This window comes from Paenibacillus sp. MER TA 81-3, from assembly GCF_023713585.1.
GTDB classification, from domain to species: domain Bacteria; phylum Bacillota; class Bacilli; order Paenibacillales; family Paenibacillaceae; genus Paenibacillus_B; species Paenibacillus_B profundus.
In genome coordinates this window covers 345529-458605 of the sequence record NZ_JAMAWB010000002.1, presented here as the reverse complement: position 1 = coordinate 458605, position 113077 = coordinate 345529, and the positions used below count along the sequence as shown (strand labels likewise).

General features: G+C 45.8%; 102 protein-coding genes, 11 pseudogenes, 1 CRISPR repeat array, 2 riboswitches and 1 other annotated feature (1 of these 117 cut by a window edge). Of the genes and pseudogenes, 83 read left to right on the top strand and 30 right to left on the bottom strand.

Annotated elements, in window-relative coordinates; genetic code table 11:
• Positions 1-132 precede the first annotated feature (132 nt).
• From M3650_RS04510 to M3650_RS04475, 10 genes are all read left to right on the top strand, one after another.
• On the top strand, positions 133-420 hold the full coding sequence (locus M3650_RS04510; RefSeq protein WP_251572725.1) for a DUF6933 domain-containing protein: 288 nt from the start codon (positions 133-135) through the stop codon (positions 418-420).
• 181 nt (positions 421-601) lie between these two features.
• Positions 602-1120 (top strand): hypothetical protein, encoded by a 519-nt coding sequence (locus M3650_RS04505; RefSeq protein WP_251572723.1) that lies wholly within the window; start codon positions 602-604, stop codon positions 1118-1120.
• 248 nt (positions 1121-1368) lie between these two features.
• Positions 1369-1863 carry a hypothetical protein gene (locus M3650_RS04500; RefSeq protein ID WP_251572721.1) on the top strand — a complete coding sequence of 165 codons (495 nt, stop codon included), beginning with the start codon at positions 1369-1371 and terminating at the stop codon, positions 1861-1863.
• 223 nt (positions 1864-2086) lie between these two features.
• Entirely contained in the window at positions 2087-2539 is a 453-nt protein-coding gene (locus M3650_RS04495; protein WP_251572719.1) for a GNAT family N-acetyltransferase, read from the top strand.
• Positions 2540-2815: 276 nt separating this feature from the next.
• Positions 2816-3265, top strand: coding sequence for a GNAT family N-acetyltransferase (locus tag M3650_RS04490; RefSeq protein ID WP_251572717.1), 450 nt, complete (start codon positions 2816-2818; stop codon positions 3263-3265).
• A 657-nt stretch (positions 3266-3922) separates the two neighbouring features.
• Positions 3923-4048: a hypothetical protein gene (locus M3650_RS31790; protein WP_285848292.1), complete on the top strand. Its 126-nt coding sequence runs from the start codon at positions 3923-3925 to the stop codon at positions 4046-4048.
• The gene (locus M3650_RS32505; protein ID WP_369011091.1) at positions 3994-4116 is read left to right on the top strand and encodes a hypothetical protein; all 123 of its coding nucleotides are present in this window, start codon (positions 3994-3996) and stop codon (positions 4114-4116) included. The genes M3650_RS31790 and M3650_RS32505 overlap by 55 nt, the downstream gene beginning before the upstream one ends.
• A gap of 443 nt (positions 4117-4559) precedes the next feature.
• Positions 4560-5180: a formylglycine-generating enzyme family protein gene (locus tag M3650_RS04485; RefSeq protein WP_251572772.1), complete on the top strand. Its 621-nt coding sequence runs from the start codon at positions 4560-4562 to the stop codon at positions 5178-5180.
• A 127-nt stretch (positions 5181-5307) separates the two neighbouring features.
• Positions 5308-5892, top strand: a complete 585-nt coding sequence (locus tag M3650_RS04480) for a GNAT family N-acetyltransferase (RefSeq protein ID WP_251572715.1) — start codon at positions 5308-5310, stop codon at positions 5890-5892.
• Positions 5893-6053: 161 nt separating this feature from the next.
• Complete coding sequence (locus M3650_RS04475; RefSeq protein WP_251572770.1) at positions 6054-6347, top strand: RNA polymerase alpha subunit C-terminal domain-containing protein; 294 nt, start codon at positions 6054-6056, stop codon at positions 6345-6347.
• On the opposite strand, the gene M3650_RS04470 is transcribed toward M3650_RS04475, so the two are convergent.
• Complete coding sequence (locus tag M3650_RS04470; protein ID WP_311295021.1) at positions 6337-6720, bottom strand: S41 family peptidase; 384 nt, start codon at positions 6718-6720, stop codon at positions 6337-6339. The genes M3650_RS04475 and M3650_RS04470 overlap by 11 nt on opposite strands.
• 625 nt (positions 6721-7345) lie before the next feature.
• Between M3650_RS04470 and M3650_RS32500 the strand changes: the two are divergent.
• The 9 genes and pseudogenes from M3650_RS32500 to M3650_RS04420 form a co-directional block, all read left to right on the top strand.
• Positions 7346-7480 (top strand): annotated as a pseudogene (locus tag M3650_RS32500) (ADP-ribosylglycohydrolase family protein); the annotation flags it as partial.
• Between the two features lie 56 nt (positions 7481-7536).
• Positions 7537-8262 carry a hypothetical protein gene (locus M3650_RS04465; protein WP_251572711.1) on the top strand — a complete coding sequence of 242 codons (726 nt, stop codon included), beginning with the start codon at positions 7537-7539 and terminating at the stop codon, positions 8260-8262.
• Positions 8263-10064: 1802 nt separating this feature from the next.
• Complete coding sequence (locus M3650_RS04455; protein WP_251572709.1) at positions 10065-11585, top strand: malate:quinone oxidoreductase; 1521 nt, start codon at positions 10065-10067, stop codon at positions 11583-11585.
• 349 nt (positions 11586-11934) lie between these two features.
• Positions 11935-12450, top strand: coding sequence for a hypothetical protein (locus M3650_RS04450; protein WP_251572768.1), 516 nt, complete (start codon positions 11935-11937; stop codon positions 12448-12450).
• Positions 12451-13620: 1170 nt separating this feature from the next.
• Complete coding sequence (locus M3650_RS04440; protein ID WP_251572706.1) at positions 13621-13773, top strand: hypothetical protein; 153 nt, start codon at positions 13621-13623, stop codon at positions 13771-13773.
• Positions 13774-13936: 163 nt separating this feature from the next.
• A complete protein-coding gene (locus tag M3650_RS04435; RefSeq protein ID WP_251572704.1) occupies positions 13937-14443 on the top strand; it encodes a DinB family protein in 507 nt (168 codons plus the stop codon).
• Positions 14444-14693: 250 nt separating this feature from the next.
• Positions 14694-14990 (top strand): hypothetical protein, encoded by a 297-nt coding sequence (locus M3650_RS04430; RefSeq protein ID WP_251572702.1) that lies wholly within the window; start codon positions 14694-14696, stop codon positions 14988-14990.
• 48 nt (positions 14991-15038) lie between these two features.
• Positions 15039-15395 (top strand): winged helix-turn-helix transcriptional regulator, encoded by a 357-nt coding sequence (locus M3650_RS04425; RefSeq protein WP_019419138.1) that lies wholly within the window; start codon positions 15039-15041, stop codon positions 15393-15395.
• A gap of 106 nt (positions 15396-15501) precedes the next feature.
• Positions 15502-15705: a pyridoxamine 5'-phosphate oxidase family protein gene (locus M3650_RS04420; RefSeq protein WP_251572700.1), complete on the top strand. Its 204-nt coding sequence runs from the start codon at positions 15502-15504 to the stop codon at positions 15703-15705.
• A gap of 224 nt (positions 15706-15929) precedes the next feature.
• On the opposite strand, the gene M3650_RS04415 is transcribed toward M3650_RS04420, so the two are convergent.
• Positions 15930-16865, bottom strand: a complete 936-nt coding sequence (locus M3650_RS04415; protein WP_251572698.1) for an aldo/keto reductase — start codon at positions 16863-16865, stop codon at positions 15930-15932.
• Between the two features lie 341 nt (positions 16866-17206).
• On the opposite strand from M3650_RS04415, the gene M3650_RS04410 reads away from it, so the two are divergent.
• The gene (locus M3650_RS04410; RefSeq protein ID WP_251572696.1) at positions 17207-19330 is read left to right on the top strand and encodes a TerD family protein; all 2124 of its coding nucleotides are present in this window, start codon (positions 17207-17209) and stop codon (positions 19328-19330) included.
• A 430-nt stretch (positions 19331-19760) separates the two neighbouring features.
• Positions 19761-20396: a CRISPR direct-repeat array (repeat unit 32 nt; unit sequence GTCGCATCCTACACGGATGCGTGGATTGAAAT).
• A gap of 75 nt (positions 20397-20471) precedes the next feature.
• On the opposite strand, the pseudogene M3650_RS33095 reads toward M3650_RS04410, so the two are convergent.
• A pseudogene (locus M3650_RS33095) lies at positions 20472-21801 on the bottom strand (ISNCY family transposase).
• 584 nt (positions 21802-22385) lie between these two features.
• On the opposite strand from M3650_RS33095, the gene bluB reads away from it, so the two are divergent.
• Positions 22386-23027, top strand: a complete 642-nt coding sequence (gene bluB, locus M3650_RS04390; RefSeq protein ID WP_019418913.1) for a 5,6-dimethylbenzimidazole synthase — start codon at positions 22386-22388, stop codon at positions 23025-23027.
• Between the two features lie 213 nt (positions 23028-23240).
• Here the strand turns inward: bluB and M3650_RS04385 are convergent, their stop codons facing one another.
• From M3650_RS04385 to M3650_RS04365, 3 genes and pseudogenes are all read right to left on the bottom strand, one after another.
• Positions 23241-23546 (bottom strand): RHS repeat domain-containing protein, encoded by a 306-nt coding sequence (locus tag M3650_RS04385; protein WP_251572689.1) that lies wholly within the window; start codon positions 23544-23546, stop codon positions 23241-23243.
• Between the two features lie 309 nt (positions 23547-23855).
• Positions 23856-25077: pseudogene (locus M3650_RS33090) on the bottom strand (transposase family protein).
• A 279-nt stretch (positions 25078-25356) separates the two neighbouring features.
• Positions 25357-26487 (bottom strand): DUF4261 domain-containing protein, encoded by a 1131-nt coding sequence (locus M3650_RS04365; RefSeq protein WP_251572681.1) that lies wholly within the window; start codon positions 26485-26487, stop codon positions 25357-25359.
• Between the two features lie 370 nt (positions 26488-26857).
• Here M3650_RS04365 and M3650_RS04360 point away from each other — a divergent pair, with 370 nt between their 5' ends.
• The 20 genes from M3650_RS04360 to M3650_RS04265 all read left to right on the top strand — a co-directional run bounded on the left by M3650_RS04360 (position 26858) and on the right by M3650_RS04265 (position 44841).
• Positions 26858-27022 (top strand): hypothetical protein, encoded by a 165-nt coding sequence (locus tag M3650_RS04360; RefSeq protein ID WP_251572679.1) that lies wholly within the window; start codon positions 26858-26860, stop codon positions 27020-27022.
• Entirely contained in the window at positions 27015-27935 is a 921-nt protein-coding gene (locus M3650_RS04355; RefSeq protein ID WP_251572677.1) for a methyl-accepting chemotaxis protein, read from the top strand. Before M3650_RS04360 ends, M3650_RS04355 begins: the two co-directional genes overlap by 8 nt.
• Positions 27936-28125: 190 nt before the next feature.
• A riboswitch (cobalamin riboswitch) is annotated at positions 28126-28297 on the top strand.
• Between the two features lie 175 nt (positions 28298-28472).
• A complete protein-coding gene (locus M3650_RS04350) occupies positions 28473-29105 on the top strand; it encodes a cobalt-precorrin-8 methylmutase (protein WP_251572675.1) in 633 nt (210 codons plus the stop codon).
• 14 nt (positions 29106-29119) lie between these two features.
• Positions 29120-30241 carry a cobalt-precorrin-5B (C(1))-methyltransferase CbiD gene (gene cbiD / locus M3650_RS04345; protein ID WP_251572673.1) on the top strand — a complete coding sequence of 374 codons (1122 nt, stop codon included), beginning with the start codon at positions 29120-29122 and terminating at the stop codon, positions 30239-30241.
• Positions 30238-30843, top strand: a complete 606-nt coding sequence (locus tag M3650_RS04340; RefSeq protein ID WP_251572671.1) for a cobalt-precorrin-7 (C(5))-methyltransferase — start codon at positions 30238-30240, stop codon at positions 30841-30843. The genes cbiD and M3650_RS04340 overlap by 4 nt, the downstream gene beginning before the upstream one ends.
• Complete coding sequence (locus M3650_RS04335; RefSeq protein WP_251572669.1) at positions 30833-31408, top strand: decarboxylating cobalt-precorrin-6B (C(15))-methyltransferase; 576 nt, start codon at positions 30833-30835, stop codon at positions 31406-31408. The genes M3650_RS04340 and M3650_RS04335 overlap by 11 nt, the downstream gene beginning before the upstream one ends.
• Positions 31405-32154 (top strand): cobalt-precorrin-4 methyltransferase, encoded by a 750-nt coding sequence (locus M3650_RS04330; RefSeq protein ID WP_251572667.1) that lies wholly within the window; start codon positions 31405-31407, stop codon positions 32152-32154. Before M3650_RS04335 ends, M3650_RS04330 begins: the two co-directional genes overlap by 4 nt.
• Positions 32141-33202 (top strand): cobalt-precorrin 5A hydrolase, encoded by a 1062-nt coding sequence (locus tag M3650_RS04325; RefSeq protein ID WP_251572665.1) that lies wholly within the window; start codon positions 32141-32143, stop codon positions 33200-33202. The genes M3650_RS04330 and M3650_RS04325 overlap by 14 nt, the downstream gene beginning before the upstream one ends.
• On the top strand, positions 33199-33924 hold the full coding sequence (cobJ, locus tag M3650_RS04320) for a precorrin-3B C(17)-methyltransferase (RefSeq protein ID WP_251572663.1): 726 nt from the start codon (positions 33199-33201) through the stop codon (positions 33922-33924). Before M3650_RS04325 ends, cobJ begins: the two co-directional genes overlap by 4 nt.
• Positions 33921-34655 (top strand): precorrin-6A reductase, encoded by a 735-nt coding sequence (cobK, locus tag M3650_RS04315; RefSeq protein ID WP_251572661.1) that lies wholly within the window; start codon positions 33921-33923, stop codon positions 34653-34655. Before cobJ ends, cobK begins: the two co-directional genes overlap by 4 nt.
• 18 nt (positions 34656-34673) lie before the next feature.
• Positions 34674-36173, top strand: a complete 1500-nt coding sequence (cobA, locus tag M3650_RS04310; protein WP_251572659.1) for a uroporphyrinogen-III C-methyltransferase — start codon at positions 34674-34676, stop codon at positions 36171-36173.
• Entirely contained in the window at positions 36170-36958 is a 789-nt protein-coding gene (locus M3650_RS04305; protein WP_251572657.1) for a sirohydrochlorin cobaltochelatase, read from the top strand. The genes cobA and M3650_RS04305 overlap by 4 nt, the downstream gene beginning before the upstream one ends.
• Positions 36951-37655, top strand: coding sequence for a cobalt-factor II C(20)-methyltransferase (locus M3650_RS04300; protein ID WP_251572655.1), 705 nt, complete (start codon positions 36951-36953; stop codon positions 37653-37655). Before M3650_RS04305 ends, M3650_RS04300 begins: the two co-directional genes overlap by 8 nt.
• Positions 37656-37764: 109 nt before the next feature.
• Positions 37765-38841 (top strand): FecCD family ABC transporter permease, encoded by a 1077-nt coding sequence (locus tag M3650_RS04295; protein ID WP_251572653.1) that lies wholly within the window; start codon positions 37765-37767, stop codon positions 38839-38841.
• Positions 38838-39617: an ABC transporter ATP-binding protein gene (locus M3650_RS04290; protein WP_251572651.1), complete on the top strand. Its 780-nt coding sequence runs from the start codon at positions 38838-38840 to the stop codon at positions 39615-39617. Before M3650_RS04295 ends, M3650_RS04290 begins: the two co-directional genes overlap by 4 nt.
• Positions 39618-39639: 22 nt before the next feature.
• Positions 39640-40713 carry a methyltransferase domain-containing protein gene (locus M3650_RS04285; RefSeq protein ID WP_251572649.1) on the top strand — a complete coding sequence of 358 codons (1074 nt, stop codon included), beginning with the start codon at positions 39640-39642 and terminating at the stop codon, positions 40711-40713.
• Positions 40714-40747: 34 nt separating this feature from the next.
• Positions 40748-41764: an ABC transporter substrate-binding protein gene (locus M3650_RS04280; RefSeq protein ID WP_251572647.1), complete on the top strand. Its 1017-nt coding sequence runs from the start codon at positions 40748-40750 to the stop codon at positions 41762-41764.
• Between the two features lie 28 nt (positions 41765-41792).
• Positions 41793-42155 carry a (2Fe-2S) ferredoxin domain-containing protein gene (locus tag M3650_RS04275; protein WP_251572645.1) on the top strand — a complete coding sequence of 121 codons (363 nt, stop codon included), beginning with the start codon at positions 41793-41795 and terminating at the stop codon, positions 42153-42155.
• 644 nt (positions 42156-42799) lie between these two features.
• Entirely contained in the window at positions 42800-43189 is a 390-nt protein-coding gene (locus M3650_RS04270) for a hypothetical protein (RefSeq protein ID WP_251572643.1), read from the top strand.
• 260 nt (positions 43190-43449) lie between these two features.
• Positions 43450-44841, top strand: coding sequence for a TraB/GumN family protein (locus tag M3650_RS04265; RefSeq protein WP_251572641.1), 1392 nt, complete (start codon positions 43450-43452; stop codon positions 44839-44841).
• Positions 44842-44893: 52 nt separating this feature from the next.
• On the opposite strand, the gene M3650_RS04260 is transcribed toward M3650_RS04265, so the two are convergent.
• Positions 44894-45058: a hypothetical protein gene (locus M3650_RS04260; protein ID WP_251572639.1), complete on the bottom strand. Its 165-nt coding sequence runs from the start codon at positions 45056-45058 to the stop codon at positions 44894-44896.
• Positions 45059-45153: 95 nt separating this feature from the next.
• Between M3650_RS04260 and M3650_RS04255 the strand changes: the two genes are divergently transcribed.
• The 3 genes from M3650_RS04255 to M3650_RS04245 all read left to right on the top strand — a co-directional run bounded on the left by M3650_RS04255 (position 45154) and on the right by M3650_RS04245 (position 49346).
• Positions 45154-47157, top strand: coding sequence for an AraC family transcriptional regulator (locus M3650_RS04255; RefSeq protein WP_251572637.1), 2004 nt, complete (start codon positions 45154-45156; stop codon positions 47155-47157).
• 146 nt (positions 47158-47303) lie between these two features.
• Positions 47304-47711, top strand: a complete 408-nt coding sequence (locus tag M3650_RS04250) for a hypothetical protein (protein ID WP_251572634.1) — start codon at positions 47304-47306, stop codon at positions 47709-47711.
• A 213-nt stretch (positions 47712-47924) separates the two neighbouring features.
• Complete coding sequence (locus M3650_RS04245; protein ID WP_251572632.1) at positions 47925-49346, top strand: copper amine oxidase N-terminal domain-containing protein; 1422 nt, start codon at positions 47925-47927, stop codon at positions 49344-49346.
• A 106-nt stretch (positions 49347-49452) separates the two neighbouring features.
• Here M3650_RS04245 and M3650_RS04240 read toward each other — a convergent pair whose 3' ends face one another.
• The 5 genes from M3650_RS04240 to M3650_RS04220 are packed head-to-tail and all read right to left on the bottom strand — an operon-like array spanning position 49453 to position 53605.
• A complete protein-coding gene (locus tag M3650_RS04240) occupies positions 49453-50667 on the bottom strand; it encodes a M24 family metallopeptidase (RefSeq protein WP_251572630.1) in 1215 nt (404 codons plus the stop codon).
• 27 nt (positions 50668-50694) lie between these two features.
• Positions 50695-51453, bottom strand: a complete 759-nt coding sequence (locus M3650_RS04235) for an amino acid ABC transporter ATP-binding protein (protein WP_251572628.1) — start codon at positions 51451-51453, stop codon at positions 50695-50697.
• A gap of 15 nt (positions 51454-51468) precedes the next feature.
• A complete protein-coding gene (locus M3650_RS04230) occupies positions 51469-52113 on the bottom strand; it encodes an amino acid ABC transporter permease (protein ID WP_251572626.1) in 645 nt (214 codons plus the stop codon).
• 27 nt (positions 52114-52140) lie between these two features.
• Positions 52141-52965 (bottom strand): transporter substrate-binding domain-containing protein, encoded by an 825-nt coding sequence (locus M3650_RS04225; RefSeq protein ID WP_251572624.1) that lies wholly within the window; start codon positions 52963-52965, stop codon positions 52141-52143.
• Between the two features lie 58 nt (positions 52966-53023).
• On the bottom strand, positions 53024-53605 hold the full coding sequence (locus tag M3650_RS04220) for a TetR/AcrR family transcriptional regulator (RefSeq protein ID WP_251572622.1): 582 nt from the start codon (positions 53603-53605) through the stop codon (positions 53024-53026).
• A gap of 514 nt (positions 53606-54119) precedes the next feature.
• Here M3650_RS04220 and M3650_RS04215 point away from each other — a divergent pair.
• The 4 genes and pseudogenes from M3650_RS04215 to M3650_RS04200 form a co-directional block, all read left to right on the top strand.
• Positions 54120-54848 (top strand): SMI1/KNR4 family protein, encoded by a 729-nt coding sequence (locus tag M3650_RS04215; RefSeq protein WP_251572620.1) that lies wholly within the window; start codon positions 54120-54122, stop codon positions 54846-54848.
• Between the two features lie 34 nt (positions 54849-54882).
• A complete protein-coding gene (locus M3650_RS04210; protein ID WP_251572618.1) occupies positions 54883-55329 on the top strand; it encodes an Imm63 family immunity protein in 447 nt (148 codons plus the stop codon).
• 48 nt (positions 55330-55377) lie between these two features.
• Complete coding sequence (locus tag M3650_RS04205; RefSeq protein ID WP_251572615.1) at positions 55378-55782, top strand: hypothetical protein; 405 nt, start codon at positions 55378-55380, stop codon at positions 55780-55782.
• 10 nt (positions 55783-55792) lie between these two features.
• Positions 55793-56074, top strand: a pseudogene (locus M3650_RS04200) (SMI1/KNR4 family protein); the annotation flags it as partial.
• Between the two features lie 275 nt (positions 56075-56349).
• Here the strand turns inward: M3650_RS04200 and M3650_RS04195 are convergent.
• Together M3650_RS04195 and M3650_RS32495 are read right to left on the bottom strand one after the other, a co-directional pair.
• Positions 56350-56478: pseudogene (locus M3650_RS04195) on the bottom strand (N-acetyltransferase); the annotation flags it as partial.
• Positions 56460-57203: a serine hydrolase domain-containing protein gene (locus M3650_RS32495; protein ID WP_369011085.1), complete on the bottom strand. Its 744-nt coding sequence runs from the start codon at positions 57201-57203 to the stop codon at positions 56460-56462. The gene M3650_RS32495 and the pseudogene M3650_RS04195, both read right to left, overlap by 19 nt.
• Before the next feature lie 140 nt (positions 57204-57343).
• On the opposite strand from M3650_RS32495, the pseudogene M3650_RS04190 reads away from it, so the two are divergent.
• A pseudogene (locus tag M3650_RS04190) lies at positions 57344-57670 on the top strand (antibiotic biosynthesis monooxygenase family protein).
• 333 nt (positions 57671-58003) lie between these two features.
• Here the strand turns inward: M3650_RS04190 and M3650_RS04185 are convergent.
• Together M3650_RS04185 and M3650_RS04180 are read right to left on the bottom strand one after the other, a co-directional pair.
• Positions 58004-58465, bottom strand: a complete 462-nt coding sequence (locus M3650_RS04185; protein WP_369011090.1) for a M48 family metallopeptidase — start codon at positions 58463-58465, stop codon at positions 58004-58006.
• Positions 58456-58707, bottom strand: a complete 252-nt coding sequence (locus M3650_RS04180) for a hypothetical protein (protein ID WP_251572611.1) — start codon at positions 58705-58707, stop codon at positions 58456-58458. Before M3650_RS04180 ends, M3650_RS04185 begins: the two co-directional genes overlap by 10 nt.
• A gap of 307 nt (positions 58708-59014) precedes the next feature.
• Here M3650_RS04180 and M3650_RS04175 point away from each other — a divergent pair, with 307 nt between their 5' ends.
• Together M3650_RS04175 and M3650_RS04170 are read left to right on the top strand one after the other, a co-directional pair.
• Positions 59015-62032, top strand: a complete 3018-nt coding sequence (locus M3650_RS04175) for a KAP family P-loop NTPase fold protein (RefSeq protein ID WP_251572609.1) — start codon at positions 59015-59017, stop codon at positions 62030-62032.
• Between the two features lie 114 nt (positions 62033-62146).
• Positions 62147-63307, top strand: coding sequence for a DUF6348 family protein (locus M3650_RS04170; protein WP_251572607.1), 1161 nt, complete (start codon positions 62147-62149; stop codon positions 63305-63307).
• Positions 63308-63518: 211 nt separating this feature from the next.
• On the opposite strand, the gene M3650_RS04165 is transcribed toward M3650_RS04170, so the two are convergent.
• Entirely contained in the window at positions 63519-64295 is a 777-nt protein-coding gene (locus M3650_RS04165; RefSeq protein ID WP_251572605.1) for a Cof-type HAD-IIB family hydrolase, read from the bottom strand.
• A 165-nt stretch (positions 64296-64460) separates the two neighbouring features.
• Here M3650_RS04165 and M3650_RS04160 point away from each other — a divergent pair, with 165 nt between their 5' ends.
• Together M3650_RS04160 and M3650_RS32230 are read left to right on the top strand one after the other, a co-directional pair.
• Positions 64461-66380, top strand: a complete 1920-nt coding sequence (locus M3650_RS04160; RefSeq protein WP_251572603.1) for a hypothetical protein — start codon at positions 64461-64463, stop codon at positions 66378-66380.
• 256 nt (positions 66381-66636) lie between these two features.
• Positions 66637-69375, top strand: a complete 2739-nt coding sequence (locus tag M3650_RS32230; protein WP_251572601.1) for a WD40 repeat domain-containing protein — start codon at positions 66637-66639, stop codon at positions 69373-69375.
• 361 nt (positions 69376-69736) lie between these two features.
• On the opposite strand, the gene M3650_RS04150 is transcribed toward M3650_RS32230, so the two are convergent.
• Both M3650_RS04150 and M3650_RS04145 read right to left on the bottom strand, forming a co-directional pair.
• Positions 69737-70315 carry a hypothetical protein gene (locus tag M3650_RS04150; RefSeq protein WP_251572599.1) on the bottom strand — a complete coding sequence of 193 codons (579 nt, stop codon included), beginning with the start codon at positions 70313-70315 and terminating at the stop codon, positions 69737-69739.
• A 447-nt stretch (positions 70316-70762) separates the two neighbouring features.
• Positions 70763-71845: pseudogene (locus tag M3650_RS04145) on the bottom strand (IS256 family transposase); the annotation flags it as partial.
• Positions 71846-72173: 328 nt separating this feature from the next.
• Between M3650_RS04145 and M3650_RS04140 the strand changes: the two are divergent.
• From M3650_RS04140 to M3650_RS04125, 4 genes are all read left to right on the top strand, one after another.
• Positions 72174-72794 (top strand): hypothetical protein, encoded by a 621-nt coding sequence (locus M3650_RS04140; protein ID WP_251572597.1) that lies wholly within the window; start codon positions 72174-72176, stop codon positions 72792-72794.
• Between the two features lie 756 nt (positions 72795-73550).
• A complete protein-coding gene (locus tag M3650_RS04135; RefSeq protein ID WP_251572595.1) occupies positions 73551-73790 on the top strand; it encodes a hypothetical protein in 240 nt (79 codons plus the stop codon).
• Positions 73791-74134: 344 nt separating this feature from the next.
• Positions 74135-74683: a hypothetical protein gene (locus M3650_RS04130; RefSeq protein ID WP_251572593.1), complete on the top strand. Its 549-nt coding sequence runs from the start codon at positions 74135-74137 to the stop codon at positions 74681-74683.
• Positions 74684-74756: 73 nt separating this feature from the next.
• Positions 74757-75230, top strand: coding sequence for a hypothetical protein (locus tag M3650_RS04125; protein ID WP_251572591.1), 474 nt, complete (start codon positions 74757-74759; stop codon positions 75228-75230).
• Positions 75231-75279: 49 nt separating this feature from the next.
• On the opposite strand, the pseudogene M3650_RS04120 reads toward M3650_RS04125, so the two are convergent.
• Positions 75280-76419: pseudogene (locus M3650_RS04120) on the bottom strand (IS256 family transposase).
• Between the two features lie 67 nt (positions 76420-76486).
• Here M3650_RS04120 and M3650_RS04115 point away from each other — a divergent pair.
• The 6 genes from M3650_RS04115 to M3650_RS04090 all read left to right on the top strand — a co-directional run bounded on the left by M3650_RS04115 (position 76487) and on the right by M3650_RS04090 (position 82319).
• Positions 76487-77302, top strand: a complete 816-nt coding sequence (locus tag M3650_RS04115) for a MerR family transcriptional regulator (RefSeq protein WP_251572589.1) — start codon at positions 76487-76489, stop codon at positions 77300-77302.
• 58 nt (positions 77303-77360) lie between these two features.
• Complete coding sequence (locus M3650_RS04110) at positions 77361-78116, top strand: SDR family NAD(P)-dependent oxidoreductase (RefSeq protein ID WP_251572587.1); 756 nt, start codon at positions 77361-77363, stop codon at positions 78114-78116.
• A 455-nt stretch (positions 78117-78571) separates the two neighbouring features.
• Entirely contained in the window at positions 78572-78826 is a 255-nt protein-coding gene (locus M3650_RS04105) for a hypothetical protein (protein WP_251572585.1), read from the top strand.
• Between the two features lie 373 nt (positions 78827-79199).
• Positions 79200-80240 (top strand): ABC transporter substrate-binding protein, encoded by a 1041-nt coding sequence (locus M3650_RS04100; RefSeq protein ID WP_251572583.1) that lies wholly within the window; start codon positions 79200-79202, stop codon positions 80238-80240.
• 40 nt (positions 80241-80280) lie between these two features.
• The gene (locus M3650_RS04095) at positions 80281-81300 is read left to right on the top strand and encodes a FecCD family ABC transporter permease (protein ID WP_251572581.1); all 1020 of its coding nucleotides are present in this window, start codon (positions 80281-80283) and stop codon (positions 81298-81300) included.
• Positions 81297-82319, top strand: a complete 1023-nt coding sequence (locus M3650_RS04090; protein ID WP_251572579.1) for a FecCD family ABC transporter permease — start codon at positions 81297-81299, stop codon at positions 82317-82319. The genes M3650_RS04095 and M3650_RS04090 overlap by 4 nt, the downstream gene beginning before the upstream one ends.
• 236 nt (positions 82320-82555) lie before the next feature.
• On the opposite strand, the pseudogene M3650_RS32490 reads toward M3650_RS04090, so the two are convergent.
• Positions 82556-82732 (bottom strand): annotated as a pseudogene (locus tag M3650_RS32490) (substrate-binding domain-containing protein); the annotation flags it as partial.
• Positions 82733-82852: 120 nt separating this feature from the next.
• Positions 82853-84235: a dihydrolipoyl dehydrogenase gene (lpdA, locus tag M3650_RS04085; protein ID WP_251572577.1), complete on the bottom strand. Its 1383-nt coding sequence runs from the start codon at positions 84233-84235 to the stop codon at positions 82853-82855.
• A gap of 407 nt (positions 84236-84642) precedes the next feature.
• Here lpdA and M3650_RS04080 point away from each other — a divergent pair, with 407 nt between their 5' ends.
• The 5 genes and pseudogenes from M3650_RS04080 (at position 84643) to aspS (ending at position 90186) form a co-directional block, all read left to right on the top strand.
• Positions 84643-85212 carry a TetR/AcrR family transcriptional regulator gene (locus M3650_RS04080; RefSeq protein ID WP_251572575.1) on the top strand — a complete coding sequence of 190 codons (570 nt, stop codon included), beginning with the start codon at positions 84643-84645 and terminating at the stop codon, positions 85210-85212.
• A 395-nt stretch (positions 85213-85607) separates the two neighbouring features.
• Positions 85608-86045 (top strand): PaaI family thioesterase, encoded by a 438-nt coding sequence (locus tag M3650_RS04075; RefSeq protein ID WP_251572572.1) that lies wholly within the window; start codon positions 85608-85610, stop codon positions 86043-86045.
• 16 nt (positions 86046-86061) lie between these two features.
• Positions 86062-86193: pseudogene (locus M3650_RS04070) on the top strand (GNAT family N-acetyltransferase); the annotation flags it as partial.
• A 205-nt stretch (positions 86194-86398) separates the two neighbouring features.
• On the top strand, positions 86399-88429 hold the full coding sequence (locus M3650_RS04065) for an AraC family transcriptional regulator (RefSeq protein WP_251572570.1): 2031 nt from the start codon (positions 86399-86401) through the stop codon (positions 88427-88429).
• A 109-nt stretch (positions 88430-88538) separates the two neighbouring features.
• Positions 88539-88759 (top strand) — a binding site (T-box leader).
• A gap of 113 nt (positions 88760-88872) precedes the next feature.
• Positions 88873-90186 (top strand): aspartate--tRNA(Asn) ligase, encoded by a 1314-nt coding sequence (gene aspS, locus M3650_RS04060; RefSeq protein WP_251572568.1) that lies wholly within the window; start codon positions 88873-88875, stop codon positions 90184-90186.
• Positions 90187-90764: 578 nt separating this feature from the next.
• On the opposite strand, the gene M3650_RS04055 is transcribed toward aspS, so the two are convergent.
• The 7 genes and pseudogenes from M3650_RS04055 to M3650_RS04025 all read right to left on the bottom strand — a co-directional run.
• Entirely contained in the window at positions 90765-92855 is a 2091-nt protein-coding gene (locus M3650_RS04055) for a serine hydrolase domain-containing protein (RefSeq protein ID WP_251572766.1), read from the bottom strand.
• Between the two features lie 159 nt (positions 92856-93014).
• The gene (locus M3650_RS04050) at positions 93015-93995 is read right to left on the bottom strand and encodes an alpha/beta fold hydrolase (protein WP_251572566.1); all 981 of its coding nucleotides are present in this window, start codon (positions 93993-93995) and stop codon (positions 93015-93017) included.
• Positions 93996-94059: 64 nt separating this feature from the next.
• Entirely contained in the window at positions 94060-95040 is a 981-nt protein-coding gene (locus tag M3650_RS04045) for an alpha/beta hydrolase (RefSeq protein WP_251572564.1), read from the bottom strand.
• Between the two features lie 157 nt (positions 95041-95197).
• Positions 95198-96223: an alpha/beta fold hydrolase gene (locus M3650_RS04040; protein ID WP_483311723.1), complete on the bottom strand. Its 1026-nt coding sequence runs from the start codon at positions 96221-96223 to the stop codon at positions 95198-95200.
• Between the two features lie 213 nt (positions 96224-96436).
• On the bottom strand, positions 96437-97804 hold the full coding sequence (locus M3650_RS04035; protein ID WP_251572562.1) for a sensor histidine kinase: 1368 nt from the start codon (positions 97802-97804) through the stop codon (positions 96437-96439).
• Positions 97801-98475, bottom strand: coding sequence for a response regulator transcription factor (locus M3650_RS04030; protein ID WP_251572560.1), 675 nt, complete (start codon positions 98473-98475; stop codon positions 97801-97803). The genes M3650_RS04035 and M3650_RS04030 overlap by 4 nt, the downstream gene beginning before the upstream one ends.
• Positions 98476-99016: 541 nt before the next feature.
• Positions 99017-99192: pseudogene (locus M3650_RS04025) on the bottom strand (transposase); the annotation flags it as partial.
• Positions 99193-99539: 347 nt separating this feature from the next.
• Here M3650_RS04025 and M3650_RS04020 point away from each other — a divergent pair.
• The 8 genes from M3650_RS04020 (at position 99540) to M3650_RS03985 (ending at position 105433) form a co-directional block, all read left to right on the top strand.
• On the top strand, positions 99540-99761 hold the full coding sequence (locus M3650_RS04020; RefSeq protein WP_251572762.1) for a hypothetical protein: 222 nt from the start codon (positions 99540-99542) through the stop codon (positions 99759-99761).
• A gap of 12 nt (positions 99762-99773) precedes the next feature.
• Entirely contained in the window at positions 99774-99953 is a 180-nt protein-coding gene (locus M3650_RS04015) for a hypothetical protein (protein ID WP_251572558.1), read from the top strand.
• 112 nt (positions 99954-100065) lie between these two features.
• On the top strand, positions 100066-102423 hold the full coding sequence (locus M3650_RS04010) for a xanthine dehydrogenase family protein molybdopterin-binding subunit (RefSeq protein WP_251572556.1): 2358 nt from the start codon (positions 100066-100068) through the stop codon (positions 102421-102423).
• Entirely contained in the window at positions 102410-103243 is an 834-nt protein-coding gene (locus tag M3650_RS04005; RefSeq protein WP_251572555.1) for an FAD binding domain-containing protein, read from the top strand. The genes M3650_RS04010 and M3650_RS04005 overlap by 14 nt, the downstream gene beginning before the upstream one ends.
• Positions 103244-103246: 3 nt before the next feature.
• Positions 103247-103747: a (2Fe-2S)-binding protein gene (locus M3650_RS04000; protein WP_019420774.1), complete on the top strand. Its 501-nt coding sequence runs from the start codon at positions 103247-103249 to the stop codon at positions 103745-103747.
• Between the two features lie 12 nt (positions 103748-103759).
• On the top strand, positions 103760-104506 hold the full coding sequence (locus tag M3650_RS32225) for an XdhC family protein (RefSeq protein WP_251572552.1): 747 nt from the start codon (positions 103760-103762) through the stop codon (positions 104504-104506).
• Complete coding sequence (locus M3650_RS03990) at positions 104389-104808, top strand: XdhC family protein (RefSeq protein ID WP_251572760.1); 420 nt, start codon at positions 104389-104391, stop codon at positions 104806-104808. Before M3650_RS32225 ends, M3650_RS03990 begins: the two co-directional genes overlap by 118 nt.
• Complete coding sequence (locus tag M3650_RS03985) at positions 104795-105433, top strand: nucleotidyltransferase family protein (protein ID WP_251572550.1); 639 nt, start codon at positions 104795-104797, stop codon at positions 105431-105433. The genes M3650_RS03990 and M3650_RS03985 overlap by 14 nt, the downstream gene beginning before the upstream one ends.
• On the opposite strand, the gene M3650_RS03980 is transcribed toward M3650_RS03985, so the two are convergent.
• A complete protein-coding gene (locus M3650_RS03980; protein WP_251572548.1) occupies positions 105391-106407 on the bottom strand; it encodes an FUSC family protein in 1017 nt (338 codons plus the stop codon). The two genes, M3650_RS03985 and M3650_RS03980, sit on opposite strands and share 43 nt — an antisense overlap.
• A 432-nt stretch (positions 106408-106839) precedes the next feature.
• A riboswitch (adenosylcobalamin (AdoCbl) riboswitch) is annotated at positions 106840-106991 on the top strand.
• A gap of 136 nt (positions 106992-107127) precedes the next feature.
• On the opposite strand from M3650_RS03980, the gene M3650_RS31775 reads away from it, so the two are divergent.
• The 7 genes from M3650_RS31775 to eutA all read left to right on the top strand — a co-directional run.
• Positions 107128-107253 (top strand): hypothetical protein, encoded by a 126-nt coding sequence (locus tag M3650_RS31775; RefSeq protein WP_285848288.1) that lies wholly within the window; start codon positions 107128-107130, stop codon positions 107251-107253.
• Between the two features lie 129 nt (positions 107254-107382).
• Positions 107383-108525: a 1-propanol dehydrogenase PduQ gene (locus M3650_RS03975; RefSeq protein WP_251572546.1), complete on the top strand. Its 1143-nt coding sequence runs from the start codon at positions 107383-107385 to the stop codon at positions 108523-108525.
• Positions 108526-108718: 193 nt separating this feature from the next.
• Entirely contained in the window at positions 108719-109075 is a 357-nt protein-coding gene (locus M3650_RS03970) for a BMC domain-containing protein (RefSeq protein WP_026010996.1), read from the top strand.
• Positions 109076-109085: 10 nt separating this feature from the next.
• Positions 109086-109517, top strand: a complete 432-nt coding sequence (locus M3650_RS03965) for a EutP/PduV family microcompartment system protein (protein ID WP_019420781.1) — start codon at positions 109086-109088, stop codon at positions 109515-109517.
• 71 nt (positions 109518-109588) lie between these two features.
• Positions 109589-110161 (top strand): ANTAR domain-containing response regulator, encoded by a 573-nt coding sequence (locus M3650_RS03960; RefSeq protein ID WP_019420782.1) that lies wholly within the window; start codon positions 109589-109591, stop codon positions 110159-110161.
• On the top strand, positions 110154-111578 hold the full coding sequence (locus tag M3650_RS03955) for a sensor histidine kinase (protein WP_251572544.1): 1425 nt from the start codon (positions 110154-110156) through the stop codon (positions 111576-111578). The genes M3650_RS03960 and M3650_RS03955 overlap by 8 nt, the downstream gene beginning before the upstream one ends.
• A gap of 134 nt (positions 111579-111712) precedes the next feature.
• A protein-coding gene (eutA, locus tag M3650_RS03950) for an ethanolamine ammonia-lyase reactivating factor EutA (RefSeq protein WP_251572758.1) crosses the window boundary here: on the top strand, positions 111713-113077 show its 5' portion. 66 nt of this gene lie beyond the right edge of the window; only the first 1365 of its 1431 coding nucleotides appear in the window; it begins with the start codon at positions 111713-111715; the stop codon falls past the right edge of the window.

The window sequence follows — 113077 nt, the reverse complement described above, 5'->3', positions numbered from 1 at the left end:
ATCACACAGTCGCCGAAATCCGCAAAAATGTTCAGCAGTTTATGGACGAGATCATGAAATATCCCTTGTCCATCATCGATCGTCTTTGTGTTAGATTCTAAGTGATTCAATAATTCAACTTATATAGTCAAATTGCAAGAGAAATTTATATCAGAACTGAAAGAATATTTACTGTTAGAGGGAGTGAGGAGAAGTTTAGTCAATAAATATTTATTTGAAGCAGGGGAAGTATGCATAGGCAAAACAAATGTTAAGAGTGTTCTTGGAACCATGACTGAAATGTCACTCTATTGTAGAAATGCAGAGTTTGATCATACGCTTGATCTGAGTGCTTGGTTAAACTCGATGATATATAAACCAATTGATTATGAAGAACCTATTAAAGTATTCAAGAAAACCCTGGAAAGAAAATATTCATAAAGCTTACTGAATGTATCTCAGGAAGGCACTGGCATCACATAACACCGTATCTACGCTGCGGGCCTTTCGCCCCTTGGTTCGCAAGAAGAGGTAAGCGGAGAAGTTGAGTCAGGGTTCGTAGATACAAGAACGTAATTTGAAATTCTTGCATTAAATGAGTGCCAGTACAAAGGAGAGGGAAATGAAAAAAATCATCTTACTTTTATTAGGTATTATAATTATTTCTAATGTCATTTGGAGTTATTTATATTTTAAGGATATTAAACCACTAAACACTGGTGTTCAAGTTTACAATCTTAATGGTATGGGGGAAATTTGGGACGTAAAAAATTACAAAATAATAGTCTCTCCAAGTAAAATTCTACGAGGACATGGGAAATTAGTTTACAAGGGAGATCCAAAGAATATTGAGAATAGCACCTATTACAAGTATGAAATCAAAGAAATAAATAGTGGTGGAAATTACGAGACAGTTTATGTAAATGAAGCAAGTTCAAAGGATGGACCAGTAGCTATTCTAAACAATCTAAATGATATAGGTTCTGTTACAGGTGAGTATTCCTATGATGAACTAAAGAAGGATAAACAAAACTATAAAAATACTACTTTAACAATTACATGGAATGATAGTGAAGGAGAACTTCATTCCGAAACAGTTGCCCTTGATCTTGATAGTGAAATCACCCTAAATGATGATTAATGCATAGTTATCTCGAGGAAGGCAAGAACTTCACATAACACCGTATTCACGCGGCAGTGGTCAAGCCCCCTTGGTCTGTCAGATGATAATCGGAGAAGGGTATCAGCAGACAACCCTGCGAGGCTAAGTCTGATGGACCCATTCGCTTGCGCTCCTTTTAAGCCTCTCGGTATCGTGAATACAAAAACGGTATAGGAAATATCCGCAAAAACTAGGCCTTCAGGCCAAAGCAATGAAAGGGATTAAGAATGAAAAGATATATTGAATTTTCTGTTTATCTACCGTTCTTTGTGTTGATAGATGACACAGATGAGGAGCTATTAGGAGCTTCTAATCTAGAAGAATTGATGAAGGAACTTAATATTAGCTTAAATATTACGGAATTATATAATGTGTATTTATCATACGGTAATGGACCCTATAGAGCTGGTAAGGGAGACGTATTTGTTTTTTTTAAGAATAATGATATGGATAGTTTTATACTTATAGATTTATTTAACGACTTCACTGATCAACATAACATGGTGAAGTTAGGAGTACGATGCGAAACTATACAAGAAAAGCAAATAAGGGATATACTTTTTGATTTACACTCAAAAACTGATATTAAAAGTAAAATAAAAGAGAGTTATGATGATTTTCTGAAGTTAGAGATAATCAAAGCAGATTATCCAAAAGAAATTCAATATGGGAGTCAAAAATACATTAAAAAAATATATTATAACATTACAAAGACACTATGAAAGTAGTTCAAGAAGGCAGATACTTCATATAACACCATATCTACGTTTTGGGCTTTGCCCTTGGTTCACATGAAGTTGTATGCAGAGAGAGGATTCAGTGAACAACCCTGCGAGGCTAAGTCCATTGGACACGATCGCTGGCGCTCCCTTAAGCCCCTCGGGTTCGTAGATACAACAACGTTATCTGCAATTACCAATAGAACATTAGAAAGAAGGCGATCTCGTGGAAGTTTTATTAAAGGACATAGACGAAACAAACTGGCTAGAATGTATTTTTCTAACGACTGATCCTGATAAAAATCATTACCTTGTAGAGAAATTTGTAGCTTCAAATGCAGTTTCGATTGCACAATCAAAGATAGAAAAAGGATGGATAACAAAAGCAATTTATAGTAAAGATACAATGGTGGGATTTACAATGTATGGATATTCAGAGGAGGATAATTGTTTTGAATTATGCCGTATTATGATTGACTATAAATTTCAACGTCAAGGTTTCGGTAGAAAGGCACTAAGTCTAATCATTAAAGAGATGAGTAAGAACAAGGAATGTTCAGAAATATATTTATCGTTTGATCCAGAAAACCATTCTGCAAAAAAACTATATGGAGAATTTGGATTTGAAAATACAGGTAAAATCGTAGACGACGAAGTTCTTTATTGCTTGAAATTATAAAGATACATGTAGGTGAATTCGAGATGCCGGTAACTACAGATAACAAAACATTCATGCATCGGACCCTGACGGTTCCTCGGTCCGCAGAGGCATTTCGGGGAAGTGAATTCAGCGGACACCCCTGCACCGACTAAGAGCGGTCGCGCCCGGGCCATTGGCGCTTAAGTCGGTGAGGGTTCGTGAATGCAAGAACGTTAGACGAAACCTGTGCAAGATAAAATAATCAAAAACAAAAAAGATAATTTAATATAAATCACATTAATGGAGGTGTATCAAATGTTGATACTAGAACGAGCAATAAAAAATGATGCACAAAAACTTGCTGAAATACAAAAGGCCAGCTTTGATGAAGAATCAAAACATTTCAATAATAACGAAATCGGTGGTCCACTAGGATATGATTCCGTAGGTTGGCAAGAAGAGATGATGCAAAATTGTAAATATTTCAAGGTGCTCTTTAATGGAGAAATAATAGGGGGGGGTTTGATATTTATAGAAAGCAATCAAGTACATAATCTAGGAAGAATTTTTATTGATCCAAACTTTCAGAATCAAGGAATCGGTATGAAAGTAATGAAAGAAATCGAAATAAGCTTTCCGGATAGCACTAAATGGTGGCTTGATACTCCTAGCTGGAGTGTCAAGAATCATCATTTCTATACAAAGTGCGGGTTCACCAAAGTTAGAGAAGAAGATGACCTATACATTTTTGAGAAGACTTTATAGACTTATTCTTTTATGGCGTTTTCCAGGGATGGCACAGTAATCGTCTAACATTATTCACGCTGCGAGACCTGACGGTCCCTTGGTCTGCATGAGGTTTTTAGGAGAAGCGGATCAGCAACCCTGCGAGGCTAAGTCCATCGGATCCCGGCGTGAACCGCCTTAAGCCTCTCGGGCTCGTAGATACAAGAACGTTATCTCAAATCCACGCGGTCAATATTATTGAGGTGAAGAGCTCTGAAGGAAAAAACAAAAGTAAACGCATATTACAGTCTGTTCGGAGATTCTTTTGATTTAGATGAAGTAACCAATCAGCTGGGAATTAAACCTACAATATAGCTTATAGCTTTACAGGTGGAAAAACCCTGGAAACTCACACATATTGAATTTGAATGCCAAGATCAAGCTTGGCATTTGTACATCGACTTCGAGCGAGGAACCATACTCGCCTGTCCCTTGTGCGGATCTGCTTATAAGGCATATGATACCGAGAAGAAGCAATGGAGACACCTCGACTTTTGGAATTAGAAAACCTTCATGCATGCCAGATTACCACGAGTAAAATGCAGATCGTGCAACAAGGTGACGCAAGTGCCAGTAAAATGAGCTCGGGCGCTGTCTTATTTTACATGGCTTTTTGAAGCATGGGCGATGCGATTGATGGCAGTGATGCCAGTCAATGCAGCAGCCCGTGAGGAATGTCCAACGGGCTACTCGAAGGAATTAACGGTCTGGTTCAAGCTGCTAAACGGCGATCTAGAGGTTACCGAAATGTTGAAAATTTGATCTCGATGGTTTACATGACGGCCAATAAACTCCGGCTTCCGATGCTCGGAGCAATCCGAGCACAATAACCCTTACCGCCTTGAAACCCTACTTCAGAACTTGGTACAGCGGTCAAGTGTTTTTTTGAGGGCTGTACCAAGTTCTGAAATTCTCTTAACGGCGGAAGGGTTATGAAACTAGCAACTGTGCTTTTACCCATCCAGTAGAGCGAAGAGCAGGATAGATTCATTAGTTCCTATTAAGACAGAGATAAAATAATGCTTAGCTTGGAAACTCCAAAATTTCACCCTACTTTTTTGATGGTTTATATATCACAAAAAAATGCGATTCGTCCCCTATTTGGAATCAACATTGAAAAGAGATGATACCCATTCATAACGCCTGGTTGCTATCGTGCTGGTCTTGTTGATCATCATCGGGTGTAATACATCTGATACCTATTCCGACCATACAGTTAGTAAATATCATTTATCGTTAGGAACAGATTGAGTAATGAAGGGATTATTAGTAGATCAAGCAAATTCCAACGTGGAAAAAAAGAAAATGGAAAACTGAAATAAGACCGTTTCTTCTTGCACGGTATCCCGTAACTATGGGTCTATACGATGCTGTTACAAATCAAACACCTCATTCTTTTGTCGGAGATCAAAAACCGGTCGTGAATATTTCTTGGAATGAAGCAATTTCTTTTTGTAATCTACTCTCACAGAGAGCTGGACTGAAAGAGTGTTATTCGATAAGTAATGATGGCGAAAGCATGATTTGTGATTGGGAGTCAAACGGCTATCGACTTCCTACAGAAGCTGAGTGGCAATATGCATGTAAAGCAGGGACTACTGGCTATAGATACGGAGAGCTTGATAAGATTACCTGGTACAATGAGAATTCAGAAGGCCAAGTCCATGAAGTGGGAAGAAAGGAACCCAATGCATGGGGGCTGTATGATATGTTAGGGAATGTTTGGGAGTGGTGTTGGGATATTTATGATGAACAAGTGTACGGTTCCTATCGAATTTTTCGAGGAGGCAGCTGGGCTGAAGAGGCCAGGGGGTGCGGGGCGTCGTGTCGTCGACGCAGCCATCCGACATTTAGCATAGATGACCTTGGTTTCCGTCTTGCCAAATCTTTTTAACGGTCAGCTACACTATCACTCGGTTCGCAGAGGCATTTCAAGGAAGTGGAATCAACGAACAACCCTGCGAGGCTAAATGGTGAAGCCACTTTTCAAATCTCGTAAATTACTCTTTGGGGGAATAGAAATGAAAGAAATAGACTATACCAATTATTTTTGGCAAGACGAAGAGATTAGATTGCGTGCAACCCAGCCCGAAGATTGGGAGGGATATTATTATAATCGATTTGATTCGACGGCTCGTCGTTTATTAGAATGTGCGGTTGAACTGCCACCGACGATTGCAGAAGCAAAGAAATTCGTTGAGACATTTTCAGATTTTTCATCAGGCACCGGACGAATTATGTTTACTATTGAAAATGTAAAAGGTGAAAACGTAGGAGGAATAAATTTAAATAGCATTGATGAAAAGAATGGTACATTCAGTATAGGTATACAAATTGATCAGGATCATCGAGGTAAAGGTTACGGTACAAGAGCTGTAAGAATGTTATTAAGATACGCCTTTTACGAGCGACGTCTTAATAAATTCAATGATTATGTACTCGAAGGAAACGAAGCCTCTGCAACCATGATGAGGAAGCTTGGCTGTATCCAAGAAGGAGTTCGACGTAAGGTAATATACACAAAGGGGCAGTATCTTGACCTAATCCTTTTTGGTTTAACCAAGGATGAATTTATAGAGAATGAGAAACGAACAATAACTGTATAAGTAGTAGGATCCAGCAGACATCTCTGCACTGGTTAAGTCCGTCGAACTCGGCACAAGCGCATTAAGCCAGTGAGAGTTCGTGAATTCAACAACGTTAGTCGTAGCGTAACCTAGACCACCGTACATACGAACTAATTCTTAAGGAAGGATGACAATTGAAAATGGGAACTTCAAGCAAAAATACAAGAACTTGCAACAAAGGACACCAATACTTTAAAAGTAGCGATTGCCCAACCTGCCCGATCTGCGAGCAAGAACGCAAACCCGACACAGGATTTCTTTCACTTCTCTCGGCACCAGCTAGACGAGCATTGGAACAAAATGGAATAACCTCTCTGGAAAAGCTCTCAACGTATAGTGAAAAAGAGATCTTGCAATTTCACGGTATGGGACCAGCATCTTTACCTAAACTTAGGGCTTCTTTGCAAGAAAAAGGATTATCATTTAAAAACTAACATATAAAACGAGAGGCAGTCCTTCCCCGGAGCTTATCGTTTGGCTGTTGATTAAAATAGCTATTTTTCCGTCATACGAAGGTTTTGTCGGGATGATCTTACGAGTTTCGTTATGGTTAATCTCAAATTTCTTCGTAAATTTATTATAGTAACTTGTAACCTCGTAAAATCGTTCTTCCTTTACGAAATATCCAGCTATGTTAGCGACTAGTTGGTCATAACCGCCTTTATTGTCGCGCAGATCAATAATTAAGCCTTTCACATGGTTATCTTGGAACTGCTGCAATTTTTCTTCGAGGATTTTTTCGGGGCTTGATAAGACGGACATCGGAAAGTAGTGTGTTTTTAAATAACCATAGCCGTTGTTTAATATGTCACCTTCGATCGCCTCACCTCCTGTGGATGCCCTTATTAATGTTTGGAAGTTATCGTCGTATGCTTGAAGAGTAGCTTTCTTCGCTATCCCTATGCGCTCTATGATAATAACAAAAAGATAATAGATAAGATCTTCTATGCAGAGTATTGCATGAAAGATGAAGATGGTGAGTTTGGGGACTACATAAGCTTTTGGAAAAGGTTATGAACATAGAATTAATCTATATGACCTAACTATTGGAAATATGGGGTATAATCATTTTACTTATGAAGGTGAGGGTATCCGTGAAACAACTGATATTGTAGGCAATCAACAAGCCACGGTGATGGAGGTAAAGATAAAGGGGAGTTAAAAGAGCTGCAACCTGATTTACATAGAATGCTGAACGCACCGACAAGGATGAAAAAGAAGAAGAATTAGATGGTATACGAATAGAATTACTTGAAAGGGTTGGAAGTTGATCGAAAAGGCAAGGAGATTGGATAACATAACATTCATGACGCAGGGTGATGGCTCTATTCGGACGTCTCAATTACTTGGAGGAGACATTGGCATGGATAAAGTACAGGCTGGAATACTTGGTCTTTGCGTAGGGGATGCACTTTGAGTACCTGCCGAATTTCGGTCTAGGAAAGCTCTTATTGCAGAGCCTATAGTAGAGATGATCGGATATGGCTCTCATGGCCAGCCTCCTGGTACATGGTCAGACGATAGTTCATTAACTTTTTGTTTAATGCGAAAGCATTATAGAATGTGAGACGTTATGTGAAAGGCCTGTAAATTTAAAAACCAAATAAAACATCAATTCATGAAGTGACTAGGGAAATTAAATTAAAAGTAGGTAATGTTATGGAATTTGATAATTTAACTTTTATATGTAGTGCATGTAAACAAGTACCGGAAAAAAACTTGAATGATAAAAAAGGTTTTGAAATGGTTGCGTATGAAGATGTTATGGAATGGTCAAATTTTTCGCAAGATGTACCAGATCTGAGTATTAGGAATTGGGAAAGGACTTCAATCCCCCCAATAGCTGGTGAGATGAAAAAAGTACAAGTGCATTTTCCTTTTAATATGTCAGTTGGAGAAAAGTTTTGGACTTTGTTCAGACCTGCTCTATCAAGTTTTAACGGATGGGAGGAACATCCAAATGAAATAGATTCATCAGCAATTATTAAGTGCAGTTTTGAAAGTATTATTTCTAAAAATGAAGAAAGAGCTTGGATAAATATTAAGATCGAAGAAGTAATACGCTTAGAAATGATCACTGATAAATTCACACAAAAGGACGGAGAAGGATATTTAGGATATTTTAAATTTTTTGGAAAACCATATATGACTGAATATAACGATTGGATTTTATTTCAAGCTAGTGCACAAGGGGATTTAGGAGTGTGGGCATTAGTGAAAAAATTTAAATGTAAGAGTATTATGGTTGCATATGGTGAGTGGGAATTCCATTCAGACAGAGTATATTGCGGAAACATATTGCTGCCAGAGAATGAGATAAATGAATTAATTGAGCTTTCAGAAACATAAGGTGTTTAATTCAATAAATTCAGAGTGTCCTCAGGAGTTAGGGGAAGAGAGTAATGGGGAATTTTCGCAGATGTCAGGCCCATCACATAACACCGTATTCACGTTGCAGGGCTTTCGCCCCCTTGTCTGCAGAGGCTTTTCGAGGTGAGGTGAACTCAGAGACAACCCTCACCACCTAAGCGCGGTCGCGCCCGGGCCGTTGGCCCTTAAGTCGGTGAGGGTTCGTGAATACAGAGAACGTTATACGAAAGGGATGCAGACTGAAACAACATCATAAAATCTTGAAAACTAATATCCATAATGAATAAGAACACTTGTGCGCAGGTGAAAGAAAAGGTAAATTCTTGCACTTTTAACTTATATCGATAACAACAAGAAGAAGTAAAAAACCCACCCTAAGATTGCAAGCCGAAGGTGGGTTTTCGTTCCCAACTGACTAAGAAGGAAAAACCATCCAAGCCAATTGTATGGACCAAGTGTTAGCGCACTTAGTCTTTATTACTTATATAATACCAGAAGGAAATGTATGTATCAAAGTGAGAGATGAATTTCTGAGAAAATAAAAACATGAAAAAAGAATCAAGAAGAGAATACATTGTTGGCAACACAGAGAAGGCATCCCCATCATCTAACACCGTATCTACGCTACGGACTACGCCCTTGGTTCGCAAGATGTGGTAAGCAGAGAAGTCAAGTTAGCGAACAACCCTGCGAGGCGAAGTCCGTCGCACCCGGCGCGGAGCGCCTTAAGCCTCACAGGCTCGTAGATACAAGAACGTTATACGACAGGGTCAAATATGTAATAAGAGCCTCAAAGGCTCTTATTACTAAGCAATATGTACTTCGTTAAAAAGATGTAAGGCATCTTTAAACCCCTGTAGATATATTTTACTTTCCAGAATAGCTTGTAATGAGATTTAAGCGTTTTCATAGAGGAATGAAGTATGTTGGAGGTTATCAGGTAAAAATTCTCGAATTTATTGAAGTACTGTTCAGACTCGCCTGAAAATTGTACGCAATCAGAATTCATCTTCTTTAGGTCATTGAACATAGACTCTAATCTGGTGATTTGTTAGAATATATTCCTAAACCTAAAGAAGATAAGTAACCTAAAAGAATATCAGTGATGAGTTGGAATGTGTCCATGTAAGGCGGGGTAGAAATGGCATCATCTTTATCAGAACTTTTTAGAGATAGTTTAAAGTTTTGCGGGGCGAACAGCCTTCGATGGATATGCGGTGTAACGTGTCACAAGTGACGGCAGAGGCTTTATTTAGTATCTATACATCTATGTTGAAAATCAGTACTAACAAATGGATATTTTTATGATATGATAATATTAATCCTCAAATGGACTGACGGCACCCCAGATTTATCAGCAAATGAGGAGATTCAATCGCTTTTTGAATCTATAATTTAACAAAGGGGTCTAGATTAGATATTCCTTTCCTCTGAGAACATTTGATTTCTGCTCTCAGGCTGATTTTTGCTGTTAAGATTGCTGTTTTTAAGTCGTTGGTGAGAAAAGCATATTGGGGATGATCGCTAATCCAAAATTGGTGGTACCACGTTGTTATTACGTAGAGCATTTTTCATGTCCAAAAAAAGCAGTACAGCGCAACTAAGGAGCTCGCAGGGCGGCTATTCACTGGAAACGGCAAACCAAAGCCACAACCCTTGCAAGTAGTTGGGTTAAGGTCTTGGTTTTTGTGTATTCCTGGGGTTATGTTGACGATTGAGCCAAGCAGACAGGAGCGTCTATATCTTTTCTTCAAATACATTAGCATGTAAGGACGGTAAAAATGATCAACAGACAAACTAAAACAGACGTTATCTTAATTGGTGCCGGAATTATGAGTGCGACTTTGGGGACAATGCTGAAAGAATTAGCACCGAACTGGGAAATTACAGTGTTTGAGAAGCTTGGAAATGCAGGAGAGGAAAGCTCTAACGAATGGAATAATGCGGGAACGGGGCATGCTGCACTGTGCGAGCTTAACTATACCGTCGAAAAACCGGACGGATCCATAGATATTAGCAAAGCTATAAAAATTAATGAACAGTTTCAGGTTTCAAAGCAGTTTTGGGCTTATCTGGTAAGCAGCAATCTGATCCGTAATCCGCAGGACTTTATTATGCCATTGCCTCATATGAGTTTAGTACAAGGGGAAAATAATGTAGCGTTTTTGAAAAAACGTTTTGAAGCGCTATCAAACAATCCTCTGTTTCAGGGAATGGAATTTTGCGATGACCCGGCAAAGCTGATGGAATGGATTCCGCTTATTATGAAAGGCCGGACATTGAATGAGCCTATAGCGGCAACGAAAATCGACTCTGGAACGGACGTCAACTTTGGTGCTTTAACGCGACTATTGCTTGATCACCTAAAGAGTAAAGACGTTGATATCAAATTCAAACATAGTGTTGATTATATAAAACGTACTAGCGACGGCTCGTGGGAATTGAAAGTGCGGAATATCGATAGCGGTGCCGTCGAGCGCCATACTGCAAAGTTCGTCTTTATTGGAGGCGGGGGAGGAAGCCTGCATTTGCTGCAAAAATCCGGTATTCCTGAAGGAAAAGGGATCGGAGGCTTTCCGGTAAGCGGACTATTTATGGTGTGTAACAATCCAGATATTGTAGAGCTGCATCATGCAAAAGTATACGGCAAAGCTCCGGTTGGTGCTCCTCCAATGTCTGTTCCGCATCTTGATACAAGATATATTGACAACAAAAAATCGTTGCTTTTTGGACCGTTTGCCGGCTTCTCACCAAGGTTTTTAAAAACAGGTTCCATGTTTGATTTGGTAACTTCCGTAAAAACGCATAATCTCGTAACGATGTTGGCGGCAGGCGCAAAAAACGTTCCATTGACAAGGTACCTGATCCAGCAAGTCACGTTATCGAAAGAAAAGCGCATGAAAGATTTACGGGAGTTTGTCCCGAACGCCAAGAGCGAGGATTGGGATTTGGTGGTGGCGGGCCAACGTGTGCAAGTTATCAAAGATACAGCTCACGGCGGCAAAGGAACGCTTCAATTTGGTACGGAAGTTATTAGTGCCGCTGACGGCTCGATAGCTGCATTGCTTGGTGCTTCTCCGGGCGCTTCTACCGCCGTTCACGTTATGCTGAAGGTAATCAAACAATGCTTCCCGCAGCATCTAAAAGCGTGGGAACCGAAAATTAAAGAAATGATTCCTTCTTATGGCATGTCGCTAGTGGAAAACCCAGAGCTTATCCACGAAATCCATGCTTTAACAGCGCGGATGCTTGGTCTAAACGACAGTGAACTGCAATCCGTCATGCAGACAGTACAAAAATAATAATGAGTTAAGCGGCCTTCGTCCTGAATTTCATGGGACTGAGGCCGTTTAGCTATGCTTGCATCTTTCGTAACACGGGAAACGATAGTAAAAAAATTAATGATGATTTTAATATTTTCAAGAAAAGCACTGACATCCTATAACATCGTATCTACACTGCGGGCTTCGCCCTTGGTTCGCAAAGAGTAGTAAGCAAGGGAGATGAATCAGCGAACAACCCTGCGAGGCTAAGTCGGTCGGACCCGGCGCTTCGCGCCTTAAGCCTCTCGGATTCGTAGATACAAGAACGTTATCTGCAATTGCATTGCAAGATCAATAAAATGAAAAGGAGGAACATTTCTTGACCACAATGTTCACAAAAGCAGTTGGAATAGGTTTTATTGTTTTATCAGCACTAAGACTAACACCAATTATAAATGCGACTGGGAAGTGGTTGTTATATGTCTCGATTGCAGCGTTATTCCTAATATTATCTGACTTATTAGAGTTCATTATCGAAGGCATAGTAGAAAAGAAAGGGATTAAGTTGAATAAATCATTAAAAGTCCTACGTTTAATTTTTCTTGCGGGTGCAGTGATAGCTATAATCGTTTTACCTAATTTAAAAATCAATATTCCTGTAAAAGAAGTTAATGCATTGAGTGACGCCATCACGTTAGTTAGCTTAGGTATTGCAATAACATTAATTGGGTTCAAGAAAGAAAGAGTACAAATCTCATTATTTAATAAAACTAATACCATAAGAAATGAGGTAAGGGAGTTTATAAATTCAATTGAAGGACAGAGCATTGTTGATGAACGGATAAGCAAACTATCGCTACAAGATACACAACTGATTAGAGAGCTGAATGAGGATTCAAAGTAGAGGCAACAGCAGATAACACCGTATTCACGCGTCGGGGCTATCGCCCCTGATCTGCGTTCACATATTTCATCTTCGCTCTGCTCCTTATATAAATACTGATGAAGGAAGCAAAGTCCAAGCTATCAGCAGCAGCATAAGATGCGATGTCTGGGCGGTAGCGAATCCTCCAGCTCTATGCAAACAACCGCCATTGTTCATAGTTCAGACTTTGCATAGAGCATCCGGTAAACCTTCCTCGATAATTCATGAGTTCCTCCTTCTTCTAGGTCACATGATTACTTCGATCTATATTTCTTCGTCTGCGCCTCTCATATTCCTTCTTTCTCTCATAAAGACGCCTCAACTCTCTTGAACTCTAATACCGTATTCACGCTGCGGGGGGCTTTCGCCCCTTGGCAATCAAATGTATAATCATGGAAGAGGACTCAGACAACACACGACCCGGCCTAAGAGAGGAGCTATCTAAGGGCCGGGTCGCGTCGTGAATAAGGGAAACCAGCCTCTTAATTATTCAAAGGTAGGGAAAATCATGAGAATAATTAGATTTCGGGGAAAAAGTTTCGTTATTTGCTCATCTTTCAACCATGTCGGAAGAGGGTCCACGAGACTCTCCAGTTTGGTTTCATTGGGAAAGAGAGCGGATATGGATTATTGGAATTACTTCGACAGATAGTTTTCCAAAGAGAATACAGAAAAATCCAAAATGTGCAATTGGAATTGTTGATTTTGATCTTTATCGTGGACTTGTTTTACACATGCGGGATTTAGAGGTCATGCAGAGGTTAAATCATTTGATAATGAGCTAGCATATCGATTACTGTCACGATATTTAGGTCCACATGAAGAACGATGGATCCGAGATTTGGGAATTTAGATGACAGCAATGTATTGATATGTTTTAGGCCAGAAACCGTCGTAATCCGAGATCACTCATACGTTCCAGCAAAAGAAATGAAATAGTTAATTTGAATGGTTATTCGAAGAACTAGGAAATCAGCGCAAAGCATAAATATCCATATGCTTATATCAGACATCGAACGGAATAGTGTGAACAGGTAGTGATCAACGATGTATGAACACGTTATATAAAAGTCCCGTACACAATATATATAATAGGGATACGTTGGATAAAAACCAGTACACAGAATAGTATGAGAGTGGAGGGCAATGATGCTCGAAATACAACCAATTCCGTATAAGGATAAGCCAGTGCTGCAGAACTTATTACAACTATATCGATACGACTCGAGCGAGTTTGATGGTCATGATAAATATTTGGATCATCAGCGGACAGATGAATACCGGCATCCTTTTTTGAATTAGTGACGAAGGGGAAATACCTAGAAGAGCATGTACAAGATGACCGGTGGCGGGGACCCGTTCAATGTTTTCAGAATGATAGTCATACGTGTTAATGATGTGGACGTCGTGAACACAAGGACGTTATCGAAAAGATCCGTAAAAAATGAAAGAAAGGGAGTTGTCCATGGAACTTAAAGAAATCAATCAAAAATTAAAAGAAACAAGAGACGAATTACTTGGAATTGTTAATGCATTGAATAGAGATCAATTAAGCAAGCGTAAAGAACTAAACAGTTGGACTATTAGTCAGGTATGTCAACACTTAATCAAGACAGAAGAATTATATGTCATGGCAATAAAGAAAGGATTAAAGAGTACAGAAGATTCGTTAATCGAGAATAAACCACAATTGGAATTTTTAATAGATAGAAGCAATAAGATAGAAGCTCCTGACATTGCTAAACCGGACGATGAATCTTTAGAAGGTAAAGAAATAATTGAAAAATTAAATCATTCAAGAGAGAAGTTAAACGAAGTATTAAAAACTGTAGAAGACCCATCACTGCTAAGTAGAAGACATTTGATACACCCAGTTTTTAAAGAGATGTTATTAATTGAATGGGTTAGATCACTGTACTTGCATGAACAAAGACATATTAAACAAATTATTGAAATTAAAGATGGAATTTAAGTAAGGAAATTGCATGTTAGTTGATGTCATTCGTCATCTGAATCAATCGCTTAAGCTAGCAATAGAGCTGTACAAGATTTCGGTTAAATGAACATCTCCTGTGCCATATTGCATAAACCAAGCTTGAAGGAAAGCGGGAAATGATATGGGGATAGCATGTAAATTGAAATGCGGACATTGCACGTACCGCAGTAATGTGTTTTTAGGTATCGGGTTTAGTTATTGTTATATAAGTTCGCTCTTGCCGGTAATGAAGAAGGAAGATGATCGGCAGCGGGCCGCCTCATTTATCCATGAAGACAGTGCGGTACATACCGCTTGCGATGTGATCTATGTGTGCGAGCAGTGCGGCTATCTTCATAATGACTTGTACTTGAAGATTCGCTCGGATACCGATCAGTTTGAACTGTGTCATGTCTGCCCCCGGTGCGCGGAGCCGCTGACGTCTGAACCGCTGGAAGAACTGTACCCGGAAGCAACGGTACTGGCCTGTCCCGAATGCCGGAAAGAGAAGCTAGAGATTGAGGCTTACATGGATTGGGACTAGTTGAGTTGATGAGTTTGACACAGATTCATATGTTGGGAGCGGGTCGGGATGAAGTTAAGAACGGAATATACCTGTCCACTAGAACTGACGCATGATGTGACGAAGGGAAAATGGAAGCCCATTATTTTATGGCAGCTCGGCAAAAATCCGATGTCGCTCTCCCAATTGGAAAAGGACATCCAAGGAATTACGCAGAAGATGCTGCTTGAGCATATTAAGGAACTGTCGGATGCGCACATGGTATACAAGAAGACGTTTGAGGGCTATCCGCTCAAAGTGGAATACGGCTTGACGGATCGTGGCAAAAAGATGCTTGAGGCGATTGTGATTATGCAGGATATCGGGATCGACTTGATGAAGGAGCACGGGATGACGGATGTGCTGGCAGCAAAGGGGTTTATATAGGCTAGCGCATTAAAGAATACCCACAAAAAAGTGCGTAATTTACTTCTGATTCGCAGGACATTAATCTATGTATCAAATCATAGATGCGATAAGGAGTGAATGAAACATGAATGATGTGGAAAAACGTGTGAACCATTTGGTAGATGCTCAAGGGTTTTCGATAGTCAGCTCGGTGGATGAGGAAGGCTTTCCCAACACGAAGGCGATGCTGCCCCCGCGGAAAAGAGAGGGTATCAAGCACTTCTATTTTACAACGTATACCTCCTCCGTGAAAGTGAAGCATATATTAATACAAACACTCTCTAACTAGTAGTTTAAATTCAATTTAAATTAAAAATCTCCTCTAGACCCACAATAAGTATGACCTGCATTTGTGACTCCTATAGAAAAATATCCATGGAGATGATAGTTGGTTGTGGAGAGACAGGCGACTGATGAGAGCAGAGCCGCTGCGGAACCTGTTCCATACACGAGAGGCTGCCTATCGTCATTTTTCACTGACTTGTGGGGCAGCCCTCGGATCTCAATATGCTATTACGCTTTGAAAATCTGATCAATCCGCTCGATTTCCTCCGAAGTCAGCCGGACGGACAAGGTCTTCAGGTTGTTCAGCACCTGCTCCGGCCGCTTGGCGCCCGGGATGAGGACGTCAATAGCGTCCCGGGTCCAATACCAGGCCAGCACGACATGCGCTACTTCGGCCTGCTTCGCTTCCGCTATGTGCCGGACTTGCTCCACCTTCTCCAGATTCGCGGCGAACGCCTCGCCCTGGAACATCGGGTTGCGGGCGCGTCCGTCCGAGAACTGCGAATCCTTCGTATACTTGCCGCCCAGCAAACCTGACGCCAGAGGGAAGTAAGGGATGAACGAAATGCTGTTCTCCGCCGCATAAGGAAGAAGATCACGCTCTTTGTCGCGTTGGATCAGGTTGTATTCGTCCTGGATGACGTCGACGTAGCCGTCCTTGTTCGCTTCCCGCAATTGCTCGATGGTGAAGTTGGATACGCCGATAGCCCGAATTTTCCCCTCGTCCTTCAGCTTCTTCAACGCGCCCACGGCCTCGTCCTTCGGCGTCCGTTCGTCTGGAAAGTGAATGTAGAACAAGTCAATATAGTCGGTCTGCATACGCCGCAGGCTGCTCTCGACGGCGGCCGTCAGGAAGGCGGGAGAGTTGTCGAGCTCCACTTTGCCGTCCACGAACTTGTGCGCCCCTTTGGTGGCGATCACGATGTCCGATCGGTTGCTCCTCTCCTTGATCACTTCACCGATAAGCTTCTCGGAGTGCTCCGGCCCGTAGATGAACGCCGTGTCCAGAAAGTCGATGCCCTGATCGAAGGCCGTACGGACGACCTCCTTGCCTGTCTCATCGTTCAAGTTCGGGTGAATGTTATGTCCCCCGACCGCGTTGGCGCCAAGCCCAATCGGATTCACCCATAAGTCCGTCTTGCCGATGCGCGTCTTCTCCGTCATTCCCCTTCACTCCTTTGTTCAATGTGCCTATAAGTATAGCAGTTGCGGAGTGCCCCTGGCAAACAAAGGAAAAACGTATACATGCATCATTTTGCCAAGTTCGCCATACTTGCGCCCTGTTCGTGTGGTGTTAAAGATGCGAAGATAGTAACCAAGTGGCCGAGCGGGCATTGGCTTGAGCGGCGCTCCCATCTTCCGGCTATTGCTAACCTTCCTTCTACGTCCCTTACCATGGTTTTAGGGTAGCAGCTTTCCGGAAGATAGCGGACTGCAGTCGCCAGGCTATCGTCTTTCTTCCTTCTACAACAACTTGGGTTATTAGAGGGGCGGCTTTCCTGGCGATGCAGTTCAATGAAAAGGGGTATGCCATTATGCAGAACGACATTTATTTGCGCAGAAGCCGAAAAGTAATCGTGGTCCCGGAACAATCCAAGCTTCCGGACGCGCAGTTGGCGACGGCAATGAAAAATATAGCAGCACTCGGCTTCACCTGCTCTCCAGCACTGCTTGCGGCTCTTCGCACACTACCGGAGGTTTCGTTTATCAGGTGGTACAAAGCATTGATCCATAGCTTGAAAAAGCTTGTTGGCGCACATGTTCCATATCGGCCGATGTATCCGAATTTCCCGCAGCAAGTCATGGAAACCAGCGATGCCGAGTTATATTTGAATGCATGGTTTCATTATGTGACGAATAAAGTGCCGGAGATGGAGCCGATCGATCGGGAGATATTGCAGAGTAAGGTGAAGCTGGACATGATCGAACTCGGCAGCGAGGAGGGCTTCTTCCAGTTAATGCGTCAGCTGATGGAAGCTAATACTTCCATCTCGGACACGGACAAAAAGGATCTGGCTTGGGTCATTGAGCATGACCATGACATTGACGCTTTATTGCCGGATGCGATCCGGCATAAGGAGCAGGTTGGTTTTATCGTTGCTACATTGCTGCGTAGCGGCAAAGCGGACGTGACTCGCATTCAACGCTATGTGAAGACCGCGACAGATGTGCTGCGTCTAGCGGTTGCCTGGTCGGATGGCGATGTCAGCCTGGCGGCGAATACGCCATTTCGCAAGTTTACACGTGCAGAGCGGCGGTTGCTGCTTGGCTTGCTGGAGCAATGCCCGAATCCAATCGAAGATATGCTGCGTTATCGCGACCGATGGGTGCGTCTTGGCGAGATTTTGCATCCTTCGGAATACAAGAGCCGTTATCCGCTAAGCCAGGAAGCGTTCGATGTGCTGCGCAACGACCGGCCCTATGCGACATTCGGTCATCGTGTCGAGGAGGCGCTGCGCTATTTCGATACCGATCAGGCCGTGGAGCAGCTATTGGAGCGGCCGGGTGAATTTGCCCGGCGATTGGATCATTTGCTGCGCCTGGAAGGAGCGGAGGCGTCCTGGATTGCATCGTTTTTTGAATCGGTAGCGGATCGGGTGGCGACAGCGGTCTTGCTGCAGGTGATGACGCATTTCAAGTATCGCCAGTATTCCAATGAACTGCGGCTGTTTTTCCCGAAAGGCAATGTGGCCAAAGCGTTCTCCTTGCCAGATACGCGGCCTCCCATTGCGTCGGATGCATGCGCTGCTGTAGTGGAGATTTGTGAGCAGACGCTGCTCGCCCGCTTCGCCAAGTTGCCTGGTCTCGGGAATGTATATCTCGATGCCCAATTACAGAACTATATGGTGCCCTTCTCCCAGCGTTCCGCAAGCAAGGCCCTGCGTACGCTCGTGCGCGGCAGCAAGCTAGCCATGCCGGAAGGGGATACGATTCGTTTTTTCCTGTGGTGGAAAGAAGGAGTGGCAGACGGAAAGTCGACAGGCCGTACCGATATTGATCTCTCTGCCGGCTTGTACGATGACGTCTGGAATTACAAGGAGCATATCTCGTATACGAACTTGCGCTCTGCGCGCTACAAGGCGGCGCATAGCGGCGATATCGTAGCTGCCCCGCATGGCGCATGCGAATTCATCGACATCGATATCCCCTCTGTCATCAAGTACGGCGGACGATATATTGTTGCCTCGCTGCATTCGTTCACGGGACAAGTGTATAGCGATTTGCCGGAATGCTTCGCTGGCTGGATGATGCGTCAGCATCCGAATTCGGGGGAAGTGTTCGATCCTGCAACCGTAGTAGATCGGATTGACTTGACGGCCAACACGCAGATAGCCATTCCAGCTATACTGGATTTGGCGGAGCGCACCGTGATTTGGTGCGATCTTGCTTTGACCCGTAATCCGAATTTCTATAACAATGTGGAAGGACATCAGACTGGAGTTGTCGCCATGGGCAAAGCGATGACAACGACAGCCAAGCCCAGTCTGTATGATTTATTTCGACTGCACGCGCTGGCGCGCGGACAGCTTGTAGAGCGGGAAGAGGAGGCGCAGACGGTATTTGCCCTTCAGCGCGGGGTCACTCCGTTCGATATGGAGGAGATTATGTCGTCGTTCCTGTCTTCGTAGGGGGCAGCAGCGGTTTGTGTGTAATATCTTCGGAGATGCGGGAAACGGTCGGAGAGATTAGGGGCAGTCCCGTTCCTCTCCTTTCTATCATTTACTCCTATTTGTGAAAGTCAGCTTCCTGATTTGGATTTTTGTGAGGCCAGATAACTTAAAAATATTTGCTTGTGATATACTGAGAAAGACATGAAGACGCGCTTGGTGCAAACGAGGGAGTATAAAAAAATGGAATAAAAATGCTGAAAACGGCCAGGTGCGAATGTGCAGCTCACATGAAATCCCGGGGGGATTCGCACCAATTCTCTTGAAATATTATCCAAAAAAGTTGGTGAAAATGGATTTGTTGAAACTTATTTCAATCTAGTTTTCCCATTTCCTATGAAGTTTTCAGTAAGAAATGATTGTTTTGTTATATCTTGTGCTATTTTTCGCTGTCGCATCCTACACGGATGCGTGGATTGAAATCGTAAAATACTGCAAAGAAACTGCAAAAATACTGCGTCGCATCCTACACGGATGCGTGGATTGAAATCGGTGTAGCGTTCGGTTTGTGCCATATGTTGTCCGTCGCATCCTACACGGATGCGTGGATTGAAATTCCCGTGATTTCAAACGCGTCGATAAGGTTTCCAGTCGCATCCTACACGGATGCGTGGATTGAAATGAGTAGTACGCGGACATCCCCGTCACAATCAACACCGGTCGCATCCTACACGGATGCGTGGATTGAAATGCTGAATCTGTGCTTGGGCGGAAACTGAACACATCGTCGCATCCTACACGGATGCGTGGATTGAAATGAAAATGAAGGCTTTGGGATGTTGAGTCCAATTCTAGTCGCATCCTACACGGATGCGTGGATTGAAATGGGAATCGAGAAGATTGAATCTCTATTGGCCGCGATGTCGCATCCTACACGGATGCGTGGATTGAAATATCGCTCGGTGATGTCCGTTTAACTCGATGCCATGGTCGCATCCTACACGGATGCGTGGATTGAAATCTTACTGTATACAGGGCTTTTGTCGTTAACAGGGGTCGCATCCCACACGGATGCGTGGATTGAAATCCACTGTCAATCGTCTGTGAAAATGTCACTTTAACTGTGCTATGAAAATGTCATTTGTGTGATCAGAGGTCAGCCTTACCAGGTGACCTCTGCATAGCTATTATGTTGTGAGTACATTGCATCTTGGAATGCACTGTTATTTGTGGTACGCTTAGTTTTGGTTTTAGTTGTATCATACGTGGTTTTCCACGGATGATTCTGGGCGGGTTTGCGTGGCGACGCAGAACTCGCCTTTTTTGATCCAGACGTCCTGCGCTGTGGCTTCTGAGTTTCTTTCAGTGCCCAGGGCTGGCCTTGGTGCCACAATAATACGTCCCCTGATAACGTCTCCCGCACTTCAACCGTCGTTTCTGCATCTAGACGAAGGGAAGCAGGCTGGGCAAGGGTATAGCACTTTCCGTTGTACGAGAGGGTGTTTCCGGTCCCGAGTTGCCGATAATTGCGAAGCGTGAACACATGATTTAAATCGATAGACGGATCAAGCTTCAGGTAAGCCGAAACGGTCATTTTAGGCTCTATGGCAAATTTGTGATTGTGCTTCTGCAATAGGCTAGGCAGAGCCGCGTTCGCCTCTTCCAGCGTCTTGATGCCAAGAAGCCGCAGTTCGATCACCAAGCGATCCTGAAACGTTTGCCAGAGACGTTCCACCCGTCCCTTGGCTTGCGGTGTAATTGCCTTGATGTGCTCAATATGAAAGTCAGCCATCGCTTGCCGAAGTGGGAGAGCGGTTTGGTCTCCCCAGCGAGCTCTTGCTCGAGCGTCAGCTTTTCGTTAGGCGACCGGAAAATCGTATGCCGATCACTGTAAAGCCCAAGGGGAATCCCGTATTTTTCTATCCCTTGCTGCATGACAAGGGAATAGGCCTCCCGGCATTCGTTCGGACGAAAGACGGCACCGACAACCGTACCTTGTTGCATCGTCAATCGCAGCATGCAGCGTAAAGGACGGAGCCCGATCCTCCAACCATGCATAAGGAGTTGCGTCAATCTGCCACAGCATGCCGGCTTGCGGTTTGCGTTCGCGTGGCGGATGGGCTTTACTGCGGCGCCGTTGCTTGGCCTGCTTAAGCCCGCTAGTTAGAAGGATGCGCCTTACGCTGGAAGCACTCAGTGTCAGCGATTCATGCTCCTCAAGAAGCTCTGCGAAGTGACAGCAATTGCTCCCGTAATACTTGGCTGTGTACAGCTCAATGACTCGTTCCTTCACTTCATTGGGTAGGGCGTGTCCGTTTCCCCCGATTCTTGTGTATAAGTTCTTGTGCCCCTTTTCCGGATTGGTATTTCTTCTGTGATCGAATGACTTGGCGTTCTGATAAACCAAGCGCTGCCGCTCCCTCCCTATTGGTCATCCGCCCATCTATGATTTTCTCCACAACGAGTACCTTCTTCATTTCTGCTTTCGTCAATGTCATTATCTCCTGTCCCATAGTGACATATCTCAGAACAGTTATAGGGTGACATTATCACAGAAGAACAACAGAGGGCGCGATCACACAGTTAAAATGTTACTAAAAGAAGTACCGGTTCATTTACATCGAAATGTTACCGAAGGGAAGTGTGATGAAAATGTCCATGAAAACACGATGTGAAGTGATTCATCCCCAGGTTACCTGCCCTTCGTTCTCCGAAGGCCAGACCGACGGTCATCAAGCGATAGCCAGTTGCCTAATTTCGCGCACAACCGCCCATGATTGCCTGCGATTGGAATGAAACACGTCCGGGGCGCTAGAAATCGATTTGGTCGAACACAACGGCGAATCGTCGCTCGACTCAAACGTAGAATGAAAAATAAGTGGAAAATTGATCTAATTTGTCGGATATGTGGAATCTATGATATCCTAAAGGGTGAACGGATCGAGGAGTAGATAATTCGAGATGATACCGATTTCAAAACAACGTAGAGAAAGAAAAAATCCACATTATCCACATTATCAAAGAATAGCTACAATGGATGATGGAGACACGACACAGAATGAAAGAGGCGCATCACATGTTTAATGAGATCGAAAAAGAAGCAGTTTATAATGTCATTCATAAAAGAAGAGACATTCGGAATTTTCTTCCGAATCCTGTACCTAAAGAGATTATCGACCGAATTTTACAAGCGGCACACCATGCACCCTCTGTAGGATTTATGCAGCCATGGAATTTCATTATAGTGGATTCTATGGAAGTCAAAGAGAGATTAGCTTGGGCTACAGAAAAAGAAAGACGAGCTTTGGCGATTCATTACGAAGAAGAGCGCGCTACCCAATTTTTAAGTTTAAAAATTGCAGGAATTAAAGAGGCGCCCTTAACGATCTGTGTCACCTGTGATCCAACAAGCGGGGGCTCGCATGTACTAGGACGAAATTCGATTCCGGAGACGGATATTCTTTCTACAGCATGTGCAATCCAAAATATGTGGTTAGCGGCGTGTGTAGAAGGTTTAGCCATGGGATGGGTAAGTTTTTACAAAAAAAATGATGTTCGAGATATTTTGCAAATACCTCCGCACATTGACCCTGTTGCTTTAATTTCCATTGGATATACGGACGACTACCCTTCTGCTCCCATTTTAGAACAAGTGAAGTGGGAAAAACGAAAATCTCTTGAAAATCTAATATTTCATAATAAATGGGGAGAACAATAAGCGAATGGATTGTAACAAGCTATAGTTATTTAGCTTGTTACTTCTCATCGGCTTTGGTCTGGGCAATTTTGAACATATTACGGTACGAGCAAGGGAAGCGGAAAATTTGACTTAGCCGCTCGATTCATTCGTCACTGGGGGGTAGGGGGGATTGCCGCCCTAAAGGTCTTAAATTTATTGAAAAACAACATGAAACAAGAACACTTTTTACTGTCAGTTAAAGAGAGCAGGTAGTACTCGAATGATTTCTCCCTCATACGCATCCTCATTTATAAACCGCCCAATCTCCGCCTTATAATACCGCGCTTGCGCAAAGTACAGCCCGTTCTCCTCATACGGATAGTCCGTATAGGCGAAGTTCACGGCTCGACCAACTTGCGGCTGTGTTAGCAGTAGGCCAAATTCATCGTAGCTGTACGTCTCCGTCAGTTTGCCTTTCGGATCCTGAATCCCAATAATGCTCCCCAGATGATCACAGGAATAGCCCCCGCCCTCTCTGTTGCTGTGCTTCTTGTGCAAACGATCCAGGCAGAAGCTGTACTTTCCTACAGCTTCTGCCCCTCGTATACCGCTAACACATCATTGTACGCCGGGGGCAGGTGAATTACAAAGTCGTACGTTTTCCCGGCTGTTTTGCTCTGAGCGCGCGCCTAAGCCGTCATAGCGGTACTCAGATATTTTTTTCCATCCTCTACGACCTTTTATTGGATAATCAACAGGATTTCCGGGCATTTCCGGGATGAAAAATGAGTAGCAGTTCCCCTGCTAATTCCTTTAATTTTCCCACTTTAAGGAGCAAAGATCACGGATTCAGGTTACTATTTTCTCCTATGTGATGGTAAGACCAGTGGAATTGTTCATTATTCGCCGGGTATTGGTACGCTTATTTTTAGTGGTATCATACGTGGTTTTCCACGGATGATTCTGGGCGGGTTTGCGTGGCGACGCAGAACTCGCCTTTTTTGATCCAGACGTCCTGCGCTGTGGCTTCTGAGTTTCTTTCAGTGCCCAGGGTTGGCCTTGGTGCCACAATAATACGTCCCCTGTTAACGTCTCCCGCACTTCAACCGTCGTTTTTGCATCTAGACGAAGGGAAGCAGGCTGGGTAAGGGTATAGCACTTTCCGTTGTACGAGAGGGTGTTTCCGGTCCCGAGTTGCCGATAATTGCGAAGCGTGAACACATGATTTAAATCGATAGACGGATCAAGCTTCAGGTAAGCCGAAACGGTCATTTTAGGCTCTATGGCAAATTTGTGATTGTGCTTCTGCAATAGGCTGGGCAGAGCCGCGTTCGCCTCTTCCAGCGTCTGATGCCAAGAAGCCGCAGTTCGATCACCAAGCGATCCTGAAACGTTTGCCAGAGACGTTCCACCCGTCCCTTGGCTTGCGGTGTAATTGCCTTGATGTGCTCAATATGCAAGTCAGCCATCGCTTGCCGAAGTGGGAGAGCGGTTTGGTCTCCCCAGCGAGCTCTTGCTCGAGCGTCAGCTTTTCGTTAGGCGACCGGAAAATCGTATGCCGATCACTGTAAAACCCAAGGGGAATCCCGTATTTTTCTATCCCTTGCTGCATGACAAGGGAATAGGCCTCCCGGCATTCGTTCGGACGAAAGACGGCACCGACAACCGTACCTGTTGCATCGTCAATCGCAGCATGCAGCGTAAAGGACGGAGCCCGATCCTCCTGCGGCGCCGTTGCTTGGCCTGCTTAAGCCCGCTAGTTAGAAGGATGCGCCTTACGCTGGAGGCACTCAGTGTCAGCGATTCATGCTCCTCAAGAAGCTCTGCGAAGTGACAGCAATTGCTCCCGTAATACTTGGCTGTGTACAGCTCAATGACTCGTTCCTTCACTTCATTGGGTAGGGCGTGTCCGTTTCCCCCGATTCTTGTGTATAAGTTCTTGTGCCCCTTTTCCGGATTGGTATTTCTTCTGTAATCGAATGACTTGGCGTTCTGATAAACCAAGCGCTGCCGCTCCCTCCCTATTGGTCATCCGCCCATCTATGATTTTCTCCACAACGAGTACCTTCTTCATTTCTGCTTTCGTCAATGTCATTATCTCCTGTCCCATAGTGACATTATCTCAGAACAGTTATAGGGTGACATTATCACAGAAGAACAACAGTGGATTGAAATCCACTTGACTATTTGATACTATATGTGATAATATATCGCATCCTACACGGATGCGTGGATTGAAATATCAGCACGGGATGTGTCGCATCTAACGCAGTTGAGTGCATTGAAAAAATTACAAGACTGAATAAGTTGCAGCCGTCGGAGCACGACAAAGAGCAGGAAGCATAACGCTTCACTGCTCTTTTATGTATCAAAATTCGACTTTAAGACTGTCTCCGTTAACATATACGCCCTTAGAACGGGTAATCGGCAGCTTCTGTTCAGCCGTGAAGCCAATCGTTTCGCCATCTCGTAAAGTGATGTCCTGCTCTACGACATAAGCGGAAATATCAATCAGGAAGTTGCGCAGCTCGGCAGGGGCTGCCTGACTGTCGAGCACTTCGAATTCGTCCTTGCCGAAATGCTCCAGCCCGACCGTATATCCGTTCGTCCCTGCTTCCGTTCTGACCAGGCCGAAATGTACCAGATTTAATAAAGGATACTCGTCACCAGACTTCATCATCTCGGCCAGCTCCACAAATAGTTCAGGCTGAAAGACGGTGCCGGATGAATAGAGCCCGATTGCATTCGGGAGCTTCAAGCAGCTGGCCGCCAGCTTGGTATACAGCCTTCCGCTGTCGAGCGGGGAGGCGGAGCGGGTAAATGCAGCCAATATGATTTGAGCCACATGCGTTTTGGTGATCTCCGCGGCCTCCTGCCAGAGGTAGTTCCCTTGCGCGTAATGTTCGGCCTCGCCGTCCGGTATGGGAGCATCTACAAAGCTTACGGCCAAGGTGAAGCCCTCCACCTCAAAAACCAGGATTCCCTCCTTTTCTTCCTCGGAGTTCTGACCTTCTCCCTCTGTTGGTGAACAGGAGATGTTCCAGTCCTGGAGCAGGTTCTCCTTGATCTGATCGAGATCGCACTCCGAAGAGTTCAGCAGAACGAAACCGTTAAAAATGCCAGATGATTCCTTTTCAGGCTCTGCAGCATCATTTTGCGCTTGTTCCGCCTCCAAAGCGGCCGCTTGCTTCATCCAATACTCGCGGATCATTTCGACCGTCGCAATCGCTTCCTGCTCCGCAGTAGCTGGATCATAGGGCTGCATCTCACTGAACACATGGCCGCAATGCTCCGTGTCAGACGGAGTTTCATAGCCGCCGCAGACGCCGAGGAGCCATTTTCCGAGCATTATCTTCTTATACTTGAATATGTAGTAGTGCATGTTGTGCAGATCAAATTCCCCTGCGATCTCAATCTTGCTAGGTTTCCGACCGAGTTCATGTTCATCAGCCAGCCATTCTATCATGGATTGCATTGCCGCCTGTTGTTGGGCTATCATTACATCTCTCCTCTCCCTTACCATAATATTGTAATGTGTCGGCGCCATCTTTTAAAGTAAACAGTTTGTACGTTCGTTGCGCTCTACCACTCTTTTTGAACAAAGGAGCGAAGTAACTCAACAAAGAGTTTTTTGCTGGACAACAGGAAGCGGTATGACGTATCGTTCGTCTGCCATGCAGGCGAGATTTTTTGTTTCAAAGGTGGTGAGATCTATGTTATATAATAAAAAAGTCCTGAAGCATATTGAACATCAGCTTAGAAAATGGGATGAAAGTAATACCAATTCATAAAGATAGAGGATTATTTACATAAAAATTGGTAGATCTTATTCGCAGTATGTCCACATGACACAAGCTGATCATTCAACAATGTGCAAAGATCGAGGTGCCGGACTGAGGCTTAGCCATCAGCCAGCGGCTGCGCCATCTCATGGGCAGGGATACAGAGGTCGTAATCGAACCGGGGGCAAGCAGGTATGGATGGCACGCCTGCTGCAATGGCATGAAAAAAGGGAGATGTGCATGAATGAATAGTGGCATGAGGCAGAAAAGTACACAAGTGCTGGAGGAGAAAGCGGTGCTGGCCGCATTGGAGCAGTCGCTCGCCATGATCGAGTTTAACATCCAGGGTGAAGTTCTTTGGGCGAACAATCTATTTGCTCAGACGATGGGGTATACGGCGTCAGAACTTGTCGGCAAGCACCATCGGATGTTTTGCACGCAACAGTTTGTCGGCAGTTCGGAGTATGATACGTTTTGGGAGAATTTGCGGAACGGTATAAAATTTCAACAGAAAATCGCCCGGGTAGCGAAAAATGGGGACCTGGTGTGGCTTGAAGCAACGTATATGCCGGTTCTGGATGATACCGGCCACACAGTGGCTGTCTTGAAGGTGGCGACCGACATCACGCCAAGGGAAAACGCCGCCTCCCGAATGAAGGACGAGCTGCGGCTGATGGCGGAAGAGTTGCTGAAGCGGACGGAAGAAGGCGTGGAGCGCAACCAGCAGGTTGCGGCAGCCATTCAGCGCGCGGTGACTGACAGTGAAGATAACTTAACCCTCCTGCGGCAATTGGAAGATGAATACAAGTCCATCAAAGGAATTGTTCAGATGATCCAGGATTTTGCCTCACAAACCCACCTGCTGGGCCTGAACGCGGCGATTGAGGCAGCCCATGCCGGGGAGCATGGCCTAGGGTTTCAGGTGGTTGCCGCCGAGGTACGGAAGCTGGCGGAGCATGTCCAAGAGGCGGCCAAGGAAGTCCAAGCCGCCATCGAGGGAATCGCCGATAAGGTAGGACATGTCGGCGGGGGGACGAAGAGCTCCCGGGACGCAATCGTCGAATGTCAGCATCAAATTAGGCAAGCCACTGAGGAATTTGCCGAAATCGGTAAAGCAGCGGGTAATCTGGATGCGCAGGCGAAAACATTGAGTTTTATGATGTAACGAGGGCTGGACATTCATATCACAAAGAAATCAAAAAGAGCGTTTTAGCCCATCAGCAGGCTTGAAACGCTCTTTTTGTTGTCTTGCAAATTCACGTGCAATGAGTTCTGTCACAGGCGGCATCGTATCAACCAAGCTATGATTCATCTTAGAGAGATTCACGCAATTAAAGTGAAAAAAATTCAACCTGATAAAAATTGAATAGAAAACTGAGCGGAGATCAGGGAAAGAGGTGCGATTCCTCTACAGGCCCTAGCTACTGTGAAGCGGACGAAATCCCATTGATGTCACTGGAACCATTTCCGGGAAGGCGGGAAAGTAGAATGATGCCAAGTCAGGAGACCTCCTCTGTTCAGCCTTGCAACAACTTCTAAGGGAACAGTTGTCTATTGCAGAGAACCCAGGCACAAGTGTGTTCATTTCATAAACACACTTGGATACTGCCTTTTCTTCGTATGGACACGAGACCTTTAGGTTTCGTGTTTTTTTGTTCCCTTTTTAGAGGCTGTAAGTTAACTCGGGAAAGGAGAGGGAAAGATGGATTACATCAAAAATCCTAAGAAGATTGAAGAAAAAAGCTTTGAAATCATACAGGATATCATTAAGGAAACAAGACCTGAATATGCATTCCGCAATAGGGAAGAGGAACTGGTCATCAAGCGGGCGATTCATACGACGGCGGATTTTGACTATTTGGATAATCTCGTTTTTACGCATGATGCTTTGACGAAAATACGCGAAACGATCCGGCAGGGAGGCATCATTTTTACCGATACGAATATGGCCCTGAGCGGCATGAATAAAAAGCTGCTGGAGCAATACGGCTGCCGCTACCGCTGCTACGTCAATGAGCCGGAAACGGCGGAGGTTGCCCAACAGCAAGGCATCACCCGCTCCATGGCAGGGATTCAGCTTGCTGCCAGAGAAGAAGGGCGGAAATTGTTTGTCATCGGCAATGCGCCTACCGCCGTCTATCAAATTCTGGAGATGGCGGCTGCCGGTGAGTTGGACGTTGAGGCTGTCGTCGGCGTGCCTGTTGGGTTTGTCGGGGCGGCCGAATCGAAAGAAGCGCTCTATGAAAGCGACATTCCGGCGGTCGTTGCCCGGGGGCGGAAGGGCGGAAGCAATCTGGCTGCGGCCATCATGAACGCCGTGCTGTACGCGATGTAAGAAGAGGTGGCCCGATGGCAGACTACGTGTATTATGAGGGGAAAAAATTGCGCAAAGGCTATACGACAGGCACTTGCGCGGCTGCTGCGGCCAAAGCGGCTGCGGCCATGGTGATCAAGCAGGAGAAAATAGCCGAAGTTACGATAATCACGCCGAACGGAACATGCTTGCAGCTTCCGGTGGACAAGCAGCAATTCGATCGGCATACGGCAACGTCCGCCGTTCAAAAAGACGGCGGCGATGATATCGATGCGACGCATGGAATGTGGATTTTTGCGCAGGTCACCTTGAACGCCAGCGGGGACATCAGAATCGACGGCGGGCAGGGCGTCGGGCGTGTGACGCAAAAGGGCATTGCGGTCCCGGTCGGGGAAGCGGCCATCAATCCGGTACCGCGCCAAATGATTACTGCGGCCGTACGGGAAGAGATCGGCCCTGAACGAGGGGCGGATATCATCATTTTCGCGCCGGAAGGCGAAGAGCGCGCGGAGCGCACCATGAACAGCCGCCTGGGGATTATCGGCGGGATTTCCATTTTGGGAACGACCGGAATCGTAACTCCGATGTCCGAGGAGGGGTGGAAGCAGTCGCTGTCCATCGAACTCGAAATGAAAAAAGCGCAGGGCTTCCGGAAAATCATTCTGGTTCCCGGGAATTACGGGGAGCGCTTCGTGGAAGAGCAGCTTGGCATTGACGGCAAATATGTGGTCTCCATGAGTAATTTCGTCGGCTACATGCTCAAAGAAACACAGCGCCTCGCGTTTGAACACGTGCTGATGGTAGGCCATTTAGGCAAATTAATTAAAGTGTCCGCCGGTATTTTCACAACGCACAGCAAAGATGCCGATGCCCGGGCAGAAATTTTGGTGGCGAATCTGGCGCTTGCCGGCGCGCCCCTTCTCTTGCTCCAGCGAATTGCGGCCTGCACGACGACGGAAGCCGCCGGAGAAATTATGGTCGCGGAAGGGTATAGCGAGGTTTTTCAGACCATTACGGACAAAGTGAAGCAACGGGCAGAAGCGTTTTTGAAATACAGCAAACCGATTGTGGATATCGACGTCATCACGTTTTCAACCGAACGGGGAATGCTGGCTTCCACTTGCGACATCTCAACCATCAGGGAGGCATGGCGATGATTCATATTGTCGGAATTGGCCCGGGAAGCCCGGAGCTGATGACAGGTGCGGGCGCTTTACTCATACAGAAGGCAGACGTGATTGTCGGCTCGAAGCGACAGTTGGGCGAAATCCCGCAGGACAACCCGGCCGAACGCAAGCTTCTGCCCGCGCAGCTCTCGGAGCTGGAAGCATTTTTGGTAGAGAGGATCGGCCAGGACATCGTGCTGCTTGCTTCCGGAGACCCGTTAATATATGGCATCGGAAATTGGGCGCTGCAGAAGTTCCCGCCGGAACAGCTTCAAATTGTACCCGGGATCAGCTCCATCCAATATTTGTGCAGCCGCTGCGGCATTGCCATGAATGACCTGTACATGACGAGCAGTCACGGAAAACAGCCTGATTTCGACTTTCTGCTCGCGCACCCGAAAGTGGCGATGGTCACGGACAGCAAGCTTGGACCGGCGGAAATCGCCCAGGAAATTCTGCGGCGGAAGCTGCACAAAACGCTCATTATCGGAGAAAACCTCAGCTATCCTGAGGAACGGATTCACCGGCTGAAGCCGGAGCAGGTTGTGGCTCAATATGATATGAATGTGGTGGTGATTTTGGATGAGGGATGAAGCTTTTATTCGCGGCAAGACACCGATGACCAAGGCGGAGGTCCGTGCCGTATCCATCGACAAATTAGCTTTGGACGAGACAAGCCGCCGTTTTCTCGACGTCGGAGCCGGCACGGGCAGCATAGCGCTTCAGGTTGCGAAGATGTTTCCCCGTGTGGCGGTAACCGCGATCGAACGGAACGAAGAGGCGTTGTCACTAATCGAACAGAACCGGCGGCAGCTGGCGCTTGACAATGTGGAGATTATGGCGGCAAAGGCTCCCGTCCCGCTGGACAATACCGTGTTTGACGCTATTTTTGTCGGCGGCAGCGGGGGGCAATTAACGGAGATCATCGATTGGTGCCATGCCTTGCTGCAGCCGGGCGGCCAGCTTGTGCTCAATTTCATCTTGATGGAAAATGCCCTCGAAGCGGCAGCCTATCTCGAAAAAGGGCCCTGGAACGAAGTCGAGATCATGCAAATGCAGGTGTCGAAGTGGCATGAACTTGGACAAGGGCATTATTTTAAGCCCCAAAATCCGACCTTTATTATCGCTTGCCAAAAAGAGAGGAGCGGGACAGCATGACGAAAGTGCATTTTGTCGGGGCGGGGCCTGGAGATAAAGAACTCATTACATTGCGAGGATACAACCTCCTAAAAGAGGCGGATGTCGTCATTTATGCCGGTTCGCTGGTGAACCCGGATTTGCTGGAGTACTGCAAAGAAGGCTGCGAAATCTACAACAGCGCTATGATGGATTTGACGGAGATTATCGATTGTATGGAACAAGGCGTCAAGGCCGGGAAGCAAGTCGTCCGCCTCCAGACCGGTGACTTTTCGATCTACGGTTCGATTCGGGAGCAAATCGAGGAAATGAAAAAACGGGATATTCCGTTCACCTGCACGCCTGGGGTAAGTTCATTCCTCGGGGCCGCTTCGCAGCTCGGTGTCGAGTATACCGTGCCGGAAGTGAGCCAAAGTGTAATTATTACGCGCATGGAAGGCAGAACGCCGGTTCCGGAGAGGGAATCGCTGCGATCCTTTGCCGCGCACCGCACCTCGATGGTTATCTTCCTGTCGGTGCAAGCTGTCGAGAACGTGGTGGCAGAGCTTGTGGCAGGCGGTTATTCGGAGGATACGCCGGCGGCCGTCATCTATAAAGCGACCTGGGCGGATGAAAAACAAGTAACGGGAACCCTGCGGGATATTGCCGACAAAGTAAAGGAACAGGGCATCACGAAAACGGCGCTTATTATGGTAGGGGATTTTCTGGGCGAGACCTATTATTATTCCAAGCTGTACGACAAGGATTTCTCGCATGAGTACAGATAAGAACACCGCCATCATTGCGGTCACGGAACACGGCAAAGCGCTTGCAGCCACGATCAAGGAGGTGCTGGCGGCAGATTGCTTTGTTCCAGCGAAGCTGCAATCCGAAGGATTTGCTGCACTTCAACCGGATTTTGCAACCGGGATGCGTCTTCTTTTCCAGCAATATGATGCTCTTGTCTGCATTATGGCTGCTGGAATTGCCGTCAGGACGCTGGCTCCCGTCATCTCGGACAAGCTGTATGATCCGGCGGTGGTCGTGATGGATGAAAAAGGACATCATGCCATCAGTCTATTGTCGGGACATGTGGGCGGAGCCAATGAATTGAGCCGGAAGCTGGCGGATCTTACGGGGGCGGCAGCCGTTATTACAACGGCAACGGACGTTCAGAAGGTGGCGGCGCTCGATATAATCGTGCCGTCCGTGCCTGCATGGATACCGGACTTTCGCGAGAACTGCAAGCGAATCAACGGTCTGTTGGCTGCCGGGAAAACAGTGGGCTTATATGAGGAGGTGCCGGTAGAGATAGACCGGCGGGGATTCACATCGGTCACGAATCCGCATGAGCTTCCGGAACAGACAGAAGCATTGGTGTGGATCACGCATCGGCAACGTCTGCCGGAATTGAACGTACACACGCTGAAGATGGTTCCGCAGACACGCGTGCTTGGAGTCGGATGCCGTAAACAAACAGAGCCTGAACAGATGATGCAGGCGTTTACTGAATTTTGCATTCAGCATGATACCGATCCGCATTCCTTTTCCGCCATCGCCAGTATCGATATCAAAAAGAATGAACCGGCGATCAAGCAATTAGCGGAAAAATTGAATTGTCCCTTCATCACGTATACGGCAGCTCAGTTGCGAGAAGTCGCGGACAAATATCCGGTATCCGAGTTCGTCAGACAGACCGTGCAGGTTGGCAACGTAGCGCTATCCGCGGCCGATCTGGCCAGCGGGGGCCGGGTACTGACACCAAGGTTCGCCGCATGCGGGATCACAATGGCCATGGGAGAGAGAACGAAAATGAGCAATGGGGTGATGGCATGATTTATGTAGTAGGAATTGGGCCAGGCGAGAGAGACATGATGACCGGAGAGGCGCTCGCAGCCATTCAAAAAGCGGATGTGATCGTGGGATACATTACGTATATACGGCTGATTCAAGAACTTATCCAGGATAAAGAAGTGGTCAAAACGGGGATGCGGAAGGAAATCGACCGCTGTCAGGAAGCCGTCGATATTGCGAAAACAGGAAAGACCGTGGCGGTCGTATCCAGCGGAGATGCCGGGATTTACGGCATGGCCGGCCTGATTCTCGAGATTCTGGATAAAGAAAAAGAATCGATCGAAGTCGAGATCGTGGCTGGCGTCACGGCGAGCATCGGCGCGGCGGCAAGACTGGGAGCGCCCCTGATGCATGATTTTTGCCATATCAGCTTAAGTGATTTGATGACGCCTTGGGAAGTCATCGAGAAACGGGTGAAGCTGGCGGCGGAAGCTGATTTTGTCGTCTGCTTCTACAATCCGAGAAGCAAGGGCCGGGCGAATCATCTGAAGCATGCTCTGGAATTGATGATGGCCTATAAATCGCCTTCCACTCCTGTCGGCATCGTGAAGGATGTCGGCCGCAAAGAAGAAAGAAAAATCGTGACGACGATGGCGGACATCGACTATGAAGAGGTGGATATGACGACGATGGTTATCGTCGGCAATAAGGAAACCTATGTTTCCGGCGGCCGAATGGTCACGCCACGTGGTTATTCTCTATGATCCTGATTTTCGGCGGGACCTCGGATAGTCTGGATATTTGCGATTGGCTGCATGCCCGCGGGCGGGATTATATCGTTTCCGTGGCGACCGAATATGGCGAACAACTGGCGAAGCAGCATGCCGAACATGTCATCTGCCAGCGGCTGGATGAAGCCGGCATGTGCCGGGTGATGCAAGAGAAGACGGTCTCTCTGGTCATCGATGCGACCCATCCGTTCGCTGTGGAAGTGTCCGGGAATGCAATGAACGCAGCCGATAGCATGAATATTCCTTATGTTCGCTATGAAAGGTCGTCCGGAGAGGCAGACCATCTTCATCTCGTCCGTGACATTGATGAAGCATGCCGCGCCGCATCGGCGTTGGGCGATCGGATTTTTCTGACGACCGGAAGCAAAAACTTGCCGGAGTATGTGGCAAAGCTCCACGGAAAGCATGTGATCGCGAGAGTGCTGCCTGTGGCGGAAGTGATAGCTGCCTGTGAACAGCTCGGTTTGCTGGCCGACCAGATTATCGCGATGAAAGGACCGTTTTCCCAAGCATTGAATCAAGAGCTTTTTCGACAAGCCGGCGCGGAAGTGATGATTACGAAGGAAAGCGGGGCCAAGGGCGGCTTTGCCGAGAAAATAGCCGCTTGCCAAGAGCTCGGCATTCCTTGCGTCGTCATTCGGCGGCCGGCGCTGCCTTATCCGAATGTCATTACAGACATCGATGAACTTGAGAAATATGTGTGAAAGAAAGGGGGAAAACCGATGAGCGGCAAGGTTGTTCTTGTCGGAGCCGGACCCGGCGAAGCCGGTCTGTTAACCGTGAAAGCCTTGGAGTTCTTACGACAGGCAGATGTTATCGTCTATGATCGCCTGGTGGATCCAGTGCTACTGCAGGAGCGCAAACAAGACTGCGAGCTGATTTACGTGGGCAAAGAGCCTTCTCACCATCCGATTCCGCAAGCGGAAATCGAGCAAATTCTCGTGAAGCAGGCCAAACGGAACAAATTAGTCATTCGCTTAAAAAGCGGCGATCCTTATGTGTTCGGGCGCGGAGGGGAGGAAGGCGAAGCCCTGCATGCCGCAGGCATTCCCTTTGAAGTCGTCCCCGGCGTCACATCGGCTATCGGAGGGTTGGCCTATGCCGGCATCCCGGTGACGCACCGGGATTTTGCCTCCAGCTTCCATGTCATTACCGGACATTTGAAGGAAGGCAGCGATCAGCTCGATTGGACAAGTTTAGCCCGGCTGGAGGGCACGCTGATCTTTCTGATGGGGATGACCCAGCTTCCCGCGATCTGCACGAACTTAATCCAGCATGGACGCCGCCCCGACACGGCAGCAGCCGTTGTCGAATGGGCATCAAGATCCCGCCAGCGGACCGTTACCGGAGATTTAACGACGATTTGCGGCAAGGTGGCGGAAGAAAAAATCGGGGCGCCAGGGTTGATCGTCGTCGGCGATGTGGTCAAGCTGCGGGACAAATTGAACTTTTTCGAGAGAGCACCGCTGTTCCGGAAGCAGATTCTCCTTCCGCGCGCGCGTGCCGGGCGAAGCGATCTGGCCGCCAAAATTACGGCGTTAGGCGGAGAGGTTACCCTTTATCCCGGTATTCGGATGGAAAAACTTCATAAGCCGGCTCAAATGAACGCGATCATGGCATCATTGCCAGAGTATGAAGAAATACTGTTTACTTCTGCGGAGGCCGTATCCTTGTTCATCGAGGCCTTGCTGGAGTCCGGGAAGGATAACCGCGCGCTGAGCGGGAGCCGGTTGACGGCGATTGGGAAGCAGACGAAGGAGAAGCTGCGTGAATATGGGCTTGCCGCTGACATCCTCGTGACGAGACGTTCGGCGGACATCATTCGTCAAGCCTGCACCGGGAATTGGCGGCAAGGGACGAAGGTGTTGCTGGCCGGAAGCGAGAAGCATACGGCGCAGTTGGCCGATGAACTGGATGGAGATGCTGAGTTCGCTGCTTTGCCGCTATATCGGGAAGCATTGGTAGCGGAGCGGCCTTTTGACTTGAACAGGTATGATATCGTCTGCTTTTCCAGTTCCGCTTCGGTAGAGCATCTGCTCTCTGTGTTGAGCCCGGAAGAAGAAGCCTTGCTCCGCTCGATGAAATTGCTGTCCATCGGCCCGATGACCAGCCGGACGATACGCGAGAAGGGGCTCAAGGTATATCGCGAGGCGGAAGAGGCGCTGCCGGATTCGCTTATTGAGTTGCTTTTAGAAGAAGCCGGGGAGGTTATACCGACATGAAACAAGCGATACTGGTCGTCAGCTTCGGAACAAGCTATCCGGAGACGCGTGCCAAAACCATCGAAGCCTGTGAAAATAAGATCAGGGAAACGTTTCCCGATTACGATGTGTTCCGAGCATTTACATCCAACAAAATTAGAAAAAAACTAGCGGAGCGCGATGGCCTTCATATTGATGCGCCTGCGCAGGCGCTCGAAAAATTGAAAGCGGCCGGTTACGCCAAGGTCATTATCCAATCCCTGCATCTCATTAACGGCGAGGAGTTCGAAAAAATCGTATCTCAGGCTCTGCCATACCGGGAGCAATTCGCTCAATTGCTGATCAGCAAGCCTTTGCTGGACAGCTATGAAGATTACGGCAAAGCGATTCAAGCCGTCAAAGCGCAATCGCCGAGCCTGGCCGGGGATGAAGCGCTGGTGCTGATGGGACATGGCTCGGAGCATCATGCATTCAGCGCATACGCCTGTCTCGACCATATGCTTGCCGACGAGCCCATTTATATGGGCACCGTGGAAGGCTATCCCCCGCTGGAACGTGTCATTGAACAACTCAAGGCAGCGAGTGTCCGGAAGGTCCATTTGATGCCGTTCATGCTTGTGGCCGGGGACCATGCGATCCATGATATGGCATCGGACGAAGGGGACTCATGGAAGTCGCAATTGATGCAGCAAGGATTCGAAGCAGCCGCTTATTTGCAGGGACTTGGCGAGAACCCTCACATTCAGACCCAGTTTATCGAGCATATCCGAACGGCGATAGAGAAGGAGATGGTAGCGCATGGCTAAGTTTTATGGCATCGGGACAGGTCCGGGAGATAGCGAGCTATTGACGATGAAAGCCGTTCATACTTTGGAGAAGCTGGATGTGCTCTATACGCCTGAAGCGAAAAAAGGCGGAGCCAGCCTTGCACTGAAGATCGTTTCTCCTTATTTGCCGGAGAGTCTGACGGTGAAGCAGCGCCATTTTCCAATGACTTACAATCAGGAGGAAAAGGAGCAGGCATGGGAACGCATCGCTGCGGAGATTAAAGCGGATGTTTTGTCGGGCAAGAATGCCGGATTTATTACGCTGGGAGATCCGATGATATATAGCACGTACAGCTACTTGCTGGAGCTGCTGCGGGCGGAGATAGAGACGGAGACGATTGTGGGGATTTCCTCGTTCTCCTATATGGCCTCGCGTGTCAGCTGGCCGCTTGTTATGGATGAGGAATCGCTGGCGGTCATTCCGGTCACTTCCGGGGAGGATGCGCTTCATCAGGCGCTGACCGGCTTTGACACGATTGTATTGATGAAGGCAGCGAGTAATATGCCGCTGGTGCTCCGGCTTCTGGAGCAGCACCAATTGCTGGAGAAGGCGGTGCTTGTCAGCGATGCATCCATGGCTTCCGAAAAGATTACGTACGGGTTGAACCAGCTTCATGGTGATGAAAAGCTTTCCTATTTCTCCACGATTATTGTGAAAACTGATAAACTTCGTTAAGGGTAATGATTACGAATAAAATCGAAGTAAGCGATAGTCACCGGAATCGGCGCAGGATCGGTGTGATAAATCTTAATAATTACACATAAATAACGATGAAGGTTGTGAAATGATGAAAGAACCGGCAGACTTCCGCCGCCGCTCCTTCTTTTTTACGGCCATTCTATTGGCGCTGACGGCGGGGCTCGTCTTATCGATTACAGTTGCAGTGATGTTGGGGCCTGTGCCGATCGCGCCGGCAACGGTCTGGAAAATTGCCTTCTCCCATATGCCGGGATTCAATGGATGGATCGAGGAGACGTGGGACACGGGACAGGGGCATATCATCTGGGATATTCGTTTTCCGCGCGTGCTGCTTGGCGTCGTCGTCGGAGCGGGGCTGTCCGTTGCCGGTGCCGCCATTCAAGCGCTTATGCGCAATTCTTTGGCTGACCCGTACATACTCGGCGTGTCGTCGGGGGCGTCTGCGGCGGCCACGCTTGTTATTCTGTTCGGCGCGTTCCGCTTCTTCGGCCAATATGCGCTTTCCTTATCCGCCTTTCTCGGTTCGCTTGCCGTGATGGCCATCGTTATGGTTCTGGCTCGCGTGGGGGGCAGGATGGCAACGAACCGGCTTTTATTGTCGGGAATCGCGGTTTCCATGATGATGTCGGCCCTCACCAATTTGATCGTGACGATGGCGCCTCGCGAAGAAGGTATTCGCTCAGCGATGTATTGGATGATGGGAAGCCTGACGGGGGCTAAGTGGGAGTATTTGACGCTCCCGGCCTTGATCGTGATTGCCGGAACGATCTTTTTGCTTGTTCAGTACCGGGCGCTGAACGCCTTGCTGATGGGGGAGGAGGCGGCGCTTACACTTGGCGTCAATCTCCGTGCCTTCCGCAAATGGCTGGTCGTTGTGGTCGCCCTGTTGACGGGAACGATTGTGTCCGTGAGCGGCGCGATCGGCTTTGTCGGCTTGATGATACCCCATATCGTGCGGCTCATGGTCGGTTCGGATCATCGCCGTGTTCTCCCGGTAAGCCTATTGCTGGGGGCCATCTTCATCGTATGGGCCGATGTGTTGGCGCGGCTTGTGCTGGCGCCCGAGGAATTGCCGATCGGCATTGTCACCGCTTTATGCGGAGGTCCTTTCTTTATATGGCTGTTACGGCGGAACTCATATTCTTTTGGAGGCGGAAAATGAACGTCGAAGTGAAAGACCTGTCGTTCAGTATACAGGATAAACGATTGATTGAATCGATATGCTTGGATGTGCGGGAAGGCGAGATGGTCGGCTTGATCGGTCCGAACGGCAGCGGGAAATCGACGCTGCTTAAAAATATTTACCGTGTGCTGGAGCCCGATTCGGGCGAGATACTGCTGAACGGACAACGTGTCTCTCGGTTGCCGCAAAAGGAATTGGCCAGACAGTTGGCGGTGGTCGGCCAGGAGTCGTCCACCGCGTTTGATTTTACAGTCCGCGACATCGTGATAATGGGACGCAGTCCGCATAAGAGAATGTTCGAAGCGGATTCGATGGAGGATTACGAGATTGTGGAGCAGGCGCTGACGCGCGTCGGCTTGCTGCATGCCGCGGGCAGCAGCTTCTCCGACTTGTCCGGTGGAGAAAAGCAGCGCGTGCTGATTGCGAGGGCGCTGGCGCAGCAAGCCCGCGTTCTGATCTTGGACGAACCGACCAACCATCTGGATATCCGGTATCAGCTGCAGATGATGGATCTGATAAAGGCGTTGAAGCTGACCTGTCTCGCCGCGCTGCACGATTTGAACATCGCAGCTTGCTACTGCGATCGCATCTATGTGCTGCAAGAAGGCCGGATGGCGGCTTCCGGAAGCCCTGAGCAAGTGATGCGGCCAGATCTGCTGTACGACGTGTTCGGGGTTAGGACGGAGATTGCAATCCATCCGTTGACGGGGAAACCGTCGATTACGTTTTTACCGGACATGATCGCCAGCTTATGACAAAGGAAGGGAGGCGAAGCCGATGGCGATGACCCGATGCAGCTACTGCCAATTCATGTATGACGAGTGGTATGGCGATACGCGCAACGGCGTCCCTGCAGGCATCCCGCTCGAGGACTTGGCCGGTACGCTATGCTCCCGCTGCGGTATGCAGGGCATGCGGCATGAATGGCAGCCGAGTCCGAAGTACGAGGGGCAGGAGGCGGAATATTATGACGAGTTTGCCGGAAAAGCGGGGATTGCGTTCTACAGACATTGGCTGGAGCAAGCGGCAGAACCGCCGAGCGTGCTGGAGCTTGGCGTCGGCACCGGACGCCTGGCGGTCGAGCTGGCCGGCCGGGCTGCCTGCTACTGCGGCATCGATTGGAGTCCCCTGATGATTAAGGCTGCGGATTCAAAGCGCAAGCGCATGTTCAAAGAAGAAGCGGAGCAGCGGCTGCAACTGGTGGAAGAGGACGTTCTCACGTTCCGCGCTGCCGACACCTATACCCATGTACTGTGCCCGGAAGGGTTATTGCAGCATTTTACGCAGATGGAGGAGCATATTGCTCTGCTGCGCAATATTCATCGCTCGTTGCAGGCAGGAGGCTGGATCACCGTAGATCTGCTCCTGCCTCCAGGCGGCGCCGCTTGGCTGACGCTGGAGCGCAAGCGCGTACAGCCGCATAAGCTCGTTCATCGCCGGATCGACGGGGCAACCTCATTGTCCCGGCAGATCTTTCATAGCACGATCGCTTACGAGACTTATATCGACGGTGCCATGGAATCCCGGTACTTGGTTGAACGCGAATATGCGCTGATGACGTCCAAAGAAGCCGTGCTGCTGCTCGCTTCGGAAGGATTTGAAGTGACCCGGATCATCCAGAATTACGGCTTGTCCACGCCGTGGCGAACAGCGCTTCCACCGGGGGTCAACGACAGAGGGATCGATCCGGATGCCGGAGAGACGATAGAGGAGGCGATCGCGGCAGGGAAGTGTGTGCATCCGCATCGTGAGAATGCATGGGTGGACGGCGGATATCCGCTGCGCGGCGTGCTGCCGGATCTATCGCCCGATGCCTCGGCAACGATGACGTTGATTGCCCGGAAGAAATGACAGATGACGAACGAATAGACGGAGGAAGGATTATATGAATCGGAGAACGTTCACCAATAGGTTTCTACTGCTAGGGATGACCATGATGCTCGTACTGATGTCGGCATGTGACAGTCCGGAACAGCCAGATGCGAAGCGCCAGGCGCAAGCTCAGCAGCCGGCGACGCAAATGTCCGAGAGCAGACCGGTGGAGCTTGAAAATATGGGGGAGAAGCTGAGCTTCCCGGACGCGCCGAAGCGGGTAGTCACGCTGAACCAGCATGCGACCGAAGTGATGCTGGCGCTTGGTCTGGAAGAATCGATGGTAGGAACGGCTTATCTCGACGACAGCATCCTGCCCGAATTCAAGGAGAAATACGACAAGATTCCGGTTCTCGCGGACAAATATCCATCGAAAGAAGTGTTCTTGTCGGTATCTCCCGATTTCGCCTATGCGGGATGGAAGAGCGCATTTGGAGAGAAAGCGCTTGGCTCGCGGGCGGATCTTGCCGATCAGGGCGTGCTGACTTATGTGCAGGAATCATCTAACAAGGCAGCGCCGACGCTGGAGGATGTGTATCAGGACATCTTGAATATCGGGCGCATCTTCCGGGTGGAAGACAAAGCCGAAGCGGTCGTGAACGACATCCGCAAGAAGCTGGAAGACATTCAGGCGCAAATCGGCAGCGTGAGCGAGCCGCTTAACGTATTCGTTTTCGATAGCGGGGAAGACAAGGCGTTTACGGCAGCCAATACGTATTTGACCAGCTTAATTGCCAAGGTTGGCGGTAAAAACATTTTCGACGATATCGATAAAGGATGGGCCGAGGTCAGTTGGGAGGAAGTGGTGAACCGCGACCCGGATGTCATTGTCATTGTCGATTATGGCGACACGACGGCCGAACAGAAGCAAGAGCTGCTCTTGAACAAAGCGCCGCTTGCCGATGTGAAGGCGATTAAAGACAAGCGATTTATTGTGCTGCCGCTCTCGGCGGCTGCGGAGGGCATTCGCGCGCCGATAGCTTTACAGACGCTCGCTGCCGGCTTGTATCCGGATAAAGTGCAGCCATAAAAAGCAACAGGGGGGAAGGAGAACATTCATGGCAACATGGAATTTGGAGGAGACCCGCCATCATCTGCTGATATGCAACGGCGGCAGCTGCATGAAGCAGCAGGCCGATGAAGTGACGCAAGCGATCCGGGATGAAATTTCGGCGCTTGGAGCGAAAAAACAGATTCATACGACACGCACCCGCTGCAATGGTCGCTGTACGGACGCTTGTGTCGTCATCGCCTATCCGGAAGGGGTCTGGTATAAGGAGATGTCTCCGGAGCGGGGAAGGGAACTGGTGCGCAAGCAGTTGGCAGGCGAGCGGCTGGAGGAGCAAATGGTCTATTCGTATGATCGCCGCTTCATCGCTACCGGCCTCTCTGTGGATGGAAAAGAAAAAGCACCGAGCTAGTAGCCATTGCAATGGCCGAGTCGGATCCATCTTAGGCAATGTTCAGGACGTTGCCGTTTTTATGGGGGATCATGACACATGCCTGTCATAGTCCGCCTCCACAAGCCCAGGAGCAGCTCCTGGGCTGCCGTTATATATATGGAAATCATGCGGCCACCGGCATCGGCTCAGTCGATCATGCGGTTGATCTCGTCCACGATCAGTTGTGATTCGCTGAACATGACGAGGTGGCCGGAATGAGCAGCCTCGATCCATCGTCCGTTGGCCAAGGCAACTCCCCCGGAAGGCCTGCTTACTTTCTTTTATGCGGTCGAGGCGATATATGAGGATGAAGAATTCTATAACAACCCTGCAACGTGCAGCGTTATTTATTCTACTCTTGAGCGGTTGAGCGAATTGCGACGCACATTCACCCGTCGGGCTAGCTGCGAGCGCCGCGGCTCGTTCCAACAGGTCTGAATGACCTATGTAATGCCGCTCTTTTTATATTGATTCTATTGAGGGACTTGTCAGACGAGGCGAATTCCGTCTATGAACCTATAAAAATAAATTAAAGATTTACAATATATTATATTTTTGCTATATTAAAGAATGTAGTTATCCATATATTTCATAAAATACAAATATTTAAGGAGTGATATAAAGTGAAGAAGTTTCTGATCTCCCTGTCAGTGTTGGCCGCTCTCGCTGCGGCTTCGCCGGCGTATGCTTCTCCTGCCCCTGTTCCTGTTGTCTCTGCCGAACCCGTGGTTCAAGAAGGACAGCAATTCATCAAGTACTATTCGCTGCGGCCGAATGAACTCAGTCCATGGGAAGGGGTTTATCTGAAGAAAGGCCAGCAACTAACTATTTATGCTCAAGGCAGCTACAGCTACTATTCGGTGTATGATTCAAGCTATCATCTCGGCGCTTTTTTCAATAGCAACGTAGGAAGAATTTTCACTGCGACAGAAGACGGCTATCTTTATATTCAATTTGCCGCCTCATCTTCGTATACGATGAATTACTTCACGGTTACATACAAGATCAGCTGATAGAAGACTAGAGGATGGTTAGGCTGCATGAAGCAACGTGCAGTTTGCCGCCAATGACCAGAAGGTGAGTCAGGGATGCCCTGATTCACCTTTTATGTGCGCCCAGCATGGTTGGCATCGCTACGGTGGCTGCCCGGAATGGGCAAGTGCGATGGATTTATTTCTGCAAGGATTTCAGGATAATCTTCCTTTTATAAGCTGAATAAGATATAATCGTTGGGGCTTATTTGTACATAAATCCTGTTGAGAGGGGAATATGGGTGAAGACTAGCAAATGGAATATGTTTAAGCGCCGCGTGGCCAGCGGTTTGGCAGTCTTGATCGCCATGCTCGGATTCGTCATACCGGCGCAAGCGAACGAAGGACCTGCGGCCGTTCCACAAATCAGTTCGTGGTCGATGAAAGTTCTGAATGAAGGGGAGAAGTACGGCATTTTCCCGCTTACGTGGTACTATGACGGTACTTTTAAACAGCCGATCACGCAAGATAAGTTCCAATATCTGATCGAAGCGACTTCAGCCAAATTGGATGCGCTCGAATTAAAGAAAAAAGGGAAAGCCGTTGTACCGACTGGAATAAAGGAAATTACGAGAGAAACGGTAGTGAATGCTGTGTACGGCGTGTTGGCCCAGTATGAATTGCCTGAATCGCTAGAAATGGATAAGTACGAGCCAATCACGTTCTTGCAGAAGAAAGGCATTGTCAACGGAACGGACAAAGGGCTTGAGCTTGATAAGCCGAGCACGGTGGAGCAAGCGGCTGTAATCGCAAGTCGTCTTGTTGAATACACGTATGACGCTGTGGGAGGCGGAGCGAAGGGGCTTCTCTGGAAAGCAACGAAAGGGCAAAATACGCTCTACCTGTTAGGTTCGATTCACTTGGGTATTCCTGACATGTATCCCATGCAAAAAAATGTAAGAGATGCATTTCAGCAGTCCGATACATTATGGGTAGAAGTGAATTTGCAAGGCAACAAAGATATGGTGTATTTTCTTGAGTCGATGGCGTACAGCGACGGCACGGCATTGAAAGATCATGTCTCAAAAGAAACGTACGAAAAGCTGCATAAGGTTCTGGAGCAACTGAAATTGCCTAAGGGTACCTTTGACGCTTTCAAGCCTTGGGCAATCTCGAACAATCTCGTGCTGTCCAATATGACAGGTTCTTCTGAAGAAATGGCTCAGGCAGCAGCATTAGGCGTTGATATGTACTTTACGAGTACGGCATTGTTAACTGGAAAGCCGATTCATGAGTTAGAAGGACTCAAGTTCCAAGCTGAACTCTTCAACAATGTGCCGGTTACAGTGCAAGAAAAAGAATTAAACGAAGCGTTGGATCAAATCCTGACGCCGACAGGCAAGCCTGATGATGCGCTTGAGCAGTTTAAGCAATGGCAGCAGCTATGGACCAAAGCTGAACTGGAGCAATTCACTCAATCCTTCACGGGTTCGGAGGAAATGGTGAAGAGCGATTCAGTCCAAAGATTGTTCGGGGAACGGGACAAAAATATGACGAAGAAGCTGATGGAACTATTGGATAAAGAAGGTTCTTCCACCCACTTTGTTGTCGTCGGAGCAGGGCACTTCGTTATCAAAGATATGATTATCGATCAGTTAGAAGCAAAAGGTTACGACGTTCAGTTCGTAAAATAAAATAATACGACCATGAGAGGCTAATCCGCACGTTATGAACAATGACGCAGGGTTAGCCTTTCTGATTCGTACAACGCACAGAAAGGGACGAATGCCGCATGCCAAGCAAGATCGTGAGTGAGACGCTCGATTGTTCGCCCATACGTATCGTGATGAAGTTGCTGGATTGGTGCTGATCGATGACCGGCCCGAAGATGATGCCGGGAGGTAGCGCCAATATTTATTGATAATGATAACTATTATCAACTATAATAAAAATGGTTGCCCAATTGATGTACAGGCGGATCAAGACTGCCGAGGAGTTGATTGAACATGATGCGGTTACGCGAACAGCTTGTACTGTGGAATCAGGCATCCATTAAGGTGATGGATATTCGTCATATCACAATGAGAGCAAACGAGGAACTTCGCTCATATCCATTGCCAGCCAGCAGTTTCTTTTATACCGTGAACGGCAGCGCGAACATACAGCTGGATGACGTGATGCACCAGGCCAACCCATTTTATATCGTACATGGCGGAAAAGGCTGCTGCGTAGACATTTTTCCGACGGAAGAGGCTTTCGAATACTATCTTCTATACTATAAAGCGTCAATTTCGCCTCGTGTCCACCAGAGATTCGGCAAGATGCTGGAGCGAAGCAATCCATTTCTTATCCAGTATGGATTTGCGCCGGATCATCCTATTTCATTGCTGCGCAGTGTACAGCTCATGCATAAGGAGTGGGAGGAGAACGGGGAGCTGGAACAGTTCCACGTAAAGGCGCTGTTCCATCAATTTGTATACGAGCTGTTATGGCAAATTCACAGCCAGCATATACCGACACGAAAGGCTGATGTGGTGGCACAAGCAATCCAATATGTGCATAGGCATTATGCTGACCTCATTACGATGGAGAAGCTTGCAGCAATGTTGGACACCAGTCCGCGCCATCTATCCAGGTTGTTCAAGCAGCATACTGGCAGCAGCCCCGTGGATTACGTCATTCAGATTCGCATGGACAAGGCGAGGGAACTGCTCCTTTCAACAGGAGCGAACTTGCAGGAGATCGCAGAGAGTGTCGGGTATTCAGACAGTTATTATTTTGCGAAAATGTTCAAAAAACACGTGGGAGTCGCGCCAATCCGTTATCGCACGGAGAACAGAGGAAAGTCATGTCCGAATGTGCCATCGGCTGTGGCTCGATATGACATTGTGCAGCAGACAAGCCGCTATTATAGTGAATATGAGAATCATTATCATTATAAAACAGGGGGAAACCTATCTATGCATGACAGTCGAACATCTTCTGTGGCGGTCACTCTATTGCTCTGCCTTACTCTATTGCTTAGCGCTTGCTCGACAGGAACGACAGGGAGCACATCCTTGAACGGAAGCGCACAGTCTACACAAGCAGCATCGAATCACACTTCGGAAACACCAGTTGCCGGCAACGCAGATAACAAGCAATCAACAGGGACAGCAGAACAGCCCAAAACCAAAATTGTGTCCACCGTCAAAGGCGATGTAGAAGTGCCGGTTAATCCGAAGCGGGTTGTCGTCTTATATTTGCTTGGTGATGTGCTTGCTTTTGGCGTGGATCCTGTGGGTATCTCAGACGTGTATAAAGGGGCAGCATTTGAAAGTGAATTGGCAGGCATTCAATCATTGGGTGAATGGTTCCAGCCAAGTCCCGAGGCAGTGCTTGCGCTTAACCCAGACTTAATTATCGTTCCTTCCGAAGAAACCTATGCAATGCTCAATCAGATTGCGCCTACGGTTTATTTGCCCTATGAGCAAATGTCTTTAGAAGAACGATTGAAGAAGCTCGGAGAAGCCTTGGGCAAGGAAGGCGGGCAGTCACAGGCTTTGCTGGATAACTTCTACGCAAAGGTGGCACAGAGTAAGCAGAAGCTGAAGGAAGCCGGCATATTGGACAAGACGGTATCCATTATGGAAGGCGGCGCGGGCAACATGGCTGTCATCTCCAGCAAGCAATATGGTCGTGGGTCACAGATAATATATGAATACTTGGGGATGAAGGCTCCGGCAATTGTTCAGAAGGAAATAGACAAGAACGGTGAGAAACCAGCGACTGTGCTTCCTGCCTCTATGGAAGTATTGCATGGATTTTCCGGAGATTACATATTCCGCTCCGCGTATGAAGGAATGGAGGATCTTTCCGACAATAAAATTTGGAACAGCATACCGGCTGTGAAGGAAGGCCGACTTATCGACATAAGCTTCGGACTGTCCTACTATAATGACATTTATTCATTAGATAAGCAGCTAGATTACATTGTGAACAGTTTGCTGGAATCTGCTAAGGCTAAATAACAATCTAATCGGATATCGAGAGTAGGGCATCTGTCTTGCGCAGGTGCCCTTCACGCATTGCTGGCATATCGCAGGAGAAGAATGCGTGGAGAATTGAAATTTGGATGCGAGAGAGGAGATGATGCGTTGAACGTCAATGAACATATATGGCTATGGAACCTGCGTCGATTCATGTGCTTGACGTCCGCCATGTCATGATGGAACTTGGGGAGCAACTGCTGTCCTATCGCCTGCCGGCGAGTGCTTTCTTGTATGCGACGAAAGGAAGCGCGCAAGTATGGCTGGATGATGTTGTACATATGACGGAGCACTTTCATGTCTTTCATGGAGGCAAGGGGACATGTGTGGATATTGCCGCCGGAGAGAACTTTGAATATTACTTAATTCTATACAACGCAATGGTTCCTGTGATTGGCGGACGCGACATTGTACAGCTGCTGGAGAATGAGAGGCCATTTGATATCCAATATGAGTTCCCACCTCAGTACCCACTTGCCTTGCACGATTCGATCAGTCTGATGAATCAGGAATGGAAGCAGATGTTCAAGAGATAGGTCGCTTTTTTATTTTATTGATGAATATCGAATGGATACTCAGCACAAATAAATCGTTCTATTTTGTTATGAATAAGTGGATATGGGAATTTCTGCATGGAGTATCGGCTTATCGTAGCGGATAATGGGTACGGTTAAACCGATTAGCAAGGAGTCAGGCATATACATAAAAAGGAGAGGATATCCATCCGACATCGTTCTTTCATTGCAGGCTTGCTATTATGTTTGCTGTTCATTCCTATTTCATCATCAGCAGATGCCAGTGGGTTCGATGTACAGAAGCATTACTTAGACATTGCTTATTCCTTTAATGATGAGGGGTACACATTCAAGGCCAAGACGACTACCGTCGACTATACGACGGGACGGATGACAACCAAGGAAGAAGTCATCCCGGAACTGGCAGAGTGGGCCAAGCCAGGACACTTCTATGAGCTGCGGACAGATATAGAGAAAAAACCAGGCACGTATTTGATGTACGGGGTATTATACGAGCGTGACCAGCCAGATACGGAGCGGGTGTTGTTCTCTTATCAGTTTCAGACGCATGAATTTCGGGTGATTAAGCATCTAAAGAGCGGAGAAGGGACCTGGCTGCAACCGTTCATTAGTCAAGGCGTGTATGAAATTGTCCATCAGGATGAGAATGCATCGATCTATTCGCTTGCAACCGGAAAATATATAAATAAAGCTGTTGGAACTGTATCTGTATATAGTGGAGAGTTCTTGTACCTGCCGACCGTACAGTATGGCGATCTGCTTTTCTACGATAACAATCAAAAAAGTTACATACACCTAAGAACGGATGGTAAGCTCATTAAGTTGGAGCGGCCGAAACCTACGGATGAAAATGTTCAATATTCAAGGAAGGTTGGCAAGTCTACTTATCGCAGATATAAGAAAGGCTCCCAAGTCCGAGTGGAACTAGTTGCTCCTAGCGGTAAGGTAACGGTTCTCAACACGGTAAATCTGAACATTCGCAATAGCTGGCAATGGACTTACGAGATGTTCTCCCCGCAAGGGAAGTATGTAACCACGTATAAGATATTGAGCAAAGAATCTTCCCGCTTGGAAGTATTCGATACCGATACGGGCAAAAAAATAAACAGTATGGTATTTCAGACGCGGGCACGATTTTCAGATTCTTATTTGTATTGGCGGCGAACAGGCAGTGATCATATTGTGCAAAGCTCGATGAGTGCAGATTATTATTTTAATTTGAAAAATGGGGTCTACGTTCGGGAATCGAACAGCGGCACAAGCTCTAACTGGACATATTCCTCGTTTCCAGATTCCTTGATGGTAGAGGAAGATCCGATTGCGATCAAGTACAAAGACCAATTCGTCCAGTATACGGGACAAGGAACCTTTGTCAGTAAGAACAGTCAGGAATATGTGCCGGTGCGGACGTTAATGAAGACATTGGCAGGTACGGTAACGTCGAAGAATGGAGTGACGACGCTATCGTTCAATAAGAAAGAGCTTGCTTTGGACAAGAGTAAAATAATTACGTGGGATAGTCAAACCTATTATCCGCTCCGTGATATTACCAAGGCTTTTGGCTTGCAGATGAAATTTCGCAATTCACGAGCCAATTATGTCGCTAACGGATATCCGGAAATTGAAATCTACTAGCCTTCAGCTAGTGGAGGTTGATCGGCTCCCAAAAAGGTCAGAAGGACAGCGCTTTGCCGTCTTTCTGACTTTTTCAACAGACATTATTGGCAGCATAGCAGGGGAGCTACAGCGAGATCAGATTCCGGGACAGCTTGTTCAGCCGCTCGCAGCCGTTGTCCGTGATTACCACCATATCTTCGATCATGATCGAGCCAATACCGTGGCCGTAGTACGGCGTCTCCAGACAGATGACCATGCCCGGGAGAAAGACGGTATTCTCCGAAGGACTCAGGAACGGGGCTTCCTCGGCCGCGAGGCTTAGTCCTGCGCTGTGCCCCAGATGGCCCCGGTTGTAATTCGGGAGACCTGAGCGGCGGATCAAAGGCATCACTTCGTCGAACGCGCGCTTCATCGGCAGGCCTGGTTCGATTAGCTCCAGCAGCCGATCGTGTCCGGCCCGCAGCGCGCCGTAGATGCGCTTCACCGTGTCCGAAGGAGAGCCGAGCACGAAGGTCCGAGCAATATCTGAACCGTATCCGGCCACATCGACGCCGACATCGAATTTGATCAAGTCGCCTGGCTGACCCGGACGCGTATCGAAAATATGCGCAGGGGCGAAATGCGCGCCGACGGAAATCATGTGGAAGCGGGATGACGATCCGTCCGCATGAGTCAGCAAAGCGAGCCGGAAATGGTCGGCAATCTCGGCGGCCGAGCTGCCAGTCCGGATTCCTTTTATCGTTTCGGTGATGCCGATTTCGGCGTAAGCGCAGCTCTTGCGCAGTTGCTCGATTTCCCAATGCGTCTTGCGTGCGCGCAGCTCGGTCAGTATCGCGCTCGCTTCCGTCAGCTCAAGATCCGGTACAGCTTCGCGCAACGCATTCACGGCAGGATATCGCATGGAGCTCAGCTCCACAGCTGCCTTGCCGCTGCTAATTCCGTTTTCAGCCAGCACCTGCCGCAGGAGCCCGAACATCTCCTGCACTTGATGGTTTACAGGCCGCCGCCCCTCGTACTTGGCTCCGCTCAGCCCAAGCGGATCGTCTACGTCGACCCAGGTCGGATACGTTCGAAGCTCGCATTGGGGCAAATCTTCCGGTACGCCCGCGGCCTCAAACTCATTCATAATGATGACTGTCCGGCGGGTCGGGTCGCGAAACATAACAGCCAGCGCAACTTCGCTCATGCGCAATGTATACATGAACGTGCTGGGGTGGCCGGACAAGTAGTAGAAATTTTCGCAGCTTGATGCCACAAGAGCTTCTACATTTTCCTTCTCCATGATCGCTCGCGCCCGTGCCGCGACATTCTTCAAATGCTCTGCTTTGCCGTGAACCACACTGTCAACTCCTTCGAATCTTTCTCGTTATTCCGTTTCCGGTTCGCTCGCGAGCTGCCGCAAAAACTTGCGGGCCCGCTCCGTCTGCGGCTGAACGAAAAATTGGTCAGGCGAACCTTCTTCCTGGATTTTTCCGTCGCTCATAAAAATAATCCGATTCGCCACTTCCCGAGCAAACTTCATCTCGTGGGTGACGACGATCATCGTCATACCTTCCGTGGCAAGCTGCTTCATGACCGACAGCACTTCTCCCGTCAGTTCGGGATCCAGTGCGGATGTTGGCTCGTCGAACAGCATGATTTGCGGCTGCATGGCGAGAGCCCGGGCAATGGCTACCCGCTGCTGCTGGCCGCCAGACAGCCGGGAAGGATATTCATTCTTTTTGTTTAACAGTCCCACTTTGGCGAGCAGAGACTCTCCGGTTTCGACGGCCTGTGCTTTGCTATTCTTTTTTACAATCGTGGGGGCCATAATGACGTTCTCCAAGGCGGTCATATGCGGAAACAAATTAAACGACTGGAACACCATGCCGGTTAACGTCCGAATGTGCCGTACCGCTTCCTTCTTAGCGGATGCGTCCATCGAGGCGTTCCATGTTGCATCGCCTACCCGGATCGATCCAGCGTCAGGAACCTCCAGTCCATTCAAGCAGCGCAGCAGCGTGCTTTTTCCTGAACCGCTCGGTCCGGCCAAAACCACGATTTCTCCGGAACGAATATGCAGATCGATATCGCGGAACACGACCAGATCGCCGAAGCTTTTGCCAAGTTTGTTTACCTCAATCATGTCATTCACACGCCCTTAATATGCTTTTGACAACCGCGTTTCGATACGGTTCAGAATCGAAGAGAAGAACACGCTCATCATCCAGTACATGAGCGCAATGGCCACATAAAAAGGCATGGCGACATAATATTGCGCAATTAGCAGTTGCGCGGAGCGCAGCAGCTCGGTAACGGTAACGACGGACACGAGCGACGTCTCCTTCAGCATTCCGATAAACGTATTGCCGAGCGGCGGAATCGCCACGCGGGCCGCCTGCGGCAGCACAACCCGCCGCATCGTCTGCCACGGCGTCAATCCTAGGGATAGAGCGGCTTCCGTCTGCCCATTGGACACGGATAATATCGCGCCGCGGAACGTTTCGGACAAGTATGCGCTGATGTTGATACTAAGTGAAATAAAGGCCGCAGTGAGCGGCCCAAGCGTAATCCCGAAATCGGGCAGTCCGTAATAAATAATGAAGATTTGCACTAGGATCGGTGTTCCCCGAATGATGGAAACGTAACCTTTGGCCAAATTACGGACGAACCCATTTCCTTTCAAGCGGGCAATGGCGACGATCATCCCGATGAGGAGTCCGAAGAACATGGAAACGATGGTGATCAAGAGTGTGTAGTACGCACCCGTCAATAGAAATTGAAAGTTTTGTGTAACGAGTTCCATTTCCTGTACCCTCCCGGTTCGTATGAATTAAAAGTTCGGATCCACGCCAAACCATTTTTGGAAAATCTCTTTAAATGTGCCGTCGGATTTCATCTCGGTGAGCGCTTTATTGATTGCATCGAGAAGCTCCGGATTGTTTTTGCGGATCGCGATTCCGGCGAAATCCTCTTTGATCGGCTCTCCGACCGCCTTGACGTCGAAGTGATTTTTCTCGATCAGCGGCTTGATGGCGAATACGTTATTAATGGTCGCGTCGATGCGGCCGACGTTCAAATCTTGCAGGGACGTGATGACATCGTTATACGTGGCGACTTCGAACGTACCGACTTTCGGCATCGCGACGTCACGCAAATATTTCTCATCGTTCGTGCCGAGCCCGACGCCAATCTTTTTGTCTTTGAAATCTTCAAGTTTCTCGATCGTCGTATTATCGCTTTTGACGAGGACATTCACGGCGTTTTTCACGTAAGGCGTCGAGAAATCCATCTTTTGCTTGCGATCCTCTGTAATCGTTACTTGGCTGACAAGCGCATCGTATTTATCCTTCTGCAGTCCTTCGATTAGCCCGGAGAATTCGCCGGTGATGAACTCCACTTCCACGCCGAGGCGTTTCGCCACTGCTTTAGCGACATCCGCATCGAAGCCGTCGACCTCGTGCTTGTCGTTTAGGAAGTTGTACGGGGCATAGGTGCCCATGAGCCCAACTCTGATTTTTCCGGCCTTCTTGATTTGCTCGAGCGCATTTGCGGCGTTCGCATCTTGGGCCGCCTTGCTTCCGCATGCAGCGAGTGCGATAGATAGAACAGTGAGCAGCAAAGCGGCTTTGACGAATTTTTGCAGTTTGACAGACATGATGATAGCCTCCATTATTGTACGACCTCTTATGGGGTCTTCATATAAGTAAAATGGGTTATCCGAGCAACCCCCGGAATTCGAACTTAGCGGTTTCTTCGGCTATTTCAGATGGGGAATAGACGGACTTATAATCAACCTCGTGCATCGGTCCGAACAACCATTTGGATAGCACGCCCGTAATTAAGCAGACAAGGATGCTGGCCCGAAGAGACAGATCATTCGTATGGGGAAGCATCCCTAGCTCCATAGCCCGCTGAATGTTGTTCTTGAACGCTCCTTCGAACGCAATCCACGTTTGCGAGACAGCTTCCCGCACTGGAGGGTCGGCACCCTGGCCTTTCATGAGCAGCAAAGCCATCAGATCCCGGTCCCGGTCGGCGAATGTGAACAAATCCGTGAGCAGCCGTGCGGACGAACTGACCATATCGTCTACCGTGCCTGCATGCTTGCGGTAGCCTTGCTCAATCACCTTAATCAGTTTCTCTTTTCCGTCTTCGATTAATTCCAGCACGAGCTGTTCTTTGCTTTGAAAATACCAGTAGAACGTTCCTTGCGACACTCCTGCGGCTTTGACCACATCGGATATTTTAGTGCTGTGATATCCCTTGCAGGCAAATATCTTCAGAGCGGCGCCCATCAGTTGATGACGGCGATCCTGATCTTGCTTTGGTGCGGCAGCCAGCTTCCATCGCCCCTCTCACTTAACTGACGAGTCAGTTAATGATAATTCCGATGGGATTACTATATTTTAAAGTTATCTTTGTGTCAAGCTATATTTTTTAAAGTGTTGTTGTTTTCATAGTTTGGTGATTGTTGTATAATGGAAATGTGCGTAGGGAACTAATGTTCGCAAATTCGGTATAGTAAATGGTGAACATAACAGATAGGGTTAATTCGTTGGTCACCACGCCTTTAAAATTGGACCTGCAGCAAAAGAACATCACTAGCGTGACAACGAACCGCAAGTCCAATAGATGAATCGCCGGATTCACTCCTTTTGAACGAACGATAAATCGGTACATGTTTTAGTAGCTTCGTTCGCAGGACTCATCGAAAACAACGCTAGAATTGGTATTATTAAATACATATCGGCATCACCAGTTGAAACTCTGCTCTGACCAAGAGACTTCCCTAAGAAAGGCGGTTCGAACATGTATATTGTATCTCAACAGTTGACTCCCGTTCCGTCCGGTTTGATCCGTCAAGTCGAGCAAGACATGCGGGTTGCTTTTCCCGATGGCTATAGCTGCTTTCTCCAAGAATACGGCGAAGGCACGTACAGAGGCTGGTTCAATATACAATCGCCCGACCCTGAAGTATTGCGGCCGTTTGCCGAATATGGTCTGTGGGAGCATGATGGGACAAGCCCGATAACACAGGAACAGATTCGTCAATGCGTGGTCATCGGGACAACGATTGACGGCGATTTTCTTGCTGTGCATCCGCAGGTGGAGGGGATGGTGTGGCTGCCGAGACATTCTGAGACAATTGGAGTCATACCGTCTAGGGCTGGTTCCTATACGGACACGTTGGACCGAATCTATCAAGAGACGTTCGGCGATGCAGAGTCTGTCCCGGCTTATTTTGAACCATGGAATGATACGAAAAAACATGCCTTTTTTCTGTTCACTCTCGAGAACGACAGCAGCCTGACCTTGCGTGAACTGGGCAAACTTTGCCGGGACTTTTTCAAACCGGATCTGCTGATCGAAAATGAAAACATAGGCAAGGTCTTCATACGGGAACTGGGTGGCTACATTCGATTGAATTATGCCTACGGCCGGGAAGTTGCGGTCTTCTATGAAGAGGAAGCGGCCGAGCGGTTCCGGGAGATCGCTCATTTTCTGCTGCAAAATCATTGCCGCACCGCTCAATGGTGAGCTTACGAGGCCTCAAGGGGGGAAGCGCTTATCTATGATGCATACTGAACTGGAAATCACGAATATGATCTTCCGCACGCTCCGGCAAACGTCTATTTACGATGACTCCTATGGGAAAATGGTAACTCAGCCTTTTCAGCGTGACTATTATGGCGATCTTAGCCCTTGCGTGCGGATCGGAGAACACGCGTACGAGCTTGTTATGTATGAGAGAGGCGTGCAGATGTTAAGCAAAACTACGAAAAATGTGGATGACGTGCTCTATTGGATTTTGGAAGAGACTCTGAACACGATCGCCCATGTGAAGCTGTTGCGCAAATCTAAGGCGGACAATGTGAATACCCGCTTAACATACACCAAGGATATTGTTAATGAGCTGACAACCATGGTCAATCAGGCATTTCATGACATTGGCGGTATCTACGAGGAGTGGCACAAGGATGGCAGACGGAATCAGTTGGAATCGAACCGTCCATTGTGAAGCCGGAAAAGCACACGGTATGCTGAGATCCGAAGTGAGGGAGTTATGATGAAAGTGGAGTCGCTAGATTATTTACTAGACACAATACACGGAGACCTTTTCTTTGAAAGAATATTTTCATCGAACTTAGATTGGGACGAGCTGTTAGATAGACGCGACGCAGGTGAATTCGATGAGAACTGGACCGTGAACAATGAATTATTAAAAACAGTCGACGTCAAAATGTTTCCCGACTCCGAAATTGACCGTCTGCGGGAATTCGTATTTAAGAAAGTCTTCGCTATCACGCAGAACTCCGAGCTGGCGGGCTACGTTTCAGATGATTTCGGTTTGATTGGAGAGGCTGTGCAAAGAAATGCCTTCCGTCCTTGGGTTAGAGGGTTGATGAATCATTATATAGAAGGAAAATTTCCGACATCTTCGAGAGAAGACGAGGATGGAACCCATGAATAGAGGTGGCATAATGGACCAAGAGCTCTTGAATCAGCTCGAAAATATCGATTTTACCCATTTCTGGGACGATTCTGATTACGCGCTAGAGGAATATGTTGACGAACCGCCGACAGATGAGCTCATTGCTACTATCGAGGAGGAACTCGGCTACAAGCTGCCGGCGTCTTATATTGCGATGATGAAGATACATAATGGCGGGATTCCGGTGAATACCTGCTTCCCGACAGACGAAGCAATCTCCTGGTCAAAGGAATATATTTCTATTACAGGGATTATGGGAATTGGAAGAGAGAACGGGAGGCTATGCGCCAGCTTTTATTACCGATTGGCTGGATGCTCGATTGCAGCAAGGCCAGATTACGGACAGCGACGGCATACTGCGGTTTACAGCATCAGCAGCGCAACAATTGATCGGCCGACTGAATGCCGTTGTTGTGGCTGATGTGGGTGATAGCATCTGATAGGCGGAACACGTGAAGAGCGGCAGCTTGGATCGGAGGGCGTAACTTATCGCATTCATTGACGATGGAGCGTGGCTAACACCCTTCGCACAGTGTTCTGATTATCCTATTCATACATAAAACGTTTCTGCAATCGAATACGGTCAAATTGATCTACGGATGTCAATGGTACATGCTTGCCGATGCGAACCATCAGGCAGTTCGCTGGATGGGAACCTATTTTCGAGTCGTCGGTCTCCAATGTGAAATTACATTCCCAATCGTGCCAAGTATGATGTAATGTAGTCTCCGAAATCGGATAGAAGGGGATGACTGCTTCATCGTTCCAGACAAAAAAAATTGATCCTCATTTCGATCTACGGTGGCTTTACAGCCGTATCCTTCGTACGTCCCCATATAATTAGAATAAATTCTCTCATCGAGAGTATAGGATTGCGGACGAGGTGGAACAGATATTTGCTCCCCAAACAGTATCCCTGTTAATGACTCAGTAAGTTTGAACACGGGAACAAAATCATAATTCGTCAACATAATTACGGTAGTGTGGTCATCTGGGTATCTGTGCATTTCGCTGCGGAAGCCACGATACGCCCCGCCTTGAAATACCCTTCTGCGATCATAACGTTTATCAAGAAACCACCCAAAGCCGTAATTAAAAACATTGGATTGAAGGAAAAGGTCCATCGTCGTTTTCGATACTAATTTTTCAGAGTACAAAGCTTGATCCCATTTGTACAAATCGTCGACTGTTGAATACATGGCCCCTGCAGAGAAGCTGGAACTCATATCCATGTACTCGTACTGGATGAAATCTTCCCAATTGGAATAATACGGCGAACTCATTTTGTTAATTACCTTTTTGTTGTTGTCGATTCCGGTGTTCTCCATCCCGAGAGGTCTTAATATATTGTCGTTTACATAGCTTTCAAAAGTCACGTAGGTAATATTCTCAATGATCATACCGAGCAATTAATAGCATGATTATTATACGCAAAAGAGGTTACTGTTTGTACTTCAACTAAAGGGGCAGTTTAATTGAAAAGAGTATCTAAAAAACTATAATATATTTTTTAAATTAAAACGGATTGGAGGAATTAAAAATGAGTGGTATTGTAAAAACTCCTCAACCCCCCTATTATGCGGTGATATTTACTTCACAGCGAACTGATGGTGACAAAGGTTATGGAAAAACGGCTGAAAAAATGGAAGAATTAGCTTCTCAACAGAAAGGTTTTTTAGGTGTAGAAAGTGCTCGTGACAATGAATTGGGAATTACAGTTTCATATTGGGATTCTTTAGAGGCAATAAAGAATTGGAAAGAAAATTCAGCCCATAAAGTTGCACAATAAAAAGGTAAAGCAGAGTGGTATACGAACTACTCAGTGAGGATTGCTAAAGTAGAGAGAGCTTACTCTTTTGAAACGTAATTTTATCTTAAGCTAACGGGTAGCTTTACTTAAATATTCGAAAGTCGAAGTAGTTAAAATATAATAGGCTTGGTTCTACTGAAAAAGAACCAAGCCTATTTTTTATTTCGGTGTAAATCAACTTTAAAGTTTAACAGAGCCATTCTATTAAACACAAAAACACCGGCATCAGCCGGTGCAGCTTGTTGAGTGAGTTTCCGTTTCTGTCTATGTCGACTTAAAGAGCTTGGGGGCTTTCATCAAAATGTCGCCCGAATATCATCCAACAGATAGCGCTGGCTCAATTTCTCCAATCGCGCGAACTCTTCCTCCAGTTGACTTTTCAGTTTACTGTCAGGCACATATTGGGGCGAAATGCAGTTTGCTCAAGGCAGAGCTAGCGGCATCGGTTCCCGCGATCTGGCCCGCAACTCTGTCAGTCAAATACTCGGCTCGTTGGCTCTCATCCCAGACCGCAGCGCCCAGAAAGTAATACAGGATGAAAATGAGATTAGCCAGCTGCAGTTGGGCATAACGAATCGGAGTGGAGAGCGGTCCGAGCTTTTCGTCCTCTTCGCAGCATGGAAGCACAAACTCGTACCAAGAAGCTATAATATACATCGCAGACCCGATAAACCATGTACGGGTAACATCCTTATGCGCATGATGAGCGGTCTCGTGGGCGAGTATCGCGATCTTTTCAGACAGATTCAACGCGGAAAATAAAGGAACCCCAATCCCGATGACCTTGGTTCTGCGTCGGTTGAACTTTATGAAATACGCATTAAATGAATTATCCATTCGAATCACGTCGATGGGCGGCGCTTGAACGGCTGCAGCAATGTCGTCCAGCAGACGGTACAGTCTTTGCTCCAGGTAAAGGGGTACGTGATCCGATCGGCTTGCAAATTCTCCTCAAGCAATTGATGTGACTTTTTGATACCCATGCGGAAGTTAATCCGATCAAAGAGGGCGAGCGAAGATACATGCCTCCAATTCGGATCGATGTTCCAATTGCATTCCTCGCACCAGGTTACGTACCCCGGAACGACTTCCATTCGGTGCTCGCATTAGGGACAGGATTCCGTCGTATGGTTTGTCATTTTTCCACTCCATAATGATGAATTAATAGAAGCATGCTGTTCCCTTATTATTTATCGGTAAAAGACACCAAATTGTGAGTTGCTTGGAAAATGGAAGAAAATTGACCTAAAGGCTGATCATCATTTTTTGTTTGTCGCAAACTTGAGAAAATTTCAGAAATAATATTTTTATATGGTATAATATACCTAAATGTATATTGGACATAGTACTAGAGAGTGAAATAGCAGTAGTGCTAATAAAGGCATGGCGGAGGATCCGAAGATGCTAGAAACAAACCATAAGCGTGAATTTATGAAAATAATTTATTACCTACTATGTAAATTGTTTTTATTTGGCGTTCTGTTGGCGGAAATTGTACTTGGGTGCAAAGGAATTGTTTTCAGTTTTTATAGCAGCTCCATTGATAATCAAAAGGAAGCCTGGTTCTGGATTATTGGCTCGTTGTATCTTCTCATCATTGCGACTTGCATAGTTAAAAGGAAAAGAGAGCTATGGAGAAAGACTAGTATCATAATTAAGAGCGGGAGATTTGATCTCCTAATTGTTTTTGCTGCTGGCGTGCTCTCCATGTTCTTCATAGGCGGCATAGGAATAGAGGCTTTTCAAAATTGGGTTGTAGCGCTGCCTTGGTCGAATATAGCAGTGTTGTTTTCACTTCCCCTTGTTTTCTTTGTGGCGATAACTATGAGAGAGCGGCAGATGAATCGGATGACAAAGAATTATAGTGATTCGCTCTTCATGAGTGATAAGGAAGGACAAAGCAAAGATGATGACGCGTTTGAATTTTTCGAAACGGCCGTGAGATTTGCTGACAGAGTATATAACCAAGGTTCGCCGGAAAGCTTAGTTTTTGGAATTGATGCGCCATGGGGAACAGGGAAATCGACCTTTGTCAATCTGTGCAAAGAACATTGGGAAAAACACTATAACAACAAAATTATCGTGTACACATTCGATCCGCTTAGATTTGAAAACAGCGATAACCTATTGGAGAAATTTACGGATGGTCTATTGAAGGTGATTAAAGAGAATTTTTTCGCCCCGGAACTGGAATTCCTTTTGGAAAAGTATGTAAAGTTATTAAATGATTCGAAGTTATCATTGTCAATTATGGGATTTCGATTAGGGTTACCTTTCGACAAGTCCTCCATCGACAAGACATTTGAGAGATTAGGAATGGTCCTGAGTAGCATAGATAAAAAAATCGTGATTGTTGTGGATGATTTAGACCGCTTAACCTTTGCAAATATAAAAGAGATGCTGTTCGTTATTAAAAAATCCTTTATTTTACCTAATTTATCTTATGTGCTCTGTTATGACACAGAGAATCTTACTACACTCGAGCATCAAAAATTAGATACGGAAAAAATTAATGAGTTTTTAGAAAAATTTATCAACATAAAAACGGGCTTGTATTTAGATCATAAATTACTATTAAAATATTTTACTGAAAACAAAGATAAATCATTAGCCAGAAACCTGCTAAGCAATCCTGAATTGGTAGCCAAAGCAGTAGAGGGGCTCAAGGATATATTTCATTCCAAAGAATATTATTTGTACATTCCTTTTATAGGTGATGCAAGAAAACTAAAAAGACTCATTAATACAATTCTCTTACTTGAAGTTGAACAGTTGGATTTTTCGAACTCGGATTTTGATAAGCATGATCTGATTCATTTATTAATCATCTACATCAACTACCCTAATATTTTCAGAAAAATATACAATACTGAGGCACAGGGGAAACGAGGATTTTTTTCACTTATTCGAATCTATGATGATGACTATCCAACAGACGATGGCTCACATGGCAAAGAAGATGTCTATAAAAATTCCACAAAATATACGGCATATTTAAAAAGTCTGACTGAAAATCAAAGGTTTATTTTAAATAAGGTTTTTGATGCCAAGCAAAGACTGGGAGCTGCGACGAATATTTCTCAGGAGCAGTTCACTACCTATGCTTGTTTTAATGGATCAAAGTGGAGTTCCGACGGCAGGAATCTTGAACAGTACTTAAATCTAATCATCAAAGCATCCCGCCCAATCCACACGCAGCAGTATAAATTTTATGTCAATTTAAAAAATGAAATGTTAAATGAAACAACCATTACTGAGGTGTTCAAACGGAAAGAGTTTTCATTCACAAGCGGAGAGGCGAATAAGGAACAAATTTGGCGAATCTTAGTGAATTCACCGCACAGTGAATATACGCCAGAAAAAGCAAAAGCGATTATTTCATATGCCCTGGATTCTTTACCGCAATATTCAAGTCTTGAAATCCAAAAAATTGATGTTGGGCTTCGAAGCTTTACGCTTATTTTTTTCATTGCGAAATTATTAGATAAAATTGGTTGGGAAGACGAAGGAAGACAACATTGGAATAACAGTGACAAAAATGTCGTTCAAATTGCTGAATGGATTTTTGGTGAAAATCAACATAGACATAATGGAATATTGGAGAACCTGGCTAAAGAAGAAAGAGGTCTTCTTGGCCTCCACGATTTATTAGTATTCCGCTTATGCTGTTGCGCGGACAGAGGCGGGGATATGTTTAATTTGTCAAGGGCATTGTCTACACACGGCGGGCAAAATAATCCTACTGAAGGCAGTGTCAGTGACATCGTTATTGCAGAAATGCGTGAAATCTCTCAATATATATTCCAGGGATTCAAAAAAAGATATATTGACAAAAAAATCAATATTTTTGATGGAATTATGGGGCTTGCTACAGAAGAGATTTGTGGCCAATCTTACGGATATATTAAATCACAGATAACTAATAGTGAGTTAAATAGTAAAGTTCAAGGATTGAAATCGAAATTGCTAGCCTTTATTATCTATCAACTTGGGAGCACGATATATAGCAGCGGCATACCTTGTGGTTACTATGATATTAATGGTGAGAAAGACGGGCATGGCATCAATAAGTCTATCAATAATTACCTTTTTAACACTTGTTTTAATCCGAAGTTAAATGAAAAAGCCTTTGATCATTTTTTGTATTATCTTTTTATAAATTTTGAAACTACATTCGGTCATACCAAGCAGCGTGTGCCTCGCCTTGAAGGGTTTTTGAAGGTCCTTGATAAAGAGCATCTGAAAGATTATTGGAGAGAGCATGGGGAAAGGATTAAAGGAAGGGAAGGGAATTGGGAAGATAAGTTTATCATTGGTGAATACGAAGCTTCCTATACCCGCGATTTAGAAGATATTTATAAAGTATTGGATGAATTATTACAGCAGGTTGAAAGACTGCCAAATGATAATGAAATATAATTACTCTACTTACATATTCCAAGATATGTATTGAAAACGCACTGAATTGACGATAAGTTAGAACTATTGGCCCTTCAGTTGCAACTGTCGAAGTCGAGAGAGGAGCTGCAAGCGATGAGCGAAGAGAGAGAAGAATGGTCAGATTTGGATGATGAGAAAGTTGAGGACCCTGCACATTTCCTGCTGCACCGCGGGATGAGGGGGATTTTTGAGGCGGAGGAGATTGTGGAGGGAGATCGTATCGTTATTCCGGAATGGGAACTCACGATTCGTCCTCATGTGGCAAGCTGGACAGATCAGTCCGTTATGCTTCAGTTTCAATTGAGTTCTCCGAAATGGGATCGCGATATATTTGAAACCTCGGCAGGCATTGGCAACAGCTTAAAAAATGCTCTTGGCATGGCCATCGGCGGATTTGCCTTTTCATTAATGGAGGGTATCGCATCAATGGAGCAAGATAGGGAACCTGACCAGCTCCACACGACATACGGGGACACTGTACATAATTGGAAGGTTTATAAAAGTAATATCGTTGGTCTGGGCGAGTCATCAGACGAGATGCGTGAAACCCCATATTGGGAAGCGCTCAAGGATGAGATTGCGAAGCGGGTTGGCAACCAGAAGCTTTGTTATATTAAAATCTATGGCGCGAAAAATGGTGACGATATTACCGGCGAATGCCGCATTAATGATATTCCAAGCCCTGAGCTGGGCAATATTGTAGCAGAAATGGCAAGCAAGTGGCAGGTAGAAGAATTTGCCTCACAAAAGCAATTTATTTTCTTGCAGCAGTCTGAGGAGACGTACACACCGTATCCATATGAAGGCGGGCACATTGCTGCTGCTACTCGGACAGCTGTTCACATGTTCATGGAGTGTGACACGCAGGAGCGGTATGACGAATTTCCGGAGAGATTAGCTGAGCGCTTGCAGGATACTAACTTAGCGGAGGAGCTGTATTCTTTTTTACCTGAAATTTGTGCAGAGCATGCCTTCGAGAAGCTTACATATACCGAGGAAATGTCGATGCTTAAGGGCGAGGAGTCCTTTCGTATTTATCGGACTCAGCTTGCCAGCTATTATCTAATTTATGATGCTTTGTTTGAGGGCTTTCGTACGGATCAATTTGATGATGAGGTGTATAAGCAATACATCGGTGTCAGTTCAATATACAGTGTTATTTGCAATGCCAGAGAGCAGGGAGCGGATTTGGAGGAAAATGGCGGCGTGCTGACGCTTTCCTTTGCGATGTCAGACCATTATCAGTTTAGATGAACAAGGGATGCGCGCGCATCCATCATGATAGAAACTTCTGTCTTCGGTAATGGCAGGAGTTTTTTTCATGGAAATAAAGGTTGAAGCGGGTATAAAGTTGAGCACGGATAAAGCCGATAAAATCGTAGCATCTCGACGAAGAAGCAAGCATACCGCGCACAAAGGGGGTCAAACGGACAATAGCCCGCTAACCCCCTTTTGCCATATAAACTTATGAAATTAAACCAGCATGCCGCAGCCCTTGGCGGATTCCGCCCTCATCTACGGAAGAGGTGATGTAATCAGCATAAGGCAACAGTTGTGGATGAGAGTTGCCCATCGCGATTCCAAGCCCCACTTGCTGGAGCATCTCCATGTCATTGAGTCCGTCGCCAAATGCGACGGCATTCTCTGGAGTCAGGTTCAATCGTCGCAACATGGCTTCTATTCCGATGGCTTTGGAGCCGCCTTTTATCGTTACGTCCATCGCTTTTGGATGCCAGCGTATCAATCGAAGGTCGTCGAACACATGGTCATACAAATGCTCATCTTGCGCTTCGCAATGGAGGAACGCTTGATAGATATCTGTTTTACTCCAGAACTCAGGATCAAATCCAGGCTGCTCAACTCGAAGGGAATCTATAGATTCCACTACAAATGGATGAGATTCGGAATTAGCATAAAACTGCTCATTGCCTTCAAACACAAGGGGATGATGGTTGCGGCTTGCATATTCAACAAGCTTCTCTACACTGCCGCGCGGAAGAGGGCGTTGATATAGAGGTTCCCCCTTATAAACTACATAGGCTCCATTTAAGCTAACAAAAGATTCAATATGAAGCAGCTCGGTAAGCGGCTTAAAGAAGTAAGGGGCACGTCCCGTTGCGATCACAGGTTCAATCCCGTTTTCTTTAAGCTCAGCGATCGCCTCGATTGTGTCTTGCGGCACTCGTTTCTCATCATTGACAAGTGTGCCGTCGATATCAAAAAATACAACGTTATAACTCATGTCAGGTCTCTGCTCCAATCTCTGTCTATGTCGATGCTGTCATGCTTCCAGTGTAACATTGATTTGGGTCAGCAATAAATAGCTTAGTGTGAACAATGTATACCAAAGCTCAGTTTAGTACTATTCATAAGATATTTATAGAAGGAGCAGGGGGATAACGGCGATATGAAGGTAAACCAATTATCCATGCAAGCGAATGAATTCATTCAGCAATGTGATAGAAGAACAACGATCACAGACAAAGAAATAGTAAAAGAATGGCTCAAGCAGAATGGGATTCCTGTCTTCCAGGCTTTACTGGATTTTCAGGAGAAGTATGGAGGGATTAACTATTCCTTTGGAGGAAAGCTGAACCACAGTTGCACATTAGATGTAATGAGGCATCCTGCAACGGGCTGCGGCATGCCCAAGGTCTTCAAATATAAGGACCAATATATGGTGGAATGTCTCCATTTTATCTATGAAGGCGTCCATAAAAGCGGCTATATGGACCGTGCCGGAAAATTGTATTATCTAAACTCAGAGAACCCTTATCCTTTCGTGAACAATATACAGGAATTGTTGGAGAAGCATGCGATGTATTACCGTTTATTACAGAAGCAAAAACAATGGGTGGTAAGAGAACTTTATGAGTCCGATGTTACTGCATGGCTCTCCAATACGGAGCAGAAACCTATCCCTCTGTTAGAGGCAAGTCAGGAAGATTCCACGTGGTGGCAAAGTCACGATGGCAAATTATTTGTATCTATTCATCGTGTTACGGGATCACGTTTTGCAGCTAAAGCGTATGCTGCGGATGCTGCTGTTTTGCAGCAGCATGGTCTTTCCAGCAATTTGTCACTCCAGGGATTCCCTTTTTCCTGCTATTATGACCCGGAGAAAGAAACCGTTGAAATGGAGAATACGAAGGAAATCTATTGCTTCAATCAGCGATTATACAGAACCTGTAATTATTCCAGAGTTACTATTCAACAGGTGAAGGAAATCAAGGAGGTGCCTTTGTATCTATCGGGGCAAAAGGATATTCACGTCAAAAATCACGTGGAAGAGTTTTTGCTGAAGCTTCCAAATCTTGTACTCCCTACAGATGATTATGATCCTTCCCTGATTGAGTTTGCTAGGCAGAGCGGGGATGAAATGATATTAAAGCTAATCTCTTATTTAGCTGATATGAAGCATCCGGACGACAGAAATAGAAGAACACCGGCAGAACATAACCTGGATCGATTGTTATACCAAGAATATTTACGGCGTATGTCTTTAGTGGTGGAAGGGCAACCGGTAAAAGTAAACCCATTATTTTTTTACCCTTATCATATAGCAAGAGCTCCGGAAGTGTTCGATATAGAAAATGATTATTTCGTAATAAAAAGAATGAGGCATTCCTATGTACGATCCATTAGCAAGTTGGCGTTTTTTTATATGAAGTGTGCGCAGCAAGGAAATGAAGCTGCTTCTCAAGCTTATCGCGTATATGAACCGCTGCTGCTGTTGTATTGTCTAGGAGGTTATATTCTCAAGGAGCATGGTTTTATTGAGGTGGGCGGCGGGGCATTTCATCAGCACAGTTGGCAGCTACTCATTGGCAAAGAGCCCATTGACATTTATCGGAGGGCCACTGAAGCTTGGGAACAGCGGAATTGGGAGCACGCGATAGCTCAAATTCAACGGATCAAATGGGCAGAGAAGAACGTCGCTCAGTCCCGTGTAAGCGATGAGACGTGGAATGTGGCGTTTGCTCGCATAGAACGTAAATTAGGGATCGATCCTTCCGAGTTTGCATTTCGGTCCGTTGATGAACAGCAGCTTGTATCCAAGCTTTTTGCAGCTTGCCCTGAATTACGCAGAGTACAAGGCACCCTTGCTCACTGGATTTGTGACAGCTATCTTCAATGGGCGGTATTGCTGGATCGGAAGCACCCTGTTGCGATGAAGTATCCATGCTTGTATGAACCGTTCATTGAACTGCTGCGTGATGAGATTCAGACAGAGGCGTGGGAAGAACAGACGATGCTGTTGATTGCATTGCTGGAGCAGGAATCTATATTAAATTATGCGGATGCCTTACGGGGTAACGACCATTAAAATTCTACATTACGATTGGAGTACTGGCGATAGGATTGGACTATCAGTTTGTTGTGGTGATGAAGGAGAAAAATCGTGCTGCGTTATGGATATTGCTCATTTCGGGATTCCGTCTCGATTCACCGCTGGTTTATTGGACTGAGCCAGACAGCGGATGCGGTTGTATGCTAATCGAACCGTGCATTTTGAGGGAGTTGAAAAAGGAACAAGAAACAAGAAATATGGATGAAAGTTTGGAATCATAGGAGGGGAAAGTGTGGGTCAGCGAGCGAATTTGATTCTAGTTAGAAATGGAAGTTATGAGTTGTACTATAGTCATTGGTGTGCCAATACGTTACCAAGGGATTTATTCTGGGGACCGGAGGAAACCCTTTCTTTTATTGAGGGACAGCAGCCTGCAGAGGGATGGCTTGATGACAGATGGGCAGAAGGCGGAGTAATTATGGATATGGACCATCAGGTATTACTCTGGTATGGCGGAGAGGATATCATGTATGATATTCCGCTTAGGCGGCAATTGTTTGCATTAATGCAGCCTTTATGGAGTGGTTGGGAACTAAGATGGGCCAAGGCGGGAATTGTTGATATGGCAATGTATTTACATTATCCGCTGGAGCACGTCAGATCGCTTGAATATACTACGGAATTAACATCATTAATCGAACCAGAGCCCAAAGATGGATTCATTCGCATAATTGCCAGCATCGTATTTCCTAATGGGGAAGTGCGGATATTCCCGCTAAGCGGAACATTTGATGAATATTTATTAGCAGGTCCATCCTCATTTATTCAGGCTATAAGCCCGGCATCGGGGCAGCCAGAGCTTCGTGTGGCGGAATGGAGTGAGGACTTCCCGGATCAGGGATTCCATTTGGATACGAGATGTAGAAGCTTGGATATATGGTATGCAGGTGATGATTCTGACATCATTACGCATGTGAAAAAGTGCTGGCCAGACTGGACAGTCACGGATTTGGCTGATCAATATGAGGTACAAAGCGTTCTAACTGGAAACGCTGTTATTTTTTCTCCACAATCTCAAAGTAAGCTTATCAGTCAGTTACAGGAAATGCTGCTCTACTCTGCTTCAAGCAGTCCTGTAAATAGTATCAAGCTTTTTGCGGATTATTATGAAAAAGCGGGCAGGGAGGTTGAGGTAAACCCGCTGGCTTTGATTGATCATCCGCAGGGGGTGGCCTTTAACACACGCGAGGACAAATTTAAATTTGCGCTATCCCAAGCAATGCTTAATCAGGATTGTGATGAAGCTTTAAACTATAATGCAACCGGTTCATTTCATGATACAGTGAGGATATTTGCAAAATATGCTGAAAAGGATTGGCTGTCATCCTCATCACAGCAAAGCTGGCTGATGCATATGCAGGCATTTTTTCTATATATGGAAGCCCTTCTTTACATTGGACAGGTGCAGGATGTAGAAAAAACACAATTGGATTTATACAAAAAAATGCATACAGAGGGAACCAAACGTTTTGGATATATCAATTCTTCGTCTGTGTTACTTCAACTGGTAGAGGGAAGTTTGCTGCTATTTCAGCCTCATTGCAATACCGAACAAGTCATGCGAACATTGGGGCCATTGCTGGAACGGGAGCAATTGAAGCCCGAGCATAAGTTTAAAATAACCTATTATATGGCATTGGCTAATATTCAGGATGGTAATTTTGTGGATGCAAAAGCCAAGCTGGCAGAGGGAATGGAGACGAAGGAGCCTTTTTGGATTCGTAAATTGCAAAAACTTAACGATAGTATAGAAGAATACGAAAATCCACAGTCCGTATTATTGAAGGGTAAGAAGGGGAAGCGTCCTTTATTTGTGGAGCTGGCTCGTGGTGAGCAATGGGTCGGAGCTACCTCTTTAAGTCCAGATGGCTCATTAACTGCTGTAATGTATATGGATGGATGGTTAAAATTGTTCAGAACTGCCGATGGGGATGAAATCGCTGCTTTTTCCGATAGTGTCTCTCTTTTTCAAGAGGAGAAGGCCACGAATATGAGTCTTGTGTTTAGTCCTGATGGTCATTTTTTGGCAGTGGGATTAGGTGTAGGCATTGTGAAAATATATGATGTACAGAAGCTTACGTTGCATGCAGAGCATTTGCACCCGGGACTTGATTGGGAGCAATTAGAGCGAAACGCTTATTATCATGAATATACATATGTGCAGTTTAGTATAACTGGAAAATATATGGTTATTGTCCCTACTGCTGAGGATTATGACCCGCAAGGGGATGACGGCTATCCAATTCCTTTGTATTACGGTACCTTTTACGTGATCGACTTCAGCACTGGAGAGGTTGTATTGGAGCATAGCTATAAAGAACGAAAAATTGGGGCTATTATGTTTAGTCCGGATGAGCGGTTGATTGCAGTTGGAATGTTTGGTAAAGAAGTCGTTGTGTGGGATATACAATGCCAGAAAACAATAGTAGAACGCGATGATTTCGTCTGGCTAGGGCTTGCAGATTGTATAGGCATGACTCAAACCTTAGCATTTACCGTGCATAGTGACAAACTGGTATATGCCTCTAAAAACGCTAAACTAACGGTGGTCGATTTCCTAGGTGAAGGCTGGAGCCATTCGGTTGCCTTTGAGCATAATTATGTTACTTGTGCTCTTTATGTGGACTCCAAAGATTACATTATTGCCGCTAAATATGCCCATTATAAACCTGTGATCATTACCAGATGGAAAATAGGTGACCCGAAGGAAGAGGTCTTGTTTATTGGCAGTCCCTATGTCGTTAAGGAGTTTTTTGTGGATGAAGCTCACGATGAACTATGGATAAGCAGCACGTCTACTGCAGAGCTTCGAAAATACAGCACTGGAGAGCTGGTTCGTAAATGGACTCCATATTCCTGGTGGTATTCCTATGGTGTGATCTATAATTCAATTTCTGTCAGCAGCCAAGCCGGTATGGTAGCAATAAGCTATCAAGAGGGGATTCGGATAGGGCGTTCGCGTAATTTTTAAGTATGAAGCTCACATCGTGTTCTAAAGTGATTTGTGATAGATCAAAAGACTTGGAGGGAACCTGTGTCTTGACAATGGGGAGCATTACAAGTGGAGTTGAAGGGGCGAGCGTCGTCTTAGGTGAAGTTGGTGGCAATTGGAGAGTGTTTGGAGAAGGTTAGTCAGTGATTGGAATAGTTGTAAGATAGATTATTTTGGTGAAGAACTAGTGGTCTTTTTAATTCATAAAAATGGGGAAATAAGCTTTCTCTGACAGGAAAAATAACAATTAAAACAGAAACGGGATAAAGCAGAAGTAGCGACTGCTTTATCCCGTTTTTATTTTTTGAGTTTCTCTAGGAAAGTAACCGTTTTAATCAACTCACATTTGGACAGCCTCGAATTCAATGAAATAATTGCTGTTTAAGATTTTTGCATTGTCAGATACATACCATAAATTGTCGCCATTTTCGCTTTTCGTTTTTAGATCAATGACTATTATTGAACCGTCCTTTTTCTCCCAATATTGTTTTGCCTCTAGACCGTCTTTACTGAGCATTAGAGCAGGCATGTAATCTCCAACATCAAGATTTTTTCGTCTTTCTTCGCTGTAATATGCAGCTAAAAAGGACGACTTTTCTTGTTTGGATAATTTAGACAAAAAGGAATCGTCGGTAGCTTCTAGATGATTTAGAACTGTATAAGAATCAACCGTTAAAGTTGTAGCACTGCTATTCGTTAGACTAATGATCTGATCTAACCCTTTTTTCCATGATTTCTCTAGCGTATCTTGAATAAATTGTACTTCCGATTGTTCCTCGGGAGATTCCGTTGGAAACAGGTCTGCGAATGTAACTGTTCGGAACAGATCTGTATATGCAGTACTTGCATACACACTTGTTCCTGATGCAGCTAACAATACCCCAATTACGATGGCGATACTCTTTTTGTTAAATTTCATGTATAGTTCGCTCCTTAAGATTTAGTATAAGATTCTCTGCCTGCATCTGTATCATCAGAGTTTGATCTTAAATACTCAATTCTTGAAGACCAATCCATAATGTATCTTCCAGAATCACTATGATAACATGACGTAATATTTGCCGCTACCCCAGTAATACAAATTGATTTTGAAAGTTATATTGGTTATTCAGTACGAAACGAATCAATTACAATGTGGGATGAATACGAAGAGTTCATTGGTAAGATTTTCAGAATATACTCAAGGTCAAGATACTTAGACTTTATAAGTCAAGGAACATTTGCATCAGAAGACTATCCAGGACCTTACAAACACTACGGTGTTTCCTGTTTCGATCATATTGTTGATGTGATTTCGATTGATGAACCTGTCGTGCAAGAAATAAAAAGAGACTGATATTTATGTGACAAATGAAGGTGCGAGCTTCAGAAACCATCGTTCTAGTGCTTCTTCATGCGGAAATTGTTCTTTTCGCTTTGTATATTTCTTAATCTGCTTGTTGAATGATTCAATGAGATTGGTTGAATAGATGCTTTTCCATACTGGCTTCGGAAAGCTATAGAACGTAAAGATGTATGGGTTCTCACGCAGAGATTTAATTACTTTGGGGTAAGCTGATTTCCACTTGTCACAAAAAGTCTCTAGAGCGGCTTTCCCAGACTGCTCATCTTCTGCTCGGTACACAGCTTTGAAGTCATCACAGATGCTTGCCCGATCAGATACACGTACTTTATGAGCAATATTACGTGCTACATGTACGCAGCATGATTGGTATTTTGCCCTTGGATATACTTGCTCAATTGCTGCCACAATGCCCTTTAATCCGTCAGAGATAAACAACAAGACTTCCTCTACACCATGCTCTTTCACGTCCAGTAACAGCTCATTCCATACATAGGCCGATTCGGTTGGAGCAATGGTATACGTTAACACTTCCTTAGAACCATCTTCACGTATACCAACTGCCAGATACACGGCTTCTTTAGAGACGGTTTCACGTTTAACTGCTATGTAAGTAGCATCGATGTAGACGCAAACATAACGCTTGGCTAGAGTCCGTTTAGCGAAGGCATCGACTTGTTCGACCATCGCCTTGGTCCTATTAGATATAGTCTGCGGCGTGTAGTGATGACCATACATTTTCCCGATGAGGTCGGCAATCTCAGTCATTGTTACACCCTTTTGAAACATGTGAATGACGAAGGATTCAAGTGTATCATGGGAACGTTTGTAAGGAGCTACAGTCTCTTGCTTAAACTCTCCATTGCGGTCTCGTGGATTGTTGAGTTGCAGATCACAATACTCCGTGTGCAGTGTACGAGTATATCCACCATTACGGGAGTTTCCTGAATTCACCCCAATACGGTCATACTTTTCATAATCTAGAAACGAAGTTAATTCGGTTTCCAATAAACGATTCATAGCCAATTCGAGATGAGCACGAAAAACTTCTGTCACATCTTGTTTCGTGACTAGAGCTTGGACTAAATCTGATGTAAAATGATTCATAGGGAAGACCTCTTTTCTGTGAATTGTGTTGTGGTGACTTAATTCTACAAGAAAAGGTCTTCCTTTTTGCTATTTATCTATTTACACAAGATATTTTACGCTCTCAATGCACAAACTTTATACCTTCAAATATTTAAATAGTAAAATATTATAAATTATAACAATTTCATATGTATTTTGAAAATGTAAAATATAAAACGATTTGAAGATATTATATGGATACTATATAGATCAATATTCTATCCAAAAGATAGGAAAACAATGTTATTATCGGTTGACACGTATATGCATATATGGTATAAATTACATGCGTGTGAAGGTACCCTACATGTTATTGTCCGTTTTTGCTCCAGCAGCATTCGCAACAGAGACCGCAGTAGCACAAAACCCTGTACAACAGACACGGGAAAATCGAATCCTTGAAATTGGTAAGGATGATTTTTCGCAAAGTGTCTTGGAGGCAGCCCCAGTGATGGATAAATACATCATCATCGGCAAAGAAAGCTTCTCTCTTGATCCTGTGGCAAAGGACATCGTCTCCTTAGATGTTTACAACCAATACGCTATAGGTGTAGAAAGAATGAATGATGCTTTACGGGATGGGTATCTGTCCATTCAAAATGGACAGATCAAGATTATGCCGCCAAGTGAATTTCAAACGAATGCGTTTAGCAATGCATACTGGTGGGGAGTTGCAGTCACATACAGCGATTCAGAAACAAAGAGTTGGATATACGCACTTAATCATGGAGCAGGAATATCTGGATTTTTAGCAAGCATGTCGTCATTGATTCCTGGAGGTCAAATAGTGTCTTTTTGGTCGGCGGTAGCAGGTTTTGGCGCTTTATGGTTTGCGAATGAACTTTCCTACAAAAACGATGGAAGGGGAGTTACGTTTAATTTCCACTGGCTCCCTATACCATCTTTTGTTATTACATCAAATGGTTGAACATACAGAAAGTAGGGGCTATGCATAATATTTTACTAATTATGTTTGCTGTTCTTATTTTAGCCGCTCTAGTAGGTAGTTTCATTTTCAAAAAGAACATCTTCAAATCAGATCAAACTGTCTTGGTATTGTTTGTACTTATGGTAATCATGTCGTGGAATTATACAATTTCATTCGAACAGACAAACTTATACTACTCAATTGCGCTGACGATTGTCTTGATCTTATTTGCATTAAAAACATTCTGTTGGAGTAAGAAGAAGTAATTTCATTAGGGCACATTAGATTCCATACTCTCTAGCGTGCCCTAAATCTCAGTAAAGGTCATAAAATTACAATTGATAATTGTAAGCCCTGTAGTGTGAAAGATTGGCGACTCGATAAGGAGTACTGTCAAATAGAAGTATTTGATGCATTATGGGAGGCAGTAAAGTACATGCTCAATAAGAGTGAGGGCATTGATGTGGTTTAAAAAACGCTTCTGTGGACATGTATGGTTCGAGCTAAAAACTCAAGAAAATGATTATGTAGATATATCCCTTGATATACAAAAAATAAAGTAGTGCGTATATGACTGAGTGTAAGATATACATTTCAAAGATTACCCATAATTATGGTGGTCTACATGAAGACGTTGAATAGTGATAGTGTATTGAGAGTGTAAATGGTTTACGGCGAACCTATAGACAGTTAAATATTGATTTGGTAAATAATAGGCTTTATGATGTAATGGAAAATAGATAAGGAGGAAGAATAATGAAATTGAAGAGCTTACTAGTCCTATTTACAGCATTGTCAATGTTTGCATCAGTTCCCGTAAATGCTTTCAGTGCCAATGAAAACAATGCGTCTTCCAATATCGTTAATGATTACAGTGTAAACTTGTCAGTTAGTGAAAGTGAAGCGCAAACGGTTGCAGAGAAATTCATCTCTCTGGCAGATATGGGAGAAGAATGGAATGGAAGTGAGGCCGTCTTAACTGATTTTATGACATAGATGAAACGCAAGTTGGTTACTATTTCAAATTACAAAAAGATGGTAATTATGTAGGGTATGTAATTGTTTCTGCTACTAAAGATAGAGAGCCAGTCTTAGAGTTCGGCAAAGGTGTTAAAGAGTTTGAAAAAGTTGGGAATTCAAAAGGATACTATATTGGAGCTCAAGTAATTTACTCTGAATCATTTCAGTCATTATTAAATAGACTTCAAAGAAATACTCTTGAATATTCAACAAATGATATTGATTTCTCTGTACCGCGAGATCAAGTAAATATAGGAAAATGGAATTCTTATCTGTCCGAAATAAATCCAGTTGCTAGTACTCCAGATAAACTTATTGAGTTGAATATTACTAGAATCTATCAGAGAGCAACTGGGATCAACAATCAAGATTCTGCTTGCGCCCCCTCTACTGGAGCAATGATTGCAAACTATTACAAATTATTGAAGTATAATGTAAGAGGTAGTGACTATTATAATGGAGATGCAGGATTAGTTAATCACTTATATAATGAAATGGGTTCAACTATGTTAGGTACATCGTTAACTGATTTCGCTAGTGGGCTATTCAAACATCTTGAGCATGATGATAAAAACACTATATGGCGAGGACTAAGATTTGATCATCCAACAGGTAATTATACAGAATTCTGGGATGCTATAAACACAATGAGACCAGTTGGGATTAGATATGATTTTTGGGTAAATAACGATGCTCCATTTAATTATCACTTTGTTGTAGGAAACGGTGTTAAGCCTATTTTCGGCACTGACTATTTTGGTTTCGTAGATCCAGATAGCGGAAAAGATAATAAATATACAAATTGGTACGCATGGTCAGCACAGGCCAAAAATTTTGACATGCATTTGACTATGCCTCAAAAGAAATAATTTTATTCTGCTGCATATGTTTATATTACTTTATGCGCAGCAGAATAACACACGCATATATGGGAGGCGTTCAATGAAAAAGTTACAACTAAGTATATTTATTATTTTTCTAGTCAATATAGCTTTGATATATGCTGTAGATTTGATGACTTTAAAACTTTCACCAAATAAGTTACTATCAGGCAATGGAAATCCAGCTTTAATTTTAATTGGTCTGGAGATTTTAGCTTTTTTATCATTAGTTATTTCACTATTCTTTATAAAGAGCCAACAACTGGAGCAACTAAGTAAAAAAAAGGGTATTTATATTATACTTATAATTATTTTTATGTTTTGTGGATACATGGCTTATGCAAAAGCAACAGGTATTTTTATGAGTTTATCTGAACGACTAGAGTGGGGAGAGTATGCACTCTTAAATATTTACACAAATACAGCTTTTGTGAATTATTATACTCTTCTAATGGGAGTAATAATTTGTATTGTAATTAAATTATTATTAATGAAATTCATATCTGTTAATAAGGTAGGTAACAAACAAAGGTAGCGTCAAGAATTTTGTGTAAATGGAAGAATCCATTTCTTGTAAGTGTGTTTCAATCTTTGGTTGTGAACATCTCTTGGAGTTCAGCACGTGCCTGGTAAAGCCAATGTGGCAACGTGTAGCGAAGCGTTGGTTATATCCCTCAAACTGAGTTGCGTTTCGTGTATTTCTTAATTTGCTTGTTGAACGATTCGATGAGATTCGTAGAATAGATACTTCTCCAGATCGACTGTGGAAAGCTGTAGAACGTAAAGATGTACGGGTTTTCTCTTAGAGACTTTACCACCTTAGGATATGTGGTTTTCCACTTGTCACAGAAGTCCTCAAGAGCCGCTTTACCTGCTTGTTCATCGTCTGCACGGTAGACCGATTTAAAGTCATTACAGATCTCGAATCGATCGGAAACACGTACTTTATGAGCGATGTTACGTGCCACATGAACGCAGCAAGACTGGTATTTAGCCTGAGGAAACACTTGCCTAATAGCTTCTACGATCCCCTTTAAACCATCGGAGATGAATAGCAGAACCTCTTCGGTACCCCGGGACCTAACGTCTTGTAGCAGCTCATTCCACACGTAGGCTGATTCGGTTGGAGCAATCGCGTACGCAAGAACTTCCTTTGAACCATCCTCACGAATGCCCACAGCAAGATAAACAGCCTCCTTCGAAACGGTTTCACGCTTCACTGCAATATATGTGGCGTCGATGTAGACACAAACATAACGTTTGGCTAGCGGTCGTTTAGCGAAGGCATCGACTTGTTCGACCATCACTTTTGTCATATTGGTCACAGTCTGCGGCGTGTAGTGATGACCATACATTTTCTCAATAAGGTCAGCAATTTCTGTCATCGTAACACCTTTCTGAAACATGTGGATGACGAAGGACTCTAGCGTGTCATTTGAACGTTTGTAAGGAGCGACAGTTTGCTGTTTAAACTCTCCGTTGCGATCTCTGGGAATATGGAGCTTGAGGTCTCCATATTCCGTATGAAACGTGCGTGTATAGCCACCGTTACGTGAGTTTCCAGAGTTTACGCCAATACGGTCATACTTTTCATAATCTAGAAACGCAGTTAACTCCGTTTCAAGCAGCCTATTCATAGCTGATTCTAGGTGCTGACGGAATACTTCTGTCACATCTTGTTTCGTGACTAGAGCTTGGACTAAATCTGTAGTAAAATGATTCATGGGAAGACCTCTTTCTGTGAATTGTAGTGTGGTAACTTAATTCTACAAGAAAGGGTCTTCCTTTGTTATGTTAACTATTTACACAAAATATTTTACGCTCTCTAATAATTTGCTTCTGATAAAAGAGTTTAGCAAGTTAACTGGCTTATCACGAAAAGCTTTGTATATTTATGATGAACATAATATTTTGACCCCTGTGTTTATTCATCCAGATAATGATTATCGATATTATGATAAGAATCAGTTGCTAACTGCTAAACGAATAAATTTGTTGAAACAAGCAGGATTCACCTTAAATGACATCAGTAAAATCATTCATAGAAAGTTATCAGATGATGAAATAAATAACTTGATAGAAGAAAAACTTCAACTGGAAATGAATAAGATAAAAGAGGCAAATCAAGCAATAAATAAATTGAAAGAGCTGAATCTTCCGATTGCGATTTTAAATAATGAAGTCAATGTAGAGTATCTAGAATCATTGATCGTATATGAATATGAATTATTACCCAATGAAAATATATGTGTAGCGCTGAATAATTCAGAGGAATTGATTAATGAACTTAATGTTAAAAAAAATGAAAAAATCATCAAATATAAAATGACAGATAATAAAATTCACCCTGTTAGTATCGCACTGCCATTAGAAAACCAGGAATTGAATCAATCGGGAGTGACAAGATATTTTGGTTTTCAAATGCAAAAGTTTTTCTGTGAAATTGATCCTTATCAAGAAGAGTCGGTATTAAAGATAAATGAAATAATGAAAAATAACGAATTAAAATTATCCGAACCATATATTTATGAACGTATATTAACCCCGGATGATTATCTGTATTCCTCCAAGCGCCTTTCGGATTTTATTTTTCCTTCTAAGTGTTAAGTAGTTGACCTTACCCTTAGGTTAACCTTTAGACTCTCTTTAAAGGAGGGGTTAACACATGAAGAACAATAATTACGCATTGGTAACAGGAGCTTCTAGAGGGATAGGAAAGGCAATCGCAATCCAACTTGCAAATGATGGGTTCAATTTATTATTACATTATAATCAAAATATTGAAAAAGCCAATCAGGTCAAAGAGGAAATTGAATCAATTGGCAGACAAGCACAGTTAATTCAGGGTGACTTCAATTCCAGTGAAGGAATTAAAGAATTTATTGAGAAAACTAAAAAATTGATAATCCAAGATCATAATGTATCACTGCATACAATCGTTCATAATGCTGGACATGCTACATCAAATGGATTTGGAGAAGTGGACTATGATGAGTTCGATCGGCTATTCAATGCAAATGTTAAAGCACCATATTTTATTACACAATCTCTAATCGGACTTTTAGAATCCAATGGCAGGATAATAAACCTATCATCAGGTGTGACACGTATCGCATTTCCTCATATGATGGTATACAGTATGACAAAAGGCGCAATGAATACAATGACATTTACACTGGCAAAGGAATTGGGTGAAAAAGGAATTACAATCAATTCCGTAATGCCTGGAATCATTGATACGGATTCAACTGCTAACTGGCTGCATACTGAAGAAGGTCAAGAAAATGCAAAGAATATGAGTGCTTTAAAAAGAGAGGGTCAACCAGAAGAAATTGCAAATGTTGTTTCGTTTGTAGCGAGTGACAAAGCGAGTTTTATTACTGGTCATAATATGGACGTAACTGGTGGAAGTCATCTGTAATGAGTTAAATGGTTTAACTCGAGACCTGATTCATTAGAGCTTATAATCAAGAATTTTTAAGTGTAATGTGGACAGTTTAAAAAGAATACTCTATGCAGTTAGAAGATGGCTCCTGGAATTCGTCAGGGGTCATTTTTTCAATGTCCATTGATAACGCTTGGTAATGTAGAAGTGCACATACGCCTCTATTCGTGTGCGCAGCTCCTCAAGAAGACCTGCTTCGCCGTGTGCAGCATACGTAGCCCGCCAACGTTTAAGGCTTTCTTTAGGCTTGTGTAATAATATATTAATTGGAATGAAAACAAATCAGGAGATAAATAAATATAATGAAATTAACACTGAGGATTTATAGTAATCTGGATGAAGGTTAGCAACTACGTATAACAACGTATTAATGTATCGGATCGCTAGCGCAAACCTCGGTCGTCAGATGTATTTCAGGAGGCGTGGGCAGCTTGCCTATCGGCGAATACGTGAGCAAACAGCTTCTCCTGAACATGGACGATTATTTGGAACAAGCCCCCCTGTTGAATAAGAGCGATTTGCAAATGAATGCTTTGGAAGCATTCAAGTTGAATGGCGGTATGTATGCCATGCCTTCCGGGTTCTTCCTGCGAGTGTTCATAGGCGATGGGGACATTATTGAGAAGAGGAAGCTTGGAAGTTTATTGCCTTCGTACGCCGTATCAGTTTGCGATGCTGGACGGTAAAGTAATTGCCATGGTAGGAGAAGAGTCGAGCTCATTCTTCAGCGGACAAAAGTCTGCGGAGGAAGTAGCGAAGCTGATCCAGAACCGGACGACAATCTATTTAAACGAATAGGAAATGATATGAAATATTGAAGCAGCCCACCTTGTGCGCTGCTTTTTTTAATTGCGAAATCTGTGCAAATCTGCAAAACCTAATCACGGTAACACTATCACAGAAGAACAACAAAACAAAAAGAACGGATTGACAAAATATAGGCAAGTTGATAAGCTACTCTTGTTGATAATAATAATCATTATCAGTAATATAGTGTTGCATGGCTTCATAGGACAAGCATGCTTAGGCATTTATTCTACTTAAGAAGGAGAAGAGAAGATGGTAAGCAAAATGAAGAAGCAAGCGGGCATTATCGTATGTGCGCTGGTTGTCGTGATGATGGTTCTGGCTGGTTGCGGCAATACAAACAACAACACGGCTTTATCTAGCGGTGAAGATAAGCAAGCCGGGACGCCTGCTGAATCGTCTGTCACTGCGGCAGTTGGAGCAGAGAAAGAGAAGGCAGAGCAGACAGAGGAAAAGTCCGGCACCCGAAAAGTATCGACGGTAATGGGGGAAGTGGAAGTGCCTGCTAATCCTCAGCGTGTCATTGTCAACTGGTATGCCGGGGATGTATTTGCGCTTGGTATCAAGCCTGTGGCGGTAAACGCTCGTGCTGATAAAGCGATGCCTTTTTACAAACAGTTTGAGGGGATCCCGAACACTGAAAAATGGGAATCCGAAGAAATATTGAGATACGAACCCGACTTGATCATTACTTACGATCCTAAGGATTTCGAGAATTTCTCCAAGCTGGCGCCGGTTATTGTGGTCCCTGAAGGGGACGTAAGCTCAACCGAGCGGTTATCCTTCCTCGGCGAAGCAACTGGTCATGAGGCAGAGGCCAAAGAAGCGATTGCCATCTACGAGGAGAAGCTAAAAAAGGCGAAGGAAAAACTGAGCAGTGGCATTTTTAAAGACAAAACCTTCAGTATTCTCCAGGATTGGGGTCGAGAATCATACGGGGTTATGTATGAGACGGGCTCACGGGGAGGCACGTTGCTCTATGAATATCTTGGGCTGAGTAAGCCGGAAAAGCTGGAGCAATTGGTCAAGAAGTCAGGGAAAGGGCGCGATTCCCTGTCCTATGAAGTGGCCTCCCAATATTTTGGGGACTACGTTCTCTGGTTTCTGAAGGAGGGATATGAGTCCGAATATGCGAATACGGTAATCTGGGATAGTATTCCAGTTGTCAAGAGTGGAAATATCATAGAAATTCCAGCAGAATATGGCGGCTTGTTCTATTATTCCGATGTTGCCAGCATGACAGCGCAGTTGGATTATATCGTGGATCGGTTGCTGGAACTAGAAAAGAAATAATTAAGAATATGACGGATGAGCTAAGGGTGTCAATATGTTAATGGATGCAAACAAGAGCTACAAGGGAAGGCTGAAGTTCAGCTTATTCATGTTGGCAGGTATCGTTCTGCTGGTTCTTGCAACCGCAGCATCGATTTCATTCGGCGCTGCGGACATGAGCCTTGAATTGGCATGGGGAGCCGTATTCAATTTCGATCCGGGGGTTACGGAACATCATATTATACGTATTTTTCGGCTTCCACGCACGGTAGCGGATATTATGGTTGGCTGCAGCTTGGCTGTATGTGGAGCAGTCATGCAGGGAACTACCCGCAATCCATTGGCCGATTCCGGACTGCTCGGCATCAGTTCGGGCTCTACATTTGCGATTGCGCTGTGCATGGCCTTTTTGCCCGGGCGCACTTATGTGGAAACGATGATCTATTCCTGTATGGGCGCGGCCATCACTACGGCAATCACTTACTATTTGGCATCCGTCGGTAAGCGGGGAATGACTCCGCAACGTCTGGTGCTGGCGGGAATGTCGATCTCGATGCTGTTTGGCTCTTTCAGCTCGTATATCGCCATCAAATACGAGATTGGTCAGGATTTGGCCTATTGGACGGCCGGGGGGACAGCCAACGTCGAATGGATGCAGCTGGCTTATGTTTCACCGTTGTTCGTGATGGGGGTGATATGGGCGATCACTCTCTCCCCATCTATAACGATTCTTAACTTCGGGGAGGAGCTTGCGGGGGGGCTTGGACTCCGCGTCAATTTGATTAAAGGCTCTTCCACGGTGATTGTGTTGATATTGACGGGCCTTTCCGTTATTATTGTGGGTCCTATCGGTTTTGTCGGGCTGATTATTCCGCATATCGTGCGATTTATAATTGGTGTGGACTATCGGTTTATCATACCGGCATCGGCTTTGTATGGCGCTGTGTTTACGGTAGGCGCAGATTTGCTCGGCAGGATGATCGGCCGCCCTCACGAGACGCCGCTGGGAATTATCTTTGCGTTGGTCGGAGTTCCATACTTCCTCTATCTCGTGCGCAAACAAAGGAGGGAGTTTAGTTGACTCAACCCGTTAGTAAGCGTTCCGCATTGGTAAGGCCGATTGGAGTTATTTTGCTTTTATCTGTGCTGGTGTTCATCGTGGCGGTGATTAGCATGAATGTGGGAAGATTAAATTTGTCCCCGATCGAGGTGCTGCAAGTGATCATCGGACAGGGGACAGAGAAGCAAAATCTGATCGTATTTGACCTTCGTCTGCCACGTATCGCACTGGCAATTTTAGTGGGAATGGGCATGTCCATCTCGGGCTGTGTGATGCAAGGCCTGCTCAAAAATGATTTGGCCAGTCCGGGGACATTGGGAATCAGCTCGGGCTCCGGTTTGTTTGTACTCCTGTATATTACTGTTTTTGCGGCGAATGGGCTCTTATCGCCGCTGTTGTTGCCGCTGCTGGCCTTTGTTGGCGGAATCACCGCAGCGATGCTGATTTTTGCGCTTGCCTACAGAAAAGGAAGGGAGCTTTCGCCTACAGGTTTGATCTTAACAGGCGTGGCCATGGGGAGCGGATACGGCGCATTGTCGCTGGTGATTACGCTCGGTCTCGATCAGAAACAGTATGATTTTGCCCTACGCTGGCAGATCGGAAATTTATGGGGGGACGACTGGAAATATATTATGGTGTTGTTCCCCTGGGTGATCGTTCTCGGTTTTTATGTTCTATATAAATCGAATACGCTGAACGCTTTAAACCTTGGTAATCAGACAGCAACCGGCCTTGGCGTCGCGCTCAAACGGGAGTTCATCGGTCTGGCGTTGGCGGCAGTCGCTTTATCATCTGGCAGCGTGGCGCTTGGCGGCAACTTTTTCTTCGTGGGATTGATTGGTCCTCACATGGCCCGCAGGTTGGTAGGCCCCAATCACAAGTTCATGATACCCACTGCCGCGCTGATAGGCGCGCTAGTTATCTTGGTGGCAGACACCTTCACCCGTACGGTCAGTGTGGGCGCGGATATTCCAACGGGAGTCATTATTACGATCTTCGTCACTCCTTATTTCCTCTACCTTCTGTCGAAATCAAATTGATCAAAATGGGGAAGATGGTCATCCCCCTGGCAAGTAACGCAGATTCGCTGAGCGAACCAATCTGACAACGAGTGTGGAAAGGCTACGAACCATTTCGCCGTGGATGCAGCCTTCTTCATCACTCGTTTTTTTGTCCAATTCACTAGTTTCGATGATAATACTTTAACGGAGTCTCGGATTATCAGCTTCCCAGTTACGACTTTAATGCCGATACTATAATCTGGGTTTTGAATCTTCTACTGAATAACGCTTATCGTTTCTTTGGCCATCTGTTTAATATTAACCTCAATTGTAGTTAGGTTAGGCTCAGTTAGCGTTGCATAGACGTAGTTATCAAAACCCACGATAGATATATCATTTGGGACAGAAATGTTATGTTTCTTTAGGAAGGCCATTAAATGATAGGCCGTCTCGTCACAGTCGCAGACAAAGGCTGTAGGAAGTTCACTGGGAACCCGTGACCGGAATCCGGATAATAATGAGCTGCGCATTCGGCAACCGCTGTGCCATCGTATACGAATTGACCGTTGGAATCATGATGTCTTTGCGCGATTTTTTGCAATTGCCGCCTCGGCAGCTTCCATGACGATTTCTCCTAACGTCGGGTGTGCGTGAATCGTCAGCGCTATGTCTTCCAGAGTGGCACCCATCTCAATGGCCAGAGTCAGTTCGGCAATTAAATTGGATGCTTCCGCACCCACGATTTGAGCACCGAGGATACGCTCCGTTTCTTTCTCCGCCACAATCTTCACGTATCCCTCACCGGCCTGCAGCGCCAAAGCTTTTCCATTGATCGAGAACGCGGATCTTCCGGTAACAACCTCTATTGCCTGTGTTTTCGCTTCAGTTTCACTAAGACCGACGCTGGCAACTTCCGGATCGGAAAAGACGACAAGCGGGATTACCTTATAATCTACCTTCGCGCGGCGATTCAATAGCACCTCTGCCACTACCTTAGCTTCATAGGATGCTTTATGGGCCAGCGCGGGGCCAGCTATAACATCTCCGATAGCATAGATATGGGGAATATTTGTCCGGCATTGTTCATCTACCCGGACAAGCCCTTTTTCGGTCCGTTCAATACCTATGCGTTCAAGTCCTAAATTTCCATCCGTATTCGGGAGGCGCCCAACTGTTACCAGTACGTATTGGGCCTCGATCTGACGTGCGTTCCCGTTTTCCTTATAGTGAACGATAACCTGATCTTGACTTTGTTCCGCTCGATCAGCCAATGCCCCAGTAATGATATCGACGTTCTTTTCTTGCAGCTTCCGAACAACCGGACGGATCAAATCCGGTTCGAACCCAGGGAGAATCTGGTTTGAGCCCTCCAATATCGTCACTTTGGATCCGAATTTCGCATACGTTTGACCAAGCTCAATCCCGATATATCCCCCACCAATAACAATGAGGCTCTCAGGCACCTGATTGAGCTCTAGCGCATCCGTAGAAGAAAGAATTCTTCCTCCGAAAGGAAAAGCTTTCAATTCGATGGGCCGAGAACCGGTAGCAATAATACAATGTTGATACCGGATACGTGTATTCGATTCAGTGCCATGAACCAGCACTTCATGATCGTTAATAAAGCTTGCTTCGCCATGAAATGTAAAAATGTATTTGCTTTTTAATAGGAAACCCACACCGTTTGACTGTTTATCAACGATAGCCTGTTTAAAGGATTGAACTGTTGCGAAGTCAACGTTTGATTCGGCTCTTATTTCAAAGCGATGCGCTTCGGCAATGAAAGCCTTTGACGGAATACACCCCACATTGGTGCAAACGCCCCCGATCCGATCACGTTCAACAATGGCAACATGCAGTCCTCCATCCGCAGCACGTTTCGCAGCTGTGTAGCCTCCCGGACCAGAGCCAATGATCAATACATCCACTTGTTTTACTTCGTTTTCGTCTTTCATATCGTTCACTCGCTTTCACTGTATGTTTTTAATTAGACGTAAAGTTCTGCAAAATGCTCGGCAATGAAACGGTTGCGGGGCATTCAATTTGACGCAATTTCATTGGATAGGGAGCTAACTTTTCAAGATCTCCGGATCTGTATAATTCTAAGGCAAGGCTTCATGATATTCGGTAAAATTGATCATTTAATTGTGATTGAAATCAGATAGGCAATACCCATAAAGTGGACAAGGGGAAGGCTCCTTTGCTCCCAAAAATTTTCTGTCAATGGAGATACATTGACAGAAGGCAGGCTTTAACGTAGTATTGAGTGAGACAGGTCTGTATCATTCACAGCAATATCTTACAGACAGATCTGTACCGTGTCAATGGTTTTATGAGAGAGGATTCGAACGAGGTGACTACCATGAAAAAAAAAGAAACCGCAAAAGAGCGAATTTTGCGAGCGGCGACTGATTTATTTTACCGTGAGGGCGTGAGAGCTGTCGGAATCGATCGGATTATAGAAGAATCCGGAGTGGCAAAAGCAAGCTTCTACCGAAATTTCGCAACTAAAGACGACCTGGTCGTGGCATATTTGGAGCAGTTTTACCATCTGTTTATGAAACCGTTCGTCGAGGCGGAGGAACGGTATCCCGAAGCTCCCGTTGAACAGCTTCATTACTTGGTGGAATGTCTGGGCGCCAGAATGGAAAAACCGGGTTACCGCGGATGTCCTTTTTTGAATGCGGCTGTAGAGTTTCCTGATATTAGCCACCCTAGCCATGAACCGGTAGTTATGTACCATAGGGAGATGCGCCATAATCTGTTGCTAATCGCCGAGCGGGCCGGAGCGAGAGAGCCCGAAACGCTTTCCGCTCAATTCATGATGTTATTCAATGGCGCTCTCATGTCGGCATACTTGGAGCGGGATTCATATAACCCTGACAATTTTCGCAGCGCTGCAAAGCTTCTGATCAAACAACAGATTTCATAAATAAAAGTAAAGAGTCATGATCGAAGAAAAAATAGCGGAGCAATGAGACCATTGCTCCGGCGTTCCTGAACACCAGTTTGCGATTCCCGAAAGGACGTTTTAGAAAGGTGTGCTTCACACTGGTGTTATGAAAGTTCTCGTCGTACTTGATCGCCTTCGTTCGTGCCCATGAGATGGCCAGTCGGCATGATCAAGTATATGTGAAGGATAAGTAAGGATATTACATAGCTACTACCTCTTCGAAGTACATCCGGTGCAGGCTACTTATCAAATCTCCAAAGTATCGCTCGATCCTAATCTTCAGCCAAATCTTATTTTTCGGAATATTGTGAAGAAAGTGATGACGCGAACCATTTTTTCTAGCCTATTTACATCCGGAAAGGGGATAGTGCCTAATGAACGAGCCTTTAGAACGTTATCGAAAAGCAATGACGGGTGAAATTCAGGCTTCGCCTGTGGAACAATTAATGGGAATAAAACCTGTAGAAATTGCCCCCGGTCAAGTCATATTTGAGATGGAGGCGACCCAGAGCCATTCTAATCCCCAAGGAACGCTAAACGGAGGGATAACAAGCACACTTGCGGATATTGCTATGGGTGTGGCCTTTGGGACGACACTTCAATTAGAGGAAAGCTTTACGACGATTGAATTGAAAATTAATTTTCTAAAACCAATCTGGAACGGTAAAATCACGGCGGATGCGAAGGTGATGAAAAAGGGAAATACCGTCGGATTGATTGATTGCAGTGTATATGACGAAAATCAAGTACTCGTTGCCTATGCAACAAGCACATGTATGATCCTTCGTGGGGATAAGGCAAAGGGGAGGTAAAATACAAGAAAGGTGTGACGGCCAAGGCTATGCAACGATGGCCGTTTCATTATGTGTGAAACATGCATTTAACGAGATCGGTTTGCATCGTGTTCAAGCTGGGGTCATGCCAAGGAACTTGCCATCTATCCGAGTTTTAGAAAAGGCACGGTAACGGAGAAGAGCGTTCCATATGTTATAGCAGGCTGCCGAACGTGGCAGCCTTTTGCGCTAACGGGGGGCACGCTTTTATTTTTCGACAGAAAGAGTCTTGCCAGCGATTGATGGAATGAGCCTTCAACAACAATATCGTCAACAGAGAAGAAAATTTATTATGAGAATGATTATCATTCGTGATGGTTTCTGCTAAAATCATGAATGAGAATGTTTTAGGTCCGAAGGAGTGGAATAACTCGATGAGACTGAGTGATCATATATTGCTGTGGAATTATGCTTCCATCAAAGTAATGGATGTGCGTCATACGATCATGGAGCAGGGAGAAGTGTTGCAATCCTATCGATTGCCAGCAAGTGCTTTCTTATACGCAGTGCGCGGCAGCGCCCGGGTGTGGCTGGATAGGAATGCACATATGGCAAAACGATTTCATGTCCTCCATGGGGGAAAGGGAATGTTCCTCGATATTGCGGTCGAGGAAAGCTTTGAGTACTATATGATTTTGTACAAGGCTACAGTCCCATTACCTTACCGTCAGGAAACTTTAGAGATAATGAAAAAAAACAATCCATTTCAATATCAATACGCTTTTGCGCCATGTTATCCGCTCTCCCTCTTTGATAAAATCGATCAGATGAACAACGAATGGCAGCAATCAAACGGGTTGGAAAAATTGCATGTCAAATCGTTGTTCTATCAATTCGTATATGAGCTCATGCGGCAACTGCATGTTCAGGGGATCGAACCGTTCAAGCCTGATCTGGCAACGCAGGTCATTCGCTATATTCGCGAGCGTTACAGTGAACCCATTACACTGGAGTCCTTAGCTAATGATTTGGAGTGCAGCGCCGGTTACATGTCCAAGTTGTTCAAAGAAAAAATGAACACCAGTCCGATACATTATCTGGGTGAGGTTCGCGTTAACAACGCGATAAAGCTGCTGCTGCAGACCGATGCAACATTGCAGGAAATAGCCGAGAGCGTGGGGTATCCTGATGGACACTCGTTAAGCCGCAGCTTCAAAAGGTACAAGGGCGTATCACCCGCCCGATTCAAAACGGAATGGAAGTACAGGGACCAAGGTGAAGATTTGCCCTTATTCAGACAAAGATTTGCTATTCTCCCTAACAAGGTGAAGCTTTATAGTGATAATGACATTGAAAATCATTATCACTATAAAGGGGAAGTGGATATATCCATGTACAGAAGTGTGAAGTTAACCGCGATGACAGTATTTTTGTGTCTGTCGTTGCTGCTAGGGGCATGTTCAAGTGCGCCGAATACAAACGGAGGTTCGCAAGCGCCGGCTAAAAACGCAGAAGTTCAAGCGAATTCCGGCAATTCCAACGGAGGACAGGAAGCAGCGCCGCAAGCAAAGACGAGAATCGTATCCACTATGAAGGGCGACGTGGAAATTCCAGCAGAGCCACAGCGTGTGGCATCAGACCAATATATGGGACAACTGTTGAAGTTGGGGATTATTCCTGTAGGTGTGAGAGAAGGGATGTTGAAAGAAGCTTGGATTGAGAAAGCAGGTATTTCCAAAGATATGCTGTCCAAAATTGAAGATCTGGGCGGATTTCCGATGAATCCAGAGAAATTGGCTTACTTGGAGCCTGATTTAATTATCGGTTCAATAGAAGATAGTATTGAACAATATAAAAAAATTGGGACTACCGTTTTTCTGCCGTACTGGGAAGGCTTATCTACTACAGGTCCGATCGAAAAATTCAAAAGAATCAGCGAAATATTCGGAAAGCAAGAGGCAGCGGAGCAGTGGATCACGGAATATGAACAGAAAGTTGATAAGGCCAGACAACAAATCGAAGGCATCATTAAACCAGGAGAAACGGTGTCTGTCGTTCAACTAGGTTCGAAAGCATTGTATGTGTTGGCCGTGAAGGGTGGAAATTATGGCAGTTCGACGATCTATCAAATGCTGAAATTACCGCCTACAGAGAAAGCTTTAAATATGACAGAAGGATTTGAGAATGTCTCTCTGGAGGTATTGCCTGAGTATCTGGGTGATCATGTATTTGTATATATAAATTCTAAAGAAGATGCGGACCAGATTTTAAACAGTGCCATATGGAAAGGGATTCCGGCGGTTCAAAAGGGTCAGGTTTATATGTACGGTGAGTTTGACGATGAATTTGTGATGGAAGATCCGTACTCTCTGGAGCTGCAGCTTGAAACAATTGTTAACATTTTATTGGAAAATCGGCAGTAGCATAACTTCGGGTATCCCTAATACCTTCTTATATCTGCCTATACGCCGCTTTCTGACGGCAACTAATATTTGACAACGGAATCGGTGTTGTAATATGATGGGTAACAAATTCAAAGCGATGATCTGGAGAAGTAGTGTGAAGCTGGAGTCGACAGAGAGCTATCCCTTGGCTGGAAGGATGGCGGTTGCAGTCACGTGAACGACACCAGAGAGTGCCGCCTGAACGCTGATGCCAGTAGGAGCGGACGGTCTCCCGCCGTTATAGGGGAAGAGTGATCGCCATGTGCGATAATTAGGGTGGTACCGCGTGAATCAGACCTCGTCCCTTTCCGGGACGGGGTCTTTTTGTATTTCGGGAAAGGGGGTGATCGCATGGACGACGGCGACGATGATGACAACAATTTCTTCAACTCACGGAACAATCGAATAAGGAGGATGTTACGATGTCTATTAACAAGGAACCCGAAGTCCGTGTGCTTTGCTCCACGGTCTCCCGCTGCGAAGGACAGCAAATAACGATACAAGGATGGGTGCACGGCGTGCGTCATCTGGGGCAGGTGATGTTCACGGATGTCCGCGACCGCAGCGGTATCGTTCAATGTGTGCTGGAGGGTGAGTGGCTTGACCTGGCCTTGACGATGGAGTCGGTCGTTGCCGTCCATGGCGAGGTCGTCCAAGCGGACAAGGCGCCGAACGGCATCGAAATCCATGCGATTCGGGTGGAAGTGCTCAATCAGGCCGAGTCCCCGCTTCCGTTCGATCTGAACAAGAAGCAATTGAAGGTCAGACTGGATACGATGCTGGATCATCGCGTGCTGTCATTGAGGCATAGAAGGGCCCATTCGATTTTTACGATTCAATCCGCGCTTGCGGGCGCTTTCCGGGCATACTTGACCCGACACGGATTCACCCAAATTTTCACGCCCAAAATCGTTGCCTCTGGTACCGAGGGCGGTTCCAATTTGTTCCCGATCAATTACTTTGAGCATACGGCCTATCTCGCCCAGTCTCCCCAGTTCTACAAGCAGATGATGGTGGGCGCAGGGTATGAGCGGGTCTTCGAGATAGGACCGGTCTACCGTGCCGAAGAGCATAATACGTCCCGTCACTTGAACGAGTATATTTCGCTTGATGCGGAGATCGGATTTATTCGTTCCGAGGAAGAGTTGATGGACCTGGAGCAAGAACTGTTGAAGCATATGTTCGATACCGTCGCGCGCCAGTGCGAAGACGAATTCAAGCTGCTCGAAGTCGAACCTCTTGTGCTGACGACGGACATTCCGCGTATGACCGTTGCCGAGGCGCATCGTATTTTGGAACGAAAATACGGGAAGCTTTCGCCCAAAGGCGATCTCGATCCCGAAGGGGAACGTCTCCTCTGCCAATACGTCGGGGAGAACAAGCAGCCGGGCTTCGTCTTCCTTACCCGCTACCCGCGGGAGATTCGTCCGTTCTATGCCATGCCGGCGGCGGATGAACCGACCTTGACGGCATCATTCGACTTGCTGATGGGCGGTCTGGAGATTACAACCGGAGGCCAACGGATTCATGAGCTGGAGCAGCTGATCCAATCTATCCGGAGCCGGAGCCTGAACCCGGATCATTTCGGCAGCTATCTGGAGGTGTTCCGGTACGGCATGCCGCCGCATGGCGGATTCGCCATCGGGCTGGAGCGTCTGACCTCGCGGCTGCTCGGCCTCGGCAATGTGCGGGAAGCTTCCGCCTTCCCGCGGGATCGCATTCGATTGACACCGTGATGCGGGCTGGAGCAAAGGGTTTCCGTTGCGGAAGCCCTTTGTCCGCTCATGCCGCCGCAGGAAACTGGCAAGGCGGCCTTTCGAGGCGATATCCGGCTTTATACGTTATACCGTATAAGCTTTTATCGTAACTGTACACTTTTAATTTAAATCTTCAATTATATTGATAACGAATTCAGAGATGTTTTTAAGGGTTTGCTCAGAGAAATCAAAATTAACACCGTATTATGGTAGATATTAGCAATCGATGAATTCCAACTAATACTTCGGAAATCCTGAGGCCACAAGGTCATTGTCAGTTTGCTCGGCCAATAAGGCAGATAAAAGACTTGCAAAACGGCGGACTTCGATGTCAAAATCGATGTAGATTCGCTGTAATCCCTTGCGGTTTACTGTGCGAACCTGGCAACGAGTGTGGAAGAGACCGCGAACCATTTCGCCGTGGGTAAGGTTGCTTTCATTGTTAGTTCAATCTTTGATTTATCATCTTGATGTTACGCTCTAAGGCCGCACAAAAAAAGAACTGCCACATAAGGTCAGTAATGACCTTAGAGACAGCCTTTTCGACAAGCCTGTATTTATTTATTCAATGAAATCTCAAATATGGAGTCAACTTCTCCTGCAAATACGATCCTACCATTCTCCGGTAATAAGACCTGATTCTTGCCACTGATCACAGTGTGGTTCATACAAATACCTGCTTGATCATATACAGCAAAGGAGCCATTCGAAGGCATATTAACCGTCATGACCTTTCCTTTGGCAGCAGCTGGAACTGAATACCATTTAGCAAGGCCATCCGTTTGGATCGTTGTCGAGGAATGTTTACCTGAATAGAGTGGTTTTACAAGTTCCTCACTAGCGAATAAGCTGCCTGCTAGCGTAAAATATTCTACTCCATTCTTCTTAAAGAAGTTGATTTCCATCGTATCTCGACCAGCCATAGTAGGGATTTGCAGTTTATTGGCTGCTTTGTTTGCATCAATGATCTTATTATTTAACAAATAACCAGGTACATCCTTAATCATATTAAATTGTAGAATTGGCCCACCGTTGAAATAGGTAGTCGATGAGTATTTCTCACTTAACACATAATATTTTTTATTTTCACGCTCTTTCCATGCGGCAGTGATGTCTTGAGTTAATTCATTGGGTTCAAGCTTCTCAGCTTTATACTCTGAGAGAGCTAACTGTCCAAGGCCCGATACGGATATATATAAGCGGGACCACAAGTAGGTGCGTCCATTTTTCTCAACGACGAATTTATACTTTTCCGTGCCCTCCTCGTTTACAAAAGAACCATCTGCCGTATACGTATACTTTTGGGCAGGATTGTTCGGAGCCGTAATCGTGGATACAGACAATTCGCCCACAGGATTCATTTCTACCTTCATTAACGCACCTGAACCTCCACCATAAATACCTGCATGTTGGGATAATTCCTGTGGCATATCCGCCTTTATAGGTACACCATGCGTCTTCTCCGGCTTCCGTTCTTTAATATCACCTTTCTCTTGCAGCGCGCTAAGCAGAAGTTCATTTGCTATCAATTCATCTGTTGCGCTAGAGCCACCTGAAGAGAGAACAGCCGCAGCCATGTTGTATTCCGGGAGCACAACTAGCGAGGAATGATACGAGATTGTATCTCCACCTTTCGTAATTGCCTTGATCCCATATTGGTTGAATGGAAACAAGTTTACACTATCCCATCCTAACCCGTATGATAAAGACGCATCGCCCTCTTCCGGCCACATGCCTCTTTTATACTCTTCTTGTTCCATGGCTGTTACCGATTTGGTAGAAAGAATACCTTCGACTTCTCCTGTGAAGATCTGTGAGAATTTAACCATATCTTCAGCTGTGGAGTAAATGCCTCCTGTTGCAATGATGTTATAATTCTCTTGTGGAAGTTGTCCCTCATAAGCAGGGGAATAGGTCCCGGCCAGTTTCGCTGAATCCACAAGATCCTGCGGTGTTTTTGTGTTGTTCATTTCTAGAGGCACTGTAAAATACTTGTGTATAAATGCTGTAAAGCCCATGCCGCTAACTCTCTCTACCAATATTTCAGCTAACGAAAAACCAATGTTATTGTATACGGAGAATTCACCTGGAGCCGCTTTTAAGTCCTGAGTTGTCAATTCCTCCAACAATGTATCGTGAGCATAGGTATCATTATCCTCATACAATGTTGAATTTGGGCCCGTGTGTCCACGAAGACCGGAGGAATGATTCAGCAGCATGCGTGGTGTAATCTGATTGTAACGGTTGTCTTTCATCTTAAAGTCGGGTATATATTTTACAACGGGCACATCTAAATCTACCTTGCCCTCGTCTACAAGCTTCATAACAGCAGCCGCGAGCACCATTTTGCTCGTAGAACCTATGCCGTACACCGTATCGGAAGTAAGTGGTACATTTCCCTTTATGTCGTTTTTGCCAGCATGCCCTGAAATGACAATCTCTCCATCATCAATGAGCGCATATTGCAGACTCGTAGTACCGTAAGTTTCTGTTAGTATCTTGGCTTTCTCAGCAACTATTTTCTTTGTCGCATCAAAAGTAAGATGACTGCTGTTATTGCTAGCCATTGCAGACATTGGTGCAAGCATCGTTAGCACGAGGGTTAAAGCGACCATTGCAGTTCGTTTTCTCCCTGTTCTCGTGTTCATCCTCATTTTCATTACCTCCCTTTGTTTCACGCGTATCTTCTCCTGTCCTCATCGGTTTAATGGCTAATTTAAATTAGCCATTAAACATAGCTTATACAACGAAGATGTCCTCCCCATGACGGCAATATGAACGGAGTATGAACATAATTATGAGATTACTTATTTTATTTCTGCCATATATGCTCTAAAGTTCTCTACGATTTCTTTGGCTTTTGTACGATGGATGTAATGATCTGCTTCAAACAGCATCATTTTCCCATGTACAGAATTTTTTAATTGTGCTTCATGCTCAGGTACCCATCGATCCGTTACAGGATGATTCGCTTGGATAAAGAAAATAATAGGTGGATTTTTCGGGAATGTTACACTTTCAGCTGCTTTAAAATTAGAATACATATGTTCAATTTCATTTAATAGGTTGGAATTAAATATGTTTTTGTGCATAAGTATTCTCATTTGTTCTTTCGTTTTATCATCATAGGGCAGTTTAGCCAATGGGTCTGTCCCCAGTTTTATGGACAATCTGGAGAGACCTGATTTTTTGAACAGTTTAGCCATTTCTAATTGTGAAGATTCAACCTTCTCCGTTAGCGTTGGAACGCTGCTGTCGAGCCCGACAAATGCACTTACCTCGTTTTCATATTTATTCACATATTCGAGTCCGTAAACGCCTGAAATGGAGTGGCCCATTAGAATATAACGTTTAATGTTAAGACCCTGTAAAGCTTCGTGAATTTCACGGACAATATTCTCTGTGGTTCGTTCCTTTTCGGTTAGATCACTTAATCCATAACCAAAAGGCTCAACGACGACGACTTTGTAGAAGGGTGATAGCTCTTCGATTATCGGTTTAAAGTCCAGTGCGGGTGCCGCTGTTCCAAGACCAGGTAGGAGTACCACAGTTTCTTCACCTGCTCCTTGAATCAGAACATTCATATTTTTCCCGTCTACAGCTACATGCTGACCATAGGGCTCTAATCTTCTTAACTCCGATTGATTACATATAAGATTAACTATATAAACAATGATTAGAAAAAGCGCGATGGCTATTATGATTGCTCCGATTACTTTTAAAATCATGTTTCGTACTTTATTGGTTCTCGTTCGATTCCTCGTTTTCATTTCCACTTGTTGTACCATTCGTATCTACTCCTGTGCTGATCTGTTTTTTCAACAAAGCTTAAAGAGCCCACGAATGATACACTTACTTTACTTCTTTCATATATGCTCTAACATTCTCCGCGATTTCTTTGAATTGGGTGTGGTGCAAATAATGCGATCCCACCATGGTGATTATTTTTCCATGTACCGAGTCTTTGACCTGCCCTTCATGCAAAGGTATCCATTCTTTTATCCCTTCATTATTCGCTTGTACAAAGAGAAGAAGTGGAAGGTCTTTAGGGAATGTTAAGTCATGAGCACCTTTAAAATTAGAAGAAATATGGCCCATCTCATTCAAGATAGTGTCATTATTCATGCTTTTATACGAAATCAATTTCATTTGCTCTACGGTTTTTTCATCAAATGCTAGTCCAGCATAAGGGTCAGCACTTAGTTTTATCATCATTCTTAAGAGACCTGATTTTTTGAGAAATTCTAACTTTTTGATTGGCAATTTGGCATCCATACCCGGTTGTGTTGGAACACTGCTGTCGATTCCGACAAATGCAGTCACCTCGTTTGGATATTTGTTCACATAATCAATGCCGTAAAGGCCTGCAATGGAGTGGCCCATGAGCATGTATCGGTTAATATTAAGCTGCTGCAGCGCTTCATGAACTTCACCTACAATATTCTCTGTTGTTCGCTCTTTTTCTGTTTCATCACTTAATCCATAACCGAAGGGCTCAACCGTGACAACTTTGTAAAATGGAGATAATTCATCGATGAGCAGCTTAAAATCAAGTGCTGGTGTAGCTGTTCCAAAACCAGGCAGGAGTACGATCGCCTCCTCGCCATCGCCTTGAATTAATACATTCATATTTTTCCCGTCTACAGATACGTGCTGACCGTAAGGCTCTATTCGTTTTTGCTCCGAATTCGTACTTATCACATTCGTGATATAAACAATCCCTAGAAAAAGAACAATGGCGATAACGATTGCTCCTATAATTTTAAGTAAAATGCTTCGCACTTTCTTAGATTTTGTTCCATCCTTTGTTTTTATTTCCTCGGTTTGTGTCACTCTCATCTACTCCTGTCCTGATCTGTTTATCCAGTTACCTTAACGGTGCGGCTAATGAAAGTTTAACCAACAAAGATGTACTCCCCATGACGGCAATATGAACTGAGCATGTTGTTATATCAAATAATTACAAACAAACTTTCATTTTAAAAATCATCTACTTGTCTTTTTTTACTTCTTCCATAAACGTTCTAAAATTTTCAACGATTTCTTTTGATTTGGTATGGTGTAAATAATGGGTTCCTTCAAATGTCATCACTTTTCCATGTACAGAATCTTTTACTTGCTCTTCATGTAGTGTTGACCATCCTTCAATTCCTGTACTATCCGGTTGTAAAAAGAATATAACAGGAAGGTTTTTTGGGAATGTTAAATTTTCAGTTGCTTTAAAATTAGAAGACCTACTTTCTATTTCATTCACAATGGTGGGATTTCTGAAGTTTTTGAAAGAAAGAATTCTCATTTGTTCTTTTGTTTCATCATCAACTGGTATTTTAGCATATGGGTCAGCACTTAGTTTCATTATTAATCTGGCTAAACCTGATTTTTTGAGTAGCGTAATTGTTGTAGATGATATTGGAGATTCAACAACCTTATCACCGTATTGCTTGGGAGCACTGCTATCGATCCCGACAAATGCACTCACTTCGTGTTCATATTTGTTCACATAATCTAGTCCGTAAATGCCTGAAATGGAGTGACCCATTAAAATATATCGATCAATTTTAAGACTCTGTAAAGCTGCATGAATTTCACTTACAATATTTCCTATGCTTCGTTCTTTTTCGGTTCCATCACTTAATCCATAACCAAAAGGCTCAATCACTGCGACTTTGTAAAATGGTGATAACTGTTCTACTAGCGGCTTAAAATCCAGTGCTGGTGTTCCTGTTCCCAAACCTGGTAGCAGCACGACTGTTTCTTCGCCTTGTCCTTGAATCAAAACATTCATATTTTTCCCATCTACTGTTACAAACTGACCATAGGGTTTTATTTTTCCTTCCTCTGATTTACTACTGATCATATTAACTGTAAACACAATGGCTAGAAAAAGTACGATTGCTATAACTAATACTGCTAATACTTTAAGTAAAATGCTAAGCCATTTTTTCATCTTACTAGTTGGTTTTTTGCCTGTTGTTGTTGTATCCAAGTCCATTTTCTTTACCTCGCGTATTTTCACTCGCATATTCTCCTGTCGGTTATTTCTGTATTGGGCTGCCAATCGGACCGTTAAGCTAGCATATACGATAAAGATGTACTCCCCATGACGACAATATGAACTGAATATGAACAAGTAAAAAAATGCTGCGGCCCACATACAAGGAAGCTTGCATGTGGGCCGCAGCATGGAGAACGCGGTCTAGTCAATCCGATGGATACCCTATGAATCTAACTAATCTGTTGGCGTAGTGATTGGCAAGGTGACAAAGAAGGTCGTTCCTTGATCAGGTTCACTTTCTACTCGAATTTCGCCTTGATGAAGCGATACAATCTGTTTAACGATGGCAAGTCCCATACCGCTGCCGCCATACTTACGACTGTGTGAACGATCTGCCTTGAAAAAACGTTCGAATATACGTTTCTGGTCCTCCAAGGAAATACCAATGCCCGTGTCGGATATTCGGACTGTCACATTTTTGGCATCTTGTTTGATGCTGACATCAATAATGCCGCCATCCACCGAGAATTTGATGCTATTGCCGATTATGTTCGTCCATACCTGGTTTAATAGATCATGATCAGCCGTTAGGCGAACGGCCTTCAAATTGAGCTCGAAACGGATGTCGCGGGCAGACCATTGCGGCTGGAGCGCGACGATTACCCGTCTGATCTGTTCATCAAGGCTAAGTGTAGCCAAACGAAGCTGCTGTGACTGCGCTTCAAGCAAACTCAGCTTGAGCAGGCTGTCGCTCATCTTGGACATCCGCTTCGCTTCAGCGATGATAATATCAAGATAACGGCTTCGCTCTTGGTCTGCCAGGTCTACTTGCTTGAGTGCGAGCGCATAACCGGATATCGAGGTGAGCGGAGACTGAACCTCGTGCGACACATTCGTTACGAATTCCCTGCGCATCTGCTCCAATTGTTGCAAATCGTGCATCATCTCTTCGAAGCTGCGAGCCAAAGTACCCAGCTCACCCGTTTGCTTAATATTCAGCTTGACGTTGAAATCTCCAGCGGCTATACGCTTGGTCGCCTTTGTCAGCTTTTTGATCGGTCTTACCAAAAATATGGAGGCCACCAGAATGATTAAGCTTCCTGCGATCAACGAACAAGTTGCAAAGATCGATGCCCACATGGTGACAAAGGAGGTGGAAGGGGGGGCGAGCATCTCCAAGAACATCGCTTTTGTTCCCAGTTCCGTTTTCAACGGCAGTCCTAAAAGGACCTTGCCAATACCATTCGGATTGTCTTGAACAACGCCTCCATCTAGTACTTTCTTTAATTGCTCCTTCGTCACAGTGGCAGGTTTGTGTCCGTTAACTCTTCCGTACGACTGGAACTGACCCGTTGCTTCGTAAATCCGAATATGATAGGAATCGAGCATCTTCATTTCACTTACGAACGAGTCCGCTTCACTTAACGGAAGAGTCTTGTAAATCCTGACAATGTCTTGGCCAAAGTTACGAATGTTGATTTGTGCGTTTTCGTTTAGTTTTTCTTCAAATATCAAAGTTGACACAAAAAAAGAAATGATCGTACCCGCGATAACAGACACTAAAAATGTTAGGACAACACGTATATATAAGGATCTGATCATTCGTAAACCTCAAGCCGGTACCCAAGCCCACGCACCGTCTCGATACGAAAATCGGGTGTAGTTGCGAACCGTTCACGCAGGCGTTTAATATGTACATCTACCGTTCGATCATCTCCGGCGTAATCGATCCCCCAAATCTGATCGATCAACTGCTCGCGTGTATAGACTTGTCCAGGTGTTCCAGCAAGCTTATACAGCAATTCGAACTCCTTGAGCGGCAGTGTAAGCGACTCCGTCCCTCTCAGCACCTTATAGGTCTGTCGATCAAGCGTGACGTTGCCGAACTTGATCGTCTGCGTGGAGCCAATCCGGTATCGTTTCAGTAATGCCCTAACACGAGCCGTCAACTCTAACGGATCGAATGGTTTCGTCAAATAATCGTCCGTCCCCAGTTCGAAACCTTTCACTTTCTCCCATGTTTCGCCTCTCGCAGTCAGCATAAGTAAGGGAAGATCAGGATTGGCTCTTCGGAGCTCCTTGCATAACGTCCAACCATCCATAATCGGCATCATAATATCGAGCACGACAAGATCAATATGCGTCGAGGCATAGACGGTCAGCGCTTCCTTGCCGTCCGCGGCTTCGGCTGTTGCAAATCCGTCGTTGCGTAGAAACAAACAGACGAGTTCGCGAATGTTCGCATCGTCATCAGCAACCAGTATAGTAGGCATCTGTTCCCTCTTTTCCCTGTTTTCCATCCCATACAGTAGTAATCATTATACTATAAATGGATTGAAACACAGAATAACGTGGATAGATAGAACAGAAAAAGACTACATGCCATAAACAAAAATAGATCCCAAGATTTTCGTAGGCTTTCGCAAGGTGAATGTGAGAGTGTCTCCCGTTTTGCGTACACTTTGGGACAAATTTTCCTTTTCTTGGCTCCTGTCCGACTCCGGCATATCGCAACGAAGCGGTGCCCCCGCATGGATGCTTTGTTTTATGTATGTCATCGGCCTTATTTCAGGGTGTTTCTCCGTGGTACAAATGAGCGAGTTAGCAGCAAAAGATGCTCTCCTTTCGATTTGCAGCCTCGCCTGCAATTTGCGTTGCATTACGACCCCGTAACGATAGCTCATTTATTATCCGGAACAGGCGCCCCTAGCCGGACGACAGCTCCTTAAGGCCCTGGCCGCCGAGTGGGCTGTTTCAGTTGTTCCTGCTGTTCGTCGCTCAAACGAAAAGGTACGCCCGGTGAATGGTTCATTTGTCCATAGTGACCAGATAGAGCATCTTAAGCAGCGCTTCGCCGTTTGGAAAAACACTCTTTCCCTTTGTTGCTTTGCGAAACTGACGATGATAACTCTCGATGATGTGAGTGGTGTTAGGCGAGCTTACGGATCTCCGAGGGGATACTTGAAAAAGTTCGCTAGTTCATCCCAATTCTTAGGCCGCATCTCCTGAAGCATTTCTGCAAATAACTCTTTTCATGCGTTTTGAGCATCCAGAGCTGTGACTAAAATATTCTCCTTGATGAACTCCCGCAGTTGATGTTCCGTCCTAAGTCCCATGTGTTCTCCCAACCTTTATAAAACCATTGATATAGCTATTAACACTAAGTAGTGGTATATGGATTATAACTTATTGCTGATACGTAGAAGCATCCTTTAACCAGCTAAGAGGCGTCTGATGGGAAATTGGGATATGTGGAGAACTTGAGATCTCATCATGTAACAAAAGTTGGGCGTTTACCATACAGTATTATTGACTATATATGAAAATCAGTAAGGGAGTGTTTATTTTGTCAAATACAGCTTTTTATCGCGATATGCATACGTCTTACGATCCTAATCAACTCGCTGGTCAATATTTTGTACGGGCGGAGCATTTCAAACGTATGAAAATGGCTAACGCGAACAATCCAGTAATGTTTTTCCACTATGCCGAACAAGAGTATTATCACAAAGCCCTTGCTCACCGATATCAAGGGATAGCTCATGCCGCGGAGAGATAGCAATTCATTTAAGTGAAAACGAAAATAAAAATGGGCAGCGGAAATGATATTCCACAGCCCATTTTTGCTGCTGAAGAAGGATGGCTTGACCTTCACCCCAGCAATCCCAACTCCTCATATACCTTTATCGCAATGAACCGTTCTGCACCAAATGATGGTCACGTTGAAATTGCTTTACAACATATAATTTAGATAATACGGACAAAAAATCATGTATATATATAGGCTATGGAGAACTTTATTAAATAAATATTCGAATAGCCTCTTGGAATTTGGCTCTTGTCCACGCTGACTATGCAAAGCGTTGCAGGGCTATTTGAAAAAGGAGGGGGCCAAGATCGGCCGATCGGTTGGAAAAAGCGTTCCCAGAAAGGAAGCATGGGAGAAAGTTACAGGGTCAACCAAATATATTAATGATATCTCGAGACCGGATCTTTTACATGCCAAAATAGCTATCAGCCCCCATGCTCACGCCAACATAAAATCAATTGATTCGTCGAACGCCATGAAAATACCGGGTGTAAAAGCGGTCATTACAGGACAACATTACCCGATTTTGACCGGATCACCACTGACAGACCGGCCACCAATCGCAATTGACAAAGTGAGATATTATGGCGAGCCCGTCGCCCTTGTTGTCGCGGAACAAGAATATATTGCAGAGATGGCGGCTCTCCAAATCAAAGTGGATTATGAGCTTTTAGCGGTCGTCCTTTCTCCAAGTGAAGCTTTTCAGAAAGATGCTCCGCTTATTCATGAGCATCTTGCCGCGTACAAGCGGAACGAAGAGGTATACCCAGAGCCGGGAACTAACATCGCGAACCGAACAAAAATACGCAAGGGGAATATGGAGGAAGGATGGAGGAATAGCGATTATACCATTGAAGTCCAGGTCACATTACCGCAATCGGATCACGCTGCGATGGAAATGCGATGCTGTATGGCAGAGATTTTACCCGGCGGAAAAGTGATCATCCATTCCGCTTCACAATCACCTTATATTATCCGAAGGGCAATCAGCCAGTCGTTTCATATTCCGCTTCACAAAGTCATCGTTCACACGCCTCTGGTCGGAGGAAGCTTTGGTGGAAAAGCCGCGATTCAGATGGAATTTCTTGCTTTTTTGGCTTCAAGCGCGGTTGGCGGGAGAGCTGTAAAATTGGTTAACTCCAGGGAGCTGGACATGATCTCTTCTCCAGTCCATATTGGATTGGATGCCAGAATCAAACTTGGCTGTACCCATGAAGGGAGAATTATGGCCGCCGAAATTCTGTATCTGTATGATGGCGGAGCTTATTCGGATAGAGGTGCGGTCATGAGCCGGGCGGGAGCCGTCGATTGCACGGGGCCTTATCGCATCGATAACGTTCATTGCGACTCATTATGCATGTATACCAATCACCCCTATTCCACTTCATTTCGAGGATTCGGCCATCCGGAACTGACGTTCGCCATGGAAAGAGCGATGGATTTATTGGCGGATCGAGTGGGCATGGATCCTTTGGAATTTCGTTTTTATAATGCGATAGGACCAGGGGATACGTCCCCGACACAAACCTTGATGGATAGAAGCAATGTGGGCGATTTACCCATGTGCATTGCAAAATTGAAAACATTAATCCATTGGGACGACCGCCCCCTACTTGAAATCGATGGCGATCTCATCAAGGCGAAAGGGGTGTGCTGTTTCTGGAAAAATTCGAATACGCCAACAGATGCCGGAGCAGGAGCTGTTATTCTATTTAATCCCGACGGAAGCGTGAATCTGCTTTGCGGTGCAGTAGAAATCGGCCAGGGAACGAGGACGGCGCTTACTCAACTGTTGGCGGAACGGTTGCGTATGGATGACCGGATGATACATATTTCTACGGAAGTAAATACTGAAACCGATCCCCATCATTGGAAAACGGTGGCGAGCCGCAGTACATTTCTAGTTGGCAATGCGATTCTGCATGCGGCTGACGATGCCATCGTACAGTTAAAAAACATAGCTTCAATTGTGCTGCAATGCTTGCCGACTGACTTGGATGTCGGAGGGGGCAAGGTTTTCCGTAAAGATCGCTCCGATATTGGGATAGAAATTGAACAAATCGCCAACGGATACAAATTCCCAAATGGGAATACGATCGGTGGTCAAGTAATCGGACGCGGGAGCTATACGATGCGTAATTTAACATCATTGGATCCAGAAACAGGTAAAGGAAATCCCGGTCCAGAGTGGACGGTAGGCGCACAGGCGGTAGAAGTGGAATTAAATACAAGAGAATACACATATAAAATCGTAAAAGCGGCATCGGTCATCGATGCCGGCAAGGTGATCAATCCGGAATTCGCCCGCAGCCAAATCACGGGCGGTATGAGTATGGGCTTAAGTTTTGCTAGCCGGGAGGCTTTTCTATTCAATGATAAAGGTGCCATAATAAATCCGCAATTGCGTACCTATAAATTGATTCGTTATGGAGAACAGCCGGAGTACTTCGTTGATTTCGTCGAAACGCCTCATTTGGAAGCGCCTTACGGGTTGCGCGGAATCGGTGAGCATGGCTTGATTGGCATGCCCGCGGCATTGGCGAATAGCCTGACCCTCGCCGCTGGAGTAGAGCTTAATCATTTGCCTCTGACGCCCGAGATGATCTGGAGGACGATCCATGATTCCGTTTGATTTTGAATACTACAAGCCTTCTTCCGTTCAGATGGCTGTGGAATTGTTTCAGTCTCTGCACAAACAAGGGAAGAAACCGATGTATTACTCCGGAGGGACGGAAATCATCACATGGGCTCGAGCAAACTCCATTCAACCGGGAGCTGTTATCGATTTGAAGTTCATTCCGGAGTGCAACGTCATAGAAATGCAGAAGGATAAATTGGTCATCGGAGCTTGCGTCACGTTATCGGTGTTATCCGCGGCGAATCCATTCCCGCTGCTCACTGAAGCAGCACAGGGAGCCGCCGACCAAACAGCCCGGAATAAAATCACGCTCGGGGGAAACATTTGCGGCAAAATTTATTACAGGGAGGCCGTGCTTCCGCTTTTGTTGGCAAACAGCCGTATGATTATAGCAGGAATACAAGGAATAAGAGAGACTTCTATCCACAATGTTTTCCTGCAACAATTGAGATTGGAGAATGGAGAATTTCTTGTACAAATCCTAACAGACCGCGGTTATTTATCGTTGCCGTTCGTTCATTACAAAAAACGGCAGATTGGCAATGTCGGCTACCCTCTTGTGACAGTAGCTGCTATTAAGAAAGATAAACAGATTCACACAGCATACAGCGGCGTTTGCTCATTCCCTTTTCGATCCCTTGTAATGGAACAGGCGTTGAACGACTCCTCGATACCGTTGGCGGCAAGAATTGAACAGGCGATCGGCAAACTTCCTGCTCCATTACTAGATAATGCGGAAGGATCCGCCTCTTTTCGGAAATTTGTGCTTAAACAAACGATGGCTGACGCGGTTCAGATATTGGAAAGAAGGTGAAGCATGTCATCCTGCGATACCACTATTTATCCAGTTGAATTCCAAGTTAACGGTGAGAAGCGAACAATTCGAGTAAGGGCTGCTGATATACTGTTATATACAATTCGAGACAAACTTGGACTCACGGGGAGTAAATCCGGTTGCGATAACGGAGACTGCGGCACGTGTACGATATTGGTAGACAGCCTTCCTATGAAATCGTGCCTTATGCTCACCGTGGAAGCCGATGGAAAGAAAATTACAACGATCGAGGGTTTGATGAACTCACCGGTACAGCATGCCTTTGTACAACATCAGGCATTTCAATGCGGTTACTGTACCCCGGGCTTTATTGTGAACTGTCAGGGCTTGCGGAATGTTCATCCGCATGCGAATGAGGACACAATTAGGGTATGGCTGGAATCCAACATTTGCAGGTGTATGTCCTATGAAGAAATTCACAATGCGGTGAAGGACGTCTTTATGAAGAAAGAGGATGGGGAAGCATTTTCCTCTAGGAGTTGAGGAGGGGCGAGCTTGGAAGAAATTCATCGCATTTTGGAAACCATTCAACGTACCAGCCTAAGGAGCGTGCTTGCGACGATTACCCATGTGGAAGGGAGCGCTTACCGTAAAGAAGGGGCCTGCGTGCTGTTTCTTGAAGATGGTTCACAATTAGGGATGCTAAGCGCTGGCTGCCTGGAGGCTGATCTTTCGGCCTGCGTGCCGGATATTCTGGAGACAGGCGTTTCTCGCAGCTTCGTGTTCGACATGCAGTCATCGGATCCGCTGTCCTGGGGGGAAGAACTAGGGTGCGGCGGTGTTGTTCATGTCACGATGGAACCGGTAAATGATGAGCTCGCGGATCATTTATGTACATTGAAGAATTATTTGGATCATGGAACCGAGGTCATACTCATTAAAAGCTTCGGCTCGGATGGGTCTGTGATCGATTATGGTTTCTTGACTAGAGATCGGCACCTATTCGGGGAGTGGAGGGGAGAATTTCCACAGGTATTATTGGATTGGACGTCGTCGGAGGAATCGTGGAGGAGCGGAATGAAGTTTGTCTCATCCATGCAATCGGATGTTTTCGTTCATACCTATTATCCCAGACCGCGTCTTATGATATTTGGTGCGGGACCGGACGCCAGACCACTTGCCGCATTTGCAGCGATCATCGGTTTTCTGTCACCGTCTCCGATTGGAGACCCGCCTTTTGCAATCGACGTTATTTTCCGGATGCTGAATCTATTTTATTGGGGTTTCCAGAGGAAACGATAGGGATGATTCATTTTTCGCCTTACGATTATGCAATTGTAATGAGTCATAATTTTAGGAGGGATCAGCAGCTGGTTCGACTTCTTTCTGAGCGGCAGCTTTGTTACCTTGGCATTCTGGGATCGAAAAATAGAACGGAACGCCTGCTAAAAGGCGGGCCGGTTCCGATGGAAGTTCATTCTCCCGTGGGACTTGCGATTGGTGCAGAGGGGCCCGAGGAAATCGCAGTGAGCATTCTCGCAGAAATAATATATACGTATAGAAAAAATAGAACACAAGAAGTTGTTGTCAATGAGCCGGAATAATATCGTTGGCATCTATTTAGCGGCAGGCCAAAGTACCCGAATGGGTTCGGATAAACTGAGACTTCCGTTGGGTCCTATGAATTTGGGGAATTATGCGTTGGCTGCGGCTTTGAGATCCAGATTGGATTATGTTTGGGTAATAGTAAATGACGTTGCGGCAGCTTGGATGGATCACACATTTTACCGGGATCCGATCAAACGGAAATGGTCCGTTATTCACTGCCCTGAATCTCGTTTGGGGCAAGCGCACTCTCTGCGTTGCGGTGTACAGGCTGCACTTGCCATGGAAGCGACAGCCTTGATGATAGTACTGGCGGATCAACCTTTAATTACAAATGAGATGATCAATGAACTGCTTTTATGTTTTCAAACGCATCAGATGAACGGCAACATTGGTTTCGCGGCCTCGAGGTATGATGGTTTAGCAAGACCGCCGGTTATTTTTGCTCATCGAATGTTTCCGGATCTCCTGCGATTGCAGTGCGATCAGGGAGCCAGACATCTTATTCGAAAGGAAAAATCGGGAATTTGCATCGATTTCGCAAACCCGGACTTGTTCATGGATGTGGATACTGCTGAAGATTACAGGGCTTTATTGGAAAAATCCACATTTTGGAAATCTTGAACGACTTGTTCGGCGTTCATATATAACGCAAGCGGGTACTGATAGTTCTCCATATGGGCAGGCGCTTTTATTTGCAGGGCTGTGCCATTGGAAGCCAAGCTGAATGAGGCTGGGTCATCCAATACACTTTTCCATTCCTTTACAAACCCCGCTAACGTATTCAAATGAACGGCCCAAATCCGTTGATCCTCTTTCGCAAAATTGCCGCTTTCGGACCATTTCGCAAGAACTCGTATCATGTCGGCAGAATTGGCATAGCCAGACCGAAGTTGTTGCATTTTCTGGTTTAATTTTTTTATGATATCGCGTTTTTTGCGGCCTAGCGGATTGTAACGCACACTTTGTTCCGCTTTATCCAACTCGGTTGTCGCTTGATGAAGTTCCCGGAATAAGGTTTGCAATTCTGTTTGCAATGTTTGGGCTTCACTCGAGGAGCAGCCCTCTTTTACCCAAAGTGCGATGTTTATAAAATGATTGGATAGATGGTCCGTGAAATGGATCATCTTTTTTTTGGCTTTGTTAACGGAATCGGGGGGGAATATCAGCATATGGATCAGTAGGGCAATGACAGCGCCGATAACGGTATCACGTATCCGATCAAGGGAATAGCTGGGCATCTTGCTTTGAAAGTACATTACCAATAAAATGCTGAGAGCAACTTGGATCATTATAGCATGATCCAACTTCAGCCACGTTACGATTAGAGCCCCTACAAAAAGGAGGAAGCCTATGCTCCAGCCGTTTAAACCAACATAGGGCGCTATTGATGCAGTGAAAAGAACGCCGGCAATTGTCCCCATGATGCGCTGCCATGCAAATTGTATGGACTTGTCAACTGTTAATTGGATGGACAAAATGACCGTCAGAGGAGCCAAGTAAGGATGTTTAGATCCGGACCACTCCGCGAGCTCCCATGACAGTGCTGCAGCTAATGGGATTTTCCATACAGCCCCTTTGTATTTGATAAAATCCATCATTTTATTAACCATTTTAGTAAGCTCCATCTTCATCTTATTCCTTATCAATTGTTCATTCCCTTGTGTTGTCTCTACCGCGTCGGAGTTGGGAAGGCCCCTTCCTCGTAGTATGTCAATTACGATTTCCATTTATTACGAAGGCGGTCATGAAATGCCTAAGCCCTTATTTCACCCATGAGAATGAACACAGGTTTACTTACACTAATTGTTCATCTGTGGTGGTATTACGGTCATAGGGGAATTTGTATAAAATGAAGGAAGTCCCGCATCAGCAGAGTAGAGGTATCTCGAAAGATGCTCTACCACCGTCATACTGGCATTTACGTTATATGTGTCAAACATGGAAAACTGTTGAAATTTATATCTTACATATTGCCAACGCGATTGTTTATGCTATAATAATGTCGAATGGACGCCCATTCACGTCATACACAATAGAAAAAGTTATAGGCAATGGAAGTTTGGTGCAAATCCAACGCGGTCCCGCCACTGTGATAGATCGAATGCTCGGTCTTAAGTCAGGTCGTTTGCCTAGTAACTTTGTCTGACCAGTCATTTCGAGGCGAAAGTGGCTGGTTTACAAGTCTAGTGACGTTTACCGCCTCGCTAGGCTTTTTTTCGTTGCAAGAGGGCTGCCGACGCTGCTGTCGGCAAGGCCGGGTGGTCGCCGCCGAACACGTACAATGAGGTATGGCTAAGCAAACGGGAGGTTCTTCAATGCCGAAGAACAGATGCACAGTGGGGTGCATGTCCTTTTTTTTCACCATCTGCCGCTCACGTGCGGATAACGGCTGCCAAGATCCGGTTGACGAGTATCCGGATAACGGTGTAAAGTGGTGGTAGACAATTGAATGATTGCGAGTTGCACAATGGCGTGCACCATATATCATAAGCAAAGAGGCTTTTAAAGGAATCCGTTCTTTTAAAGGTCTCTTTTTTTTGTTGCCAATTACTTCCTTGGAGGTGCCTTACATGGACAAAATTTCTATGAAAACCGACATCTATATGGGACAAGGCGCGCTGGATCGCCTGACGGAATGGCGGAATAAGCGGATCTTCATCGTCACAGACCCGTTCATGGTCAAGTCGGGGATGATTAACATGCTGTTTGAACGGCTGCATGAAAGCAACGAACAATACATTTTCAGCAATATTGTTCCCGATCCTCCGGTCGAAGTCGTGACAGAGGGCGTGGAAGCGCTCGGAGCGTTCCAGGCCGATCTTATGATTGCGATTGGCGGCGGTTCCGCGATCGATGCGGCCAAGGCGATGAAGATTTTCGCTCAGAAAATCTTGGACCAGCGCGATATGCCGTTCGTTGCGATTCCGACAACGAGCGGAACGGGCTCGGAAGTCACGTCGTTCTCCGTCATCAGCGACAAGAAGAAGAACATCAAATACCCGCTGGTGTCCGATGACATGCTGCCACAAGAAGCCATCTTGGACCCAGAATTAGTCAAGAGTGTGCCGGACTTCATTACCGCCGATACGGGAATGGACGTGCTGACCCACGCGATCGAAGCGTATGTATCCACCAAAGCGAACGATATTTCCGATGCTTTGGCAGAGAAGGCGATCAAGCTGGTTTTTGCGTATTTGCCAAGAGCCTACAAGGACGGGAACGACCTTGAGGCGCGCGAGAAAATGCATAATGCCTCCTGCCTGGCGGGTATGGCGTTCAATATTGCGTCGCTCGGGCTTAACCATGGCATCGCGCATGTGGCCGGAGCCAAATTCAAGATTGCGCACGGACGCATGAATTCGCTGCTATTGCCGTATGTGATTGAATTCAATGCCGATTACAAGCCGGGTTACGGCAAAGAGGAGAGCAATGCGGCGGCGGCCAGATACGCCGAAATCTCCAAGAGCTTGGGGCTGCAGGCTTCCAATGCGAAGAGCGGCGTTCGCAGTCTGGTGCAGGCGATCAAGCAGCTTCAGAAGCAATTGCGCATGCCGCAGACGCTGCGGGACTGCGGCGTGGAACAAGCCACGCTGAAAGAGATGAGCGCGGCGATTGCCGAGGGTGCGCTGCAAGACGGATGCACGGCCACGAATCCGCGTGTTCCTGCCGCATCCGACGTCGTTGAAATTTTGAACAAAATGTTTCAATCTTGAATAGCAATTAAATTCCAGCCGTAATGATATTGACAACGTTTGCAGGTTAAAATATAGTAAAAGTAACACAAAGGCGTGTTGCATACAAATAAAAGCGAAGAGGCTTCTTAAAAATTCCGTGTGAACTTTTTAAGGGGTCTTTATGTTTTTTTACGGCTATTTCACGTTTTTTTACATGAGATGGGATGAGGGTATGGACCAACAACACAACGAAAAACAACGCGTCATTCAGGAGTACGTGCCTGGGAAACAGGTCACGTTGGCTCATATTATCGCGAATCCTAACCCGGATATTTACAAGAAGCTGGGATTGGGAACCGAGGCGAAGGATGCCATCGGCATTATGACTATTACGCCAAGCGAAGCCTCTATTATTGCGGCGGACATCGCGACTAAGGCGGCTGGCGTGCAGATCGGCTTCGTCGATCGCTTCAGCGGGTCGCTCGTTATTACGGGCGATGTATCCTCCGTGGATTCCGCCGTGAGTGAAGTGCTGCTTGGCTTGCAGAACATTCTAGGCTTCTCGGGTGCGAAGATTACGAGAACGTAGGGGAAGCGACATGAAGAAAATCATATTTGCCGGAAGCACTGGCTCGGGCAAGACCACGCTGTGCCAACGGCTGCACGGTCAGGAGATTGCCTACAAGAAGACGCAAGCCGTGGAGACTTTCGAGCAAGCGATCGATACGCCGGGGGAATGCATCGAGAATCGTTATTTGTACAAGATGCTGCTTGTCTCCAGCGTCGATGCGGATGTCATCGGGCTTGTGCAAGATTGCACGAAGGAAGAAAGCTATTTTCCGCCGGCCTTTGCGACGGTATTCGCCAAGCCGGTGATTGGAATTGTGACCAAGGTGGAGCTGGCCCGGGCGGATGAGGATATCGCGCAAGCGAGAGCTTATCTGCAAGCGGCGGGCGTAGAGCATATTTTCGAGGTTTCGACTATGGAGAACGTGGGAGTGGAAGCGCTTCGGGCTTATTTGGAGGCGTAGGCGACTTTATCATTCGATAGAGGATTCGCAAGATACAAGCAAATATCGGTAGACAATGAGGTGCATGACACATGAATGGAAAAATTGTAATAGTCGACGACGAACCTATTACAAGAATGGATATTCGTGAGATGCTTGAAGAGGCGGACTACAATGTAGTAGGCGAAGCTTCCGATGGCTTTGAGGCCATCGAGTTATGTAAGAAGCATCTGCCCGACCTGGTCATCATGGATGTTCAAATGCCAATTTTGGATGGGTTGAAGGCGGGTAAACGAATCATTTCAGAGCAGCTGGCCAGCGGGGTTATTCTCTTGACCGCATTCAGCGACAAACAGACGATTGAAAAAGCATCCTCTATCGGTGCGCTTGCTTATCTGGTGAAACCGCTCGACGAAAAGTCGTTCATTCCCATGGTGGAAGTGACCATTGCCAAAGGCAAGGAAATACGCAAGCTGGAGCAGAATCTATCGAAGCTGTCCCAGAAGATGGAAGAGCGGAAAGCGGTCGAAAAGGCGAAAGGGATTTTGATGAAGGAAAACGGCTGCACCGAAGAGGAAGCCTATCAAACCCTACGCAAACTTAGCATGGATCGACGGTGTCCGATGATTGAAATCGCAACAACCATCGTCATTTCCTATGATTGATTTCAAAGAACAGATTGTGCGGTTGTGCAATCGGCATACGGGACTGGCGGACGCGGATATCGTGCGGCTGACCGAGATAGCCGAGTCATTCGAAATGTCCGAGGTGCCGGATGATGTGTTCATCGACGTTCTGTCCAGCGTGGCGAATGAGGCGATTGTGGTGTACCACCGCCGTCCGGGTAACGGCAAATCGTTGTACCGGCGTCCGGTTGCGGGCGAGAAGGCGCTGCGCGAGAACGAACCAGGCGTCTTGAGAACGTTGGAAACCGGAATTATGTCACAGGGACTCGTTGCCAATACGCAGGAAAATCATCTGGTCAGGCAAACGGTATATCCGATCAAAAATCATGAGGGCGTCATTGCGGTCGTCATCTATGAAAAAGATGTGAGCGACAATATTCAAGCCCACTTCAAAGTGACGGGGACGCAATACGAAGATGGTGAAATGTCTTCGATGTTGACCGCCATGCTGCGGTTCAAGGACTCGATCATCAATCAGCTGGAGGATGCCGTTCTCGTGTTCAACAAGCACGGATTTTTGAAGCTGAAAAATAAGAAGGCAGACGCGTACTATCGTCAGCTTGGTTATTTGGAGGATATTCAGGGCTTGCATTATGACAATCTGTCGCTGGATCAGACGGTCTTCTCCGACGTGATGAAGGAGCACTCCACGTCCCCTTCCTGTCCATTGACGACAGATGTGAAGGTGGCCGGTCGCTATTATCAGGTGAAACGTCTCTTTATTGCGGAGCGGGATCTTTGCATAGGCGTCATCTTGCACGATGTGACGGAAATCAAGGACAAGGAAGCGGAGATTGTCTCCAAATCGGTGGCCATTCGCGAGATTCACCACCGGGTGAAAAACAATTTGCAGACCGTGGCGTCTCTGCTCCGTATTCAGGCGCGGCAATGTGAAAGCCCGGAAGCCAAAAAATGCTTGAACGAAAGTGTCAGCCGGGTGCTGGCTATCGCGGCGACCCACGAGCTGTTGTCCACAGAGATCGAAGCGCAGGTGGAACTACTTGACGTCATTCGGCTCATCGCTTCGAATATTCAACGCTGCTTTGTCGATTGCAAAAATGTCAATATCGAGATAGCGGCTACGCAGAGCATCTGCTTGGACAGCGATCGCACCGTCGCGATTGCGCTGATTGTAAGCGAGCTGCTGCATAATAGCTATGAGCATGCTTTTGGAGATTGCACGGACGGCACGATTACGGTGAATGCGCAGCTGGAAGGCGGATTGGTCACCGTGGAAGTGGCGGATGACGGAGTCGGATTTTCCGTTGAAGACGGTTCGAACAAAAGCTTGGGATTGTCCATCGTCCGCAGCTATGTGAAGGACAAGCTGAAAGGCAAGCTTGCCATTGCGTCCAGTTGTGATGGCACGACCGTTGCGTTTACCTTCAAAAAATAAATAATCGGGCTACAAGGATGTAGTTCAGTAAGCAATGAGGCTTAAGGTTAACCATTCCCGCCAATCGGGGGGGGATATAACTTTAAGCCTTTTTGCGTGCATATATGTGGTATCAAGCGATGGGGGTGAAAGAAGTGAACGAGCAATTGCTAAGCGTTGGCATCGATATGGGAACCTCGACGACCCAACTCGTGCTGTCGAAGCTGCATATTCAGAACCTGGCATCGTCCTTTTCGGTGCCCCGCCTGGTCATTACGGACAAAGAAGTGGTTTACAGGAGCGATATCTGCTTTACGCCCGTGCTTGCGGACAACCGGATTGATGCAGGGCAAATCCAGACGTTCGTGCAGGAGCAGTACCGGAAAGCCGGCATCCGTAAAGAAGAGATCCAGACTGGAGCCGTCATTATTACAGGCGAGACGGCCCGCAAGGAAAACGCCAATGAAGTGCTGCTGTCGTTAAGCGGATTTGCCGGAGACTTCGTGGTCGCTACCGCAGGCCCGGATCTGGAAAGCATCATTGCCGCCAAAGGCGCGGGCGCCCATACGTACTCCAAAGAGCATTCCACTTCCATCGTCAATATCGACATTGGCGGCGGCACCAGCAATCTGGCGCTGTTCGACGATGGCGAGCTGCTGGATACGGGATGTCTGGACATCGGAGGCCGTCTGATCAAAGTCGACCGGGGGACGCACGAGATTACCTATATCGCGCCGAAGATCAAGCAGCTCGCGGAGCGTAGAGGATTTCAGCTGGCCCTTGGGCAGCAGGCAACGCCAGCCGATCTGGAGCCGATCATCGGGGAGATGGTGAAGCTGCTCGAAGAAAGCGTCGGCCTCCGGCCGCCAGGCGATTTCTACGATACCGTTGTCACGAACAAAGGGCTGAAGCTGGATCGGACCATTCCGTGCATATCCTTCTCCGGAGGGGTGGCCGACTACATTTACCAAGAAGCGGCGGGCGATGTGTTCCAGTATGGAGATATCGGGATATTGCTGGGAAGTGCGATTGCCGCCTCCCCGTTGACGCAGCGGATGACGGTGGCGCGATCAGCCGAGACCATCCGGGCCACTGTCGTGGGGGCCGGTTCCCATACGACCGAGATCAGCGGAAGCACGATCACCTATACGGAAGAGAGCTTTCCGATCAAAAACATTCCGATTCTGAAGCTCGCAGCGGCGGATGAATCGGGGAGCGACGAGGTGCTGGCGCGGGCCATCGCCGACAAATTGAATTGGTTCAAACTGAATAATGATTTGCAGCGGGTCGCGATCGCATTGGAAGGGAAGAAGAGTCCTAGCTTCCAAGAGGTACAGAAATATGCCCAAGGGTTGTACAAAGGGATGTCGGAGCTGCTGGAGCGAGAGCATCCGCTTATCGTGATTGTCCATCACGATATGGCGAAGGTGCTGGGACAGACGCTATATGCCTTGCTTGGTTACAAGAAGGATGTCGTCTGCATCGACAGCGTGCAAGTCGACAACGGCGACTATATCGAC

Coding starts and splice junctions, on each gene's coding strand:
- M3650_RS04030 (WP_251572560.1), bottom strand. CDS start 98,475: ATGCCTACTATACTGGTTGCTGATGACGATGCGAACATTCGCGAACTC.
- M3650_RS04180 (WP_251572611.1), bottom strand. CDS start 58,707: ATGGAAGTCGTTCCGGGGTACGTAACCTGGTGCGAGGAATGCAATTGG.
- aspS (WP_251572568.1), top strand. CDS start 88,873: ATGTCTATTAACAAGGAACCCGAAGTCCGTGTGCTTTGCTCCACGGTC.
- M3650_RS04410 (WP_251572696.1), top strand. CDS start 17,207: ATGCAGTTCAATGAAAAGGGGTATGCCATTATGCAGAACGACATTTAT.
- M3650_RS03975 (WP_251572546.1), top strand. CDS start 107,383: ATGGACAAAATTTCTATGAAAACCGACATCTATATGGGACAAGGCGCG.
- M3650_RS04125 (WP_251572591.1), top strand. CDS start 74,757: ATGAAAAAGTTACAACTAAGTATATTTATTATTTTTCTAGTCAATATA.
- M3650_RS04165 (WP_251572605.1), bottom strand. CDS start 64,295: ATGAGTTATAACGTTGTATTTTTTGATATCGACGGCACACTTGTCAAT.
- M3650_RS04455 (WP_251572709.1), top strand. CDS start 10,065: ATGATCAACAGACAAACTAAAACAGACGTTATCTTAATTGGTGCCGGA.
- M3650_RS04225 (WP_251572624.1), bottom strand. CDS start 52,965: ATGTCTGTCAAACTGCAAAAATTCGTCAAAGCCGCTTTGCTGCTCACT.
- M3650_RS04065 (WP_251572570.1), top strand. CDS start 86,399: ATGAATGAGAATGTTTTAGGTCCGAAGGAGTGGAATAACTCGATGAGA.
- M3650_RS04295 (WP_251572653.1), top strand. CDS start 37,765: ATGATGAAAGAACCGGCAGACTTCCGCCGCCGCTCCTTCTTTTTTACG.
- M3650_RS03980 (WP_251572548.1), bottom strand. CDS start 106,407: ATGGATTTTATCAAATACAAAGGGGCTGTATGGAAAATCCCATTAGCT.
- M3650_RS04110 (WP_251572587.1), top strand. CDS start 77,361: ATGAAGAACAATAATTACGCATTGGTAACAGGAGCTTCTAGAGGGATA.
- M3650_RS03985 (WP_251572550.1), top strand. CDS start 104,795: ATGAGCCGGAATAATATCGTTGGCATCTATTTAGCGGCAGGCCAAAGT.
- M3650_RS04205 (WP_251572615.1), top strand. CDS start 55,378: ATGAAAGTGGAGTCGCTAGATTATTTACTAGACACAATACACGGAGAC.
- M3650_RS31775 (WP_285848288.1), top strand. CDS start 107,128: ATGCCGAAGAACAGATGCACAGTGGGGTGCATGTCCTTTTTTTTCACC.
- M3650_RS04365 (WP_251572681.1), bottom strand. CDS start 26,487: ATGATAGCCCAACAACAGGCGGCAATGCAATCCATGATAGAATGGCTG.
- M3650_RS04280 (WP_251572647.1), top strand. CDS start 40,748: ATGAATCGGAGAACGTTCACCAATAGGTTTCTACTGCTAGGGATGACC.
- cobA (WP_251572659.1), top strand. CDS start 34,674: ATGAGCGGCAAGGTTGTTCTTGTCGGAGCCGGACCCGGCGAAGCCGGT.
- M3650_RS04330 (WP_251572667.1), top strand. CDS start 31,405: ATGACGAAAGTGCATTTTGTCGGGGCGGGGCCTGGAGATAAAGAACTC.
- M3650_RS04035 (WP_251572562.1), bottom strand. CDS start 97,804: ATGATCAGATCCTTATATATACGTGTTGTCCTAACATTTTTAGTGTCT.
- M3650_RS04300 (WP_251572655.1), top strand. CDS start 36,951: ATGGCTAAGTTTTATGGCATCGGGACAGGTCCGGGAGATAGCGAGCTA.
- M3650_RS04050 (WP_251572566.1), bottom strand. CDS start 93,995: ATGGTACAACAAGTGGAAATGAAAACGAGGAATCGAACGAGAACCAAT.
- lpdA (WP_251572577.1), bottom strand. CDS start 84,235: ATGAAAGACGAAAACGAAGTAAAACAAGTGGATGTATTGATCATTGGC.
- M3650_RS31790 (WP_285848292.1), top strand. CDS start 3,923: ATGGCAGTGATGCCAGTCAATGCAGCAGCCCGTGAGGAATGTCCAACG.
- M3650_RS04175 (WP_251572609.1), top strand. CDS start 59,015: ATGCTAGAAACAAACCATAAGCGTGAATTTATGAAAATAATTTATTAC.
- M3650_RS04335 (WP_251572669.1), top strand. CDS start 30,833: ATGAGGGATGAAGCTTTTATTCGCGGCAAGACACCGATGACCAAGGCG.
- M3650_RS04475 (WP_251572770.1), top strand. CDS start 6,054: ATGGGAACTTCAAGCAAAAATACAAGAACTTGCAACAAAGGACACCAA.
- M3650_RS04170 (WP_251572607.1), top strand. CDS start 62,147: ATGAGCGAAGAGAGAGAAGAATGGTCAGATTTGGATGATGAGAAAGTT.
- M3650_RS04250 (WP_251572634.1), top strand. CDS start 47,304: ATGGCTATGGAACCTGCGTCGATTCATGTGCTTGACGTCCGCCATGTC.
- M3650_RS04305 (WP_251572657.1), top strand. CDS start 36,170: ATGAAACAAGCGATACTGGTCGTCAGCTTCGGAACAAGCTATCCGGAG.
- M3650_RS04005 (WP_251572555.1), top strand. CDS start 102,410: ATGATTCCGTTTGATTTTGAATACTACAAGCCTTCTTCCGTTCAGATG.
- bluB (WP_019418913.1), top strand. CDS start 22,386: ATGTTTAATGAGATCGAAAAAGAAGCAGTTTATAATGTCATTCATAAA.
- M3650_RS04350 (WP_251572675.1), top strand. CDS start 28,473: ATGGATTACATCAAAAATCCTAAGAAGATTGAAGAAAAAAGCTTTGAA.
- M3650_RS04290 (WP_251572651.1), top strand. CDS start 38,838: ATGAACGTCGAAGTGAAAGACCTGTCGTTCAGTATACAGGATAAACGA.
- M3650_RS03960 (WP_019420782.1), top strand. CDS start 109,589: ATGAATGGAAAAATTGTAATAGTCGACGACGAACCTATTACAAGAATG.
- M3650_RS04355 (WP_251572677.1), top strand. CDS start 27,015: ATGAATAGTGGCATGAGGCAGAAAAGTACACAAGTGCTGGAGGAGAAA.
- M3650_RS04340 (WP_251572671.1), top strand. CDS start 30,238: ATGATTCATATTGTCGGAATTGGCCCGGGAAGCCCGGAGCTGATGACA.
- M3650_RS04215 (WP_251572620.1), top strand. CDS start 54,120: ATGTATATTGTATCTCAACAGTTGACTCCCGTTCCGTCCGGTTTGATC.
- M3650_RS04095 (WP_251572581.1), top strand. CDS start 80,281: ATGGATGCAAACAAGAGCTACAAGGGAAGGCTGAAGTTCAGCTTATTC.
- M3650_RS04140 (WP_251572597.1), top strand. CDS start 72,174: ATGTTATTGTCCGTTTTTGCTCCAGCAGCATTCGCAACAGAGACCGCA.
- M3650_RS04450 (WP_251572768.1), top strand. CDS start 11,935: ATGTTCACAAAAGCAGTTGGAATAGGTTTTATTGTTTTATCAGCACTA.
- M3650_RS04325 (WP_251572665.1), top strand. CDS start 32,141: ATGAGTACAGATAAGAACACCGCCATCATTGCGGTCACGGAACACGGC.
- M3650_RS04150 (WP_251572599.1), bottom strand. CDS start 70,315: ATGAAATTTAACAAAAAGAGTATCGCCATCGTAATTGGGGTATTGTTA.
- M3650_RS04490 (WP_251572717.1), top strand. CDS start 2,816: ATGTTGATACTAGAACGAGCAATAAAAAATGATGCACAAAAACTTGCT.
- M3650_RS04115 (WP_251572589.1), top strand. CDS start 76,487: ATGTTAACTATTTACACAAAATATTTTACGCTCTCTAATAATTTGCTT.
- M3650_RS04425 (WP_019419138.1), top strand. CDS start 15,039: ATGAAGTTAAGAACGGAATATACCTGTCCACTAGAACTGACGCATGAT.
- cobK (WP_251572661.1), top strand. CDS start 33,921: ATGATCCTGATTTTCGGCGGGACCTCGGATAGTCTGGATATTTGCGAT.
- M3650_RS04285 (WP_251572649.1), top strand. CDS start 39,640: ATGGCGATGACCCGATGCAGCTACTGCCAATTCATGTATGACGAGTGG.
- M3650_RS04440 (WP_251572706.1), top strand. CDS start 13,621: ATGCTCGAAATACAACCAATTCCGTATAAGGATAAGCCAGTGCTGCAG.
- cobJ (WP_251572663.1), top strand. CDS start 33,199: ATGATTTATGTAGTAGGAATTGGGCCAGGCGAGAGAGACATGATGACC.
- M3650_RS04435 (WP_251572704.1), top strand. CDS start 13,937: ATGGAACTTAAAGAAATCAATCAAAAATTAAAAGAAACAAGAGACGAA.
- M3650_RS04420 (WP_251572700.1), top strand. CDS start 15,502: ATGAATGATGTGGAAAAACGTGTGAACCATTTGGTAGATGCTCAAGGG.
- M3650_RS04480 (WP_251572715.1), top strand. CDS start 5,308: ATGAAAGAAATAGACTATACCAATTATTTTTGGCAAGACGAAGAGATT.
- M3650_RS04360 (WP_251572679.1), top strand. CDS start 26,858: ATGTGCAAAGATCGAGGTGCCGGACTGAGGCTTAGCCATCAGCCAGCG.
- M3650_RS04235 (WP_251572628.1), bottom strand. CDS start 51,453: ATGATTGAGGTAAACAAACTTGGCAAAAGCTTCGGCGATCTGGTCGTG.
- M3650_RS04080 (WP_251572575.1), top strand. CDS start 84,643: ATGAAAAAAAAAGAAACCGCAAAAGAGCGAATTTTGCGAGCGGCGACT.
- M3650_RS04220 (WP_251572622.1), bottom strand. CDS start 53,605: ATGGGCGCCGCTCTGAAGATATTTGCCTGCAAGGGATATCACAGCACT.
- M3650_RS04255 (WP_251572637.1), top strand. CDS start 45,154: ATGATGCGGTTACGCGAACAGCTTGTACTGTGGAATCAGGCATCCATT.
- M3650_RS03965 (WP_019420781.1), top strand. CDS start 109,086: ATGAAGAAAATCATATTTGCCGGAAGCACTGGCTCGGGCAAGACCACG.
- M3650_RS03970 (WP_026010996.1), top strand. CDS start 108,719: ATGGACCAACAACACAACGAAAAACAACGCGTCATTCAGGAGTACGTG.
- cbiD (WP_251572673.1), top strand. CDS start 29,120: ATGGCAGACTACGTGTATTATGAGGGGAAAAAATTGCGCAAAGGCTAT.
- M3650_RS04055 (WP_251572766.1), bottom strand. CDS start 92,855: ATGAACACGAGAACAGGGAGAAAACGAACTGCAATGGTCGCTTTAACC.
- M3650_RS04275 (WP_251572645.1), top strand. CDS start 41,793: ATGGCAACATGGAATTTGGAGGAGACCCGCCATCATCTGCTGATATGC.
- M3650_RS04505 (WP_251572723.1), top strand. CDS start 602: ATGAAAAAAATCATCTTACTTTTATTAGGTATTATAATTATTTCTAAT.
- M3650_RS04075 (WP_251572572.1), top strand. CDS start 85,608: ATGAACGAGCCTTTAGAACGTTATCGAAAAGCAATGACGGGTGAAATT.
- M3650_RS04100 (WP_251572583.1), top strand. CDS start 79,200: ATGGTAAGCAAAATGAAGAAGCAAGCGGGCATTATCGTATGTGCGCTG.
- M3650_RS03955 (WP_251572544.1), top strand. CDS start 110,154: ATGATTGATTTCAAAGAACAGATTGTGCGGTTGTGCAATCGGCATACG.
- M3650_RS04210 (WP_251572618.1), top strand. CDS start 54,883: ATGATGCATACTGAACTGGAAATCACGAATATGATCTTCCGCACGCTC.
- M3650_RS04430 (WP_251572702.1), top strand. CDS start 14,694: ATGAAGAAGGAAGATGATCGGCAGCGGGCCGCCTCATTTATCCATGAA.
- M3650_RS04415 (WP_251572698.1), bottom strand. CDS start 16,865: ATGACGGAGAAGACGCGCATCGGCAAGACGGACTTATGGGTGAATCCG.
- M3650_RS04160 (WP_251572603.1), top strand. CDS start 64,461: ATGAAGGTAAACCAATTATCCATGCAAGCGAATGAATTCATTCAGCAA.
- M3650_RS04135 (WP_251572595.1), top strand. CDS start 73,551: ATGAAATTGAAGAGCTTACTAGTCCTATTTACAGCATTGTCAATGTTT.
- M3650_RS32495 (WP_369011085.1), bottom strand. CDS start 57,203: ATGATCATTGAGAATATTACCTACGTGACTTTTGAAAGCTATGTAAAC.
- M3650_RS04000 (WP_019420774.1), top strand. CDS start 103,247: ATGTCATCCTGCGATACCACTATTTATCCAGTTGAATTCCAAGTTAAC.
- M3650_RS04230 (WP_251572626.1), bottom strand. CDS start 52,113: ATGGAACTCGTTACACAAAACTTTCAATTTCTATTGACGGGTGCGTAC.
- M3650_RS04500 (WP_251572721.1), top strand. CDS start 1,369: ATGAAAAGATATATTGAATTTTCTGTTTATCTACCGTTCTTTGTGTTG.